The organism is Halorhodospira halochloris (assembly GCF_002356555.2).
GTDB classification, from domain to species: domain Bacteria; phylum Pseudomonadota; class Gammaproteobacteria; order Nitrococcales; family Halorhodospiraceae; genus Halorhodospira; species Halorhodospira halochloris.
On the sequence record NZ_AP017372.2, the window covers coordinates 1,825,514 to 1,940,856 of the forward strand.

The window sequence follows — 115,343 nt, forward strand, 5'->3', positions numbered from 1 at the left end:
CCCACCTGCTGACTACCGCGGTCGGCCAAGCTGCCAGCGCGGTACATAGCCTCGACGCCTATCTCCGCCACGGCGAACCGGCGCGCCTACCCAAGATCAATGTCCATCACTTCAATCTGCTTGAGGAGTTACGCCACGCCGAGCGCGAACCAGAGCCGTACGACTCGGCATCGACCCGCGGCACGGATACAGCAGCTTTCGCCGTCCACAATTACGAGGATCGCGGCCACGCCGAGGTTATCCGCCACGATCGACTCTACCTCGGCTACTTTAAACCTGGACAGCGGGCGGTACGCGAGCGGCGCGAAATCGATGAAGAGCAGGTGATTGGCGATTTCAACGAGAGGCTGCAGCCCCTGCCTGCCGAACAGGCCCAAGGCGAGGCTAAACGCTGCATGAGCTGCGGGCTTTGCTTTGAGTGCGATAACTGCGTCGCCTACTGCCCACAAAGCGCGGTCAAGCGCTTCCCCAAAGCCCAGCGCAGCGTCGGCCGTTACGTCTTTACTGATTACAGCAGCTGTGTTGGCTGTCACATTTGCCGCGACGTCTGCCCTACCGGCTTTATCGAAATGGGGCTCGGTGAATAGTGCTGAAAGGAACCTTTAAAAGCTCCCCGGAGCCATTATCTACCCCGGTGTGGAGGTCTTGGCGCCAGGGATGGCGCCATGAAGCCTCCAAGGATGGATTCACGGCGTCCTCCAAACCGGGGTAGCTAATGGCTCCGGAGGAGCGTTGAGTTTTCTTAAGAGTGGGGCTAGAAGCACCTTGGAGAAAAGAGCTGGAACAGCGGGGAGGAATAGTCATGGCAGGCGTGCATAGACTGCTCTGGGCGGCGGTTGCGGTAGGCGGACTGTTCGTCGTCGCCGGCGCGGCTGCTCTTCTCGGCGATCGCGACACCACCGCCCCGCAGCCAGAGTTTAGCGCTGCCGGCGAGTGTATAACCGCAACCGAGCAAATGCGCCGCGAACATCCGCATCTGCTTGCCGAGCGTATGCACCAATCGGTGCGTGAGGGCAAACGCGATGCAGAGCAAAGCATGCACGGCTGTGTCGACTGCCATGCGACACCTCCGGAGGAGCAGGAGGCTGGCGCCGACCCGATGCAGTTTTGCAGCAGCTGCCATGACTATACCGGAGTGCAGATCGGCTGTTTCAACTGCCACGCTGACGGCAGCAATCCAGACAATTACGGCAGCAGCCCAGACAACTGAGGAGAAAGACCATGAGCAGGGAACCAAGCAACTGCCCTAGCCGCCGTCGCTTTCTGCTCCAAGCCTTAGGGGCGGGCGGCGCGGTTGCCGGCATGACTATCGCCCCTGGGGTTGTACTAATCAGTACCGCTGCCGAGACGAACGAGCCGACCGCCAAGCCTGGCGCGGGTGCCGACGCTGCTAAACGCTGGGGGCTGCTTATCGATACCCGGCGCTGCGCTGAAGATTGCTCGGCCTGTATCAGCGCCTGTCGGCAAGAGAATGGCTGGGAGGAGCCGCGCGATCCCGATAAGGACCCGCAGTGGATTCGCAAGATGAAACTCACCGATCAGCGCGAGGAGCCGATATCACTTCCGCTGATGTGTCAGCACTGCAAACACCCGCCGTGCGCCTCGGTCTGCCCGACCCAAGCCACCTTCAAGCGCGCCGACGGGATCGTGCTAGTCGACAAACACCGCTGCATCGGCTGTCGCTACTGCATGATTGCCTGCCCCTTTCAGGCGCGCTTCATGCCCCAACGCCCGCTCGGCACCGCCTCACCCAACCATCCGCGCGCAAAGGGAGCGGCTGAGGGCTGTACCTTATGCGTGCAGCGGATTGATCGCGGCGAGCAGCCGGCCTGCGTCGAGCGCTGCGCCGAGCAAGGTAATAAGGCTCTGCTCTTCGGTGATCTGAACGACCCCCAAAGCTCTATCAGCCAGGCCCTTAGACAGTCCGGCGGCAGCACCATTCGCGCTGAACTTCGCCTAGAGCCGGCAGTGCACTATCAAGGCATCGTCTGAGCAGCGGCGAGAGGAGGAAGAGCATGGCGTCACGCACCCACTATCATTGTCTAGGCTATAGCTCCCCGGGGTTTTGGCTAAGTAGCGCTGCCTGTGCCACCCTGGCCCTCGCCGGTGCCGGCACAGCGCTCTATCTCATGCTGCTCGGCCACCACGTCACAGGTATGGGGACCCAATTAGTCTGGGGGATACCCCACGTCTTCGCCCTGACCCTGATCCTCACCGGTGCCGGCGCCCTAGCCATTGCCGCTAGCTCCCAGGTCACTAAGCTCAGCAGCGGCGCAGCGCTGCAGCCGCTTACCCGGCTCGGCGCCATAGTCGCCAGCGCCTTACTAATCGGCGGCTTGGCTGTGTTGGTATTTGACCTTGGCCGACCGCTGCAACTGCCAGTAACCTTCCAGCACTTTAATTTTAGCTCCAGCTTCGCGCGCAATATCCTCTTCTATCTCGGCTTCTTTGCCATAGTCGGGCTGCTGCTGTGGACTCAGTTCGATCCGGCGATGCGCCGCTTCTCGCGCGCTGCCGGCTGGTTGGCAATTATTTGGCCACTCTTGCTCGCTGCTAATGTCGGCTCCATATTCGCCCTTCTCAGTGCTCACGAGGCCTATCGCGGCGGCTTAATGATCCCGCTGCTATTTAGCGCCGGGCTAACTTACGGCAGTGCCGCCTTGCTTCTAGCCTGGCTCGCGGTCCACTACCACTCACCTAACGCCGCTAGTCAGCCGGTGAGCGAGCGCTTGAGCTCTCTGCTCGCGCTGTTTATCGGCGCCCATGCCTCGATACTCATCGTCCACGTGCTCAGCATGTTCTACATGCCGGCTTATCGTGACGCAGCCAGTTTCCTCCTCATCGACGGTGGCATCTACCCGGTCATCTTCTGGCTTGGGCAGGTGCTCACCGGTATGATCATCCCCTCTCTCCTCCTGCTGTCGGGGGTGGCCCGCAGGCATGCCGGGTTGCTCGCCATAACGGCGGGTCTGGTGCTGCTTGGTGGGCTAGCCCATCTTTTCGTGATGGTCGTCGGCGCCCAAGCGCACCCATTGTCGATATTTCCCGGCTATGAGGTGACAGGCGCCGTCTTCGATGGGGAGGCTTTCTATTATTCACCTAGTCTATGGGAGTGGTTATTGGGGATTAGCGGTGCCGCAATAGCCACACTGATCGTCCTCATCGGGCTACGCATACTCCCGCTTACCCCTTACTATAGGGGGCCATGAGCCGAATATATATCTCAGCCCTACATAAATCGTCGGGCAAAACAACACTCGCCATCGGCATCACCGCGGCGCTCAGCGCTCGCGATGTGACCGTGCAACCCTATAAGCGCGGCCCCGACTATATCGACCCGGGCTGGCTCAGCTTGGCGGCAGGAAGGCCTTGCCATAATCTCGATTTCCATACCCAGAGCACGGCGGAACTGCTGAGCAGTGTTGCTGAGACCGCCGCGCAGTTCGCCCTGATTGAGGGCAATAAGGGGCTCCACGACGGCACTGATGCACAGGGCAAAGACAGTAACGCCGCCCTCGCTGCCTTGTTGCAGACGCCGGTTGTGCTGGTAGTTGACTGTCGCGGCATGACCCGCGGCATCGCCCCGACCTTGCTCGGCCATAGCCAGTTTGATCCGCGCATCCAGGTCTCCGGGGTAATCCTCAATCGGGTTGCCGGCAGTCGCCACGAGCGCAAACTCCGGCAAGCTGTGGAGCAATACACCGACATCAGCGTCCTCGGGGCTATCCCCGATCAAAGCGAATTAGCCATCGCCGCCCCCTACCTCGGCCTGGTGCCGGCCCCGGAGCAACGGGAGCAAGCGCAGCGGACAATTCGCACCATCGCCGCGGTAACCGCTGAACATGTCGATCTCGAGCAGACTCTTTCTATAGGACGCCTTGAAAAACTCACTCGATCTGACTGGTTGCCCGGGTGTGAAGGACGCCGTGAATCCATCCCTGGAGGCTTCACAGCGCCATCCCTGGCGCCAAGACCTTCACCCCGGGACAACCAGTCAGACCGGTGGAATCCTGCAAGTTGCCCCATAGGCCGCAAACAAGAGCCGAGCCGCGCGCCATCCGTGGAGTCACACCCTCCACCGCGGCACTATGAGCAGCCCTCGCAGGCTGAGGCTACTCTGCGCTTGGGTGTGGCTTACGATCAGGCCTTCAACTTCTATTACCCCGGCGATTTGCAGGCACTGCAAGCGGCGGGGGCCGAGTTGGTCTGGATCGATATGCTCAGCGCGCCCGAGTTACCACCGCAGCTCGACGGTCTACTCATCGGCGGCGGCTTCCCCGAGCGTCACGCCGCCGCGCTGGCTGCTAATGAATCGATGCGGGCTTCGGTATCCGCTGCGGCGCTAGTCGGACTACCGATCTACGCCGAATGCGGCGGCCTTATGTACCTCTGCCAGCACTTGACCATCGGGGACGCCACCTATCCCATGGCCGGGCTATTCCCGCTGACTATCGCCATGAACCGTAAACCGCAGGGGCACGGTTATGTGCGCCTGCAAGTCAATCCATCTGCGCCGTGGTCGCCCGCAGCGCCGGGACAAAACGAACTGCCGGCTCACGAGTTCCACTACTCGGCGCTAGCCGCCGCAGCTCCCCGCGATGCTGAGTCGACCTTTACCTATGCCTACCAGATACAAGGCGGAAGCGGACTCGGCAACGGTCATGACGGTCTGGTAAAGGCCAACACCATGGCCAGTTATGCCCATTTGCGGCACACTCAGGCTAGCCCGTGGGCGGATAATTTCATCGCTTTCCTCAGGCGAGCCTCTAAAACTACCCCCTGAGGGAACCTCTAAAACTTCGCCGGCGCCACCATCCGCCCCGGTGTGGAGGACGCCGTGAATCCATCCCTGGAGGCTTCATGGCGCTATCCCTGGCGCCAAGACCTCCACACCGGGGCGGATGGTGGCGCCGGCGAAGTTTTAGAGGCCACCCTGAGCCATTTGGCTGCCCCGAAAAGCTTATAAAGTAGGTCAGGCTGATCCGCTCGCGTCATAAATACTGCAGGCCCTTCCCTTTTGCCCATTTGTATGTATATAGTCTAATAAATGGTTGCACTGAAGATTGGCAGCCCGCAACCATAAGCAAAACAAACTTTAACAATAAAAAAAGCCGTTACAGACAGCGCAAAAAACCATAAAAATAGCGTTGGCAAACCTATAACAGCAAAGAATAAAAACAATAATACAAGTTAATCTGCTGCCGCAGGAGGAGAGACCATGTCGGCTGCACCAGAGATACTTAGTCCTTGCGCGGTTTTTGACGACCCCAGTAAGGCGGCGATTGAAGGTAACCAGCTCGACAAAATCTGCGCCTTAGGCGTGCAGATTAGTTCGGCAAATACCCTCGATCAATTGCTCAACGGCTACCTCTACGAGTTAGTCCAGAGCACCGGGGCTTATGGCGGCGCGATTCGCCTCTATGATCAGCAGACAAACTTGCGTCTAGTAGAGGCCTACGGCCTCGACTCCGGCTTTGTCGACCTTGAGCGACGACGCCCGGCAGAGAAGTGCTTCTGCAACGCCGCTGCTCACCAACAGCAGGTCAGGTGCAATAACGACCTCCAATTTTGTACCCGCAAGGTCGGGCGCAGCCCGGTAACTACTCACCCCGGGCTAGCAATGCTAGCCGTGCCCATAACTGAGGGATCTGCCACCCTAGGCATATTTAATCTCTACTTTGAGCGCGGCCAACTCGACAACTGGGCTGCTATGCCGCAGGTTATGCTGCGCTTAGGACAACAGCTAGGCGGTGCTATAAGCCGGATACGCCAACAGCAACAACATCAGCAGAGCTCAATCCAACAAGAGCGCATGCTCCTAGCCCAGGAACTGCACGACACCATAGTCCAGGAAATTGCTGTACTGCGCTTACACATCAGGCAGCTGGAGGCGAACGCCACCAGCAAACAAGCAACCATCAAGCAGTTGCGCGAGCGCATCGAACAGCTCAGTGGCCGTATAGATAGCGCCAACAATCAGGTCCGCGAGGTGATGCAACAGTTCCACAGCCAGGCCTTGGGAGCTGAGCTGGATACCGCCCTCAAACGCCTAGTTAACCGCTTTCGCCGCGATAGCCAGATCAATATCCGTCTGCTCAACAACTGGCCGACGCAAGCCCTTGAAGAGCGTCAAGAGCTGCACATTCATCGCATTGTTGAGGAGGCCCTAACCAATGCCTGGCACCACGGCAACGCCAAAAATGTTCTTATTGTGCTGGCCACAGAAGATACTGAGTTACACCTGCTCATTGAGGATGACGGCAGGGGCTTTCACTCCACTACGGCAAGCGCTGACAACAACACTAAAGCAACGGCTTTAGACAAGGGCGGACGCGGCTTCGGGCTTCCCGGCATGCGCGAGAGGGCGCGACAATTGGGCGCGCTGCTGCAAATCGACAGCGAACCAGAGCAAGGCACGCAAATCCACTTGCAGCTACCGGCAGCGCAGATTCGTGACTGGCTTGGCACAGGCCCGGCGCGAACCGAGGAAGATCACAATGCGCGTACTCCTTGTTGACGATCACCGCCTGTTTCGGGCGGCACTGCAGGAGCTCCTATCAACGCAAGGGATAACGACGGAGACCGGCTCAGGTGAGGATGACGTTTTAGCTCTCGCAGCAAGCTTTAAACCCGATCTAGTCCTGCTCGACCTGAAGATGCCCGGTCAAGATGGCCTCACTCTGCTTGGTGAACTCCACGAGCGCTTTCCCCAGCTGCCGGTAATTATGCTAACCGGCAGCGAGGAGGAGAAGAATCTCTTTGATTGCCTGCGGGCTGGGGCGCAGGGTTACCTACTCAAGGATAGTGACCCGGAGTATCTAGTCTCCGCCCTCCATGAGGCGACCAACGGCCGCATCCCGGTCGCCCCGCAACTCACCGACACCCTAGCCCGTGCCCTAGGCCAGCCACCCAGCGAGCGTGATCCTCAGCAGCCACCAGACCCCTTCGCCGCCTTAACCCCGCGCGAGAAGGATATTCTCGAACGGCTTGCGGTTGGGGAGAGTAATAAGGTTATCGCCCGTCATCTTGGTATCTCTGATGGTACCGTAAAGCTGCATGTCAAATCGGTTCTGCGTAAACTCGGCGTCCATTCACGGGTGGAGGCGGCTATAAAGGCCCTCGATCTCGGCCTACCGCGCGCTAAATGAACAGCCCAACAGGCTTCATGTAGTCAGCCCCGGAGCCATTATCTGCCCGGTGTGGAGGTCTTGGCGCCAGGGATGGCGCCAAGGAGCCTCCAGGGATGGATTCACGGCGTCCTCCACACCGGGGCAGATAATAGCTCCGGGGAAGTTTGTAGAGGTGCCCAATTAGGATATAACTATCCTGAAATGGGTATTCCATCACATTCCCAGCCATGCAAAAATCCGCCTGGTTTGATTAATGTCATCAGGGGAGAGCCGCAATGGGCCTGGACACGTTAACCTCAGCTCACTGGCTGCTTTTCGGCAGCACCTTTGTGGTTGCAGTAATACTTGGTGCAGTGGTCAACAAGACCAATTTTTGCACCATGGGGGCGGTCTCAGACATAGTCAACATGCAGGATTGGCAACGCATGCGGGCCTGGATTCTAGCCATGGCTGTAGCCATTATCGGTGTCGGACTGCTCGAACCGCTGGGCCTGATAAGCGCCGATCAGACCGCACCACCTTATCGAGGAGTGGATATATCCTGGGCCGGGGCCATAGTTGGTGGCCTGCTATTCGGCATTGGCATGACCCTGGCGAGTGGTTGCGGCAACAAGACGGTAGTCAGGATAGGCGGCGGTAACATCAAGTCACTCTTTGTGGCCATAGTCCTCGGCTTGGTAGCCTACTTTACAATCAATCCACCGGGCCTTGATGACCCACTGCGCATAGTCTTATTCGAGCCCCTGGCCATCCCCCATACCCACGGCCAAGACTTGGGCAGCCTCATCGCGGGCGAGGCAGCAGAGCTTGCCCGGATGTTTATCGCTGTGATACTTGGCGCGGCGCTGCTCTTTTTTGTCTTCCGCGCCAGCGAATTCCGAGCAAACAAAAACCATATCCTCGGCGGTTTAGTCGTAGGCTTAAGCGTAGTAGCTGTCTGGGCCCTATCGAGCAGCATCAGCGTTGAGGGTGAACGCCCGCAAGGGATAGTATTTGTCGGCCCCATCGCTGATACACTGGAGTTTTTCGCCGGCGGCCTCAATTTCTCGCTGATGAATGTAGGCGTGGCCGTAGTCCTTGGGGTGATCGTCGGATCGCTACTCTGGTCGCTGATCAGCGGAACCTTTCGAGTTGAGTGGTTTGCCTCCAAGCAAGACTTCAGCAACCACTTTATCGGCGGCATTCTCATGGGCTTAGGCGGCCCACTGAGCATGGGCTGCACCTTCGGTCAAGGCATAACTGCCCTATCCACTTTGGCCATAACGGCGCCACTAGCGATTGCCGGATTGATTATCGGCAGCGCCTTAACCATGAAAGTCCAGTACTACAAAATGCTGCATGAGGATGAGGCGACTGTGGCCAAGGCCTTGATCACCGGCATGGTCGACCTGCGCCTGCTACCCCAATCGATGAGGCGTCTGGATGACATCTAGGCAGGCTAGCCGGCGGCTATCGACGGCCCGCCGGTTAATCCCGGCAAACCAGTGGCAGCGACCGACTCCCTCTACCCTCAAGGCCGACCTGATAGCCGGCATAACGGTCGCTCTGGTCCTGATCCCGCAGTCCATGGCCTACGCCGCTTTGGCCGGGATGCCCGCCTACTATGGCCTTTACGCCGCTTTTTTGCCGGTTATGGTGGCTGCGTTGTGGGGATCTTCGCCACAGCTCGCTACCGGTCCGGTGGCGGTAGTAGCACTGCTGACCGCATCAGCACTTACCCCTTTTGCTGAGCCGGGCAGCAGTGAATACATAACCCTGGCCATAACTTTGGCCATGATGGTCGGCCTATTTCAGCTGCTGCTCGGCCTCTTCTCGCTCGGAACCCTGGTCAACTTTCTCGCCCATCCGGTAATCCTTGGTTTTACCAATGCTGCAGCCATTGTCATCGCCCTTTCGCAGGTTAATGATCTGTTGGGCATACCCATGGATCGTGAGGCGGGCATGCTCAGCGGCGTCATCAAGGTGCTCGCCGACATTGGCTCAACCCACCTACCAACCCTATTACTCGGGTTGGCCGCTCTGCTGATCATGTTCGGCTCACGCCGACTGATTCCCAGCATACCCGGGGTACTGATCGCAGTAGTTGCGCTGACCCCGGTAAGCTATGTGATCGGCTACGCCGAGATGGGCGGTGAGGTAGTCGGCGAGATCCCCGCCGGCATACCCACTCCAGCTATGCCCGCCTGGGACTGGGAGACCATCCGTGCTCTGTTGACCACCGCTGCTGTCATTGCCCTAGTAGGGTTCATGGAGGCCATATCGATCGCCAAGGCACTAGCTGCTAAGACACGCGATCGCATCGACCCCAACCAAGAGCTGGTCGGTCAGGGGCTAGCCAATATTGCCTCAAGCTTATCCCAAGCCTTCCCAGTCAGCGGCTCTTTCTCGCGCAGCGCAGTAAACCACAGCAACGGTGCCCGCACCGGGATGTCCTCGGTCTTCACCGCAGTTATGGTCGCCTTAGCACTGCTCGTGCTAACCCCGCTACTCTACCATTTGCCGATGTCGGTGCTGGCGGCAATTATCATAATGGCCGTGATTGGTCTGGTTAACGTCAAGGCCATGATCCACACCTGGAAGACCCATACCCATGACGGTGCCGCTGCGCTGACCACTTTTGTAGCCACTCTGGCATTTGCCCCCCATCTTGATTACGGCATTGTCATCGGGGCGGGGCTTGCAATTGTCCTTTATTTGCTGCGCACCATGCGCCCCCGAGTAGTGATCCTCTCCCGCCACCCTAAAGACGGCACCTTACGCGATGCCCAGCTTTTTAAGTTGCCTGTCAGCCGCCATATTGCAGCGCTGCGCTTCGATGGCCCACTCTACTTTGCCAATGTTGGCCACTTGGAAGACCGCACCCTTGAGATCAACCACGACCATCAAGAGGCGCGCTTCCTGCTGTTGGTTGGTGACGGAATAACCTCCATAGACTCATCGGGGATAGAGACGCTCCATAATCTCCACCAAAGACTCCACGATAACGGCGTAACCCTGGTTCTAGCCGGCATCAAACTGCAGGTCTGGGAGGTTATGCAACGCGCCGGGTTAGATAAGGAGATTGGCCATGACAACATCTTCCGCAATGAAGACGACGCCATTCGCGCGATACACCAGCGCATCGATGATCCGAGTTTCGATCCCCGCTCCTGCCCGCTGCGTCCCGTTTAGGCGCACAGGCAGCATCCATTGTCCTTGGGAAACGTTCTAAAACTGAACTGAACCTTATAGGCACCTCTAAAACTCTCCGGTAGCCATTTAGCTGCCCCAGCGTGGAGGTCTTGGCGCCAGGGATGGCGCCATGAAGCATCCAGGGATGGGTTAACGGCGTCCTCCACGCTGGGGCAGCTAAATGGCTACCGGAGAGTTTTAGAGGCTCTGTTCTGCAGGCACTCAGCACTCCAACTGCCCAGGTCTTGACGCCAGGAACGGCGAAATGAATCGCGGGGAGGCTAATCAATATCGAACCGATACATCAAATCCAAAGCGCTCTCCTCGCTGCTTACAGCTTCCATAAACAGCTGCTGAGTTAGATAGTAGCGCAGGGTAACCGTATTCAGCGGCTGGAAAACACCTACCCCATAAGCCACATAGATATTGGGCCGAACGTAGCCAGAAACGACCACCTGCGCCTCCTCACCTTCGCCGACCGCGTCAATCTCGAAGTCTTCTACCCCAAGCTGCTCGGCAAAACCTCCGACCGCACTCTGCGCGCCGTATACTCCCAATGCCAAAGCGGCTTGAGCAACCAGGGCATCACTCCCCGGGCCCTCCGCTCCTAAAGGCCTGCCGCGGATCATATAAGAGAGGGCATCTTCCTCTGACATGGCCGGCTCGCTGAATACCGAAACATTCGGCTCCCTAGCGCTACCGATGAGCCGCAACCCTGCTGTAACCCCATCACGCTCAATCCGCCTAACCGCCTCCACATCGAGTTCAGGCCTATCCAGTGGCCCACTGAACATGACCATCCCGCGACGGATACTCAGGCGTTGGCCATATGCCCGGTACTCCCCATCCACTATGCGCAGCTCACCGAAACCGGCCGGCTCAGCCTCAGGGCGCTGCCTAATCCTCATGGACCCGGTCAATTTACCGTTAATCCCGAACGCCTCAAGGTCGACCCTATCTCCCATGCTAAGCTCTAAATCAGCATCGAATCCCCAGGCTTGAGCAACCTCCTCAAGTATATCCGTAGCGTCATCCCGCTCCCGCCTAATTACGACAGCGTCATCGGATTTAGCGACAACCTGCTGGGGGATCTCCTGCACAGTGATCTTACCCGATGGGACATGAACGCTACCTACAACCTCCACCGTCCCAGGACTTACGCGAGCCATGAGATCGGGACTAACCCTCAATCTGGCATAAGGCGGATAGATTGCCTCGAGGCGTTGACCTTCAACGCCTACCTCAACCAACCAGTTATCGAACTGCTCCCAATCGGCCTGACCACTAATTTGCGCCCGCTCAGAACCGATATAAAAGCCACCGGCGATACCAGCCTTTGACCCATTCAGCTCAACTTTGAGATTGAGCCTGTCGACCTTGGTCGGTGACTCACGAGTTAAGATCTCCCCGTCACTAAACTCCAGCAGCCCATTAAACTCTGGCGCAGACAGGCTCCCATCCAGTTGCAAATCGGCATCAAAGCGCCCGGACAGCTCACTCAATTGGGGCACGAACGGATGGAAGAAACCGGCTTGCAAGCCGCTCAGTGAGACACTGCCATCAAGCCACCCATCACCATCGAGGTTCGGCTCCATGGACAAATCGGCATGCATCTGCCCGGCCTCTTCAGCCGCAAAGTCAAACCGTACATCAGCCTGTTCAGGGCTATAAGAAGCCGCAACCGAGATGTGTCTATAGTCAAGATCGCGCACCACCCGCGGCAAATCATCTATTGCCTCCTCTACTAGCAGCGAAACACGCCCCGGACTGCCATTTGCAACAAGGCTTGCCTTGACTCCATCTTCAGCATGCCAGCTGATTTGGCTGGCCGCGGAAAGACGGCCCTGCCAGTCGAGCTCTGCGGGCAATACCGGATCTAACCAGGCAAAATTGAAATTGCTTAGCGAGACATCCGCGTCTGCCGATTGAGGGTCAGCCACTATGGTCTCCTCAACGCACAGACGAGCATCCTTATAAGCCCAGCAGTGTGGGCTAACCTCAAACCTATCACCATCCTGGCGGATCGTCAGCGAGCGCTCCAAGCTAAGGCTATGGCCCATTACCTGACCGTTGGCATCAACCACCATGCCACGCCAACCCCGCCCCTCCAGCCAGCCACCGGCAAGCGCCAGGTTCCCCTGGCCATCAGGCGCATTTGCGTGCAGGGTTAGCTGATGAGCAGCCCGACTGCCAAAACCTTCCGCTTCAACCCTATCAATGGCATAATCGCCTACCTGGATTGCGTCTACCACCACCTCAGCAGTACCGGGTTCCAGTCCTAGCGAAGGCACCACCACATCCCAACTCAGTCGTTCGACGCAGTACTCCCCTGCCCAGGAAATGCCCCGGCCATTACCGCGGGTCTCGATATAAGGACGCTGCAACGGCCCCTGAACTTTAGTAGAGGCCTGGATAGCACCCTCCAGATCCTCATGCAAAGCCCCTAGATCAGTGAACTGTGCGTCAAGATCTAAGCTAAGCTCTTCTCCCAACTCACCACTAGCGACTAAATCACCACCCTCTACCTCGGCATGCAAGTTCTCCAGATACCAAACTCCGCTTCGTCGATGGCCCAACTGCCCCTCCAGGTAGGCCTTATTCCCTTCCACCCAGGCGCTAAGGCCATCAAGGCGGACATCTAGCCCCCAACCGCTCTCTCCGGCCTCACCCGCCACCCGTATCGGCCCGTTAACATCACTTGGTGCCCCATCCCACTGTTGTGAGGGATCAAGATCGACCAATGCTATATCAGCCTGCCAGAGCAGCTGCTCGCCCCAATTTAACTCGCCACTAGCTAGTAGGCTGCCGGCCAACAGCCCCCCCTCCAGGCGCTTGACCTCAGCTCTCTGGCGCTGAAGATCGGCGCTAAACTCGGCATCCCAGTCGCCAGCCGGCACATTCTCACCCGCGAGGTGGGCACTAAGTTGACCTTCAATATCGTCAAGATCGCCCCTAACGAGCAGATCAACGTCGCGTGCAGCCAGCAAATGATTACTATCCGGCGGCCATCCTCCAGACAGACCGCTACCCTGCAAGTTGAAAGGCATGTCAGGGTCAAGCGGTCGAATATCCAACTCCAGATCCCCAGTCACGGGGCCGGCAAGCCGGTGGCTTGTAGTCAAGGCTGTAACACTGCCTCCTAACCTCGAGCTCAGCCGTACTCTTTCCGGCAAACCGGGTATCGCTGCTGATGCGTTGACAAACATGCTCACCGGATAGGCATCAGCAGTATTCACCTCGCCATGTATCTCTACCCGAGCATCGTCGCGCTCAACCATCAAGCGCTTAACATGCCAGGCACTACCCGAGGCTCTCAGGCTCAACTCGGCACGCCTTATCCAGTGCGGGTCATCTTCACCTAACTGCAAACGAACCCGGTCCACTACGACAGAACCGATATTCAGATCGACCGGCAACTCAATATGCGGCAGCACAATAGGACCGGTGTCATCATCAATGACCTCTACGGGATCAATGACCTCTACGGGGCTCTCTTCGGCCAGATCGCCCTCAGCAACCCTGATATCGACCCCACGCAACTCTAATAGCTCAACTTCGACCTTGCGGCTAAGCAAGGCCATGGCATCCCAGCGCAAATCGAGCTCATCAAGCTCTACCGCTACTAGTTTATCCTGCTGCCATACTACATTGCGGGCCTCCACTCCTTCGAGCAGGTTACCCGAAGTCACCTGTAGCTTTAGTCGCGGTTCCTGACTCTGGGCTAAATAGGCGGCGAACTGCGCTCCAGGGGTGGTAGTTACCAGCCACACCGCGAAGAATGCCAGCACCATCAAAAGTGCAAAGAAGCCACCACCTAAATACATCAACCAGCGTAACCAGCGCGCCATCACAGATCCGACCCCATTGAGAAGTGGAGCCTCCAGGAATCAATTTGTTCATGGTCATCTTCAACCGGCACGGCTGCATCCAGGCGAACCGGGCCAATCGGCGAAGACCAGCGTATCCCGGCTCCTACACCAACCTTTAGCTCATCACTTAAATCGCCGAAACTCTCCAAGGCGTTACCTGAGTCAACAAACAATGCCGGTCGCCAATTCGGGGTTATCTGATAGCCATACTCCAAACCCGCTAAAGCTAAGTAGCTACCACCTATTACGGTCCCATCTCGCTCCGGGCCAAGGGTTTGAAACTTATAGCCACGAATGCTCTGATCGCCGCCAGCATAAAAACGTAAGGAAGGCGGGACACGGTCAAAATCGCCACTCGACATGGCACCGATATCGGCCCGCACCAGAAACCGGTTGCGTTCTCCCAAAGTGCGCAGCCAGCGCGTTCCTGCGCGTAGTCTATATATCTCAACGTCTGAACCAAGCCACGTCTCGGTTGCCTCGAGCGAGAGCATCTGGCGATCTCCCCAGGTTGGGTCAAGCCCCCCTCGACTCCGGGTCCTGCTCCAACTCGCCCCTGGCAGCAACAGCTTAGTTGTCTCCCGCTCTTCATCTATACGGAACCTCTCCCAATCCGCACGCACAGAGAGCACCTGCTGCCAACCAGAAAGGAGACGGTGGCGATGTCGAACAGAACCCGAGACTTGCTCGGAATCGATATCTGCCACATCCTGCATTTTTGCACCTATCTGGTACTCTAAAGAGGTGCGCAGCGGATCACGCAGCGGTATCCGGTATCTACCGGTAACGCTTTGGCGCTTTTCAGCAATTTCCGTATCAGCCGCCATCGAGTGTCCCCAAGGGTTAACCCATGGCCGCTCCCAGCCGAGCCGGACCCTTGCCCCAAGATCGGTGGTATAGCCAACGCCAGTGGTTATTTCATGGCGGGCGCGCGGCTTCAGAGCGACATTTATTGGTGCCACGCCGCTGCCCGGCTCATGCTCCGGGCTTACCCTAACCTCGCGGAAATACCCGCTATCACGCAAGGCGCGATTGAGTTGCCCTACTTGCTGAGCTGTATACGGCTCACCTGCCTCGAAGCCGACCATACGCTGCAAAAACTCATCAGCGAGAGGTGACTCGGCGAAAACTACCTCACCGAAGCTATAACGCTGACCGCTGTAGTATTGTAATACTATATCAGCGGCGTAATCCTCGGGATAAACCTCAATCCGCCGAACTAAATAGCGGCCGTCGAAATACCCCCTCTCCAGGGCCAGACTCTGGATCAGACGACGTGCACTCTCATAACGGCCATGGTTAAGAACATCCCCTTCGCGTAGCGGCATCCGCGATTCAATCCCGGCAAATGCCAAGTCTTCGGCCGCCTCACCGACCACCTGAACATTTAGATCGCGGATCCTGACCGGCTCGCCGGGATCTATAACCACCATTAGACGCCACTCATCCGCCCCTGACCGCGCCCGCACATCTATGTCAGCGTCGTAATAGCCTACTGCCTCAAGGGCCTCGCGGATCCGCTCAGGGGCCCGGCGACGAAACGAAGAGAGCATAGCTGGCTCAGTCGAGACAGGCTTACCCAGGCGGCCACGAACCTGATCTTCCAGCTCGCCCTCAATCCCGGCAATATCAATAGTAACCTCAAGCTCTTCGGCCTGAGCCGGTACGGCAGTCACAAAAATTGCGCTGACCAATAGCAAGCCCCATAATCCCCCCCTTGAATGATTGCCCGCCTCTCGCCAAGGGCTGCACCACAACCTCAGGAGAACGCCGAAACCGCGCAACTCGCGCCGGAGATTGCTGGCCGGGACTTCCCAAAGCGAGTTCACAAAATCTCCCAAACTTCTGACCAACTTGTAATTAATTGCCGGCATGAATTACTTTAGGGTGTTTGTACCGCGATCATGGTACTAAATTTGAGTAGAGGATTGAGGTTGTAATGAGCGACGACTATACCGACTCTGAACGGATAGAGCATGATGAACACCACTTACGCCTACGCAACATGGTGCTGGAAGATTACGACGATGTTGCGGCAATCATGGATCAAGTCTATCCGGACATGGACGGCGCCTGGTCACGTGAGCAGTTCGCCGCTCAAATCAACCGTTTCCCCGAGGGCCAGATCTGCATCGAGGACAACGGCAGAGTCGTCGCCGGCGTCATAACCCTGATAGTCGACTACGGCCGCTTTGGCGATAAGCACACCTACGAGGAGATCACCGGTGGTGGATTCCTCACCACCCACGACCCGAACGGCGATGTCCTCTACGGTGTAGACATCTTCGTCGATCCTAACTACCGCGCTATGCGCCTAGGTCGGCGCCTCTACGATGCCCGCAAGGAGCTCTGCCGGAGTCTCAATCTGCGTGGTATTGTAGCCGGTGGCCGCATCCCCGGCTACGCCAAATACGCCGATCAAATATCGCCCGAGGAGTATATCGAGCTGGTTAAAAGGCGCGAGGTCCACGACCCGATACTCTCCTTTCAGCTCGCCAACGACTTTCACGTGCGGCGTATCATAACCGACTATCTGCCCTCGGATCGTGACTCCCACGCCTACGCCACCCTCGTGCAGTGGAACAACATATTCTACGAGCCCAAAGAGCAGCCACTGATTTCTCGGCGCAAGGCGGTGGTGCGGGTCGGCACTGTACAGTGGCAGATGCGGCCGATGAGTTCGGTTGATGAGCTAATCGATCAGGCCGAGTTCTTTGTCGATGCCCTTGCCGGCTACAACGCCGACTTCGCCCTCTTCCCTGAGTTTTTCAATGGTCCCCTGCTCTCGCTGTTTAACCAGGAGTACCCTGCCGAGGCGATTCGCGGCATGGCGCAGTACACCGAGGAGATAGTCGATGAGATGACCCGTCTAGCGGTGGCCTATAACATAAACATTATAGCTGGCTCTATGCCGGTCTATCAGGATCAGGGGCTGTATAACGTCTCCTATCTATGCCGGCGCGATGGGACTACCGATAAGCAGTATAAGCTGCACATTACTCCTGATGAACGAGCCTATTGGGGCGTACGCGGCGGCAATGAGTTGAATGTATTCGAAACCGACATCGGCAAGATCGGCATCTTGGTCTGCTATGACGCTGAATTCCCCGAACTGCCCCGTATCCTCAACCAGAAAGGGGCAAGGATACTCTTTGTGCCCTACTGGGTGGATACCCAGACCGGTTATTTGCGCGTACGTCGCTGCGCCCAAGCGCGTGCTATTGAAAACGAATGCTACGTCGCCATAACCGGATCGGTGGGCAACTTGCCTAAGGTCGAGAACATCGACATCCAATACTCCCAATCGGCGGTCTTCTCGCCGGCGGACTTCGCCTTTCCGCACGATGCTATAGTCGCTGAGACAACCCCAAACACCGAAATGACGCTGATAGTCGATCTCGATTTGGACAAGCTCACCGAGATCCGTAATGAAGGATCAGTTCGCAACTACAAAGACCGGCGTCTCGACCTCTATCGCATTCAGTGGCTGGGCAGAGACTAGATCTGGAAAGCTCTGCGGTAGCAGAGGTATAGGTTAGACATCACGTAGGCTGGCTTTACAATAAGAAGGGCACCATTGCTATGTACGTACCCAGAGGCGAACCGATCGTATTTCAACGTGACTGTGAGGCGGTTGTGATACCGGCAGGCGACACGGGAACGATACCTGAAGGCGCGGAAGGGGTACTTACCCAAGCCCTGGGCGGAAGCTACACGGTCTTTTTGCAAGGCTATCTATTCCGTATTGACGGCAACAATGCCGATGCCATCGGCAAGGAGCCGCCACAGCCACCGCAACTGCCCGAAGATGCAACTGACGAAGACGTTGAAGGCCTGATCTGGGAGCAGATGGCCACCTGTTACGACCCTGAAATCCCGGTCAACGTAGTCGATCTTGGGCTCATATACCGTTGTGACATCGCCAAAGACGAAAACGGCTACCGTAACGTCGACATTGATATGACCCTGACCGCCCCTGGCTGCGGCATGGGGGACATCCTTGCTCATGACATCAAGGTCAAGGTCGAGATGGTCCCCACAGTGGCCACAGCCCAGGTGAATCTGGTCTTTACGCCACCTTGGACACAGGACCGGATGTCGGAAGCAGCCAAACTACAAGTAGGTCTGCTGTGATTAGATACTCCCTTAACCGACCTGTGGCCATCAAAATTCCTGCTTTTCCATCCACGGGATTATCCGCTCGAAGGCCCGCTCAATGTCTTCCATCGATGCCGAGTAGCTAATCCGCAGAGAGTTAGGACAGCTCTCGCCGAAGGCATCGCCGGGGACCACACAAACCCCGGTCTCTTTAAGCATCCGGGTAGCTACGCTGGTACCGTCGGTATTAGATGGCAGAGATGGGAAGATATAAAAGGCCCCCTGCGGTCGATAGCTGGTCAAATGGGGAGTCTTGCTGACCAATTCGACAATCCTATCGCGCCGGTTACGGTAGGCCTGAAGCATCTCATCGACGCACTGCGAACCGCCCCGCAGTGCCGCAACTCCGGCCCACTGAGCAGGCGTATTGGCAACCGTAGTGGTGAAGATGTGAAAGCGCTGTAACTTCTTGATCGCCCCCTGACTGGAGATCAACCAACCTACTCGTAGACCAGCCATACTGAAGGTCTTAGACAGGCTCGACACCGCCATGACATGATCTAGATCGGAGGTGCAGCGCAGAACGCTGGGGTACTCCATCTCATCGAGCAAGAGGTGATCATAAACCTCATCGCTGAAGACATAGACGCCCCGATAGGCCGCTTCCTGGACAATCGCCTCAACAGTCTCTCTGGGGTAGACAGTACCTGTGGGATTGCTCGGCGAATTGAGGATAATCCCGAAGGTACGCATGCCGATATTATCAATCACCTCCTGGGGATCGATCTGGTGGCCGTGCTCGGCACGAGTTGGAATGGTTTTGACCTCGGCACCATTCATCCGTATCAGCGGCGCGTATAGAGGAAAGGTGGGGTCGGGGACCAGGAATTGCCGCCCCGGCGCAGCAGTAGCAGCTATGGCCAAGTACATCGCCTCAGTTGCGCCGGTAGTTATAAGCACATTTTCCGGGGTTAACGGGCGGTCATATAACTCGCCGTAATACTCGGCGACCGCCTCAAGCAGCTGCGGCAGCCCAGCATCCATGGTATATCCGGTCTTGCCCTCGCGCAGGGCCTGGATATGGGCCTCCAAGATATGCTCAGGCACTGGAAAATCAGGCTGACCGATAGACAGATGAATGACATCTTCCATCTCCGCAGCCATGTTGACCATCCGCCTTATGCCCGGAATGGGGAGCGCCCTTACTGAAGGACTCCAAACCGGCTCGCGCATATCGTCTGTATCAAAGTCGTCTATCTGTGCTGCCACGGCTATCTCTCCTCTGCCTTTCTATGCCCATGCACCCGTTAAAGGGCGTCTCGAAAAACTTACCCGGAGCCGGAGCCATCGTCTGCCCCGGTTTGGAGGACGCCGTGAATCCATCCCTGGAGGCTCCATGGCGCCATCCCTGGCGCTATGAACTCCAAACCGGGGCAGACGATGGCTCCGGGCAAGTTTTTCGAGGCGACCTAAAGGACCCTTGGCCGCGAGGAGCCTTAGGCGCCTCCTGACTCCCCAGTCACTACCCCGTTGGCGAGGCCATCACAAACCTTGTATATTGCCGCTAGTATAGATACGGTGCCAAGGATATAAAAACTACTGGAGAACAGACTCAATGGCCAGCAGCGAGCTTCCTGTAATCGCCCTGCTAACCGCCCCGGAAGAAGCGCCTCCCCCAGGCCTAGAGCGCCTTGACGGGCGGGCGATAATAAATCATGCCACTAGCCGCGAAGGCCTTATAGCTGCAATATCCGATGCGGATATACTCCTAGTGACCGATTTCCGCACCCGCATCGTCGCCGAGGCCTGGCCTTACGCCAAGCGCCTGCAGTGGGTGCATGCTACCAGCGCGGGGGTCGACGCCCTACTCTTTCCCGAACTTATCGAATCGCCAATACCGGTCACCAACGCCCGGGGTATATTTGATCGGGCCATAGCCGAGACCGTTTTGGGCATGGTCCTGATGTTCGCCAAGGATTTTCGTACCACTATTGCCCTGCAGCAGCGCCATGAGTGGCGCCATCGCGAAACCCAGCGCATCCAAGATAAACATGTTTTAGTATTCGGTGCCGGCTCGATTGGCCGCCAGATAGCCCGCATGCTCACTGCCGCCGGCATGCATGTCGAGGGCATAGCCAGTCGCGAGCGGAGTGAAGATCAGGATTTCGCCGCCATCCACGGTCCCGAGGCTTTTTACGAGCAGCTCGGCCAAGCCGACTACGTGGTCATTGCCGCCCCGCTAACTGAATCAACCCGCGGACTATTCGACGTCAAGGCCTTCAAGTCCATGGCCAATAACGCCAAGCTAATCAACATCGGCCGCGGCCCTATAGTAGTAACTCAGGATCTGATCATTGCCCTGCGCAACGGCGACATCGCCGCCGCTGCACTAGACGTCTTCGAAGAGGAGCCGCTGCCCTCAGACCACCCCCTTTGGGAGATGAGCAATGTATTCATATCTCACCACATGGCCGGCGACTTCATTGGCTGGCGTTCGGCCCTTATTCACCAGTTCGCGGACAATTTCGAGCGTTGGCAGGCCGGCTCTGCGCTACGTAATATAGTAGATAAGAAACGGGGATATGTACCACCGGAGGGTTCCTGATGAGTCATTGCGCTAACACCGAAATCGCCGATCTAACAGCGCTAGAGATGTTGCGCCGCTTTCGCTCCGGCACCCTTTCTCCTGTCGAGGCCGCCGAAGCCACCCTAGAGCGAATCCATCGGCACAACAACCAGGTCAACGCCTATTGCCTAGTAGATGAGGAGACTACCCTGAGGGCCGCCCGGCTTAGCGAGCAGCGCTACCGCCATCTACAGCCCCAGGGGCTCATTGATGGCGTTCCAGTCGCCATTAAAGATGTCTTCCTTACCCGCGGCTGGCCCAATCTCAAGGGATCCAAGACGGTCGACCCAAACGGACCGTGGGAGCACGATGCACCAGCAGTAGCCGCATTGCGCCGCCACGGGTTGGTCCCTGCTGGCAAAACCACCACCCCCGAACTCGGCTGGAAGGGGGTAACTGACTGCCCCTGCTACGGCGTAACCGGCAATCCCCATGACCCGACCAAGACTGCCGGAGGCTCCAGTGGCGGCAGTGCCGCAGCAGTTGTGCTGGGCATGGGGCCGCTTTCGCTGGGCACCGACGCCGGCGGCTCTATCCGCATCCCTGCCGGTTTTTCCGGCCTGGTCGGCCACAAGCCAACCCAAGGGCGCGTGCCAATTTGGCCGGCTAGCCCATTCGGCCAGCTTGCTCATCCGGGGCCGATGACCTGGACAGTTGAGGATGCTGCCCTGCTAATGGACGTGATCGCAGAATCTGACCCACGCGATCCGACCTTACCACCAGACAACTGCAGCTACCTGCAGGCAATTGAGGGTGGCGTCCGCGGCCTGCGCATCGCCTTCAGCCCCAACCTCGGTTATGTCGACGTCGACCCCGAGATTGCCCGGGCCGTGGCCGCTGCCGCACAGACCATGGAGGCCCTAGGGGCCCAGGTCGACGAAATCGACCCCGGGTTCAGCGACCCCCGCCAGGCCTTCGACCTACTCTTCTTCGGCGGCGCTGCCAACGCCCTGCGCTCTATTCCCGAAGAGAAGCATAATGTCATGGACCCAGCATTGGTTGAGGCGGTCAACAGTGTTAAAGACGCCACAATGCTCGATTATATGCAGGCCATGAACGAGCGCGCTGCGCTAACAGAGCAGATGAGCCTGTTTCACCAGAGATACGACCTGTTGCTCACGCCGACTCTGCCAATCCCAGCTTTCAGTGCCGGCCTGGAAGTGCCCGAAGGCTGGCACGACCACCGCTGGCCGAGCTGGACTCCATTTACCTATCCGTTCAACATGACCGGTCAGCCAGCCTGCTCGGTACCCTGTGGGTTTACTAGTGATGGGCTACCCATTGGCGTTCAGATGGTCGGCCCACGCCACGCCGACGGTCTGGTACTGCGCGCCGCCCACACCTACCAGCAGGCTGAGCCACTAACGGATCGGAGGCCGACTTGATGCTAGAATCTAACCTCTTAAGTGAAATAAATGGCTACATAGATGGCAGCTGGTGCAGCGCCGATGATGCCACCTCATTTAGTGTCACCAACCCGGCGACCGGCGAATTACTCGCTGAGGTCCCGGCAATGGGGCCGGCAGAGTGCTCCAGTGCTGCCGCCGCCGCTGAACGCGCCCTTGCCAACACCCCCTCACTGGAGACCCGGCGCGAGTGGCTGGAGGCCATTGACGCAGCACTTCGCCAACACCAAGAGGAACTAGGCCGCATCCTCACCCTCGAACACGGCAAGCCGCACGCCGAAGGCCAAGGCGAGGTCCTCTATGCTGCCGGTTTCTTTGCCTATGCGGCACGCAACATTGATGCGCTCGCCCCGCGCACCCTAGATGAGCAGCCACGCAACTGCACCTGGACCGTTTATAACCGTCCTGCCGGGGCCGTGGCACTCATAACGCCGTGGAATTTCCCTATTGGCATGATCGCCAAAAAGCTATCCGCCTCTCTCGCAGCGGGCGCCCCGGCGGTGATCAAGCCTTCAGCTAAAACGCCGTTGACCATGGTTGCGCTGTTCAACATCTTGGATCGCGAACTCAACCTTCCCCCGGGGATGGTCAATCTGGTAACCGGCGCGGCCGGCCCAATCGGCGATGCACTACTCAGCGATCCGCGCATTCAGGTGATAAGTTTTACCGGCTCAACCGGGGTAGGCCAAGAACTGATCCGCGGCAGTGCCGAAGGGGTCAAGCGCCTCGCCTTGGAGCTCGGGGGCAACGCGCCGTTCATCGTCTTCGCCGATGCCGATCTGGAGCATGCCGCCGATCAACTCATCGCCAACAAGTTCCGCGGCGGCGGTCAAACCTGCGTCTGCGCCAACCGCATCCTGGTTGAGAGCTCGGTAATGGACTCATTTGCCGCCAAGGTCGCTGAGCGAGCAGCGAAGCTCACGGTGGGCAACGGCATGGAGCCGGGAGTAGATCTTGGCCCATTGATTGACCGCAGCGGCTATGAAAAGGTTCGCCGGCACTACCTCGACGCCCTCGATAAGGGCGCTACAACTGTTATGGGCAAGGACCCGGGGGCCATGGAGCGAGATTATGGCGCCTATTTTCCGCCAACAGTGGTCAGTGGGGTGACCCCGCAGATGGCCTGCTGGCGGGAAGAGACGTTCGGCCCGCTAGTGCCCATGGCACCCTTTGAGGGTGAGGCAGACGCCCTAGCAAAGGCCAATGACACGGAATTCGGCCTAGCATCGTATCTGTTTACCGGCGACGATGAGCGAGCCGAGCGGTTGATTCCGAACTTGCAGTTTCCCCATGTGGGCTGGAACACCGGCAGCGGCCCCACTCCGGAGGCGCCTTTCGGCGGCATGAAACATTCCGGCTTCGGCCGTGAGGGGGGCTTAGAGGGGCTGTTTGAGTTCGTCGAGACACAAACCGTCCCCCGTGGGCCTCTCTGAAAACTTCCCCGCAGTCAAATTTTCCGCAGCCGACAGGTTGTCACTGGTGTGGAGGACGCCGTTAATCCATCCCTGGAGGCTTCACGGCGCCGTCTTTGGCGCCATGACCTCCACACCAGGACAACCTGTCGGCCGCGGGGAAGTGCCAGAGGTTCTGCCGAAACGATTAACCTCTGTATAACTCGCTTCTGACCTCGGCCAGGGAATCGGCACCTAAGAACACTGCTAGCAACCGATCGAAACCTACCGCAACGCCGGCGCAGTCAGGCAGTCCCCGCTCCAGGGCAGCAAGCAGCGAGTGATCAAGCTCATGCACCGGCAATCCACCCGCCCGGCGCTGCTGTTGCTCCTGTTTAAATCGCTGTCTTTGAGCGCCGGGGTCGGTCAGTTCGTGATAGCCATTAGCAATCTCCAGGCCGTCCATAAACAGCTCGAAGCGCCGAGCGGTGCGCGGGTCGGCTTCATCAAGCCGGGCGAGAGCCGCCTGGCTAGCTGGGAAAGCGGTCAAAAAAGTGATCCGAGAATGGCCGAGTTGCATAGCTACGACGTGGGAAAGGAGCAAATCAAGGAGTTCATCGCGGTCCAAATTGACTTCTGAACCGGCGCTGCTATTGGCAGCGCAGGAATGCAGCTCTATACCGGCCCGCGTAACGGCCTCTTGCAGCTGCTCCTGGCTAGCTGTGAGCGGATCCACCCAAGCCTGATCCAGGCAGGCTTGGCGGTAGCTCAGATATTCAACTGAACGCTTACCCAGACCACAACCCTCAGCTGCGGGGACAGTTGCCTTGCGTTTGCTCAGGCTAATCCGGCAATACTCTATAAGCTCGGCGAGTTCGGCCATTAGATCGTAATGGCTATAACCGACCCGGTACCACTCAAGCAGGGTAAACTCTACAGAGTGCCAACGCCCCCGCTCGCCGCCACGCCAGGCCGGACCCAGATAATATATATCGCCACTGCCGGCGCTGAGCAGTCGCTTCATCGCTGACTCGGGTGAAGTCTGCAGATAGAGCTGATTACCATCTCCATCAGCGGCATCCGCGGCCACGCTGGCCAGGGCCGGATCCATAGCCGCAGGACCAAGACAAGGCGGGTGCACCTCCAATACTCCGCGCTGAGCGAAAAATTCGCGGATAGCCGCTGCCAAATCAGCGCGCAGCCTGAGCAAATCCGTTAAAGCCGAACCGCCTGTCGACCTACTTGCCCGGTTCAATCCTTAGCTCGGCCAACGTACTCACCACTACGGGTATCGATACGCAGCACCTCACCTTCTTCGATAAACAACGGCACCCGAACCGAAGCACCTGTTTCCAATTTAGCCGGTTTACTGCCACCGCTACTGGTATCACCCCGTACACCCGGATCGGTCTCAACTACTTGCAAATCGACAAAGTTGGGTGCCAAAACCTGCAGCGGTTCATCGTTCCAGAGGATAACCACACAGTTATCCTGCTCCTTGATCCAGTTTTTAGCATCGCCGACAGCACTTTGCGGCGCAGCCTTTTGATCGAAGGTATTAGGATCCATGAAGTACCAGAATTCGCCGTCGTTGTAGAGATACTGCAATTCAGTCTCCATAACGTCGGCGGCCTCGACACTTTCGCCTGATTTGAATGTTTTTTCTATAACCCGGTTGGTCTTTAGATTGCGCAGCTTGACCCGATTGAAGGCTTGACCTTTGCCCGGTTTGACGAACTCATTCTCGACGATGGTGTATGGATCACCGTCGAGCATCAATTTCAAACCGCTCTTGAATTCATTAGTGCTGTAAGTTGCCATGCTCTCACCTTAAGTTGTTTTTAGTTGCCGTGATGCTAACCGAAACTTGTCCGCAGCCCAAGTTTAAACACTGCGCACCGGGAGTGGCCGTCCCTAGAAACTCCCCGCAGCCATTGGCCACCCCGGTGTGGAGGACATCGTGAATCCATATTCCAAAGACCGCCTCTAAAACGCCACGGAGTCAAGTGGTTGCCCTGGTGTGGAGTTCTTGTCGCCAAGGATGGCACCATGAAGCCTCCAGGGATGGATTCACGGCGTCCTCCACAACCAGAGGACAGCCACTTGACTCCGTGGCGTTTTAGAGGCTCCTTACAGAGGCAATTTGACACAAGAGCGAGGGGCTTATAGCCTATCAGAAGAAATGAAACTGTAATCTCCTTTTGGTAGCGTCATTGCATGACAAGTGGTTGTTGAATTCAAGTGATTGTTGAATTGAGGTGGTTTCCCCACCTCTCCGCCTTGTTTGTGCAGCGAGTAGAGAGCACATGAGGTTCCACGCGTCTCCTAAGGGTGCCTCTAAAAACTCCGCTGGCACCACTATCCGCCCCGGTGTGGAGGTCTTGGCGCCAGGGATGGCGCCATGAAGCCTCCAGGGATGGATTCACGGCGTCCTCCACACCGGGGCGGATGGTGGCGCCGGCGAAGTTTTTAGAGGTTCCCCTAAGCAAGCCCTAGTTCATCTGCCAGTATTCCCATGATCAAAACTTACAGAACCATAACCGCGGGCCTATTTTTAGTCGTGAACTGCCTGGCTGCGGCCAACGCCGATCACACCCCGCTCGACACAGAGGCAATGCTCGACCCAGCTCCAGCAGAGATGGGATCGACTGCCGATCACAGCAAGTTTGAGCAACTCGAGGGGCCGTTTGAAGACGCGACTGAAGTAACCGCGGCCTGCCTTGAGTGCCATACCGAGGCCGCTAAGCAGGTTCACTCTAGTATCCACTGGCACTATGAATTCCAACAGCCGGAAACCGAGCAAGACTTAGGCAAGAAGAACGTCATCAATAACCTCTGCTTTGGCATTGCAGGCAACTATCAGCGCTGTAGTAGTTGCCACGTCGGCTACGGCTGGGAGGATCATGAATTCGATTTCACTGCCGAAGAGCAGGTTGACTGTCTAGTCTGTCATGACACCACCGGCAGCTATGTAAAATTCCCTACCTCAGCCGGTCACCCACCCTACGAGGATCGCGAGTTCCACGGCGAGACGATAGCCGCCCCCGATCTAGCTGAAGTAGCTCAGAACGTCGGCCCTAGTAGTCGCGAAACTTGCGGAACTTGCCACTTCGAGGGCGGTGGCGGCGACGCGGTTAAGCATGGAGATCTGGATAGTTCACTGATCGATCCACCCTACGAACTTGATGTGCATATGTCGCCGGAGGGAGCCGATTTTACCTGCTCCACCTGCCATACCTTCAGTGGCCACATCCAACTCGGCAGCCGCTATAAAATAACAATGCCCGAGGATGAGCGACCAGTAGCCGCTGATCCACACCAAAAACCGGCCTGCGAGGCATGTCACGGCAGCGAGCCGCACGACAGCGGGATTCACGACAAGCTTAACCAGCATAGCGAGTTTATCGCCTGCGAGACATGCCATGTCCCCGAAGTGGCGCGCGGCGGTAAGCCGACTCGAACCCTTTGGGACTGGTCAGAATCTGGCCGTATGGACGATGACGGTGACCCAGTGGTCGAGACCGAAGATGGTGTGCCGGTCTACGATGGGCGCAAGGGGCGATTCGAATGGCGCGAGGATTACGCCCCCGAATACCACTGGTTCGACGGCAATATGCACTATACGTTGCTCGATGACGAGATCGATCCCACAGAGACGGTAACGATCAATAGGCCTATGGGTGATCACGATACCCCGGGGGCAAAAATTTGGCCTTTTACATCCATGAAGGGGCGCCAACCCTACGATAAAGAGCATAAGACCCTCCTCACCGCCCACCTCTTCGGTGATGAGCCGAGTGCCTATTGGCAAAGCTACGACTGGTCAGAGGCGCTAGCAGCAGGCATGGAAGAGGCGCAGAAGATAGGCCAAACAGAGAAGGATTTCAGCGGTGAATACGGCTTTGTAGACAGCATTATGCATTGGCCAGTCGCCCACATGATCGCCCCGGCTGAGGATAGCCTCAGCTGTCAGTCATGCCACGAACCGGACGGCCGCATGGCGGGCCTAGAGGGACTCTATGTCCCGGGGCAGGATAGCCACCCGCGGATAGAGCGTATCGGCTGGTGGGCAATCGGTCTTACCCTACTCGCAGTACTCGGTCATGGCTCGGCCCGCTATCTGCTCTACCGCCACAAACGTAGCAAACAGGAGAACTCTCAGGAGGAGGCCGCGTGAGCAATAACGACCCTAGCACTAGGCCCAAGCGTATCTTCTCGCCATTCGAGATCTTCTGGCATTGGGCGCAGACGCTCCTGATTTTCGGCCTGCTGTTTACCGGGCTGGAAATGAGCGGCCTCTTCACCCTTACCGGCTTCGAGAGCGCCTTTGCCACCCACATTACTTTAGCCTGGATGCTCATCGGATTGTGGATCTTGGCTATCTTCTGGCATGTCACAACCGGTGAGTGGCGCAACTACATGCCCACCGGCCAAGGCCTAATGTCGATGCTGGCCTACTACGCCTACGGTATATTTTCTGGCGAATCAAAGCCCTATGCTAAAACAGCGGCGTCCAAGCACAACCCGCTGCAGCGCCTAGCCTACTTTTTCTTCAAGGCCGCAATCGCACCAGCGCTGTGGATCTCCGGGCTGCTCTTGCTCTTCTACAATCTCTGGCGCGAGACGTTGCTCGGTGAGCTGCTACCGCTCGCCGCCCCGGCAGCAGTGCACGTTGGCGCTGCCTTAGCACTAATGGTCTTTCTAATAGTCCATATCTATCTCGCCTCGACCACCGGCAATCCGTGGTACGCTCACTTGCGTGCCATGGTGACCGGATACTCGAATGAGCACAGCACAGACAGCGCCGAAAAATGACGAACAGGCGTGGCGCGATGAGCTGCGCCACGCTATACGCAGTCCGCGCCAGCTAATCGAGCGCTTGGGGTTAAGCGAGGTTAATCTTGACGGCGCTGAGACTGCCCATGGCGACTTTCCCCTGTTGGTGCCCCATAGCTACATAGAGCGCATCGAGCCGGGGCGAATTGATGACCCGCTGCTACGACAGGTCATGCCGACGGCTCTTGAAACCACTCCTCAGCCAGCCGGTTTCAGCACTGACCCACTTGCCGAGCAATCGCCTGACAGTGACTCGGCGATACTGCAAAAATACGCCAACCGTGCCCTGTTAGTAACCACCGGGGCTTGCGCCATCCATTGCCGCTATTGCTTCCGCCGCTCTTACCCTTACTCGCAGCAAAATTCATGGCGTGCGGCCCTAAGATACTGGCATAGAGAAGGCGCCCCGGAGGAAGTAATCCTCAGCGGCGGTGACCCGCTGATGCTTGGTGATCAGGCGCTGTGCGAGCTTATTGATGGCCTAGAGCAGATCGCGGGATTAAGGCGCCTGCGCATCCATACCCGGATGCCAATAGCCTTACCAGCGCGAATAACAACCGCACTTGTCGAGCGTTTTAGTGCAAGCCCGCTACAAATCGTGTGGGTCGTCCACGCCAACCACCCGCAGGAGATAAACGACGCTGTCTGCGCCAGCCTCGCCAGGCTAAGGCACGGCAATATGACGCTGCTAAACCAGAGCGTACTCTTACGCGGGGTCAATGATGACCCAAAGCCCCTAGCCCAGCTCTCCGAGCAACTCTTCAGCGCCGGAGCCCTGCCCTACTACCTCCATCAGCTCGATCGTATCAGCGGTGCAGCACACTTTGCCGTATCACCGACGACGGCGAGTTCGATAATCGCCGAACTCGCCGCTAGCCTACCCGGTTACCTTCTCCCCCGCCTAGTACGTGAAGATCCAGGCGCCGCTTCTAAAACTACGCTCGCGCCACCGCCGCGCTGATCACCCCACACCGCCCTTAGCGGAAACTCTATGACGCCTCGAAAACTCCCCGAAGCACTTGCTGCCCCGCTGTGGAGGACGCCGTGAATCCATCCCTGGAGGCTTCATGGCGCCATCCTTGGCGCCAAGACCTCCACAGCGGGGGAGCAATTGCTTCGGGGGAGTTTTCGAGGCGACTGCAGGTTTGTCACCAGAAGTGGAACCAAGGCCTCACCCAAGGCAACCACTTGGCTCGGGCGCCGTTTTAAGAGGACCCCTTAAGGGCAGCGATCCTTTCCTCGAGAGGCGGATGCGACATCATCAGCCGCTTGATTCCGCTACCCATCTTGCCGTTGATACCGAACGCCTCCATCTCATCCGGCATATTCTGCGGTTTGACCGACTGTTTCAGCCTCTCCAGTGCAGCGACCATCTTATCGCTGCCGGCAAGCTTGGCTGCTCCAGCGTCGGCCCGGAACTCCCGTTTGCGCGAGAAGTACATGGTGATCATTGAGGCGAGGATGCCGAGAACCATTTGCGCAAAGATCATAGTGATCCAAAACCCAGGCCCATGGCCGCTTTGATTCTTGAACACTACTCGGTCAACGAATCGACCAGCGATATGGGAGAGGAAGATGACGAAGGTGTTCACCACCCCCTGAATCAGGGTAAGGGTAACCATATCGCCGTTGGCAACGTGGCTAACCTCATGCGCTATGACCGCCTCGGCCTCGTCCTTGCTCATGTTCTGCAACAGCCCAGTGCTAACCGCCACTAAGGCGCTATTGCGCCTTGCGCCGGTTGCAAAGGCGTTAATCTCCGGGGCGTTATAGATCGCCACATCCGGCATGCCGATGCCTTCGCGTTGCGCGAAACGGCGCACGGTTTCGACCACCCAACGCTCGGTCTCCCCCCGCGGGTTCTCCAAGACCTGCGCCCCCATCATGCGGATCGCCATACTCTTTGACATGGCCAGGGAGATAAAAGAACCAGCGAAACCGATCCCTGCCGCCATGATCAACAGATGGACGATTTCAGCATTGATGCCCTGCTGTTGCAGGTACTGCTCAACCCCGAGCAGGTTGAGGATTATCGACAACACAAGCACAACCGCAATATTGGTCGCGAGCAATAGGGCTATTCTGGTCAACATGACAACACGGTTCCTCTAAGCTAAACCCATGACAAGGAAGAAAAAGGGGGCGGTTTTATTTAGACCGCCTCTAGCCGCTCAACTCGGCGCAACCCCCGCGGCAACAGAGCCCCACGCTTGCCGCGTTCGGCGCGGAACGGCTCCAGCTGCGCAGTGCTGAATATCTTTTCGCTCTTACCGGCCACTACTTTCAGTTTCGACTCCGGCGGCAGCACGCTGATCGCTAATACTATCTCCTGGCGCTCTTTGACCTTCTGTGGGGGTATCCCTAGCAGCTTATTACCCTTGCCGCGGGCCATCTCCGGCAGTTCGGCCAATGGGAACAACAAGAGGTTGCCGTTACTGCTGACTACCGCGACTTCGGCATCCTCACTCGCCAACGGCACCCTCACCGGAGCCAAAACATGAGCGCCATGAGGCAGAGTCAGAACAGCCTTGCCAGCACGGTTACGGGAGAAGAGCTCACCTAGGCTGACGATAAACCCGTAACCGGCATCCGAGGCGAGCAGAAAACGGCTTTGTGCCTCACCGGCGAGCACTGCCTGGAACTTCGCCCCTTCCGGCGGACTGAGACGTTTGGTTAGCGGCTCACCCTGACTACGCGCCGAGGGTAAGGTATGGGCCGGCAGGGCGTAGGCACGGCCGGTCGAATCGAGGAAGACTGCGGGCTGGTTGGAACGCCCCTGGGCATGGTCCAAGTAGCCGTCTCCCGACTTGTAAGACAAGGCCTCCGGATCAACCTCGTGCCCTTTAGCAGCCCGCACCCAGCCCTTCTGGGATAACACTACTGTCACCGGCTCGGCCGGCATCAACTCGGTCTCGTCCATGGCCCGCGGCTGTTCGCGCTCAACTAAAGGTGAGCGGCGCTCATCGCCATGGGTAGCGGCATCCTCCTCCAGTTCTGTCTTGACCTGCTTACGCAGTTCCTGCTCAGATCCCAGGATCTGCTCAAGCTGCTTGCGCTCCTGCTCAAGCTCATCCTGTTCACCGCGGATCTTCATCTCCTCAAGCTTGGCAAGGTGGCGCAAGCGCAACTCGAGGATTGCCTCAGCCTGGCTTTCAGTAAGCCCAAAACGCTCCATCAACACTGGTTTGGGCTCATCTTCAGCACGGATAATGGCTATGACTTCATCAATATTGAGATAAGCGGTGAGCAACCCCGCAAGGATATGCAGCCGCTTCTCGACCTTATCGAGCCGCCAGCGCAACCGTCGCCGGACGGTCTCGGTGCGAAACTCGAGCCACTCGGCGAGCAGATCGCGCAGCGAGAAGACCCGCGGGCGGCCATCCAGGCCGATGACGTTCAAATGGACCCGATAACTGCGCTCCAGGTCGGTAGTGGCGAATAGGTGCTCCATGACCCGCTGCGCATCGACCTTGCGCGAGCGCAGCTGAATGACGAAGCGCACCGGTGCATCATGGTCCGACTCATCACGCAGATCCTCGACCATGGGCAGCTTCCGCGCTGTAATCTGGGCAGCAATCTGCTCCATGATCTTGGCCCCAGCGGCCTGATAAGGCAGCGCATGGATGACGATTTGGGCTTGTTCACGCTCATATTCCCAGCGCGCCCTAGCGCGCACACTACCGTTGCCGCGCCGATAGATCGCCTTCAGCTCGGCAGGTGAGGTAACCACCTCGGCGGCAGTCGGAAAATCGGGCCCCGGCAGATGCTCACAGAGCTGATCGCTATCCGCCTCAGGGTTATCTAACAGATGGGTACAGGCAGCAACCGCCTCGCGCAGATTGTGCGGCGGGATATCGGTTGCCATGCCGACTGCTATGCCCGAGCCACCGTTGAGCAAGACATTAGGTAGCCGTGCCGGCAGCCTTTCCGGTTCTTGCAAGGCACCATCAAAGTTGGGTACCCACTCTACCGTACCCTGACCCAGTTCACTTAGCAGCACCCGTGAATATGCGGTCAACCGCGACTCGGTGTAACGCATAGCGGCGAACGATTTGGGATCGTCCGGGGAACCCCAGTTGCCCTGGCCATCGACCAGCGGATAGCGATAGGTGAACGGCTGCGCCATGTGCACCATGGCCTCATAGCAGGCAGCGTCACCGTGAGGGTGGTACTTACCCAGAACATCGCCTACCGTACGCGCCGACTTCTTATACTTGGCCGCCGCCGACAAGCCGAGTTCGGACATGGCATAGACTATCCGCCGCTGAACCGGCTTGAGTCCATCGGATATGTGCGGCAAGGCGCGATCGAGAATGACGTACATCGAGTAGTCGAGATAAGCGCGCTCGGCGAACTGGCGCAGCGGCTGAGTCTCGAATTCTGAGCTGGCGCTTGCGGTCATTATTTACCTACCCTATCCGTGCAATTGCCCTATTAAGCTTAAGGCTATTCAAACGATAACCTCTGCTAGGTCCCCCTTACTCTCCAGCCACTCGCGGCGCTGCGCAGCGGCTCCCCGACCGAGGAGCATACCGAGCAACCGCTCAGTTTCGGTAGGATCATCAACCGTCAACTGCACTAGGCGACGAGTATCAGGATCCATGGTCGTCTCGCGCAGTTGCATGGGGTTCATCTCACCCAGGCCCTTAAAGCGGGTCTCCTGCACCTTACCCTTGATATTGTCGGCGGCAATCCTGTCCAGCACCCCTTTGCGTTCATCTTCGTCCAGGGCGTAGTAAGTCTGCTTGCCAACGTCAATGCGATAAAGTGGCGGCATAGCGACAAAGACGTGACCTTGCTCTACCAAAGCCGGAAAGTGGCGCTGAAATAGCGCGCAGAGCAAGGTCGCGATATGGGCTCCGTCAGGATCAGCATCGGCAAGGACACAGATCTTATTATAGCGTAGCTCGGCGAGGTCCGAGCTGCCTGGATCCACCCCTATCGCCACGGCTATATCGTGCACCTCCTGTGAGCCCATCACCTCTTCCGGCGCCACTTCCCAGGTATTGAGGATCTTACCCCGCAACGGCATTACCGCCTGATATTCACGATTTCGCGCCTGTTTAGCCGAGCCGCCGGCAGAGTCGCCCTCGACCAGGAATAGCTCGCTCAAAACCGGATCCTGGCCGGTACAATCGGCAAGCTTACCGGGTAGCGCCGGGCCATTGCCCACCCTTTTACGAGTAACCTTCTTAGCGGCACGCTGGCGGCGCTGAGCTGCGCGGACAATAAGATCGACAATTGCCTCAGCGGTCTGGGTATGCTCATTCAGCCATAGGCTAAATGCGTCCTTGACTGCACCGGAGACAAACGCTGCACAGCTGCGCGAAGAGAGCCGTTCCTTAGTCTGGCCGGCGAACTGCGGCTCATGCATCTTGACCGAAAGGACATAGGCAACATGCTCCCAGACATCCTCAGGGGCTATCTTTACCCCTCGCGGCAATAGATTACGCAGTTCGCAAAAATCACGCACCGCCTCGGTCAAACCGGTACGCAGACCATTGACGTGAGTCCCCCCCAACGGGGTAGGAATCAGATTAACATAGCTCTCCGCTGGCCCGCTGCCCTCCGGCAACCAGACCAGGGCACACTCCATCTCCTCCTCTTGGGAACTGAGCCGAGCTGTGAAAGGCGTCTCCGGAAGATAATCAAGATCGCTGACGGCCCCGGAGAGATAGTCACTCAAACCATCCTCATAGTACCAGCTCAGCTGCTCAAAGCGCTCCTCTTGAGCCTCACTTCCTGGATCAGTAGCAGAATCGGCACGCCCCCCCTGGGCGATCCTCAACCGAGTAGTCAAACCTGGACAAAGGACCGCCTTGGCACGGAGTAGATGCTCAAGGCGAGCGCGTGAGAAGCGCGGCGTATCAAAGTAGCTCGCCTCAGGCCAAAAGCGCAGTGTAGTTCCGGTCTGCTTTGATTTGCCTACACGCTGCAGCTCTTCAATCTTCTCACCCTTGGCAAAGACAATGCTGTGCTCAGCACCGTCACGATGGATGCGCACCTCCAGCCGGGTCGACAGGGCGTTAACCACCGAAACCCCGACCCCATGCAGACCGCCGGAGTAGCGATAACTCTTACTCGAAAACTTGCCGCCGGCGTGAAGCCGACCTAGGATTACCTCGACCGCCGGCAACCCCTCCTCCGGATGGGTATCGACCGGCATGCCTCGGCCGTTATCACTGACTTCCAAGGAGCCGTCCTCATGGACGGTAACCTCAATGCGGCTAGCATGGCCAGCGATGGCCTCGTCAACGCTATTATCTATTACCTCATGGGCAAGGTGATCCGGGCGTGTCGTATCGGTGTACATCCCCGGGCGCCGGCGTACCGGCTCAAGACCGGTAAGCACCTCAATATCAGCGGCACTGTAGGTAGTGGTAGTCTTTGGCTTACTCATATCCCCCTCTTACCACCATAGTTTTGGCTCCCATAATTGCTCTCCACGCGGTTTAGCCAGACAGCGCGAAATCATACTACTAGCAGCCCTATATTGGCACACCATCAACGCTAATACTTGCCAAAAAAGTTAAAGAGCGATAGTTTTGGGCAACCTGGGATCAGCTCCATAATCCCTTCATGAACCACGCACACCTGCGATCGAACGACAAATGAATCAACATCCGGACAGCGAACCGAGCAATCAGTCGAGCGAACAAGCAAAACCAGCCGCCGAACAGGATCCTCAGGATCTTACCGAGTTCGAGAAATCCATGGCTGAGCTGGAGCAGCTTGTCGAGCGCATGGAGCGTGGCGAGTTAAAGCTTGAGGAGGCCTTGCGCGATTTCGAGCGCGGCATCCAACTGACCCGCCACTGCCAAAAAGCCCTCAGCGCAGCTGAGCAGAAGGTAGAGATACTACTGGAGAACAGTGAGGACGCCGATGTCGGCCAGTTTCGACCCAACGACGATTAAAGCCCTGGAAGAGGCCCTGCCAGGTCTGCGCGAGCGCGCTGAAAACGCCTTGAACAACAACCTGCCGGCAGCCACTGCCCACCCAGCGCGGCTGCATGAGGCGATGCGCTACGCTGTGCTTGGCGGTGGCAAGCGCATGCGTCCGATCCTCGTCTATGCCACTGGCCAGGCCCTCGGCTATAGCGGTACTGCCCTCGATGCGCCGGCGGCGGCAGTAGAGATGATACACGCCTACTCGTTGGTTCACGACGACCTGCCGGCGATGGATGATGATGATTGGCGCCGTGGTCAGCCTACCTGCCACCGAGCCTACGACGAACCAACCGCCATCCTGGTGGGTGACTCCTTGCACAGCCAGGCCTTTGCAACCCTTTGCCAGGCCAACGCAGAGGATCAGCCGACGCCGCAGACCCGGGTTAACATGGTCGCCGCCCTGGCCTGGGCCATAGGCTCGCGTGGCATGGCTGGTGGTCAGGCGATCGACCTTAGTGCTGTCGGGCGCAGCTTGGATATTGCCGAGCTCGAGGATATGCATATCCACAAAACTGGGGCTCTGATCCGAGCCAGTGTCAAACTTGGTGTATTAGCCAGCGGCTACTCTAGCGACAGCGAAGCGGCACAAAACCTCGACCGTTACGCTAAGTGCGTCGGCCTGGCATTTCAGATCCACGACGATGTGCTCGATGTCGCGGGTGATGTCAACACTATCGGCAAATCGAGTGGCGCCGACGCCGCCCGGGATAAACCTACCTATCCCGCCCTGCTCGGGCTGCGCGAATCGCGTGAGTTGGCTGAACGGCTGGCAAGCGATGCCATAACCGCTCTCGATGACCTAGGCGAAGGCGCCGACATCCTGCGTGGCCTGGCCGCTTACTGCATCCAACGTCAAGCGTAAGCAGATTTGTGATCATTGGTTGTTCCGCTTAAGCTCGCGGTCGTGACCCCACCAAAAGCAGACTATAACCATTTAAAGTTTTGCGGTAGCATATAACTACTGCGAGACGGCTTAAGACTACCTTACAGTTTTAAGCTGGTAAGCCTCTTCTACTCAGGGTAATTACATGGAAGACGTACAGGGCCGCGCCGACTACCGGCGTATAGACATTAACAAGGTCGGTATAAAAGATATTCGCCACCCGGTAAGGGTGCGTGATCGTACCGGTTACGAGCAGCACACCGTAGCCACATTCAACATGTACGTGAACCTGCCTCAGCACTTTAAGGGCACGCACATGTCGCGCTTCGTCTCTATCCTCTCTAGCCACGACCGCGAGATCACGGTTGAGTCGTTCCATGAGATGCTCGCCGAGATGACTGAGCGCCTTGAGGCAGGCTCCGGGCACATAGAGATGACCTTCCCCTACTTTATCAATAAGCGCGCCCCCATCTCCGGGGTGCAGAGCCTGATGGATTACGAGGTCACCTTCATCGGCGAGATGCATCCCGACCGTCACGAGACCTGGGTCAGAGTAGCTGTTCCCCTTACCTCGCTGTGCCCTTGCTCGAAACAGATTGCCGAGCGCGGGGCCCATAACCAGCGCTCACTGGTCATCATTACTGCGCTGATGAACGGCTTTGTCTGGCTCGAAGAGCTTATCGAGATCGCCGAAGAGGAAGGCTCGTGCGACTTGTACGGTCTGCTTAAACGCCCGGATGAGAAGTATGTAACCGAGCGCGCTTACGATAACCCTAAATTTGTCGAGGACGTAGTTCGGGATATTGCCGCCCGGCTGAATGAGGACGATAGGATCTCCGCCTACCAAGTCACCTCGGAGAACTACGAGTCTATCCACAACCATTCGGCCTTTGCCCTCATTGAGCAGGATAAGCGCGGCTACGACTCACCGTTCCCCTGCGTTTAGGCCTAATAAGACGGGCCCTGCCGGTTCCCCTTTGCAAATACGGATTATCTTAGCTATGATGGCTGACCGTGCGGTTGGTCGGCGCGATGACCGCACCCGTGAGGGGAGAGCACAATGAAGTCACAACAGCCCGGTCGAACCGAGGCCGCAGAACGCATTATTGACGCCGCTAAACGCATGTTTGCTGAGACTGGGTACGACGCGGTATCGATTCGCGATATAGCCGCCGCTGCCGGGGTCAGCAAGGCCAATGTCTTTCATCACTTTGCTTCCAAGGAAGAGCTTTACCAGGAGGCCCTGCACCGCTCTTGCGCCAAGGCCAAAGCGGTGCTCTGCGAAATGGCTCAAACTAACCATGAACCCGGCGAACAACTGCGCAGCTTTTTCTACAGCGATTTGAGCCGCTCGCTAGCCGATCCCGATGGCTCCCGGTTGCTGCTCGCCGAAGGCTTCGATTGCTCAGAGGAACAAGCCAAGTACTTGGTGAGTCAAGTATTTGGCCACGACTTTGAACGCCTTACTGAGATTATTGCCAACGACCAAACAAAGGGCAACTGGCGCAGCGAAATCGACCCTGCAGCCATCGCCACCTTAATGATCGCCGCCAACACCTTTTTTATCGCCTATCGCCAGATTTTGCGCCAGCTTCCCGGTGTCGACTTCGCCGACGATCCGGAACGCTACGCCGACTCGATAGTCGAACTACTCCTTAACGGCATCCGCAAGGAGGAGCAGTAATTGACTTACTTGCAACCTGACCTCAAGCCCGCACCCCGGCACAACCCACTGCAACGACTCATTCTACTGCTTGCTTTGTGCCTGACGCTCATCTGGCTAAGCGGCTGCGGTGATGACGACGCCGAAGAAAACGACCAGGAGCGGCCGAGCATAGCGGTCACCTGGACTGCAGCCAGCGAACAGCAAGTACGCGAGACGCGCAATGCCGTCGGTAGTATCGAAGCCCTATCAGCGCCCTTTATCGCCGCCGAAATCAGCGGCATCATCACCACCTTAAAGGTCGACGAGGGTGATGAGATAGAACAAGGCGATCTGCTCGCCGAGATCGAGGCCGACGATTACCGCGATGAGCGAGACAGCGCCGCCGCCGATGTCGCCCGCTTGACCGCTCAGGTCGGCGTGCAAGAGCGCAACGTCCGACGCGCCCAGGAACTCTACGCCGATGACCACATATCGGCAGATGAGCTCGATAACGCCGAGGCCGACCTGGAAAGCCGCGAACAGGAGCTCACCGCGGCACTAGCCAACCTACGCCGCGCTGAGCGCAACTTAGAGCGCACCCGTATCCGCTCGGGCATTGATGGCGCGGTAAGTGAGCGACACGTAAGCGCGGGTGATTACACTGTCGCCGGCGATCCGCTGTTTGACTTGACCGACACTCACAACCTCAAGGCCCGGATTCCGGTCTCGGAGCGCCTAGCTCAGCATATTGATAGCCAGACGCAGCTGCAGCTGCGCAACCGCTCCGGCTCTCCCAGTGAGTACTCGGCAACGGTGACCAACATGCGTCCCAATATAAGCCCGCGCACCCGCTCACTGCACCTGCTCGCCGCTATCGACAACCCCGGCGATTGGCGCCCCGGCGCTAGCATCGACGCCGAAGTGGTGCTCGATGTGCGCGAGCAGATCGTCCTCCCCACGCAGAGCGTGGTCCGCCGCCCCGCCGGCGAAGTGGTCTTTATCCTCGACGACGATGAGCAGACGGTAACCGAGCGCAGCGTCGAAACCGGCACCCGCATGGGCGATCGCATCGAGATCAGCTCAGGGGTGGAGAGCGGTGAGCGAGTAGTAGTCGACGGCGCCGGCTTCCTTACCGATGGTGCTGAGGTGCGCGCCGAGGAGCGCGAAGACAGCGAATCCGCAACGGAGTAACCAGCTATGACGCTCTCAGAGCTGTCGATTCGGCGCCACGTCCTGGCGGTAATGATCAGCGCCTTGATTATGCTCTTTGGCGCTATCGCCTATCAGGAGGTGGGTACCGATCGCATCCCTGACATTGATTTTCCGATTGTCAGTGTCACCGTCTATCAAGATGGAGCCGAACCTGAACTGATAGATTCGGCGATAACCGAAGAGGTGGAGCGGGCGGTGAATACCGTACCCGGGATCGATGATGTGCAGTCAGTCTCTCTGCCGAGCACCTCTGTGGTTACCGTCTCGTTCGATCTCGATGTCGACGTCGATGTCGCCTTCAACGAGGTCAACGCCAAGGTCTCGGAGATCGTCCAAGACCTCCCCCAGGATGCTGAGGCACCAGTAGTCGATAAGGTTGAGCTCGACGCCCAACCGGTAATGTGGCTCTCCTTGCAAGGGGATCGGAAGATTCAGGATCTCGATCGCTATGCGCGCAATGAGATTCGCCCACGTCTAGAAGGGATCAGCGGTGTCGGTGAGATCCGCGTCGGTGGCGGTCGCGAGCGGACCATGCGCATCGAGGTCTGCCCCGAGCGTATGGCTGCCCACAATCTCGACGTGCGCAGCCTGCTCAACGCCTTGGAGCAGGAACACGCCCAGATGCCGGGCGGCTTTATGGTCGGTGGCGAGACCGAGGACATGCTTAAGCTCGATATCGAGTATCACGACGCCGAGGAACTCGAGCAGATGATCGTCGCTAGCGACGGCGACGAACAGGTCCGTCTTAAACATGTCGCCGACGTTATAGACGGGCTTGCCGATAAGCGGCAGCTCGCCCGTGCTAACGCTGAACCGACTATCGGCCTCGGCGTAGTCAAGATCTCCGGCGCCAACACTGTAGCCATCATAGAGGAGGTAAAGGAGCGGCTCGATGACGAGATCCGCCCCCAACTCCCCCCCGGCATGGAGTTAAGCATCTCGACCGACGAGTCGGAGTTCATTCTTGAGCAGATCGATTCACTGTTTTTAACTATCGCCCTCGGTATCCTCTTTGCCGGGCTGGTGATGTGGGTCTTTTTGCGCAACCTGCGCTCAACCGGGATTATCGCCTTAGCCATCCCGGTCTCACTGATGGCCGCCATCGGGGTGATCTACTTCTTCGGCTACACGCTGAACTCGATCACCATGCTCGCCATGCTGCTGCTCATCGGTGTTGTCGTCGACGACGCCATAGTGGTGTTGGAGAACATCTATCGCCACCGTAAGCAGTATGGCAAGGGCCGCATCGCAGCGGCTATATCGGGATCGAATGAGGTCTTTTTTGCGGTTATCGCCTCGTCGCTGAGTCTAATCTCGATATTCGGTTCGGTGCTGTTCATGGAGGCAATAATCGGTCGCTTCTTTGAGTCGTTTGCGGTCGTGGTCGCCTTCGGCGTACTGGCATCGAGCCTGGTAGCGCTAACCCTGATTCCCATGCTCGCCTCGCGGTTTCTCCACGTACCGGAGCGCGAGCCGCTTATATACGCCTATATGGAGCGCGGATTCGGTCTTATCGAGAGCGCCTACCGGTGGCTGTTGCGCGGTATCCTGCGCTTTCGCTGGACCACCCTAGGGATTGCCCTCGCCTTTGCCGTCGGCGTCGCAACCTTGATCGCACCTCAGGTCGGCGGCGAATTCGCCCCGGAGGAGGATACTAGCGAGTTTATGGTCACCTTCCAGGTGCCGCTCGGTTCTAGCATCCACTACACCGATGCGCGGATGAGTGAGGTGGAGCAGGTCTTGCTAGATCAGCCTGAAGTGGAACGAATATTCGCGGCCATTGGTCTGGGTGATCGCGGTCAGGTAAATCGCGGCATGGCATTTGTGCGCCTGACCGAGCGCAATGAAAGGGAGGCCTCACAGCGGGAGATAATGGACCGCGTCCAGCCCAAACTAGGTCAAATCTCCGGCATCCGCGCCTTTGCCTCCGAGGTGCCGCTGGTACCCGGCTCGCGCGGCGAGCCCCTGCAGTTCGTGGTAACCGGGCCGAGTTTCCATGAGCTAGGCGAACACGCCGAACAGATCCAGCAGCACCTAGAAGAGATCGACGGCATGGGCTCGCTCGATCTTGATCTCGATCTCGAACTGCCGCAGCTAGAGATCAAGGTTGACCGTGAGCGGGCCAATGCCGCCGGGCTCAACGCCCTGCAAGTCTCTCAGGCTATCAACATCCTGGCCGGTGGCGCCGATGTAGCACGCTTCGACGAGGGCCCCGAGGGCGAAGATGGGCGGCGCTACGATGTCCGCATGAAGGCCCAAGAAGGGCTAGTTGATGACATCGACAGTCTGCTGCGTATCCAGCTTCTCTCTGAAGAGGGCGAAATGGTCCCGCTTGAGTCCGTCACCGAGATCAATCCGACCGTCGGCCCGGCCGCAGTTACCCGCCATAACCTGGCCTACTCGGCAGATTTTTATGGCGACCCTGATATGCCTCTTGCCGACGCTATAGATAAGGTCAACCAAGCCGGTGAGGAGATCCTGCCGCTAGGTTACGACATCGAGTTTGTCGGCCAAGCCGAGGAGATGCAGCGAGCGGCATCAGCCATGATCTTTGTGCTGGCCCTCGCGGCGACCCTGGTCTACATCGTCCTCTCGAGCCAGTTCAACTCATTCATCCAGCCTTTGATCATTATGGCTGCTCAGCCTCTCGCCCTAGTCGGCGGCATATTGGGGCTATACGTTGGCGGATTCACCCTTAACATATATTCTATGATTGGCATGGTGCTGCTTATGGGGCTGGTGACCAAAAACGGTATCCTGCTCGTCGATCTGACCAACCAGTACCGCGAAAAACGCGGGCTGTCGATCAATGAGGCGCTCGCCGATGCCTGCCCGATCAGGCTTCGACCAGTGTTGATGACGTCATTGACCCTGATCCTCGCCCTGATCCCGGCGGTTGTCGGCATCGGCGCCGGCGCTGAGAGTAACGCCCCCATGGCAGCGGCGATAATTGGCGGTATGATAACCGCTATGCTGCTGACCCTAGCGGTGATTCCGGCGGCTTACTCGCTAGCCGAAGGATTCCTTGAGCGGCGTGGCTGGGGCCGGGGAAACCTGGCCGATGATGAGGAGAGCGCTGCATGATAGGCATCGCGATAAGACAAAGGAAGGAACTGATGACACTAGGCGCCGCCCAACCCTTACCTCGGCCTCTGGTCCTAGGCATGGCGAGCTGTTTGTTCTGCACCCTGCTCGCCGTGCCGCTGCTCGGCGCTGCCGATGAGCAGCCCGAGGCAACCGAGCAGCCTCCGGCAGATGAGCAAGAGGCCGATGCCGATGAGCCAGAGCTGGCCCCGGCAGAGATTGAAGAGCAGGATCCGGATCAGGATCTGCTCGCCATCTATGAACTAGCCCGTGCCGCCGATAAGCGCCTCTCGGCAGCTGAGCACCGCCGCCGGGGCGCCGATGAGGACATCACCCAGGCGCGCTCACAGTTCTTACCGCAAATCACCGCCAGTGCCGGCTATGAGGATGAGGAGCAATCTTTCGACCTAGATATCGACGATCGTGAGACCAGCGGTTGGGACGCCACCTTGGCGTTGACCCAGCCGATCTTCCGGCGCGGCAATTTCATCGATATGGAGCGCGCCCGCAGCGGGGTCGATATCGCCGATCTACAGGTAATGCTCAACGAGCAGCAGCTAGTCATGGAGGTCACCGAGGCCTACTTCGATGTCCTCCTCGCCCAGGATGAACTGGCCCTAGTCGAGGCCGAACTGGCCGCGGTAGAGAGTCAACTACGCCGCGCCGAGCGCGCCCTGGAGGTAGGCACCGGCACTCAGACCGACGTTGATGAGGCGCGGGCCGCCCACGATCGGGTCCGAGCACAGCGGGTGGCAGTTACCAACCAGTTGGAGATCGCTCGCGAGTCGCTGCGCCGCCTGATTGGTGAATACCCCGGTTCGTTAGCCGGGCTAAGCGAGGATTTCGCGCCGCAACCGGTTGAGCCTACCGATACTGACCACTGGGTCGAATTGGCGCAGCGCCATAACCTTGAGGTGCGCCTAGCTGAGCTGGAGGAACAGCTTGCTCGGCACGACGTCGACGCCGGCCGGGCAGATCGCTGGCCGGAGGTCGATCTGGAGGCCCGCTTTACCCGTTTTGATGGTGAACGCCCTCTTGATCAAGGAGGAGGAAATCAATCTCAAGAAGCACTAGACGGCACCATCGACACCCGCTCGATCCGCCTCCAGCTCAACGTCCCGCTCTACACTGGCGGAGCCATCTCTAGCCAGGTCCGTGCCGCTGAAGCCGAGCGCACCGCCAAGAGCGATGAGCTGATAGATCAGCGCCGAACGAGCGCCCTCGATGCCCGTTCTGCCTACCTCGGCCTGACCTCTGAGCTGGAACGTGTCCGTGCCCTTGAGCAGGCCCTGGTCTCGGCGCACAGCAATGAGGCCTCGGTACGCCGCGGTCAGCAGGTCGGCACCCGCACTACCACCGATGTGCTTGACGCCCAGAGCCGGCGCTTCGAGACTAAGCGCGATCTGCAACAAGCCCGCTACGACTATCTGGTAAACTTCGTGCAATTACACGCTGCTGCAGGTCTAGCGGTTGATGAGCAGGTAGTCCGCGAGATAAATGACTACCTGATTAGGCCTGATTAGCGGATCTGCGGTGTTCGCCACATGGGTTGCGGGGCCTAACAAATATCTTAAGGGCGCCCAACCGGTGAGCGGTAAGCATAGGAGTCGGCCCAAGCAATCATGAGCAATACTGCCACAACCACCGAGGAGCACGCCCTGCAAGCGCTGCGTGATAGCGGTCTGCGTCTGACCCAGCCGCGCCGTTGCATAATCCGCGCCCTATCGAGGGCCAGCGAGCCACTCAGCCCCCGCGAGGTCTACCAACAGCTCGGCGAGGCCTCCTGCGATCAGGTCACCATATACCGCTGTTTGGGCGACCTGGAGCAGCAGGGGCTGGTCCATCGCCACGAGTTCGGCGACGGCAGCACCCGCTATCAACTCATTGCCCCTGATGGGGGGCATAGCCACTATGTGGTCTGCCGGATCTGTCAGCATCGCCAACCGCTAGATATCTGTCCTGCCCCGCAGCTCGAGGCCAGTGCCGCAGCACATGGCTTTACCGGCATCAGCCACACCCTCGAGCTGTTCGGGGTCTGTCCGCAGTGTCAGCAGGGCAGCGGCTAAACCTGAGCGGCATACCCGGGGAGCAGTCAGGTGAGCAGTAGCCAAGACCAGCCCGAACAAGCCACTGCCCAGCGCAGCCCGGCCCGGGCCAAGCGCAAGGTCACCTTGATAGGTGCGGCAACCAACCTGCTCCTCGGCGCCGGCAAGATAGTCGCCGGCTACATTGGGCAGTCGCAAGCCCTGATAGTCGACGGCATCCACTCGCTCAGCGACCTGCTCTCTGACGCCATGGTGCTGCTCGCCGCCAGTTACGGCAGCCAGGAGGCGGATAGCGACCACCCCTACGGCCACGCACGGATAGAGACTGCTGCTACGGCAGGTGTTGGGGCAATACTCCTGCTGGTCGCGGCTGGATTTATCTACGACGCCATCAACCGCCTGCTCATCGACCCAACGGCACTGCTGATCCCCGGCTGGTTAGCACTAGTTGTGGCCGTTGGTTCTCTGGTTGTGAAAGAGGCGCTTTATCACTACACCCAGGCGGTCGGCAAGCGCGTACGCTCCGATCTGATTTGTGCTAACGCCTGGCACCACCGCTCCGATGCGCTCTCTTCGCTGGTCGTAGTCGGCGGTATCATCGGGGTGTTCATCGGCTTCCCCTGGCTAGACGCCGTGGCCGCCATCGTTGTCGCCCTGATGCTAGCCCATATCGGTCTGCAGTTTGCCTGGCAATCGATGCGCGAACTGGTTGACACCGGTCTCGACAATGACGAGGTAGAGTATATAGAACTGCTAGTTGCGCGCATCGACGGGGTCCGTGCAGTCCATGGCCTACGCACCCGTTATATGGGCCAAGACGCCCTGGTCGACCTGCACGTCTTAGTCGACCCACGGCTGAGCGTCTCCGAGGGCCACCGCATCAGTGAAGCAGTAAGACACCGCCTTGTCCGCGATGTCTCCTCGGTCAGTGAGGTCCTAGTTCATGTCGACCATGAAGACCCATCCTGGGACGATGAGACAGCCGCTTTACCGTTGCGCCGCCGAGTAGAACGGGATCTTTATGAGCAGTGGCAAGATATGGCTGCTGCCGACATGGTTGAACGCATCGATCTGCACTACATGGAAGGCAAACTCGAGGTGGAGATTCACCTGCCCTGGGACGCCGAGACCGATGGCCGGGCGCTGACCGAGTACTTCGAAGACTTGGCTACGGCAGCAGAACAAATCGACTATGTCAGCGCTTGTCGGGTTCATCTGCTCGGTCGCTAGCAGCTAACCCTGGCTATCACTTGTGCAATGCTCACCTTTAGGAAACTGGAGACTCTAAGACTCCCCCGGAGCCACTTGGCTGTCTCGGTGTGGAGGTCTTGGCGCCAAGGATGGCGCCATGAAGCCTCCAGGGATGGATTCACGGCGTCCTCCACACCGAGACAGCCAAGTGGCTCCGGGGGAGTCTTAGACCCCCACCACTTCCTAAAGCTTAATAACGCGCTTCAAGTGCCGGCTCTTGCAATGCCGCCAACTGTTCACGCAGCGATAGCAGATGCTCTTCCCAATACCTACTCTCGGCGAACCACGGAAACGCCCGCGGGAATGCCGGATCGTCCCAGCGCTCGGCGAGCCAGGCGGCGTGACGCATAATCCGCAAAGTGCGCAACGGTTCAACCAGATGGAGCTGTCGCGGATCGAAGTCGGCAAACAGACGATACCCCTCCAATACTTTATCTAGGTAAAGTTGGCGCTCATCATGTTCACCGGGTAAAAGCATCCACAAGTCTTGGATAGCCGGGCCACTCCGCGCATCATCAAGATCAACCAGGTGGAAACCGTCCGGAGTCTGCAATACATTACCCGGATGGAAGTCGCCGTGTAGGCGAATCGATTGCACTTCACCGGCGCGCTGCACACATTGCTCAAGTGCTTGCAGAAGATCTCTGCTCAAACTGGTATAGGCATCATGTAGATGCGCTGGCAGCCACTCGCCTGATAAAACCGAATCTCGCGCCTGTGCTGCACCTTTGAGAATATCCAAATGCGGCCGGTAGCTGAACCGGGCTTGACATTGTCCGACCACGTGGATGCGCGCTATATAAGTACCCAACTGCCGCAACACCTGAAGGTCATCCACCTCAAGCATACGTCCGCCACGCATAGGATAGAGGGCCAGGCGAAAGCCGCTACAATGAAACAGGGTTTGACCATCTATCTCCATGGGGGATATTATCGGCACATCTGCGGCGTGCAGCTCGGCGGCAAAATCGTGCTCTTCTTGGATCTGCTCATCACTCCAGCGCGCCGGACGATAAAACTTAGCTACCACGGCCCCGCCCTGCTCCAGGCCGACCATATAGACCCGGTTTTCGTAGCTGTTCAAGGCGAGCAGGCGGCCATCACTGTAGTGGCCGGAAGACTTTTCAACGGCGTCAAGCACACTCGCCGGATCTAAGCTCTCAAATGGATGGGCCCGGTCCAAATAACCTCCTAGCATTTTCCACCGTCATACCAGTATCCTATCACTGATCAGCGCAAGCCAATATCAAGGTAGTCGAACATGCACATCCAAACCCCGCAACGCGGCCCTATTGCCCGAGTTATGGCCATAATAGGCGGCATAGCTGTCTTGGCCCTCGCTGCAACTCTTGGCATTGTGGTTCTAGCGGTGCTGCTCGGCCTGGCATTAATCGGGGCCGTGATAATCGCCGTACGCACTTGGTGGCTGCGCCATCAAATGCGTCGTCATGGCCACAGGGACAAAGGGGCTTACCGAAATAGCGGCATAACCATAATCGAAGGCGAGTACACTAAGGAATCTCGCCGAGAACCACCTGATTCGCGTTAGCTAAACCAACAGCCTTATAGCTTAGTAACCGGCATGCGATTTATTACTTAAACGGTAACCGTCTTGAAAGATAGGTTTACAGTAACCATAAGCGATTTCCGCGGCGCCAAGCACTATTCGCTACACCAGATAGTGAAGCGTTTCGCCTTAGCCGTCCTTTTCCTAGTACTGACGATAGTCCTTGGCGGCGCCGGCGCCATATACGGGCTAAACATGCAAATCGAAGAGCTCAATACCATACGCGCCGACAAGGCCCACCTGGCAAAACAGATCGAGCAACGCAACAACGAATTGCGCAACATCCTGAGCCAACGCGAGCAAGAGATAAACCGCATGGACTTGGAATTGAGTCACATCGAATCGTTGGTTGGACTCGAACCAAGTCCAGAGACTGACCGCCATGAAAGGCTCGATACAGCCAGTCAGACCGCTCTGGAAAAGGCCCTGATGCTACGCACCATTCCCAACGGCTGGCCGCTCAAAGAGGAAACCCGCATAACTAGCGGCTACGGCTGGAGAAACCATCCGGTCACTGGGGAGCGTAGCTTTCATGCTGCAGTCGATATGCGTGCCCCTGTTGGTCGTAAAGTTACAGCCACGGCCGATGGGGTAGTTAATTATGCTGCCAAGCATAGGGGCAGCGGACTGGGCAACCTAGTCATCCTCGATCACGATTTCGGCTTTCGCACCCACTACGCTCATCTGAGTGAGTTCAAGGTTGAGCAAGGAGAGTTTGTCGAAAAGGGTGAGGTAATCGCCTTAAGCGGCGCGACTGGGAACGTTAACGGACCTCATTTACACTACGAGATTTGGCATTTACAGCGCAAATTGAATCCTGAACCATTTTTAGACTGGAGCCTAAGTAACTATGATGAGCTCTTTGAGAAAGAGGGCCGCGTAAAATGGGAATCATTGGCAAAGGGGATAAGTCAAAGGGCGCAAGTCCTGGAACGACAGTTATCAGCAATGGGACACGACTCGTCGGAGAACTGACCCTTGAATCAAACCTCCATGTGGATGGCCAAATCAAGGGGACAATAATCTCCGATCACGATGTGTCCATTGGCAGATCGGGGCGTTTCGAGGGCAACCTCAAGGCTGAGAGGCTATTGGTCAGTGGCTTCGTTGAGGGGGTAATAGACTGCGCCGTTATGGAAATAGTCGCTGAAGGACGCGTCTTTGGCGAACTGCATAGTGACGACTTCGTTATTGAACCGGGCGGACACTTCCTCGGCGAGAGCCACCCTAGGCGTGAAGTGCCCCTGGCGGAGTTAAGCTACGAGCGTAACCACGAGCCCCAATTATCCAGCCCAGAACAGCATTCCGATCAGCAAGATAGCCTTCAAGGTCGAGATCCTGCAGATCATCAGCAGGCCTCCCCTGGCTTCGAGAGCGCAGGTCGAGCAAGCGGCGTTGGCAGTAGTGGAAAAGCAGACGCCGAAGATGGCAGCTCTACGAGTCATGATGGCGGTGAGGAGAGCAGCGCTGATGATGCCCAGACAGTGCACCGAGAGCCACGACGCACAACATGGGGGCGCAGATAATGGATAGATGCCAGTAAATCACAGTTTTTTCACTATTAACCCTTGCGCTATAACCATAAATTAAGGTAAACAGGTGGGAAGTGGGAATTTGGCAGATCACATCTGGAAATTTCAGTACCTAAACGGCTAACCAGCACTGAACATAGTATAAGGAGGCAGATCGTGGAACGTTGTATTGGCCTCGACATGGGTTACGGTTTTATTAAGATCGACGACGGTCGTGAGGGACATATATTCCCCAGCGTCGTTGGCGAGGGCGACTCGGGGATGCCGATGTCCCTCGGGATGGCTCAACGCAGCGGCAGCAATGAGCTGCGCATATCCTACAACGGTCGCAGTTACCTGCTAGGAGATCACGCTATACGCCACTCGCGTCTAGCTCACCGCGGCCTCTCGCCAACACGGGCCGAGGGAGACGATCTGAAGATCCTCTTTCTTGGCTCGCTCAGCCTCTATGCTCGCGAGACCATAAATAACTTCTATGTGGTTACCGGTCTGCCGCCGGGGCGCATGCATATGGCTGACGACTTGGTGCGACAGCTGCGTGGCGACCACGAGATAGTTCGTTATTCCGGCGCTAGCCGCTTTGGAATCAGCATGCGTATAGAGCGCATAGAAGTGGTCCCGCAGCCGGTAGGCACCTACTGGGCCGAAGTCCTTGACGAGCGCGGTCAGATTCGTCCGGACCACCCTCTTCTTCAAGGACGGGTTGGGATAATTGATGTCGGCTTCCGTACCAGCGACTTTGCAACCGTTATTGATGGCGACTACTCACCTGGATTCTGCCGAACAGTACCGCTGGGGATATCCTTCGGTTACGAGGAGATTGCCCATGAACTTGCGACCCAGTATGGCCTGGAGAGAGAACAGTACGCCCTTGATGAGGCCGTGATAAGCGGCCAGGTTAATGTCTCCGGTCGGCCTGTAGACATTACCGATTTGCGGGATCGTATCTTCGGTGATATCGGGACTAAGCTGTTGGTCGAAGTAAGATCTCTATGGCAGATACAGGACTTTGACCACATTATCATCACCGGCGGTGGCGGTAGGGTGCTCGAGCGTTATATGCGCCCGGAACTACCCCAATCCTACTTGGCCAACGACTCTTTAACCGCCAATGCGCGCGGCTACTACGCTTGGGCTTACTTCAATTCGCAACAGCAAGCAGTTGAAAGCCAGGGACGCGGAGATGGTCAGCTGGAGGCTTATGCGAGCAACTCTGACAATCAACGAGATGAGTTGCCAGCTGACGATGAAGAGTCCCAAGCCATGGCCCAGGATCCCTACTCAGGGCGAAGGGCTACAGGCAGATAGACTCGCATGTGATCCGCAATGATCCAGCAGCCGCCTGCGTCATAAAGATGGCATTTTGACGCAGGCGGCCTCACCCGCCTCTGGTCGTATTTCCTCTCCAACTTTATTACTCGCCGATATAACAATAACTTATCAAAGTTATCCGGGCAGCTATTGGGTTACAGCAAAATCACCAAGAAACATGCTGGTGTTGCATTGCGTCATAAGCAGTGTTACGTTGCACTGCACAAACAGACAATTCTCTTCACCGCAAGAGCTGAGAGGTAGTAAGTGATGCAAGACCAGATCAATAAATCGATGCAACAGATGCAAAAGTTCATGGAACCCACCCGGAAGATGAGCAACTTGATGATCGACCACGCCGAGAAGGTTGCCCATCTCAACTTGGAAGCGGCTCGCGAGTACTCCAGGCTGGCAATGGAACAGATGCGCAGCGCCATGAACGTGCGCGACCCAGAGAGCATGCAGGAGTATCTGAACAGTCAGAATAAAGTTATGCAGACCGTCAGCAGCAAGCTCTCAGAGGACGCCACGGCACTGGCCGATATAAGCAAAAACATGGGCGAAGAGGTACAAAAGCTGGCCCAGGAAAACGTCTCTTTCATTACCGAAAGCGTTGAAAGCGTTGCTGAGCAGCAAAAGCCGGCTCAGACGGAGAAGGCCAAGAGCAGTCGCAGCACCAGCGGTTCAGCTGCCAGCTCGACGGGCTCCGCTACCAGCGGCTCCAGCAGCAGCGCCACCAAGAAGTCAGCTTAAGGCGAAGGTCTGCACCAGCGACGCCTAAAGCGTGTCACGGAAACTCCTGTTATGAGCCACGCACAATCAACAATTGGGCGTGGCTCATAATCGGAGGACATATCTCAGGCAGGATTCTCCCTATTCAGCGCCCGATGGGCGATATCAGTCCGATAAAACGCCCCTTCCCAGCTTATCGCGGCGACCCGCTCATAGGCCCGCTGCCGCGCCTTTGTGACCGTCTCTCCCAATGCACAGCAACACAACACCCGACCACCGTTTGTGATAACACGGCCGTCCTCAGCCTCACAGGTACCCCCGTGGAAGACCTTCGTTCCCTCGGGTTCAGCCCCCTCTAGTCCACTGATTGGATGGCCACGCTCGATAGGACCAGGATAACCAGCCGCTGCCATAACCACTCCTACCGATGGGCGTGGATCCCAATCCAGTTCTACACCCGCCAACCTGGCGTCAAGGGCGGCATTACAAAGATCATAAAAATCGGTGCGCAGGCGCAATAACAGCGGTTGAGCTTCCGGATCGCCCAAGCGGCAGTTAAACTCCAAAACCTTGGGCACACCAGAGTCATCAATCATCAGTCCAGCATAAAGAAAGCCCTTATACGGCCTGCCCTCAGCATTCAACCCTCGTACAGTGGGTTCGAGTACCTGATTCATGACCTTTTCGTACAGGGCCTGATCCATTAGCGGCGCTGGCGAATAGGCCCCCATACCCCCCGTATTTGGTCCTCTGTCACCATCATCGCGCGGTTTGTGATCTTGCGAGCTAGCCATTGGCACTATCGCGTCACCATCCACCAAGGCTATAAAACTCAGCTCTTCACCTTGCAGGCACTCCTCTACTACTACCCGACTCCCGGCAGCACCGAATGCCTCACCGCTAAGCATACGCTCCGCAGCTAGCAGGGCGTCGGCCCGAGTCTGAGCTATTTCAACGCCCTTACCGGACGCCAGGCCATCGGCTTTAATCACCATGGGCGGTTGAACAGCACGAATGTAGTCACTCGCCGCAGCTAAATCATCAAAAGTTTCATAAGCAGCGGTGGGTATGCCGTGGCGATGCATAAATGATTTCGCGAAGGCCTTTGACCCTTCTAGCTCGGCCGCTGCCGAGTGCGGGCCTAGACAGCGCAACCCAGCCTCACTAAAGGCGTCAACCACACCGGCCACCAGAGGGGCCTCAGGCCCGATCAGGGTAAAGGCAACCTGCTGCTGACGTGCCAACTGAACTAGGGCTGGTATGTCTTCAGCGCCTACGTGGACATTGCGCACCTTCTCTTCATTCGCGGTGCCGGCATTCCCCGGAGCGACTAAAACCTCCTCAACCTGTGGCGAATTCGCCAAGGCCCATGCCATTGCGTGCTCGCGGCCACCACCGCCAACAACCAGCACCTTCATAGTTACTCCTCCAGCTTCCTGTCGCCGTCCACCTAGTGGCGAAAATGGCGCATTCCGGTAAAGACCATGGCTATTCCATGCTCGTTGGCCGCATCTATCGACTCCTGATCACGTTGCGAACCGCCCGGCTGCACCACAGCAGCAGCACCGGCGGCTGCCGCTTGATCTATACCATCCTGGAAAGGGAAAAAGGCGTCTGAGGCGAGCACAGAGCCATTCAGGTCCAGTCCAGCCTCGGCCGCCTTCTCTGCAGCAATACGGGCACTAAAGACCCTACTCATCTGTCCTGCACCGATACCTAAGGTACGCTGCTCACCGGCAAACACTATGGCATTTGATTTGACGTGGCGCACCACCTCCCAGGCAAAAAGCAGATCCGCCCATTGTGAGCTGGACGGTTGCCGCTCGGTAACCACCTGCAAGTCATCAGGACCCACAACAGCGATATCCCTCTCCTGTACTAACAAGCCTCCGCGCACCCGCTTAAAATCGAACTCAGCAGGGGGTTGAGGGGACCATGGACCCGACTCCAGCACCCGGACATTGGGCTTGGCTGCAAAAGCAGCCGCCGCTGCCGGGCTGATCTGTGGGGCAATCACTACCTCGACAAATTGTCTGCTTATTATGGCCTCAGCCACATCCTCATCAAGCAGACCATTGAAAGCGATTATGCCGCCAAAAGCCGAGGTAGGATCGACCGCGAAGGCACGCTCATAAGCAAGTCGCAAGTTTTCGCCACAAGCCACCCCACACGGGTTAGCATGCTTGACGATCACACAGGCCGGCTCCTGAAACGCCTTAACGCACTCGAGTGCAGCATCGGTATCGGCTATGTTGTTGTATGAGAGGGCCTTGCCCTGAACGAATCGTGCCGTAGTGACGCTCGCCTCAGTGCTATCATGATCGCGATAAAATGCCGCCGCTTGGTGGGGATTCTCGCCGTAGCGCATCTCGGCAAGCTTCTCTCCCTGATAGGTCCACAGCGTGGAAAAGCGCTCGGTCGGCTCACCGCTCTCATCATAGCGGCCCAAGTAAGCAGCTATAGCCCCATCGTAGCGGGCGGTATGCGCAAATGCCTGGCTTGCCAAGCGGTGCCTGAGCGCGCGCGTGGTACCTCCATAGAGCTCCAACTCTTCCAGCACTTGCGAGTATGACTCACTCTCAGTAACCACCACAACATCGGCATGATTCTTAGCCGCTGCTCGGATCATTGCCGGACCGCCGACATCGATGTTCTCTATGGCCTCGTCGAGAGCACAGTCAGGAGAGGCGATAGTCTGCTCAAAGGGGTAGAGGTTGACACAGAGAAGATCTATCGGCCCTATCTCATGTTCGCTCATAACCGCATCATCTTTGCCGCGGCGCCCCAGCAATCCGCCATGGATAAGCGGGTGCAGGGTCTTGACCCGACCATCCATGATCTCTGGAAACCCTGTAACAGAAGAGACCTCGGTGACCGGTATGCCCTGCTCGCCAAGCATCCGGGCAGTTCCGCCAGTAGAGAGTATCTCCACACCCTGGCGGTGCAAGGCAAGGGCGAAATCATCTATACCGCTCTTATCTGATACGCTTATCAAAGCCCTTTTGACGGGCCTTACTCCGTGCTCTGTAGCCATAATCTCCATCACTTCTCATGGTTATTGATAAGGCCATTTTCACGCAACTTCTTACGTAGAGTTGCCCGATTCAGTCCGAGCAACTGTGCTGCCCGGGTCTGATTGCCACCAGTGTATTCAAGCACCGACTGCAGTAACGGCACCTCAACCTCACGCAGTACCAGCCGGTAGAGCCCATTACAATCATGGCCGTCAAGCTCGCGAAAATAGTCTTCCAAGGCCCTTGTTACAGCAGAACGAATGGTACTATCCGCGACGTGATCAGAGCCCTGATTTGGATCCTTGCCGCAAAGAGATCCTCTATTTTCTCCCATTGAATCAACCCCCTCTTTATCCCCGGGCGGGGAGCATAACAAAAAGACACCTGTCGCGCTGGCAACTTATTCTCATCTTTGCGGTGGATGAAACCTTATAGTAAAGCTCTCAGCGCCACCATCCGGCGCCATAAATTCCAGTCTAACCGGCACTGTTGAGCCAGGCTCAATGCCCTGATCGATACGCACGCGCTGCCTACTGTCTGCTACATAGTCGCGTGGTGATGCCACTCCCTGGCGAGTAACGTGGCCGTCAAGATCGCGCAGAATCAATTCTAGGTCCGGATACGGCAGACGCCTGCTGCCGGTATGCACAAGAGTTGCTCCCAATACCAGAGCGTCATCATCATTAGGGTGCTCCTCAAGAGTGCGCTCTTCGACCCGCAGCACCTGATAGCTCTGTTGCGTCTCCAGCTGACAGTCATAAAGGCCACACACAAAATCCAGCCAGTCATAAAGTGCCGGCACTTCCAGCAACTGATCGCGCATCACGTATGAGCCATGCAGCAAACCACCGAGTATAACCGCAGCGACAATCAGCGAACCGCCAACCGACTTAACCCAAGAACTGGCCCCACCGCGCCGACTTGCGAGACCCTTTCCCGCCTTATCGGGATAACGGCCAGGCTCAATGTGACCGTGGACTTGGGCTATAGCAAGCTCCAGCTCGCTCAAATCATCCAGTTCACCGTCCTCACCAGCAAGATCCGCACCAACAGAATCTTCTCCACCCCTACCCTCGCCGGTGAGCTGCAGTTGCTGGTCGGCAGCTATCCCCTCTTGACCAGCAGCGTCTTGATCAGACTCGTCTTTGGCGCTCTCCCCAGCAAAACCATCACCGCCCTGCTCTCCCGCAGACTGAGAATCGCCTGCCGGAACCTGCTCGGTCGTAGATTCCAGCACTCCCTCCGGCAGGCCTTTATCATCTTGCTTGGCTGAGGCGAAAGAGGACTGCGCCGCCGTCTGTTTGCGCTGATCAGATCCACTTTCTCTGCTTTCATCCAGGCTAAATGCAGGGTTGTCCGAATCAAACTCGGGCAACTCTTCGCTCAGCGTTTGCATAGCGTCAAAGGTCTCGCGACACAGACCACAAACCACTGATCCGCGCGCCTTGCGCAGTTGCCATGCACGCAACGCAAAGATCGCTCCGCAACCTGGACACTGGGTATACACAGGACTTCTCTATCTAATTTGGATTGCTACGGTAAACAAATAATTGAGGCGCCCTACAAGGAGAAAAAACTCTGCCTTCCCTGGCAGTTCTCTAAGTCGAGCTCGGAGCCTCCACTCGGGTACCGCTAAGCAGCACCCAGTCACCTCTGCTGCGCGGCTGATCCCATACCACCTCTTGCCCGAAAGCATCCATGACCTGATGCTGTTGGTGCTCAAGGATCCCGGCAAGAGCTATACGGCCTCCGGCACGAACCGACGCGAGCAACTGATCAGATAAAGAGATAAGCGTAGATGAAAGGATATTGGCAAGAAGAAAATCAGCGCAATAGGCAGGCTCGCGACCAGCTTCATAGCAAGGCACAGCTGCGCAGACACCGTTACGCTTAGCATTGGCAATGCTTGCTCGTACCGCCTGCGGGTCGTTATCCACCGCTAGGCACTCTCGAGCACCAAGCTTTGCTGCCGCCACCGCTAATACGCCGGACCCAGCACCATAGTCTATGCCGCAGGCACCCGTAAGATCCTCGCCATCCAACCACTCAAGACACAGCGCGGTAGTCTCATGCGTGCCGGAACCAAAAGCCAGCCCAGGGTCAAGCCTAATGGCCAAGCCTGTGGCTGGTATGTCCACCTCATAACCGCTAGGGACTATCCACAAACGGCTACCGAAGCACATCGGCTGAAAGTGCTCCAGCCACTCCCGCTCCCAGGTCTTGTCCTCAAGGATCTCCCAGCACCAGTCCTGCAGATTCCTACCCAAACAAGCCTCAACCGCCCGGCGGATCTCGCTTTCACTTTGGTTCTGATCAAACAGAGCGCTTAGCTTGATGCGCCCCCACAAGGGGTGCTCACCCACTCCCGGCTCCAGCAAAGGGGTCTCATCATCGCCCTTATATGTCAGCGCGCAGCAACCCCGAGCTTGCAGGAGCGCTTCAACGTACTCCAGCTCCGGTGCCTCTAACTCGAACTCAACCTGCAACTGAGCCATACAGGCTCAATCTCCAAAATTGGTATCAATGACCATTTCCGCAGCCTGCTCTCGGGTATAAAAGCAACCATCGCGCTCAAACCCCGATACTACTGTGGTCTTTACTGCTATTACTCGGCCGCTGTCATCGCGCTCCCGGATAAGTTCTTCCGGCAAGCCATCAAGGCGATGATAAGGCGCTGGACACCCGTCGCGGGAACAGGACGCATAGACATGCCCCGTTTCCGTGTCCATGAACGCAGGGCGGAAACCGAGTTCACGATTACAATCGCTAACTCCACCGCTACCCTGAAAAGATGTATTCTCTCGCCTCAGACGGTCTACCGTTAGGGCACGAGGCATTCCCACCACCTCCGATCGTAGCTAAGCCTCAACCCCCCTCTAACCACTATCGGCCCGGTGATCAACACCATTAGCCGTGGCCATGGCGGTCCTCTGCCCCGGCACTTACCAACCGGGGCGACTCAATAACAGACTACTACTGCTGTTGCTGGTTAAAGTTATGCACCGAATGCTCTATCTCCGCACGGGCGGCGTCGGCACCCTTCCAGTCGCGCACCTCCACCCACTTGCCAGACTCAAGATCCTTATAGTGCTCAAAAAAATGGCTTATCTCTTTGAGCTGACGAGGGGGCAAATCTTCCGGGCCCTTCACTTGCGCATAGTCCGGGGTAAGCTTATCCACCGGCACTGCGATTATCTTAGCGTCCTCACCCGACTCATCGGCCATCTCGAGGACGCCAATAGGACGTACTCGGATCACTGAACCGACAACTAAAGGCAGAGGTGTAATCACCAGCACATCTACCGGATCACCATCATCGGCTAGAGTTTGCGGCACAAACCCGTAGTTACAGGGGTAGTGCATGGCCGTCGACATGATGCGATCCACTTGCAGGGCGCCACTATCCTTGTCTACCTCATACTTAACTGGACCACCGTGAAGCGGAATCTCGATTACAACATTGACATCATCAGGAACCGACCTACCTGCAGGCACGGATTGTAAATTCATGAAATCACTACTCCGTTATATATCTCTGAAATTACACACTTGCGAAACGGCAATCAGATATACTGTAGCGCCTATGCTGCAGTGCGGCAACAGCTTGCTGGAAAAAACTGCCTGCACTATGGCCAAATTCAAGCCAAGTTAGGGACAGTGCCTGCCCCCCCAAACAGTGTGGTATGTCAGCGCATAACAGGGTGCGAGTCAAGATCTGTCATGTCGCATGATTGCTGTATGATAGTCGCAGCCAACCAGACAGGAGCAGTCATGGGTGAGACGATAAAAAACCTAATCGCAATCTGCCTGCTACAAAAGGGCCCTCAGGACCTGCCCTACTCGCCGGCCGCACTAGTCTTCTTTATCGCGGCCGGATCCGCCGTTAGCCATATTGCGGCTGCAAATATACCGGGGACTGAGAACTTGACCCTGAAGGTGCTGATCGCGGCTCTCTTCGGCCTGTTCTTTATCTATGCAACCTTGGCCGTACGCAACTATACCCAACGATTTATGCAAACCGCCACCGCGGTTTTTGGTGCCGATGCGGTTATTGCTATCCCGGTAGCCATGGTAACCCTCGGCCTGGATGGCAGATCCCCAGAACAGGCACCAACCGCAGCTTTAGTAGTCCTATTGCTGTGGCTATGGCACATTAGCATCCTCGGCCACATATTGCGCCATGCCCTAGACATTCGCCTACCCCTGGGCATACTCATAGCAATCATCTATAGCTTTCTCAGCTTTCAGGTCGTACAACTAGCCACATAATCGACAAGGGTAGCCCATGAGAGTTCACATTCTCGGCATTTGCGGCACATTTATGGGCGGCGTAGCGCTTCTTGCCCGCGATCTTGGCTACGCGGTATCAGGCAGCGACGCCGCGGCATGGCCGCCCATGAGCGATATCCTCGTCCAGGCTGACATAACTGTACACTCCGGCTACAGCATCGAGCACCTCGAGCCACCCCCGGATGCCGCCATCATCGGCAACGCCCTAACCCGGGGCAATCCAGCTATCGAATATATTCTTGATCGGGGCATTAACTTCTCCTCTGGGCCAGAATGGTTGGCGGCGAACGTCCTCAAAAACAGATGTCCGGTAGCGATCTCAGGCACCCACGGCAAGACCACCACAGCTGCAATGACTGCCTGGGCGCTGGAGTTGAGCGGCTTTGCACCGGGCTTTTTAATTGGTGGCGCCCCATGCTTTAGCGAGCGTTCTGCCCGCCTCGGCACTGGATCACCATTTGTAGTCGAGGCGGACGAATACGATACGGCCTTCTTCGATAAGCGCGCCAAGGTTGTCCACTATCGCCCTCGGGTACTAACCATAAACAATCTGGAGTACGACCACGCCGATATCTACCCCAACCTTGAGTCGATAGCCACTCAACTGCACCACGCAGTCCGCACCGTCCCACCCTCGGGCCGGGTATTAGTCAACGGTGACGACCCCAATATCGATTTAGTTCTTCGCCAGGGCTGCTGGAGCAACCTGGAAAAGGTCGGCACCGGCGCGGACAACGATTGGCGGATATGCATCCAGGGCGACAAAAAGTCTGCACAGCTCACCTATCAGGGCAGCGATCAAGGCGAGATAAATCTGCCTCAGCCCGGCCTGCATAATATGCGCAATGCCGCTATGGCTGTTGCAGCAGCCAATGCCGTCGGGGTCTGCGCCCCCACTGCATTACAAGCTCTAAAGCGCTTCCCCGGGGTTAAGAGAAGGCTTGAGCTGCGCGGCAGCGCAGCTCAAGTAGATGTGATAGACGACTTCGCCCACCACCCTAGCGCCATTCAAGCAACTCTTGAGGCGCTACGCGAGGCTAACCCACAGGCACGCATAGTAGCTGTTCTCGAACCACGTTCGCGAACCATGCAGCAAGGGGTACACCGTGACCGTCTAGCAACCTCGCTAGAACAGGCTGATCTAGCCTTTGTGCTATCTCCCACCGAATTGACTTGGTCGGTTGCTGACGCCCTTGCCCCTCTGGGCGAAAAGGTCACCCTGGCCAGCAGCACCTCGGCACTATGCACTCAAGTCCTGGCCCAAGCACGCCCCGGCGACAAGGTGGTGATCATGAGCAATGGCGATTTTGGCGGCATACACGAGCAGATTTTAGGTGGTTTACAAGCACAGGATGGTCAAAAGTAACTACTGGGATGAGAATCGACACATGAGATACTTAGGGGAACCTCTAAAAACTTTGCCGGCGCCACCATCCGCCCCGGTGTGGAGGTCTTGGCGCCAGGGATGGCGCCATGAAGCCTCCAGGGATGGATTTACGGCGTCCTCCACACCGGGGCGGATGGTGGCGCCGGCGGAGTTTTTAGAGGCTCCCTTAGCCGTAGCACCCAACACCACAGCGGAGGTCGTGTGACACGGCCTATCAGAGATGCGGTAACCGTCGCCATCACCGGCGCCTCGGGTATAGCGTATGGCCTGCGCCTGATCAAATGCCTCAACGCCCAAGAGATTCAGACCCACGTGCTGATATCCAAGGCCGGGCGAGCAGTAGCAGAATTGGAAAATAACTTTCGGCTGCCAGAACAAGCTGACAAGATCCACGCCCTCCTTTCCCAGGAGTTATCTCTGCACCCAAAACTTGTGCGTGTTTATGACTCAGAAGACTGGAACTCGCCCTTGGCGTCCGGCTCTAGTGCTCCGCAGAGGATGGTAATCTGCCCCTGCTCCATGGGTACTCTGGCCGCGGTCGCCGGCAGCCACTCCAATAATCTTATTGAACGTGGCGCCGATGTCGTCCTCAAGGAACGCGGCCAATTGATCGTCGTCCCGCGCGAAGCACCACTAAGCTCAATGCACCTTGAACACATGCTTAACCTAAGTCGCGCAGGTGCGACCATACTGCCCGCCTCCCCGGCCTTTTACCATCACCCGAGCAATATTACCGAACTGCTCGACTATATCGTCGCCCGAATTCTCGATCACCTCGGTGTAGAGCATGACCTGAGCGAGCGCTGGGGGTCGACTGGGACCTAGCTATGGTATAAATGATGGTTGACTAAAGCTCACTGGAGCGCCTGCAGAGGGACGATCCTAACCGGCTGCCCCGGCTCAAGGATGGGCACATCACCGGCGCGTAACATATCATTAACCGCTGCTTGGCGCTGAACTAAGCTAAGTTGCTCCGACTTGACATTGGCCACCGGCCAACGGCTATGCACGGTTTCAAGCTCTAAGGTCGTCAGCCATACTTGTTTATCAGTCTCCACCATCTCCACCGGCGCCAGCCACAACCGCAATACCAAGCGCTGATCATCACCTATCTGCTGCACCCTGATCAGATCCGGCAGCCGACCGCGGTGCCAACGCGCTACCGGTAACATCTTCTCCACCTCAGGGTCAGGCTGGAACCACCGTAATACACCGTGCAAACGCCGGTCGGGCTCTACCCAGCCAGCCTGTTCGAGACACTCCTTGATCGCTTCGATCTCGGCAAGCCACTGAATATCAACCGGCCTTCTGCCGCCATCCAGCCAGCGCAACTCCCTGCCAAGCGACTCCGCAGGCCCCACCTCAAGCCACTCGTCAGTAGTCAATTGCGGCGCCTGGGCCTGGACGACGAATCGCTCGCGTTCATCCGGCAATGCCGTCACCCCCTTAAAGGCAACCGCAGCCACCAGCACCCCGGCTACTATCGCTGGCAAGGTGCGTTCGGGGAGCCGTCGCTGCGCCGAACTGCGAGCCATAATCACCAATCCGGCCATCACCACCCCAAGCAGTAGCCCACCCAGAGCATCAACGAACCATAGCCGCCCAACTATGACCCCGCTGAGCGCAGCTAGCAGCGGAATGATGACTCCCACTATCAAGACCGGCCACCGCAATGGGCCATAAACAACGGTTGCCAATACCCCAACTGCTAGTACCAGGCTGGTAAAACCGGCAACCTCGGGCGAGGGAAATCCCAGCAGCGGGGCACCTCGGTACAATGGTATGGTGCTCCAATTACTCAACCCCAGGCCCATTAGAACCGCCACCAGGGCGCTGGCTGATACAATGAGCACCAGCACCAGCGCCCCTCTCCAGCGGCCGCCGCCAGCCACCCAGAGCACCCCGCCAAGCAACGCAGGCACCCAAACAGTTGGCTCCAGCAGTAACGAGGGCAGAATAAAGAAGCCTCGCAACTCTACACTCGTGTAGGTGACCAAGGCCCCGAGCAAGGCCTCATCTAACAGGGTCGGCCCGCCCAGCACGGCTTGATAGATAGCCAAGGCAACCAAGCCTGCCAATGCTGCCCACCACACCCAGCCGGCACTATAGCTAAAGGCCCGCAGGGCATAACGGGGACCGCTCAAGGCTTGAGCCGCCAGGGGGTGGTAACGCCCCCAGTTGCGCGCCCGCCAAGCTATCAGGGCGCCCGAGCTGCGCAGTCGCGGTGCCAAGACGTTAGCGATTAGCCACCATCCTCCCCAGGCTATCACCAGCACTAACAGCAGCAGCGCTACAAGGCGCACCGCTACAGATGCTGCAACCGCTAACGAAGCACCGAAGACCATCCCCGGAAGCAGATAGGCAGGGGCCCAAAATAGGGCTGAAAAAAAGTTTACGATAAAAAATGGCCGCGGCGGCATTCCCATCATTCCCGCGATCGCCGGAATGATCCCGCGTACCGGACCAACAAAGCGTCCGAATACCAGGCTCTTGCCGCCATGGGCAGCAAAAAACTCATCGCCTTTGGCCAATGCCCGCGGATAACGGCGCAAGGGCCAGTAAGTACGCAGCCTATCGCCGTAGTGCTTGCCGAGTAAGTAACTTATCGAGTCGCCTATAAAGGCGCCAAAAAAAGCGGCAATCAAGCTCGGCCACAACTCAACATGACCGGTACCCACCAAAGCTCCGGCGACAAACAAAAGTGTTGCCCCTGGCACTACCAGCCCGGCAACCACCACCCCCTCGCAAAGGGCAACAAAAAAGATAAACGCCGTTGTCCAACCGGGATTTGCGGATAGCCAGTCGAGTATCCCGTGGGCCCAAGAAAAATCCATAATCAATCAGCAAAGGGGCCAATCCACCCCCGGCAAAAGCCTGGCGGAGGAGGAGCCCGCCCCTTAAGCAAAAACCTAACCAGTTTCTCTATAAAAAATATTGATAAAATGTCATAGGGCCTGCTAAGAGCACTCTCAACAGGCCCTTTAATTGGCTACCCCACAACTGCCAAGCGATTAAACACGGGCAAAGGCACGCTCCGCCGCATCAAGTGTTTCCTGCACAGCTGTTTCGTCGTGGGCCAACGAGACAAATCCAGCCTCGAAGGCAGCTGGAGCGAGGTATACACCCTCCTCAAGCATGGCATGGAAGAAGCGATTGAAGGCTTCAAGATCACAGGCTTTGACTTGCTCAAAGGTAGTAACCGGCGACTCACTGGTGAAGAACAGACCAAACATGCTCCCCGCCTGATTGGTTGTCAAGGGCACACCAGCTTTGTCCGCGCGCTGCTTGAACCCATCGACAAGCTTAGCCGTAGTGGCCTCCAATCCATCAAAGGCGCCCGGTGCAGTGATCTTCTCCAGCGTTGCTAAGCCAGCCGCCATAGCGACGGGATTACCAGCCAGGGTGCCGGCTTGATAGACACCGCCAACCGGAGCCAAGCCTTCCATGATATCGCGCCTACCGCCGAAGGCACCGACCGGCATGCCGCCGCCAATGACCTTGCCCAGACAAGTCATATCCGGCTTGATACCGAATCGTCCCTGAGCGCAGTTAGGTCCGACCCGAAAACCGGTCATGACCTCATCGAATATCAATACTGAGCCTGACTTATCACAGCACTCACGCAGCTTCTCCAGAAAACCGGGAACCGGAGGAACACAGTTCATATTGCCGGCAACCGGCTCAACAATGACCGCGGCAATTTCGCTGCCATGCTCGTTAAAGCACTTCTCAACCGCCTCGGCATCATTGTATGGCAGCGTCAGGGTATCCGCGACAACACTCTGCGGCACACCGGGGCTGCCCGGTACACCAAGGGTCAAGGCACCAGAACCGGCCTGGACCAGCAGCGCATCGACGTGGCCGTGGTAATTGCCCTGGAACTTAACGATCTTATCTCGCCCGGTGTGCGCTCGAGCCAGGCGCAAGGCACTCATTGTCGCTTCGGTGCCGGAATTTACCAGGCGCACCATATCCAGTGACGGCACAAGCTCACAAAGCTTGCGCGCCATTTCTACTTCCAGCTCTACCGGAGTACCAAACGACAAGCCTTTGGCAACTGTCTCCTGTACCCGCCGAATAACATCCGGCTCGGCGTGACCGGCAACCAATGGCCCCCAAGAGTTGACATAGTCAACGTAGCGCTTGCCATCGACATCCCAGATATATGGCCCTTCTCCGCGCTCAAAGGTGATCGGCTCACCACCGACGCCTTTGAATGCCCGAACCGGCGAGTTTACGCCGCCTGGTATCAACTCACGCGCTTGCTGAAACAATTCGTGGGTACGTTGCATGGGTGGCTAACTCCTTTGTCAAATCAAATTCGGCGTAATTCTAGCACTCTATCAGACTTGTAAAAGCGCCCTATTGGCCCTTGCCACTGCGCCAGCGCAATACAAGTTCAGCGACCGCGGACTCGATGTCATCCGCCGCAAATATTGCGCTAACCAACGCCGCGGCATCGGCCCCTGCTGCAGCCACGGAAGCTATGTTATCGCGCCCAATACCGCCTATAGCAACCACAGGTAACTGGGCCGTACTGCGCGCTGTTGCCAGCATCTCCAGGGAAGCCCTGGCAGCGTGGGGCTTGGTAGGGGATGGAAAGACGCTTCCAACAGCGACATAATCCGCTCCTGCCGCGGCCGCATGGCGGACTCGTTCAATCTCGTTATAGCAGGATACGCCTATTACTGCATCCTGCCCTAGCTTGCTGCGGGCCGCAGCCAGGGAACCATCATCCCTGCCCAGATGAACCCCTCCCGCTCCAACCTGGGCGGCCAACTCTACATCATCATTGACTATAAACAGCGCCCCGGACTGTTCGCATAGCTCAGACAACTGCCCAGCCTCATCCAGTTGCTGAGCAGTATCGCCGCCCTTATCGCGGTACTGGAGTATACTTACGCCTCCTCGCAGCGCTCTTGCTGAGGCCTGATAGAGGTCACGGCGAGGAGAGGTGACCGCGTATAGACCGGTTATCTCGACCATATTGGCTAAACACCCATCTGCTCGAAGGCATCTTTACCGGCCTGACACTCAGGACAGACAAACCCCTCGGGGATATCACCAAAGGCAGTGCCTGGGGCAATGCCTAGGTCACTAGCCCCTTCACTCTCATCGTAAATCCAACCACAGACCGTACATACCCAAACTGAACCTGCCACTATTCTCTTCTCCTGTTGTTTATTCCATTGAGCACCTCTAAAGACTCCTAGATGCCAACTAGCTGCCCCGGTGTAGAGGACGCCGTTAATCCATCCCTGGAGGCTTCATGGCGCCATCCCTGGCGCCAAGACCTCTACACCGGAGCAGCTAGGTGGCATCTAGGAGTCTTTCAAAGCGCCGCATTGGCCAGCAACCATCACAAAAGGGGAGCTTCCCAAATAGACCCCAGCGCATGGTTACTCTACCAGAGTATGGCGCTGTTCCCGACCCCTCTTTTCATCAACTCTCAGGCCTACTAAGAAGGCTGCAGCAAACAAGACTGCGCAGATTAAAATCGCCCCCTGCAGGCCAAACAAGGCCTGAAAAGCGCCGACTGCTATGAGCCCGAAGGCCCCTGCCAATTTTGTCGCCAACCCCCAGAAGCCAAAGAATTCTGCCGCGCGTCCATCAGGTGCGAAGATACCGACCAGGGTACGGCCGGCTGACTGACACGAGCCGAGGGCTAAGCCAGCGCAACACCCGGCAACCAAAAAGACATACTGCGCCTGCCAATCGACGCCCAGCAGATTATTCAACCAAGCGGTAATGCCAGGGGTTCCCCAGATGAATATGATAGCCACAATCCATATTAACAGGGTAAACATATAAGTCCGCTTAGCGCCGACGTTATCCTGGATCAAACCAAAAACTATCGCACCGAGTGCAGCAGATATCTGCGTGGTAATGAACATAATCATGCGCACATGATCGTCCCAGCCGATAACCTGAGAGCCATAGATGAAGGCATAAGAAATGACGATCACCAACCCGGACATCGCCAACAGCAGCGAGACCATAAACACCGCCATCTCACTCAGTTGACCGAGACTACTGAGAGTCTGGCGGACCCGACTGAAGCCCAAACCAACATAGCCCTGCCCCGCCGGTAGCGGGCGGGGAGAGCCGCGCTCGCGCAACCATAAAAAAGTCGGAATAGCGCACAGCAAAAAGAAGGCCGCAGCGAACGGCCCGACCCAGCGGATGCGCTCAAAGTTTTCTTCGCTTACCTCACCGAGGACCAACACCGTAAATAGAGTCGCGCATAGGCCGCCGATATAGCCTAACGACCAACCCATACCGGAAACCCGCCCCATCTCACGCGAATCGGCTATATCTGGGAGGAACCCAGCGATAAACGCCTCGCCCATTGAATAGGCGTAGTTGGATATGGCGATTAACACAAAGCCGATGATGATATATCCCGGCTCGACCAGGTAGAGGGCAGCCGTGGCAGCGACGGTAGTAACATAGCTGATAAACAGAAACCGCTTCTTGGCGGCAGCGTAATCCATCACTGCACCACATACCGGCGCACTGGCAACCACCGCGAGATAACTGATCGCCAGCGCCGAACTCCAAAGCAAATTGGCGAGCCTATAATCATCACCCATATCACCGACAATCACGGTGGTAAACAAATCACCATAAATCACGGTGATAATCAGCAACGTATAGGCCTGATTGGCGAAGTCGAACATCGCCCAACCGAAGACCTCGCGCCGACTCGCTTTGCTAGTTGCCCACACTTAACTCTCCTGCAAATTGCCGTGGACCTTTGGGGACCTCTAAAACTTCGCCGGCGCCACTCATCCGCCCCGGTGTGGAGGACGCCGTGAATCCATCCCTGGAGGCTTCATGGCGCCATCCCTGGCGCCAAGACCTCCACACCGGGGCGGATGAGTGGCGCCGGCGAAGTTTTAGAGGTCCCCTGAGGGCCACACAACACTCTCGCTTTGGGGCGCATCTTCGCCTAGTCGCCTAGCCAACTCCCCAGGAGTGCCTCTCGAAACTCCCCCGGCCCCGGAGAACCTGCCAATTTGCTGAAGGCTGATGGCTGGTGTACACCCCCAATCTCGGGTATCCTAATAGATTATGAGCGAAACCCATTTAACCAAACAGTTAATCACCGAACTACCCATCCACGATGCCGTCCTCGATGGCCTTGAGGAAGCCGGGTTCACCAATTGCACCCCCATCCAGGCCGAAACTCTCCCACGCACCCTAAACGGAGAAAGCATAGCAGGTGAAGCACAGACCGGCACTGGCAAAACTGCGGCCTTCGTGGTTGCCACCCTGCATCACCTGATGACCTACCCGGTTGAAGAGGATGCAGTCGGCCCGTGGGCGATAATGCTCGCCCCCACGCGTGAGTTGGCGTTACAGATCCACCGTGAAGCCGAACTGATAGGCGCTTATACCGGGCTTAAATTTGCGGCTGTCTATGGCGGCACTGGCTACGAATCCCAACGCCGACAACTGCGTGATGGCGTAGATGTGATAATCGGCACCCCCGGGCGGATCATCGATTTCTATAAACAGAAGATATTCAACCTGCGCAGCATTGAGGTTGTAGTACTGGATGAGGCCGACAGGATGTTTGATCTTGGTTTTGTGGCCGACATCCGCTATCTACTCAGACGCATGCCATCAGCTGAGCAGCGCCTCAACTTACTCTTCTCTGCTACCCTCTCCTACCGGGTGATGGAGTTAGCCTGGGAGCATATGGGCGATCCGGCGCGCATAGCTGTGGAGAGTGAGCAACGCACTGCTGATCACATCCGGCAGATCCTCTACCATGTCGCCAAGGAGGATAAAACCTCCTTTCTAGTCGGCATGCTGCAGCAAATCGACCCTCGCCGCACTCTAGTATTCGCCAACACCAAGCGCGCCGCGGAGCAGCTTGTCGGCTACCTAAGGGGCAACGGCATTGAAGCGGCGGTCATCTCCGGGGATATTCCGCAAAACAAACGCGAGAAACTACTCGAAAAGTTCCGCACCGGGGAACTGCCGGTTTTAGTGGGCACTGATGTGGCGGCTCGGGGACTGCATATTGACGCAGTAAGCCACGTTATCAACTTCGACCTACCCCAAGACGCCGAAGACTACGTCCACCGTATCGGGAGAACGGCGCGCGCCGGAGAAAGCGGCGATGCTATAACCTTAGCGTGCGATGAGTATGTCTTCTCATTGCCAGATATTGAGTCTTACCTTGATTTCAAGATCCCCAGCGCTGCGCCGCCAGCGGAGTACTTTATTGAGCTAGCGCCGCCCAAGCGGCCGCGCTCCCCGCGCAAAAACACTGCTCGCCGGTCGGCGAGCAACAGCAGACACAACCGGAGCCGGGGCAATCACAGGGCTGCCCGATGATCGCGTTCCTACCTTATCTAGGGGCTAGCATTAAAACGCCAATAAATGAGATATTTTATAGTGGAAGAGATTGCGGGTGCCGACCAGCAAAGGTAATACCATAATATGTATGAGTTTATTAACTACTGTGTACGTGATTACATGACGGCTGATCCGAGTACGGTAGCCCCAGCTACCCGGTTACGCGAACTCCAAGCCCTGTTTGATAATCACGATTTCAACGGCGTACCGGTAATCGACGAGCAAAGAAATCTGCTCGGAGTGGCGACGAAGCTGGATCTGCTCAAGGCTTTCACCTTCAACTCCCAGTCTATAGTGCCGCAATATGAATCAATAATGGATCACCGGGTTGAAGAAGTAATGACGCGCGAGCCGATTACCGTAACCCCCAATATGCCCCTAACCAGGGTTTTGCAAAGGGTTGTAGACATGCGCACCAAAAGTTTTCCGGTGGTAGATGAACAGGGGCGGATTGAAGGCGTGATAGCCCGTGAAGACCTACTCCGCGCGTTACGTGACGCGACCGCTGGCGGCAAGTAAAGTCAAACGGAAAGAGAGGAACAAGCTCTCTGAGCTGCGGAGCTGACCCATGAATCCATCTACTCTGGTCGGGATTTTAGGCGGCCTGATCCTCCTCGGATCAGTCTTCTTGATTGCAGCCGAAGAAGCTCTAATCTTCCTCAATCTGCCTGGATTAGCCATAGTCATCGGCGGCACCCTCGCCGCTACCTTCCTCGCCTACCCAATGGACGAGGTGCTGCGGGTATTTCGCTTAATCTGGATCATTCTGCGCAATGAAAGGATCTATACCCGCGATGACATGGAAGAGTTGATTCGCATCTCGCAGCTGTGGTTCAAAGGGGATACTCGGGCCGTTGAAGACGCCTTAGAGCATGTCGCCAACCCTTTTTTGCGCACTGGAGTACAACTACTTATAGACCTTACCCCGGAGGAGGATATCCTTGACCTACTGCAGTGGCGAATTAGCCGCCTGCGCGCCAAGGAGCATGCTGAGGCGCAAATCTTCCGGGTAATGGCTTCGTTTGCGCCCGCCTTTGGCATGATAGGTACCCTGGTGGGCCTAATCAACATGATGTTTATCCTTGAGGATGGCGATATAGCTGATATCGGCCAGCAGATGGGCGTCGCCTTGCTGACCACTTTCTACGGTATTTTGTTAGCAAACCTGTTCCTCAAACCCATAGCAGTCAAACTCGAGCGGCGTACCGAGCAGCGTTTGATTACATTAAATATGATTCTGCAAGGCATATCGCTGATGTGCCAGAAACGCAATCCAACGTTAATGCGCGAGACTCTAAACTCATTCATCGCCCAATTCAAAGACGAGATCCGCGATCCAGATGTAATTCAACAACTCGAACAGAGTAGCCAAAGCGCTAGCAACGCCTCCGCTCAGCAAGCCGGCACAACTGCTGGTGGCGGACAACGCGGCACCAGATCTGGCGGCGGAGGCAGCACCGCTACAGGGAGTACGCGGGGAGGCAGAGATCAGGGTACCGGCAGGGGCGGACCGGCTCCGCAGAACCGTTAAGGTGAGGGGTCGCAGATGAGCGAAGGCGAAAACACCCCGGTCAGAAGGCGTGGCGGATTCGCCCGCAACATTCAGGCAGAGGGCGAAAAGGAAGAAGACACCAGCTGGCTGCTGGTCTATCTCGACGTCATCACCTTGCTGCTAATAGTTTTTGTCATCCTCCTGGTTCTGCTCGACCCTGACCCTGACGACGAACCGCGCGGACATGGCGTTTTCGATGGCACTGAACACGTCTTTGAGGGCCGGCCGACGATCATTGAGGGTCGGCCCGACTCTCCTGATGCGGTAGAGATCCCCATAGAGCTGCAAGAGCGCGGCATAGAGGCAGCCGGTGAAGAAGACACCTTGACCTTCCGCCTCGATGATGCGGTACTCTTCGAAACCGCCGGAGCCGAGCTACTGCCCGAGGGCCAAGACGCCATTGATGAGCTAGTGCCGATATTTGAAGCTACCGGCGCACGCATCTCTATAGAGGGCCACACCGACAACATACCTATATCAACCGCACAATTCCCCTCCAACTGGGAACTCTCATCAGCACGGGCAAGCAGTGTGCTGCGTTATCTCGCCGATCAAGGGATAGCACAGAATCGGATGCGGGCAATTGGGTACGGCGACATCCGCCCAATCGCTAGCAATGAAACTGCAGAGGGTAGAGCGCAGAACCGCCGCGTCGAGATAACCCTCCACTTCGATCCGACCCGGGATGATTTCGACGAATTGCCTCTAGACTAAGCGCAAAAATGTTTAGAATAGTGCCATACCCTCGTGCACCAGAGTGTTCGCTATGTACGCGCAATCAGAATCCAACATGCCGCCAGTAATAGGCTTTCTACTGATAGTTAATCTGTTGATCTTCGGATTGCAGATGACCATCGGCCACGAGCTGCTACTTACCCTTTTTGCTCTTTGGCCACTGCACGATCAAGCCTTAACCGGTATCCCCGACTTTCAGTTCTGGCAACTATTTACCTACGCCTTTCTGCACGGCGGCCTACTCCACTTGTTTGTCAACCTCTTCGCCATGTGGATGCTCGGCACCCAACTGGAACGGGTTTGGGGCTCTCGGACCATGGCGCAATATTTTGCTATATGCGTCATCGGCGCCGGACTAGTGCAGCTTTTTGTTGCCACGCAGGCGGCCGGCGAGGGGAACATTTACCCCACTGTAGGCGCCTCTGGAGGCGTATTCGGCATTCTACTCGCCTTCGGCATGATGTTCCCCAACCAACGCTTAATCCTGCTCATCCCGCCAATCCCGATCAAGGCAAAGTACTTTGTGATCGGTTATGGGGCATTCGAGCTGTTCGCTGGGATCTCCGGCACCCAAGCCAACATTGCTCACTTCGCCCATCTTGGCGGCATGGTTATAGGGTTCTTTACCATCCAGTACTGGCGAGGCAAATTGCCGATTAAACCAAAATATCCGAAATTCTACTGGTAAAGCGGCACAGGGGCGGTTAATCTAAGACCGATAGGGTATCTCTAAGAACTTCCCCGGAGGAGCCATTATCTGCCCCGGTGTGTAGGTCTTGGCGCCAGGGAATGGCGCCGTGAAGCCTCCAGGGATGGATTCACGGCGTCCTCCACACCGGGGCAGACACTGGCTCCTCCGGGGAAGATTTTAGAGGCGTCCGATAGGACCTTTTAGCAAAAACCTTTGAAACACGAGGAATCATCATGGACGATGACCGCGCAACCGTTCGCTTTGTTGAACGAATGATAGCCGATGCTGTAGCGCGTCGTGCCTCCGATATCCACCTGCAACCCGAACATGACCACTGCCGACTAAGGCTACGCATCGATGGCCTCCTCCGCGAGGCGGAACCACCACCGAGCAATCTTAGCGAGCGGATCATAGCTCGGCTGAAACTCCTCTCTGGCATGGATGTGGCAGAGCGCCGCCAACCTCAGGACGGCAGACTGCAGGTAGCCCTAGGCAAAGCCAAATACGTCCAGTTTCGCACCTCAACTTGCCCTGCCAACAATGGTGAGAAACTCGTCCTGCGCCTGATTGAGCAACACGGGCCCCGAGATATCTGCGAACTCGGCCTAGCACCTGAGGTACAACGCCGATTTGAGGAGGCCCTCGCCCGACCAGAGGGCCTGATCCTGGTCACCGGACCTACCGGGTCCGGCAAATCCGCCACTCTGCATGCGGCCTTGCGCCACTTAAACACCCCTGAACGCAACATCTGTACAGTCGAAGACCCGGTCGAGATGAGCACCCCCGGCATTACCCAAGTAGGGGTAAACCGTCGTGCTGAACTCGGGTTTGCTGAAGCCCTACGCGCGTTTTTGCGCCAAGACCCTGATGTGATCATGATCGGGGAGATTCGCGATGCGGAAACAGCGTCCATAGCCGTCAAAGCGGCACAAACCGGCCACTTAGTCCTATCCACTCTGCATACCCGCAGCGCTGTGGGCGCTGTGGAAAGACTCGCCCGCATGGGCATTCCCTACCACGATCTAGCCTCCAGCCTGAGCCTGATAATCGCGCAGCGCTTGGTAAGATGCCGCTGCCAGCAATGCAATACGGCACTTCCTAGCCAGCAACAAGATTGTCTAGTTGCTGAGCAGCCGGCGGAGTATAACGCCAAGGCGCATAAGGACTGCTGTCACGATGGGTACAGCGGACGCCGAGCTGTATTTGAAGCATTGCCAATGTTTGAACAGATCCGCGATGCTATAAGTGCAGAACAAACCACCCGTGAGTTAGTCACCCACGTGAACCGCCTCGGCATTGAGGATCTTGCTACTGCCGGCATGAGACTTGTAAGCGATGGGGTAACCACAGCCAGTGAAATTCGCCGCGCCACCGCGACGACCTGGCTATGAGCAGCTATAACTGGCGAGGCATCGATTGGCGGGGTAAAGAGCTGTCTGGCACTTGCAGCGCCGACTCAGCACAGCTTCTCCACCTAGCACTGCAGCAGCGTGGCATTGAGCCACTCTCAATTCACCGCCGCTTGTGGCCGTCACCAACCCGCTACCGTGAGGCACAGAATCCTCGCAAACGCTCCGCAACTTTGCGCCGCATTGCGGCCGTGCTAGAAGCAGGCACTAGACTCGACCGGGCACTGCGCATAATTGCTGCGCAGGAGCCCAACCCAACCCTGCGTAACGGTCTACGCGACGCCCGTCACGGTGTTGAACACGGCCACAGCATAACTCTAGCTCTAGGCAACGCCATGCCCGGATTAAGCAGTACTCACCTCGCGATTCTCCAGGCCGGAGAACGCAGCGGCGACATTATCAGCGCCCTCCAAGGCGTGGCAGATGAACTCGACAGACAAGCAGATCTGGTCGCCCAGTTGCGTCGAGCCGCCACCTACCCAGCCGTAGTAGCCAGCGCCGCAACAGCCTTGATAACCATGATGCTGCTTTTTGTGGTGCCACGCTTTGAAGTGGCCTTTGGCCAGGCTAATCAGGACCTGCCCATCCCAACTCGACTGGTAATGGGGGCCGCAGATATCTTTGCAGCTAGCTTGCCTGTTCTAATCGCCCTGCTGGGTATCACTCTAGCGGCCGCCTTACTCTATCGACGCCTTTACCCGCACAGCAATGCCGCCTATGATCTGCTGGGTCGACTGCCATGGAGTGCAGGGATTGTTAATGATGCCAATATGTCTCGCTGGTACGGCACCTTATCGCGTCTTTTAGGTGCCGGCATAGCGCTTCTCGAAGCACTTCCGCTTGCCTCCCGCACCTGCAAGTGCACCGCTACTGCCAAATCGCTTGAGCACATAGAGAGGGCCATTGGCGGCGGCGAGAGGTTCGCCCCGGCAGTTCAGCTCTACTTGCCGCAGGCACGAAGCAGCGCTCAACTAATCGCGATCGGCGAAGAATCTGGTCGACTCGGCGAGATGCTCGGCATATGTGCTAACGAACATCAGCAAAGTCTCGAACAAAGAATCCAACGGGGTGCAGCAGTGATCGAACCAGCACTAATTGTATTCATGGGCATAGTTACCGCTGGTATAGTTGCTGCCCTGTATCTACCCATTTTCCAGCTTGGTGCTACTATTAACTAGCTATCACCTAAAGACACTTCGGCTCAGCAAAAACCACATGGATTACTCGCATTTACTCCCCCCTTGGGTTTGGATCGGCTCTGCAGCAATCCTTGGCCTAATAGTTGGCAGTTTTCTAAACGTAGTAGTCCACCGGCTACCCAAGATTCTATTCCTCCACTGGGATAGTGAGGCCAGGAATATTCTCCGCCTAGACGAATCCGATAGAACCGCCGACGGCAAAAACACCGACACGACACCCCAATCATGTGTCTACCATCTACACTGGCCTCCTTCCCACTGCCCGCATTGCTATAAAACCCTTAAGGCAAGGGAGAACATTCCGCTGCTTAGCTACCTGCTGCAAAAAGGCAAGTGCCGCGGCTGTTCCCAGCCCATATCACTGCGTTATCCAACCCTAGAACTACTAAGTGCCGCCGCTGCCGCAGCAGTGGTAGCCGTGTGTGGTGCGACAACCGAAGCAGCAGTCATTCTGGCGGTGACCTGGACTTTGCTAGCCGCAGCGGCAATTGACTACCAGCACTATCTACTTCCCGACTGTTTAACCATCCCACTGCTCTGGGCTGGTCTGCTCTGGAGTGCAGTCGCGCCCTCTGCAGCAACCGCGCCAAGCCCGGAAGCAGCAATACTCGGCGCAGTTATCGGTTACCTCTCTCTGTGGCTGATATATCAAGGTCACCGGCTGCTAACCGGGCGCGAGGGGATGGGCTATGGTGATTTCAAAATCACCGCAGCCCTTGGGGCTTGGCTAGGTTGGCAAGCGTTGCCTATGCTAGTCTTGCTTGCCGCCTCAGCCGGATTGGTTTTGGCGCTTGCCCTGGCCCTGCGTTCTCGGCCTCTGCACAACGCCATGCCGTTCGGGCCGATGCTGGCAGCCGCCGGATGGTATCTGCTGGTGTTTGGCGATCCCATAGGTTTCTGGCCACAAATATACTGAAAACCATGAGAAAACCTCTCAAAATCGGACTCACCGGTGGCATAGCTAGCGGTAAAACAACCATTGCTAACCTGTTCGCCTCTAGATGCGCACCAATTATCGATACCGACATCATCGCCCGCCAGGTCGTGGAACCCGGCACTGAGGGTCTGCAAAGGATTCAAGAGCAGTTCGGCGAGGCCGCTATTAAAGCCAACGGCGAACTGGACAGGGCTTATTTAGCCAATTTGATCTTCAGCGATGAGCAGTCCCGAAAAAGGCTTGAACAGATACTCCACCCGCTGATAATGGAGCAAGTTGCTCTTAGATTGGAGCAAATAACGGCTCCATACGCCATCTTAGTGATACCGCTACTGATTGAAACCGGCATGGAAAAAGATATGGACAGGGTGCTAGTTATAGATATAAGCGAGCAGGAGCAATTAAAGCGAATAACCTCTCGTGACGCCATTACCACCACTCAGGCACAAAAAAGAATCAAGAGCCAGGCGAGTCGCTCACAAAGGCAAGCCAAAGCCGATCAAATAATACATAATGAAGGCAGTATGAGCGATTTAGAGCTGGCGGTTATGCGGCTACACTATGAGTATACCCTTGCCGCACGTGCCAACTAGCTGCGGTTGGCCGCCTAGGGGCGCAAACACCATCCCAAGCGGCTACTATGGGGACAACCGCGCGCACAACTGCCGGGCAGAAAAAACTGTTCACAGAGGAATGCCATGAACGATAATTCAGACAGTTGGGTAACTTATGAGCACCCACTTAACGAGCGCATGCGTACCTTACTGCGCCTGGAGTTCCTTATCGAGACCGCCGGCACTGCTATGCAAAGGCGCGACAGCATTGACAGCCGCACGGCTGTTGAGGCTTTTATACATACACTGCAACTTCTCGATCGCGGCGAGGTACGCTCAGAAGTTATCAAAGAGCTCGACCGGTTAAGCAGCAATCTCAGCCGTTTGAGTAGCACCGGCGGAGCTCCCGAACAAGGCACTAGCGCAGATGTTGACGAGTGCCGCCGACTGCTGCGCCGCGTAGGCGAACCCGATGCTGCTTTGGGCGGAGTTCTGCGTGAAGATGAACTGCTCGCACTGATTTCGCAGCGCTTCGGGGTTGGGGCAGGCACCTGCAGCTTTGACTTGCCCAGCTACCACCGCTGGCTCTCTCGCCCCTATGAACAGCGACTTGCCGACATGCAACGCTGGTACGATAGTTTCGCCGATCTGCGCGCAGCGGTACTGTTCGCCTTACGCGTACAGCGCGAAGCTCAGCCGTTCAGCTCTGAGATTGCGGAGAAGGGGGCCTGGCAGAGGCGCACCCCGTATGACGAAGCGCAAATTCAGATGTTGCGCCTGCGCGTCACCTGCAGCGATACGGTAATACCGGAGATAAGCGGCAACCGGCATTTGATAACCATCCGCTTCTTGCGTCAACCAGATACTATGACCCGGCCTCAGGCCGTGCATGATAACATCAACTTTCAACTCGCCCTCTGTTCGCTATAGAGGGATTGGTGAGTCACGGCAATAGGCCGCGAATCGCTGCAATGCCCTGAGCACCGTGCACCTTGGCGGTATGCAAGTCTGCAGCAGCAACACCGCCGAGGGCATAGACCGGCAAATCCACCTGAGCTACCGTAGCGGCGAATCCCTGCCAACCGATCGGCTGACGTCCAGGGTGGCTAGGCGTCGAGTGCACCGGGGAGAGGACTGCAAAATCGACACCTATGTCAGCAGCACGCTGCAACGACTCGACGCCATGACAGGAGGCTCCAACCCAGGCAAAAGGCCGCAACCGCTGCTCTATGCCCTTTTCAAAGAGCCTACTTTCGCTCAAATGGAGACCATCTGCTGCGATTTGTTCGGCAAGCCACGGTTCGCGATTAACTAGCATAGGGATGCCGTTCTCCCGGCATAGAGCATATAGCTCGGTGGCAAGCTCCAGGAAAGATTGATCATCCAGGTCGTGTCGGCGCATCTGCAACCAGCCGACCCCCGGATCAAAGAACGAGCGTCTTATCAGATCCAGCCACGCCTGCCAGTCATCGGGCTGAGTAGGAGTAATTAAATAGAAGTCGGGTAATTGTCGAGGTTTCCCAGCACTTGCAGGCAATCTAGCTCCGGTACTCGGCATTTATTCGCACATATTCGGCGGTCAAATCGCAAGTCCAGACAGTTGCGTTAGAGTTACCGCGCTGCAAATCAATGGTTACCGCTACTTGAGGGCGCGCCAACTCAGCTGCGGCGGCTGCCTCATCGTAGTTGTTGCTGCGGCCGCCATGTTCAGCGATAAGCTGCTCGCCAAAAAAAAGGCGCAGTCGGTTGACATCAAGATCAGCAATGCCTGCCCGCCCCACCGCTGCCAAGACTCGGCCCCAGTTTGGATCAGCAGCTGCTAGAGCAGTCTTGACCAACGGTGATTCCGCTACCGTAAAGGCAACCTGCTCCGCCTCGGCACTACTTACCGCGGAACGCACCTCGACCTCCACCAGGCGCGATGCGCCCTCGCCATCAGCGGCTATAGCCTTCGCCAAATCGATGCAGACAGCATCCAAGGCCGCCTGAAAACGCTCAAAATCGGCACCCTCTCCTTCGATTTCAGGACCCACACCGGTAGCTGCGAGCAGACAGGCATCATTAGTCGATGTATCCCCATCGACACTAACCCGATTAAAAGAAAGGCCGACCGAGTGGCGCAGTGCTCGATCGAGAGCAGTATCGCTCAGCCCGGCATCGGTGGCGATAAAAGCCAACATGGTCGCCATATTCGGACGGATCATCCCCGCCCCCTTAGCTATGCCGGTAATGGTACAGGGCCCGCCACTAAGCTCGAAGTGCAAGCTAACCTGCTTAGCTCGAGTATCGGTTGTATGGATAGCCCAGGCAGCATCTTCCCAGCCATCCTCACGCAGATCGGCGCAGACATTAGGGATGGCCGCTGCCACCCGCTCGACCGGCAATGGTTCACCGATAATGCCGGTAGAAAAAGGGATCACCTGCTCAGGGGCACAGTTACAATTATCAGCCACCGCCCGACAACAGGCCAGGGCATCCGGTTCGCCACGCTCACCGGTACCGGCATTGGCGTAACCGGTGTTGATCAGCAGGTAACGCGGCGCATTACTGCTAAGATGGCGCTCAGCTATCCATACCGGCGCGGCACGGAACTGATTGCGGGTAAAGACAGCACCAGCCTTACTACCCGCGGCTAGCTCGATAAGGGTTAAATCTGGCCGTCCAGGCTGCCTAATACCGGCACATACACTACCAACGCGGACGCCGGCGACCGGCTGCGGAGTGATGGAATGTTGACAAGGGCTCATCTACAACTTCCCGCAGCAGTGCTTGTACTTCTTGCCCGAGCCGCAGGTGCAGGGCTGATTACGGCCGACCTTAGGTGATTCACGCACCACCGTATCGCTGGTCGCTGCACCACCTTGGCCCTGCTGGCCCGCACTCGACTGCGCCCGGTTACCGTCTTGCTGAGCCGAGCGCGGCCGCGCCTGAGCAACATCAGCACGAGTAGTACCACCAGCGGTGGCACTGCCCATTTGTCCAGCCGAACCACTACCAGCTGTCTGCCTACCGTCTCCTGAGGCGGCGGCGCTTGCCCCAGGGCTCATGCCCAGGGCGGCCCCTACTCCAGTGCCGCGGCCGGCAGCTGCCGCGGCGCTGCCATCGGCTGCATTCTGGCGCAACTGCTCAAGGCGCTCAGCCTCTCGCCGACGCTCCTCGTTAAGCGCCTCCACGTCCTCTTCAGCCTGAACCTTGGTCCGCAGCAAGACCGCTACCGCCTCGCGCTTGAGCCCCTCCAGCATCCGCTGGAACATCTCAAAAGCGTCCTTCTTGAACTCCTGCTTGGGATTGCGCTGCGCGTAGCCGCGCAAGCTAACCCCCTGGCGCAGATAGTCCATAGCGGCAAGGTGCTCCTTCCAGTGTTTATCGAGCACCTGAAGCATTACCGCCTTCTCGAAGTGGCGCAGCACCTCCTTGCCGGCCTGCTGCTCCTTCTCTTGATAGGCCTTCTCAACCTCATCATGGATGCGCTGACGCAAGGTCTCCTCATGCAGGCTATCGTCTTCATCAAGCCAACGCTGGAGCGGCATAGGCTGGCCGAATTCATCAGCCAGGACCTTCTCCAAGCCGGCAACATCCCACTGTTCATCTATCGACCCCGGCGGGATATATTCAGATATCACCTTATCGATAACATCTTCCCGGATCGCCTCACAGGTCTCGGCCACGTCGTCCGCATCAAGCAGTTCATTGCGCTGCTCGTAGACCACCTTACGCTGGTCATTGGCGACATCATCGAACTCGAGCAGGTGCTTGCGCATATCAAAGTTGTGCGCCTCAACCTTGCGCTGGGCATTCTCGATGACCCGCGACACCATCCTCGATTCTATGGCTTCGCCATGCTCCATGCCTAAGCGCTGCATCATTGTCGACATCCGCTCAGAGGCAAAGATGCGCAGCAGCGGATCCTCCAGCGAGAGATAAAAACGTGTCGAACCCGGATCGCCTTGACGCCCGGATCGCCCACGTAACTGATTATCTATCCGCCGCGACTCATGGCGCTCGGTGCCGATAACGTGTAAGCCACCGGCCTCAACCACTTGATCGTGACGTTGCTGCCACTGCTCCTTGCGCCTAGCGATCTCCTGTTGATCGGCGTCTTCACCAAGCTCTGCCAACTCAGCATCCAGATTCCCACCGAGGACAATATCAGTACCCCGACCAGCCATATTTGTAGCTATAGTTACCGTCGCCGGGCGCCCAGCGTCGGCGATGATTTGCGCCTCGCTCTCATTATGCTTGGCATTGAGGACATTGTGGTCGATATTTGCCTGCTTGAGGGCACTGGAGACCCGCTCTGAGGCCTCGATCGAGGTTGTGCCGACCAGCACCGGCTGACCGCGGCTGACACAGTCCTTGATATCAGCGACTATGGCATCAAACTTCTCTTCGTTGGTGCGATAGACTAGATCGTTATTATCTTCCCTAACCATCGGCTGGTGGGTCGGTATTGACAACACCTCCAGTCCATAGATGTGGTGAAACTCAAACGCCTCGGTATCGGCGGTACCGGTCATGCCGGCGATCTTCTCGTAGAGGCGGAAGAAATTCTGATAGGTAATCGAGGCCAGGGTCTGGTTCTCGGCCTGAATCGGAACCCCCTCTTTGGCTTCCACCGCCTGGTGCAGGCCATCCGACCAGCGCCGCCCCGGCATGGCCCGACCGGTGAACTCGTCGACAATAACGATCTGATTGTCACGTACCAGATAGTGAACATCCTTCTGATACACCGTGTGCGCCCGCAGCGCGGCGGTCAAATGGTGCACCAGATTGATATTTCGGGCGTCGTAGAGCGACTCCCCCTCACCGAGCAACCCTTCGGCACGCAGCAGTTGCTCGGCATGATCGTGACCCTGCTCGGTAAGGAAGGCCTGGCGTGATTTCTCATCAATCTGGTAGTCGCCCGGTGGCTCCTCTTCATCATCCGGGCTAGCCTGGCGCTCAGGAGGCTCGAGCTTGGGCACCACCCGAGTCATCGCCTCGTATAACTCACCCGGCTGCTCAGCAGGGCCAGAGATAACTAACGGGGTTCGCGCCTCGTCGATAAGGATCGAGTCGACCTCATCTATGAGGGCATAGTAGAGGTCGCGTTGCACCTTATCTTCCTTGCGGAAGGCCATGTTATCGCGCAGATAGTCGAAGCCCAGCTCGTTATTTGTGCCGTAGGTTACGTCGGCCTGATAAGCTGCGACCTTCTCCTCGCGCGGTTGACGGGAGACCACAACCCCGACTTCCATACCGAGAAAACGGTAGATCTTGCCCATCCATTCGGCATCGCGGCGCGCCAAATAATCGTTTACGGTAACCACATGGACGCCGCGCCCGGTGAGTGCGTTAAGATAGACCGGCAGGGTGGCGACCAAGGTCTTGCCCTCACCGGTCTTCATCTCGGCTATATTACCTTGGTGAAGCACCATGCCGCCGAGCAGCTGGACATCGAAATGGCGCAGACCCAAAGTACGATTGGAGGCCTCACGGACGACGGCAAACGCCTCTTCGAGAATATCGTCAAGGGTCTCACCGGCAGCCAGGCGGCGTTTGAATTCATCGGTTTTGGCGCGCAGTTGCTCATCGCTAAGTTGCTGGATCTGCGGCTCCAACTCGTTGATGTTAGCGATGCGTTTACGCAGCCGCTTCAGGGCGCGGTCATTGCGGGTTCCAAAAACTCTCTTGATTATAGTCTGTAGCATAGTTCGTTTGTCACATTCGCTCGGCGATTTTGATGCCCACAGGATACAGATAATGGCGCTTGATTGGTAATGGTGGAGACTAAGAACTGATGTCTAAATCAGCTGGAGGCACCGCAAGAACACAGACGCAGGCCGCCAAAAACAGCCCCAAACCGGCTTCACGACCACCTGCACTGACCATTAAACCGGCCCTAGAGTCGCGCCAAGGCAAGCTGTACCGGCTAGCACCACGCTTGAACTCCAACCCAGGGACCCTCAAATCCCTAATCGATCATGCCCGCGAACTCGACGGCCTGCGTCGGCGCATGCAGTTCGCTCTCCCCGACGAGATGCGCGGGCGCTGGCACCTGGCCCGGCTGGATGAAGAGGAGATGGTGTTGGTAGCCCAAAGTGGAGGCTGGGCAACGCGACTACGCTACCTCTCGCGCTTGCTGCAGGATACAGCGCAGCGCATTGGCGCGCCGCGACCGCACCGGGTGAGTATTCGGGTCGCCAGGGAGAGTAAGCGACGCAGCACCCTACAGCCACCAGGGCCAATAAGCGATCAGGCCAGCCGAACGTTACAACGAGCCGCCTCTGCCACCGCCGATCCGCGACTACGGGCAGCCTTTGAGCGATTAGCATCGCGGCGCTAGCTTAACCCAAAGCCCGCGCAACCCGAGCCCGCGACTCATCGGCTATTTGCCGGCGCGGCCTATCAGCGGGCTCAAGCGGCTCGAGGAAGGTAATCTCAACCTCAACTTCGCGCCTGCCTGCCAACCACCACACGCTCTTTAACATATTATACTCAGGCACAAGGTGCCCCAAATCGCCATTAGCACTCAGATAGCGAATAGCTACCGGCTGAACCAGGGCCTGCGCGTCGTAGGCAGCCTTAAACAACCGCGGACGGAAAGGCAGCAGGCCACGATCCTGATTAATCCGCCCTTCAGGAAAAAAAATGACTGTTTCACCTGCCCGCAAACGCTCAGCAATTTGCTGCGTCGCCCGCTCTGCGGCACCGTTAGCGCCGCGCCCAATGAATAAAGTACCTAACCAGGAGGCAACCAGGCCAATAATGGGCCAACTCTTAACTTCGGCCTTACTTAAAAAACAAGCGTCAAAACTCGCCTTCAGGGCGACGATATCCAGCCACGACAGATGATTGGCTACGCATAACGCACCCTTGAGCGGTTTACCATTTTGGTGCAGGCGCACTCCAAATAGGATCAACAAGGCCCTACTCCACACAGTCGCCGCCGCTCTACCGGCCCGCGTAGAGCCAAGCGCTGCCCCACCAACCCAGAAAAAACCGCTCACCAGGTGGAGCAAAATCAGGGGGCAGATCAGTGCTGCAAAGATGTGGCGTAAGAGGATCATTCGCCGTGGCCTAACCTCCGATCGCACAACCGCCTCATCACTCGTGACAGGCCAGCGTCAAGCAGCTTTTCATCATCGAGAACCTTAGCCTCGCCCTTAGCAATAGACCCAGCAAGCTCCTCTGGCGTGCGCTCCAGAACCTTAAAGCCGGCTCGATCACAAAACACCATGGTACCTTTGGCGTCTTTGCCAGCTAGGCGGGCTCGCAGCGGATCATCTGCAAAGCAGTTAAACTCAAACCAAGTGCCCTCAGCGAGTTTATCCAGAGAACCGAAATCTTCAGGCCGAGGAGAGCTATCGCCAGGCTCATCATTAGCGCTGATCCGCCTAAGCTCAGGGTCATCCTCAATCAAGCACTTAAGATATTCCCCTTCCAAAGCACGGAGTATCTTTGTCAGCTCGATCGGCTCCTGCATAACCAAATATAGGCCATCGGTAAGCTCGTGGAGCAGCAGCGGAATCTCCAGCACCAGGCGTTGCCGGGCGAGTTCGTCATAGGGCGCCTGAAAGCTCCAGACCAGGCGTTCCATAACAGCACAATTGCGCACCCATTCATCCGAATCAGGCCCCTCTCCTACGTAGACTAGAAGCAACAATCGTGCCCAATTATCCCTGATCAGCTGCTCCACCATTGGGGGAACTCTGCGCCCAGCTAGGCAGCGCTCAATCTCGCGCTCAACCCTAGCGCGGCCCTGCTCCACCTTCTGCCTACTGCGTCTTGCCCGGGCAACAAAATCGACCTCTTGACTAGCCGCAGCGGTCTGCTCGGTGTCGCTATCGCCTGAGGAGGGCGTGCCCTGCTCACCAGCTTCACCAGCCAATATTGAATAGGCAGCACGGTAGAATTGCGGCAGCAGCTGCTCGAGTTCCTCGGCAAGGATGTCTAAGGCCAGGCGATGGTGATGGGCATCAATCTGAGCCATATGGCCGACACGTAAATACAAATCGGCCACATGCTCTGGGTGCAAAGGGCTATTGTCGGGGGTAACGGCACCGCGCCCCATCAACTTGCCGAGCAGCTCGGAAGAGCTATGCGCTTGGCTAATTAAGTGGCGACAAAGGCGCTCGACGAAGACTTGTTCGCTGCTGGCATCAGGCGCCACAACGGTAGGCTGTGTAAGTTGCGGATCGATCAGTGCCCGGAAACGAAAGTCTATCCCAGCTCGCAGCACCTCTTCCATATCGTGGCGATGGAGCCGGAAACTAAGCTCGGATTTACGGTATTCCGCCAACAACTGAGCAGAGCCTTCGCCACGCTCACAGGCTTGGGCGAAGAGCTCCTGAGCACGCGCCAAGGCATTGCGCAGGGCACTTACCAAGTGCTTTTCCATCTCCCGGCGCAATCTCTCAACGGCATACGGGACGCCAAATCCGAGCCCGTCATCGCGCCTGGTCAGGTATACAACTCTGCTGTCTTCACTTGCTCTTCCCATGGCCTAGCACTGCCCTCCTTACTCCCCAAACAATACCACCCTTCGCCTGCAATCTGAACAAGTTACCTTGCTGACGACAAAAAAATAGGGTATCTTGCCGCGTCAATGTCTACCCGACGAGACCGTCAGGAGTTCGGCCTCGAATGCTATTAGCGGTAATCTCTGGATTCATACTCGCAGCTCTGGTGCCGTGGCTCCATCACCGTTTAGGAGACCGCGCAGGTTGGTTCTACGCCCTGCTGCCGGCAGTGCTAACGGTCTATTTCGCCTCCTTCCTGCCACAGATCACAGCAGGTGATACGGCCCACTTCCACTATACCTGGGCACCCGGCCTGGATTTGGACCTCTCCTTTTACGTTGACGGCCTATCGCTGCTCTTTGCCCTGCTAATCAGCGGCATCGGCACCTTCATACTCATCTACGCCAGCGACTACCTCGCCGGGGACGAGCGCCAACCGCGCTTCTACGTCCATATGCTGGCGTTCATGGCCTCAATGCTCGGCCTGGTCCTCTCCGATAACCTGATCGCACTGTTCATCTTCTGGGAGCTGACCAGCATCACCTCCTACATGCTGATCGGCTACGACCATGAGAGCAAGTATGCTCGCAAGTGCGCCCTGCAGGGCTTGATAGTCACCTTTGGCGGTGGTCTGGCCCTGCTCGCCGGGTTCATCATGATGGCCGTTGCGGGCGACAGCTATACCATCACCGAGCTGCTCAATAACGGCGATGTAATCCGCGAGCACGACTGGTATCTGCCACTGTTGCTGCTGATTCTCATCGGCGCCTTCACCAAATCGGCCCAGTGGCCTTTCCACTTCTGGCTGCCCAATGCCATGGCCGCACCGACGCCGGTCTCCGCCTATCTTCACTCAGCGACCATGGTAAAGGCTGGCGTTTATCTGCTTGCTCGCCTCCACCCGGCCATCGGGGCCACAGAGGCGTGGATAATCATCTGCTCACTCTTTGGCGCGGTAACCATGCTCACCGGCGCCTACCTTGCCGTACGCAGCACTCAGATTAAGCGCGTACTCGCCTACTCCACTGTGATGGCTTTAGGCACTCTGACCATGCTCGCCGGCATCGGCACTGAGAAGGCAATGATCGCCTTCGGCGCCTTCCTCCTTGCCCACTCACTCTATAAGGGCTCTTTGTTCATGGTGGCGGGGGCTCTCGATCACGAGACCGGCACCAAAGACGTAACCAAGATGCGTGGGCTGGTGCAGGCAATGCCCTTGACCGCCATCGCCGCAGCCGTTTCAGCGCTATCGCTGGCAGGTATACCGCCGCTGTTCGGCTTTATCGGCAAGGAGCTGATGCTTGAATCAGTGGTAGCTGCGCCACATTTAGCCACCCTGCTGACTGTCATGGCCACTGCCACCGCAGTGTTGGTAGTGGCCGTCGCCGCCATCGTCGCGGTACGGCCGTTTTACGGAGAGCTGAGTGAAACCCCCAAACAGCCCCATGAGCCGCCCTATGGCATGCTCGCCGGCCCGGCGGTGCTCGGCCTGCTCGGGCTATTCTTCGGCCTGGCTCCAGGGGTTCCGGGCGAGAGCCTAATCGCGGCAACCGCTTCATCGCTAGCCGGCGAACCCATTGAGGCCAACCTCGCCCTCTGGCACGGCGTAAACCTACCCTTGATCCTGTCGCTCTTTGCGATCCTCGTCGGCGCCATTATTTACCTGAACTGGGAGCGTGTACGCGGATTCATGGCGCGCTTTGACTGGCTCCATGAGCGCGGCCCCGAGGCCGGCTATGAGAAGATGATGGACGGAATGGTCTGGTCGGCTGACTGGCAGACCCGTATCCTTCAAAACGGCTATCTACGCCACTACATAACCACTACCGTACTGACTCTGGTGGTTCTGGTGGGCTATACACTCATAACCAGATTCGATGGCAGCTTCGCCTCGGCGCTTGATGTCCGTTTCTATGAGTGGATTGTCGCCGGTGTCTTAGTCGCGGCAGCCATATTTGCCTGCCGCACCGACTCAAGGCTCGGCTCGGTTGCCGCCATAGGGGTAGTCGGCTTCGCTATAGCCCTGCTATTTATCTTGTTCAGTGCACCGGACTTGGGCATTACCCAGATCCTGGTCGAGACGCTGACCGTGATCCTGCTGGTGCTGGTACTCTTCCGGCTGCCTGGGTTCATGAACTTCTCCACGCCGCTGCAGCGTCTGCGCGATGCCGCGGTGGCCGGGGTCCTAGGCGTCTTGGTGACAGCCTTATTGCTGGTAACAATCGACTATCAGTTCGCCGAGCCTATCTCGCAATACCATCTAGAACAGAGTGTGCCGTTGGCGCACGGCCATAACGTCGTCAATGTCATCTTGGTCGATTACCGCGCTCTTGACACCTTGGGTGAGATATTTGTCGTCGCCCTCGCCGCAATCGGGGTATTTGCCATGCTCAAGTACACCACCGGCAGCTGGAATCAGGATCGCCGCCGGCAAGAGGAAGAAGGAGAGGAGTCATGATCCAAGCCGGCTCGCTCATCCTTTCGACAATGGCGCGGGTGCTACTCCCGCTGCAGTTGATATTCTCAATATTTATGCTGCTGCGCGGTCACGACCTGCCGGGGGGTGGCTTTATCGCCGGCTTGATCGGGTCAGCCGCGTTCATACTCTACCTGTTCGCCTTCGGTGGCGCCGCAACCCAGTCCTTACTGCGGGTTGACCCCCGTACCATCGCTGGCGTTGGTCTAGTTATTGGGACCCTGGCAGCGGTGCCGCCTATCTTCATCGGCGAGCCGTTTTTCACCGCGCTGTGGTGGTACCCATATATCCCACTAATCGGTGAGGTAAGCATCAATACCCCGCTGATCTTCGATATTGGTGTCTACCTGACCGTCATCGGCTCGGTACTGACCATCGTCATCTTTCTCGCGGAAGCGGAAGAGGAGGAGTAGGCCGATGGAACCTCTAATGGCCGTACTCGTCGGGATAATGTTCGCCGCCGCAGTCTACATGATGCTGCGTCGCTCAATAGTCAAACTGATCATTGGCCTGATCCTGTTATCCAACGCCGCGAATCTGCTCTTTTTCACCGCGGCAGGGCTAACCCGGGGCGCACCGCCGTTGATTCCCCTTGATGCTGAGGGACCGGTCGGCGCAGTTGCAGACCCGCTACCGCAGGCACTGATCCTGACCGCTATTGTGATCGCATTCGGCGTTCTCTCATTCGCCCTGGTGCTGATCAACAAGGCTTATCAGGTAGTGCAAGCCGATGATCTCGACCAGATGAAGGATACCGATACGTGATGCCAGAAGTCGCCATACCCGTACTGCTACCGCTGCTGATGGGGGCCATCTCGCTGGCCGTCCATCGCCATGTGGTGCTGCAGCGCTGGCTCGGTGTCATCGGCACCGGCGCCCTGCTCGCTAGCACCTTATGGCTGCTCCACACAGTCTGGCATGAAGGCGTAGTGGTGATGCACATGGGCGACTGGGAGGCGCCGTTTGGCATCACCCTAGTCGCCGATCTACTCGGTGCCATCATGGCTGTGCTCACCGGCATCATGGGGTTTGCCACTGCCATCTACTCGACGGCGACCACCCCGCGCGGCCATGAGCACTTTGGCCACTGGCCGCTGCTACACCTGCTTCTCGCTGGCGTTGCAGGCGCCTTTTTGACCGGCGACATCTTTAACCTCTATGTCTGGTTTGAGGTAATGCTAGTCGCCTCGTTTGCGCTGCTCATCCTCGGCGGTGAACGGGCGCAAATGGAAGGGGCGATCAAGTACGTTACCCTCAACCTGCTCTCATCGATGATCTTTCTCTCGGCGGTAGGTATCACCTACGGCCTGGTCGGCACCCTGAACATGGCCGACATCGCGGTCAAACTCGCCGACGTCGATCAGCCGGGGCTGGTGACAGTGCTGGCGATGATGTACATGGTCTCGTTCGGCATCAAGGCGGCGGCATTTCCGCTATTTTTCTGGCTGCCGGCGAGTTACCATACCCCGCCGGTGGCGGTCTCAGCGCTCTTTGCCGGTCTGCTGACCAAGGTCGGCGTCTACGCCCTCTACCGGGTATTCACGCTGATCTTCACCCATGAGGTCGATTTCACCCACGAGATCCTCCTCTGGGGCGCCGGCCTAACCATGCTTACCGGCGTACTAGGTGCTGCGGCCCAGTTTGAGGTCAGGCGCATCCTCTCGTTTCACATTATCAGCCAGATTGGTTACATGATCATGGGGCTGGCACTGTTCACCCCGCTGGCGATAGTCGGTGGCGTCTTCTATATAGCTCACCACATCATCGTCAAAACCAATCTGTTCTTAGTTGCTGGTGCCGCCTATCGCATGCTTGGCAGCTATGAATTGCGGGATCTCGGCGGCCTCTACAAGCATAGGCCGTTCCTCGGTTTCTTATTCATGGTACCGGCGCTCTCCCTGGCCGGATTACCGCCGCTATCCGGCTTTCTAGCAAAATTCTTGGTCATCCGCGCCGGTGTTGAAGAGGCCTCTTGGGGTATAGTATTTGTCGCCCTGCTCACCGGTCTGCTCACCCTCTACTCGATGATCAAGATCTGGGGCGAGGCGTTTTGGCACGGTGTGCCCGAACATGTCAGCGATACCGGGGCACTTACCGGTGAGCGACCAGACCCGGAGTTGTGGAAGCTCTACCTGCCGATAATCGGTCTTGCTGCGCTAACGCTGTTCATCGGCCTTTACGCGCAACCGCTCTACGAGCTTGCCGAGGCGTCGGCCAAGCAGCTGCTTGATCAGCAGGTCTACATAGAAGCGGTACTCGGGGAGGGTCAATCGTGATTCCATTTGCCCTGAATGTTGTTCTGGCCGTTATCTGGTTGGTCCTGACAGCCAACGTTACGGCACCCAACGCCCTGTTCGGCTTAATACTGGGCTATATAGCGATAGCTATGATGCAGGTCCAGTTCCCCATATTCGCCGGCTATGCCCAGCGGGTGCCCCGATTCATACGCTTCGTCTTCTTCTACATATGGGAGATGATCAAGGCCAATGCGCGGGTCGCCTACGATGTTCTAACCCCGGAGTGGGGAATCCGCCCCGGCGTTATCGCCATCCCCCTGGAGGCGCATACTGACGGCGAGATCACGGTGCTCGCCAACCTGATTAGCCTGACACCGGGGACACTCTCACTGGACGTCTCCACTGATCGCCAAGTGCTTTACATACATGCCATGTATATCTACGACGAGGTTGAGCTGCTCGAGGAGATCAAAGAGCTTGAGCGGCGGGTGCTGGAGGTGATGCGCTGATGGTCGAGATCGCCGCCTATCTGGTATTTGCCATGCTCTCGGTAGCCTTGGTACTGGCACTGATCAGGCTGATGAAAGGACCCATGTTGCCCAATCGGGTCGTTGCCCTGGAGTTGATCGCATCACTGTTAGTGGGCTTTATTGCCGTCTACGCGATCCACACCGGCGTCGATGATTTCATTGATGTAGCCATAGTCCTGGCGCTACTCGCCTTCATGGCTGCCGTAGGCTTCGCCCGCTATCTGGAGAAAGGGGGGCCCCGAGATGACTGAGATGCTGCAAGAAGCCTTTACCGCGTTGCTTCTCCTGCTCGGCGGGGGTCTGATGCTTATAGCGGCCATAGGTGCACTGCGACTGCCTGATCTGTTGACGCGCATGCACGCCACCACTAAAGCCGGGGCCTTGGGTGCATCGCTGACCATTGCTGCAGTCGCAGTCCACTTCGCAGACGTCGAGATTACCGCCAGGGCTTTGGTGATTATTGTATTTATTGTGCTCACTGCACCGGTAGCCGCACATGTGATCGGTCGTGCCGGCTATTTCGTCGGCGTTCCGCTGTGTGATGGAACTGTCAAAGATGAACTGCGCGATCGCTATGACCCGGAGAGCCATGTCCTCGATAGTGGCCTCACTGAGGATTCAAAGCGCCGGCGATAGATCCTTGAAGATGCTTGGCGATCCTCGGCGTCCGTATGGGACTGAATAAGGCGTAAGAGCGGATGGCGCCGCGCCATCTAGTCTATAATTGCCTAATCAGTCGCGCACCATCAGTATGTCAGTCTGTAACTCGTGGAGCAGACGAGTCGCCAAGCTGCCTAGCAGCACATTACCCCACCGGCCACGGCCGTGGTTACCCAAAACAACCAGATCCGGATCAAGGGTTTCAATGGCGTTAACGGTAACTGTCTTCGGATGACCGGCGTGGACCTCTAACTTAACCGCCTCAGGAGCCAGACCAGCCTCAGTGACAAAGCTGTTCAACCGCTCCTGTGCCTCTTTGTGGAGCTTAACATAGTGCTGATGGACGCGATCTTCGCTCACCCCAGCAGCGCGCATCCTATCCAGCGCTTCGGTTTCGAGGACGTGGATGATATGCATCTCGGCCTCGGCGAACCAATCAGCGGCTTTATGCAAGGCGGCCAAGGCACAATCTGAGAAGTCGGTTGCCATCACTATTTTTTGGTATGGCTCCTCGCTATCCCGACGGACAACTAGTGTAGGTGTCTCAGCATGACGCACCAGCTGCTCGGCAGTAGTACCCAATAACCATTCCTTGACTTGCTGCTTGCCGTGGGCTCCGACTACCAACAGATCGGCGTTGTCCTCATCGGCAGCGCGGACCAGCTCACCTACGGTATCGCCGATCAGGACCCGTGGCGTAGCTCGATAACCAGGGGTGCTCTCCTGAAGCCTTTGCTCAGCTACAGCGCTTAATATTGAGACCGGATCTGGTGAGCTACTAACAGCAGGTGAGAGGCCGGGGAAACTGCTCTCAATGACATGCACAGCTCCCAGTTCGGCATCGAACTGCTCGGCCAGCTGCGCCGCTCGCTGCCCTGCCCTCTCAGCCCGCTCAGATAGGTCGCTGGCGAAGAGTATCTTGTTGAGCATAATCTGTTCCTTTGTCTGTTAGCTTCTCTGCTTCGCTTTTCTGAGTTGTTTTTCTGGATCGTTTTTTGGCTTTGTTTTCTCCGGCAGTTTACCTAGTTTTTAAGGCGCTGGCGATATGCCCACCAGATTAGGCCGCAGCCAATCAATATCATCGGCAGCGTCAGCAAGTGCCCCATAGTCAGCCAGCCGAAAGCAAGGTAGCCGATATGATCATCCGGCATGCGGAAAAACTCCACGAAGCCGCGGAATATGCCGTATGCGGCAAGGAAAAGTCCGGCAATGGCACCCCGGGGGCGGGGCTTGGCAGAGAACCACCAGAGGAGGATAAAGAGGGCTATGCCTTCTAAGCCCATTTGGTAGAGTTGCGAGGGGTGGCGCGGTTCAGGTCCGAGTGGTTCGTAGACCATTGCCCAGGGTACGTCGCTGGCCCTGCCCCAGAGTTCGCCATTGATGAAGTTTCCCAGACGCCCGGCCCCTAGGCCTATGGGGACTAGAGGAGCACCGAAGTCGGCGAGGCGCAGCAAGTCTATTTGGTGGCGCCAGGCGTAGAGGACGAGCATCAGGGTTACGCCGATTAGGCCACCATGGAAGGACATGCCGCCTTCCCAGAGGCGCAGTAGGGCGAGGGGATCGTTGAGCAGGCCGGTAAAGTTGTAGAATAGGTGGTAGCCAATTTTAGCGCCTAGTACTACGCCGATGGCGCCAAAGAAGATTAGGTCGTCTACTTGTTGTGGGGTGACGGGGCTATCGGCTCTTTTGGCGCGCCATCTTCCCAGTCCCCAAGCTGCGGCGAATCCGACGATGTACATTAGGCCGTACCAGTGGATGGCTACGGGGCCTATTTCGAGGGCTATTGGGTCGATGTTGGGGTAGGTTAGCATTTGGTGTGTTTGGTGGTTGTGGCTGTTCGGGGATTTTAGCAGTATCTTGTTTTGGTTGTTTAGTTTCTGGGGTTAGGGCTCGAGGTTTCAGCTCTTTGTGGTTCCTGGCTTACCCCCGAATGGCCCCTACCTCCCCCGACCTCGTGCCAATCGCTCCGCAGCCGCGTTACTTCGCCAAGCCCTGCTGAAGCGCGAAATCCAGCGTTTCAGCCTCCAGCCTTAGTGGCCCTCCCTCCCCCGATCTCGTGCCGATCGCTTCGCTATCGCGTTACTCCGCCAAGCCCGGCTGAAGCGCGAGATCCAGCGTTTCAGCCTCCAGCCTTAGTGGCCCTCCCTCCCCCGATCTCGTGCCGATCGCTTCGCTATCGCGTTACTCCGCCAAGCCCGGCTGAAGCGCGAAATCCAGCGTTTCAGCCTCCAGCCTTAGTGGCCCTCCCTCCCCCGATCTCGTGCCGATCGCTTCGCTATCGCGTTACTCCGCCAAGCCCGGCTGAAGCGCGCATCCTTGCGCGCACAGCCGGCGCTCGCATCCATGCGAGCGCCCTACGGGGCTCTTTGGCTGCGTAACGCTGCTTCGCTAAAGGCACGAGATCGGGGGAGGGAGGGCCACTAAGGCTGGAGGCTGGAGGCTGGAGGCTGTCAAAATTATCCCAGGTTAAACGCTCTTAGTCGGTTTAATTTGTCCGGTTATCAGCGTGCCAGGCGGGGTATACAAGGAAGCTCATGCCCGAGCTAGAGTATTTTTTATACCAGGCTAAATAAAACGAGGCGCCAGGGATGGCAGCTTCCCTGCCCACACATCCCTAGCGCGCCCATCCCATTGCCAGCATCCGTGCCCTGACTAGCGCAATCCTTCACGCCTCCTTGTCTCGACATGCCCCTAGCCGCGCCTGGCAATCCTTTGCCCTGACCTTAAAGCAGATCGCACACATCCATGTGCTTTGACCACTGCCAAGGGGTGCTATGCGCTTCCTGCGCGGCGCGGTGGGGGCGGCTTCCATGCCCCGAATGCAGGAGCAATACTACTCCCAAATCGTAACCTGGCCAATGGGAAAAGTTCCCTATTTATATGGGAATTTTCTGAAATTTAGCAGCTAGTGGTTATCAGGATGTGAACTATATGGTGGCATAATGCGAGTAGTGGACACATTTATTACCGGAGGGAGAAGTTGACCATGGCCAAGATTGCCCACGAACCAGTAAAACGCGCCATGAGCCGCATTCGTGAACTCAGGGCCGACGAGGAAGCCCGCCGGCTAGCTTTCGTCAGAGAACGGGCTCTACGCGATGAGGTTTCGCAGCTCAATGAGGCTAGACAAGAAGGCCTGGAAAAAGGCGAGCAAATTGGCTTGGAAAAAGGAGAGCGATTGCGCGCTGAGAAGACCGCCCGAAACCTTATAAAAACTAATGCACTAAGCGATGAACAGATCGCCCAGGCAACCGGCTTAACTCAGGGGGAAGTAGCTCAGCTTCGTGCAGAACGGCAGGAATAGCACCTCTTGTAGCTGTGCTAAACTGAGCCATCTAAATCTATGTGGCTAGCTCTAAGTACTCTATTTAAATGGCCGAACTACTCTCCCCTACTAACGACTACGTCTTCAAACGCCTCTTTGCCGAAGCACCAGACCTGTTAGTAGATTTGATCAACGACCTGCGCCCAGATCTGCCCGATATTGCCAGCGTTGAGGTCCTCAACCCCAATATTGAACCGAATGAGTTAACCGGCAAGTACATAATCCTCGATGTCCTGGCTCGCGATGGGCAAGGGCACTGCTACAATGTCGAGATACAAGTGCGCCGTTATGGAGCTTGGCACAAGCGCGGGCTCTTCTACCTGGCCCGCACACTCGGCTTGCAGCTTGGCGCTGGTGAGGACTACCAGCAACTAAGAGCCGCAGTAGGATTGCACCTGCTTGATTTTGACCTCTTTACGGCAAATCAGGCCGAGCTTGAGCAGGCGCTATGGCGCTTTGAGATGCGCGATGAGAGACAGCCCGAGGTCACGCTCGGGAACATCTTGCAGATGAACCTGATCGAACTTAATAAGGCCGATCGTTTAGGGCTACCTGAGGGCCCGCTGCGTGCCTGGATTACATTTTTCACCCACTGGCGGGAGGAGTTGACCATGGCCAAGATTGCCCACGAACCAGTAAAACGTGCCATGAGCCGCATTCGTGAACTAAGTGCTGACGAGGAAGCCCGCCGGCTCGCTTTCGTCAGAGAACGGGCTCTACGCGACGAGGTTTCGCAGCTCAATGAGGCTAGACAAGAAGGACGACAAGAGGCTAACGCCGAAACCGCCCGAAACCTAATCGAAATTAACGCACTAACCGATGAACAGATCGCCCAGGCAACCGGCTTAACTCAGGAGCAAGTTTCTCAACTGCGTGCTGAACAGCAGGGCTAACACTTATTTTGTTGCACGCCCCGAGAAGATGGCTGGCGCGGCTTTACCGGAAGACCTCTTCTATGCTGTTAGCGGTCAGTATATTGATAAGCCACTGCTGGATTGTCGGCTCATCAGCCTGCTCGACCCTAGGGCGGTATTGCTCCGCTGCTTCCTTACCAAACTTCTGTTCGAGTAGCAAAAGAAGGGATTTACCTTCACCAGCCAATAGGCCTTCTTGGCGACCCTCCTGGCGACCTTCTTGGCGACCTTCCAGCCGACCCTCCTGTTTCCACTCCCTCTCCCACTCATTCATACGTTCAGCTAGCATCTCATTTACCTCCTCAAGGTCCTGCACTTCTTCCCAATCGAAGAGTTTTGAATCAGCGAAGGGTTTACGGCGCAGCAGCACGCGCTGTATCCAGATGGCAAACTCTCGTCGGATAGGGCGCTGCTCCGGTTTGACCAGCCACTTGCTGAGGGTGGCGACGATAGAGCGCATATCATCCGGCGTGCGGCTGTGTTCAAGCCTGAACAGGGCATGAACCAAGCTGTGCAGTTCAGACGATAGATAGATTGCACCATCGCGACAACGTGGTCCACAGCCTCGCCGACTAATGGCCCCTACCTCCCCCGATCTCGTGCCGATCGCTTCGTTATCGCGTTACTTCGCCAAGCCCGGCTGAAGCGCGCATCCTTGCGCGCACAGCCGGCGCTCGCATCCATGCGAGCGCCCTACGGGGATCTTTGGCTGCGTAACGCTGCTTCGCTAAAGGCACGAGGTCGGGGGAGGTAGGGCCACTAAGGCTGGAGGCTGTCAAAATTATCCCAGGTTAAACGCTCTTAGTCGGTTTAATTTGTCCGGTTATCAGCGTGCCAGGGGGGGGGGGTACACAAGGAAGCTCATGCCCGAGCTAGAGTATTTTTTATACCAGGCTAAATAAAACGAGGCGCCAGGGATGGCAGCTTCCCTGCCCACACATCCCTAGCGCGCCCATCCCATTGCCAGCATCCGTGCCCTGACTAGCGTAATCCTTCACGCCTCCTTGTCTCGACATGCCCCTAGCCGCGCCTGGCAATCCTTTGCCCTGACCTTAAAGCAGATCGCACACATCCATGTGCTTTGACCACTGCCAAGGGGTGCTATGCGCTTCCTGCGCGGCGCGGTGGAGACGGCTTCCATGCCCCGAATGCAGGAGCAATACTACTCCCATAGCGTGGCCTGGCCAATGGGAAAAGTTCCCTATTTATATGGGAATTTTCTGAAATTTAGCAGCTAGTGGTTATCAGGATGTGAACTATATGGTGGCATAATTCTGAATCCGTGATGTCCACGCCTAAATGCGCCATAACTAGTTGAACATAGGGTATAATATCCAGATCAATGGCGCACCCGTTAGGTGAACAGATGGACCCGGTTAATTTTCGTATTGAACGTACGCAGCGCGTTCTCACTGGCCAGGCCGGACTAGCGCTTGTGGGGCGGGCGCTCAAGCGCTTTGCCCGTGTTGAGCAGCATATCGACCCGAAGTTCCCGGTCCGTGGGGCAGCGCTGCCGAATAGCGATATACTGACGTCCTACCTAGGGCTTCTTTGCCAAGGTAAGAGTGATTTTGAGGCGATAGAGTCTTACCGTAGCGAGCCATTCTTCGCCGCCTCGCTTGGCCTTCGATCGGTCCCCTCCTGCAGCCGCCTGCGCCAACGACTCAATGAGTTCGCTGCCGAGGACGGTGCGCTGGAGGCGATCGACGAATTCAACGTTGATCTGCTAGCCCGCTCCCGGGCGCCGATTGAGGCGCTGGACACTGGCCATGTGGCACTGGATATCGATGTCTTCACCATGGACAACTCGAACACGCGTAAGGAGGGCGTCTCACGGACCTACGCTGGCTTTGACGGCTATTCGCCAATTGCCGCTTACCTGGGCGAGCAGGGCTGGTGCGTTGGGTTAGAGTTGCGTGAGGGATCGGTACACTCAGCAGCAGAGACGGACTATGTGCTTGAGCGGGCCCTTCCCCGGGCGGCGCGGCTGACCGATGAGCCGTTGCTGGTGCGCATGGACAGCGGATTTGACTCGGCGGCGCTGTACAGTTTTATGAATGCCTTCTCCGAAAAGCGTCAGGCTACTGGGGTCGCGCCGGTGGAATATCTGGTCAAATGGAATCCCCGCAAGGAAGGGGTCGGCGCTCTGATCGAGGCGGCGCTGGCCGATGAAGATCGGATCTGGTGCATTCTACGCAAGGGCAAGCGCATGGCGTTACTCGATGAGTGCATCACCCGGCGCACTCGTGATGGCCAAAACATTGAGCTGCGCAGGGTAAGCCGGGTCGTCGAGCGCACCATCGAACCCGGCGGTCAGTATTTGCTCATGCCCGATTACGAGGTAGAAGTCTTCCTGGCCACGCTGGACGCTGCCGATGTGCCGGCTTGGAAGGTGGTGAGACTCTACGAAGGGCACGGCATCCACGAGCAGTTCCACTCGGAGATAAAAACCGATCTAGATCTGGAGCGGCTGCCCTCGAGGAGATTCAGGACCAACGACGCAGTACTGACGTTGGCGGCTGTGGCCTACAATCTACTGCGCCTGATCGGACAAAACGCTTTGCTTGCCGAAGATGCGCCGGTGCGCCACCGCGCCAAGCGCCGGCGGCTGCGCACAGTAATCCAAGAGATGATCACAGTAGCCGCCATGCTAGTCTCCCACGCTCGCCAGAAGGTCCTGAGTTTTGGCTACCACTGCCCGGCCTATGCCTATTTCGAGCGGCTTTACCGCGAATGGTCGGTGCCCGGCTGAGACAATCAAGCCGTAAGTTGCCCTCTGACATGCCGTAAGCCTCTCTAGAATAACGCTGGTAACGCGCCGGCGGGATGGGGCTCGCCTAAAACATGCTGCAGAAGGTCAGACCAGGGGTGAAAGAGCGAAATTGGCGGCGTCTGGGTGCCGCGAAATAAACTAATCCACCTCCTTTGGGAGTAAATATGGCTTGATTATGATGATGAACTATAGCGCCGGGGCGAATTTCACGGATTCAGGATAATGTGAGTAGTGGACACATTTATTACCGGAGGGAGAAGTTGACCATGGCCAAGATTGCCCACGAACCAGTAAAACGCGCCATGAGCCGCATTCGTGAACTAAGTGCTGACGAGGAAGCCCGCCGGCTCGCTTTTGTCAGAGAACGGGCTCTGCGCGATGAGGTCTCGCAGCTCAATGAGGCGAGAAAAGAAGGCGAGCAAGTAGGCCTGGAAAAAGGCGAGCAAATTGGCTTGGAAAAAGGCGAACAAATTGGCTTGGAAAAAGGCGAGCGATTGCGCGCTGAGAAGACCGCCCGAAACCTTATAAAAACTAATGCACTAAGCGATGAACAGATCGCCCAGGCAACCGGCTTAACTCAGGGGGAAGTAGCTCAGCTTCGTGCAGAACGGCAGAAATAGCACCTCGTTTAGCTGTGCTAAACTGAGCCATCTAATCTATGTGGCTAGCTCTAAGTACTCTATTTAAATGGCCGAACTACTCTCCCCTACTAACGACTACGTCTTCAAACGCCTCTTTGCCGAAGCACCAGACCTGTTAGTAGATTTGATCAACGACCTGCGCCCAGATCTGCCCGATATTGCCAGTGTTGAGGTTCTTAACCCTAATATTGAACCGAATGAGTTAACTGGCAAGTACATCATCCTCGATGTCCTAGCCCGCGATGGGCAAGGGCACTGCTACAATGTCGAGATACAAGTGCGCCGTTATGGAGCTTGGCACAAGCGCGGGCTCTTCTACCTGGCCCGCACACTCGGCTTACAGCTTGGCGCTGGTGAGGACTACCAGCAACTAAGAGCCGCAGTGGGGCTGCACCTGCTCGATTTTGACCTGTTCACGGCAAATCAGGCCGAGCTTGGGCAGGCGCTATGGCGCTTTGAGATGCGCGATGAGAGACAGCCCGAGGTTACTCTCGGGAACATCTTGCAGATGAACCTGATCGAACTTAATAAGGCAGATCGTTTAGGGCTACCTGAGGGCCCGCTGCGTGCCTGGATTACCTTTTTCACCCACTGGCGGGAGGAGTTGACCATGGCCAAGATTGCCCACGAACCAGTAAAACGTGCTATGAGCCGCATCCGTGAGCTCAGTGCAGACGAAGAAGCCCGCCGGCTCGCTTTCGTCAGAGAACGGGCTCTACGCGATGAGGTTTCGCAGCTCAATGAGGCTAGACAAGAAGGGCGACAAGAGGGAATAAAAGAGGGACGACAAGAGGCTAACGCCGAAACCGCCCGAAACCTTATCAAAACTAACGCACTAACCGATGAGCAGATCGCCCAGGCAACCGGCTTAACACAAGCGGAAGTGGCACAACTGCGTTCTGAACAGCAGGGATAAAAATAATTTTGCTGATATAGAATAGCCAAAGAACCATCTTCGAGCGCTTGAACGCCGAAGCTATGGCGCGCCCATTTTGTGCTAGTGTGTGGCTCCAGTATGCCGGCCTTATGCATTATCGCCGCTATCGCGTTACTTCTCCAAACCCGGCTGAAGCGCGAAATCCAGCGTTTCAGCCTCCAGCCTTAGTGGCCCTCCCTCCCCCACCTCGTGCCGATCGCTTCGCTATTGCGTTACTCCGCCAAGCCCGGCTGAAGCGCGCATCCTTGCGCGCACATCCCATTGCCAGCATCCGTGCCCTGACTAGCGTAATCCTTCACGCCTCCTTGTCTCGACATGCCCCTAGCCGCGCCTGGCAATCTTTTGCCCTGACCTTAAAGCAGAGCGCACACATCCATGTGCTTTGACCGCTGCTAAGGGCTGCTATGCGCTTCCTGCGCGGCGCGGTGGAGACGGCTTCCATGCCCCGAATGCAGGATCAATACTACTCCCAAATCGTAACCTGGCCAATGGGAAAAGTTCCCTATTTATATGGGAATTTTCTGAAATTTGGCAGCTAGTGGTTATCAGGATGTGAACTATATGGTGGCATAATGTGAGTAGTGACACATTTATTACCGGAGGGAGGAGTTGACCATGGCCAAGATTGCCCACGAACCAGTAAAACGTGCCATGAGCCGCATCCGTGAACTCAGTGCAGATGAAGAAGCCCGCCGGCTCGCTTTCGTCAGAGAACGGGCTCTGCGCGATGAGGTATCGCAGCTAAATGAGGCTAGACAAGAAGGTCGACAAGAGGGTCGACAAGAAGGAATAAAAGAGGGACAAAAAAAAGGACGACAAGAGGCTAATGCCGAAACCGCCCGAAACCTTATAAAAACTAATGCACTAACCGATGAACAGATCGCCCAGGCAACCGGCTTAACACAAGCGGAAGTGGCACAACTGCGTGCAGAACAGCAGGGCTAACGCTTATTTTGTTGCACGCCCCGAGAAGATGGCTGGTGCGGCTTTACCGGAAGACCTCTTCTATGCTGTTAGCGGTCAGTATATTGATAAGCCACTGCTGGATTGTCGGCTCATCAGCCTGCTCGACCCTAGGGCGGTATTGCTCCGCTGCTTCCTTACCAAACTTCTGTTCGAGTAGCAAAAGAAGGGATTTACCTTCACCAGCCAATAGGCCTTCTTGGCGACCCTCCTGGCGACCTTCTTGGCGACCTTCCAGCCGACCCTCCTGTTTCCACTCCCTCTCCCACTCATTCATACGTTCAGCTAGCATCTCATTTACCTCCTCAAGGTCCTGCACTTCTTCCCAATCGAAGAGTTTTGAATCAGCGAAGGGTTTACGGCGCAGCAGCACGCGCTGTATCCAGATGGCAAACTCTCGTCGGATAGGGCGCTGCTCCGGTTTGACCAGCCACTTGCTGAGGGTGGCGACGATAGAGCGCATATCATCCGGCGTGCGGCTGTGTTCAAGCCTGAACAGGGCGTGAACCAAGCTATGCAACTCGGGTGAGTTATCTTTGCTGAGAAGCGCTCCCTCATCGAGAAGCATATAGCGCATCTGAGGCCGGTAGGCAGACAGACCGCCGGGGATGCGCTCGATCAGAGAATCAATATCGGTGGCCGCCGACCAGCGCCGCTGTCCATTATATAGCACCACGGGCAGTACAGGTGGCAGCTGCCCATCGCTGGTTAGTTTGCCCTGCGCGATAAGATCCTGATAGAGCAGCCCAAGATAGGTCATCATGCGCACTGCCATAAAATGATCTATGTCGCTTTGAAACTCCAGCAGCAGGTAGACGTAAAGCCACTCTTTGCCCCAGCGCACGCGCCAAATCAGATCATCGTGGCGATCACGATAGTCATCGGCAGCGTAGGAACCGTTCTGCTTCTCCAGCGTAGAGAAATCGAGCTCTTTTACCCAATCCTCGCCGACGTACTCAACGAGCAGGTCCTTAATCATAACCGGCTGAGAGAAAAACCTCTTGTAGGCCGGGTCGTGATGATTGTTTGTCAAGTAAGCCTCCGCCGGAGCTGAGTAAATATAGAATCCTGCCTAGATAGATTGCACCATCGCGCCAACGTGGTCCACAGCCTCACCGACTAATGGCTCCTACCTCCCCCACCTCGTGCCGATCGCTCCGCTATCTCGTTACTTTGCCAGCCAAGCCCGGCTGAAGCGCGAAATCCAGCGCTTCTGCCTCCAGCCTTAGTGGCCCTACCTCCCCTGATCTCGTGCCGATCGCTACGCTATCGCGTTACTTCGCCAAGCCCGGCTGAAGCGCGCATCCTTGCGCGCACAGCTGGCGCTCGCATCCATGCGAGCGCCCAACGGGGCTCTTTGGCTGCGTAACGCTGCTTCGCTAAAGGCACGAGATCAGGGGAGGTAGGGCCACTAAGGCTGGAGGCTGGAGGCTGTCAAAATTATCCCAGGTCAAGCGCGTCAACATCATCTCAGATTGGCCGCTTTTCACCGGTTTAATTTGTCCGGTTATCACAGCGCGGGTCTTAAGTCTTAAAGACGCTCATGCCCGAGCGAGAGGATGTTTTACACAATACCCAATAAAACGAGGCGCCAGGGATGGCAGCTTCCCTGCCCACACATCCCTAGCGCGCCCATCCCATTGCCAGCATCCGTGCCCTGACTAGCGTAATCCTTCACGCCTCCTTGTCTCGACATGCCCCCAGCCCCGCTGGCAATCCTTTGCCTGAATCCTAAAACAGCCTGCACACATCCATGTGTTTTGACCACTGCTGAGGACTGCTATGCGCTTCCTGCGCGGCGCGGTGGGGGGCGGCTTCCATGCCCCGAATGCAGGATCAATACTACTCCCAAATCGTAACCTGGCCAATGGGAAAAGTTCCCTATTTATATGGGAATTTTCTGAAATTTAGCAGCTAGTGGTTATCAGGATGTGAACTATATGGTGGCATAATGTGAGTAGTGGACACATTTATTACCGGAGGGAGGAGTTGACCATGGCCAAGATTGCCCACGAACCTGTAAAACGCGCCATGAGCCGGATTCGTGAACTCAGTGCTGACGAGGAAGCCCGCCGGCTCGCTTTCGTCAGAGAACGGGCTCTGCTCGACGAGGTCTCGCAGCTCAATGAGGCTAGACAGGAAGGCGAGCAAATTCGCGCTGAGAAGACCGCCAGCAACCTAATCGAAATTAACGCACTAACCGATGAACAGATCGCCCAGGCAACCGGCTTAACCCAAGAGGAAGTAACACAACTGCGTGCAGAACAGCAGGGATAAAACTAATTTTGTTAATCTAGAATAGCCAAAAAAGGGCGTGAACCAAGCTGTGCGGCTCAGACGATAGGTAGATTGCACTATCGCGCCAACGTGGTCCACAGCCTCACCGACTAATGGCCCCTCCCTCCCCCGACCTCGTGCCAATCGCTCCGCTATCGCGTTACTTCGCCAAGCCCGGCTGAAGCGCGAAATCCAGCGTTTCAGCCTCCAGCCTTAGTGGCCCTCCCTCCCCCGATCTCGTGCCGATCGCTTCGCTATCGCGTTACTCCGCCAAGCCCGGCTGAAGCGCGCATCCTTGCGCGCACAGCCGGCGCTCGCATCCATGCGAGCGCCCTACGGGGCTCTTTGGCTGCGTAACGCTGCTTCGCTAAAGGCACGAGATCGGGGGAGGGAGGGCCACTAAGGCTGGAGGCTGTCAAAATTATCCAAGGTCAAGCGTGTCAACATCACCTCAGATTGACCGCTTTTCACCGGTTTAATTTGTCCGGCTATCACAGCGCGGGGATTAACTCTTAAAGACACTCATGCCCGAGGAATAATATGTTATAAAAGGCCCAATAAAACGAGGCGCCAGGGATGGCAGCTTCCCTGCCCACACATCCCTAGCGCGCCCATCCCATTGCCAGCATCCGTGCCCTGACTAGCGTAATCCTTCACGCCTCCTTGTCTCGACATGCCCCTAGCCGCGCCTGGCAATCCTTTGCCTGGATCCTAAAACGGCCTGCACACATCCATGTGCTTTGACCACTGCCAAGGAGTGCTATGCGCTTCCTGCGCGGCGCGGTGGGGGCGGCTTCCATGCCCCGAATGCAGGATCAATACTACTCCCATAGCGTGGCCTGGCCAATGGGAAAAGTTCCCTATTTATATGGGAATTTTCTGAAATTTAGCAGCTAGTGGTTATCAGGATGTGAACTATATGGTGGCATAATGTGAGTAGTGGACACATTTATTACCGGAGGGAGAAGTTGACCATGGCCAAGATTGCCCACGAACCTGTAAAACGCGCCATGTGCCGCATTCGTGAGCTCAGCGCCGATGAAGAAGCCCGTCGGCTCGCTTTCGTTAGAGAACGGGCTCTGCGCGACGAGGTCTCGCAGCTCAATGAGGCTAGACAAGAAGGTCGACAAGAGGGACTGCAAGAGGGACAAAAAAGGGGGCGACAAGAGGGAATAAAAGAGGGACGACAAAAGGCTAACTCCGAAACCGCCCGAAACCTTATAAAAACTAATGCACTAAGCGATGAACAGATCGCCCAGGCAACCGGCTTAACTCAGGGGGAAGTAGCTCAGCTTCGTGCAGAACGGCAGAAATAGCACCTCGTTTAGCTGTGCTAAACTGAGCCATCTAATCTATGTGGCTAGCTCTAAGTACTCTATTTAAATGGCCGAACTACTCTCCCCTACTAACGACTACGTCTTCAAACGCCTCTTTGCAGAAGCACCAGACCTGTTAGTAGATTTGATCAACGACCTGCGCCCAGATCTGCCCGATATTGCCAGTGTTGAGGTCCTTACCTTAACCCAATATTGAACCGAATGAGTTAACCGGCAAGTACATAATCCTCGATGTCCTAGCCCGCGATGGGCAAGGGCACTGCTACAATGTCTAGATACAAGTGCGCCGTTATGGAGCTTGGCACAAGCGCGGGCTCTTCTACCTAGCCCGCACACTCGGCTTGCAGCTTGGCGCGGGCGAGGACTACCAGCAACTAAGAGCCGCAGTAGGATTGCACCTGCTTGATTTTGACCTCTTTACGGCAAATCAGGCCGAGCTTGAGCAGGCGCTATGGCGCTTTGAGATGCGCGATGAGAGACAGCCCGAGGTTACTCTCGGGAACATCTTGCAGATGAACCTGATCGAACTTAATAAGGCAGATCGTTTAGGGCTACCTGATGGCCCGCTGCGTGCCTGGATTACCTTTTTCACCCACTGGCGAGAGGAGTTGACCATGGCCAAGATTGCCCACGAACCAGTAAAACGTGCCATGAGCCGCATCCGTGAGCTCAGTGCAGATGAAGAAGCCCGCAGGCTCGCTTTCGTCAGAGAACGGGCTCTGCGCGATGAGGTCTCGCAGCTCAATGAGGCGAGACAAGAGGGACTACAAGAAGGACAAAAAAAGGGACGACAAGAGGGACTGCAAGAGGGACTGCAAGAGGGACAAAAAAAAGGTCGGCAAGAGGCTAACGCCGAAACCGCCCGAAACCTTATAAAAACTAATGCACTAAACGATGAACAGATCGCCCAGGCAACCGGCTTAACTCAGGAGGAAGTAGCTCAACTGCGTTCTGAGCAGCAGGAATAGCGCCTCGTTTAGCTGTGCTAAACTGAGCCATCTCTTCTAGGTGGCTAATGCTAGATATACCCTACTTCCATGACCGAACTACTCTCCCCTACTAACGACTACGTCTTCAAACGCCTCTTTGCCGAAGCACCAGACCTGTTAGTAGATTTGATCAACGACCTGCGTCCAGATCTGCCCGATATTGCCAGCGTTGAGGTCCTGAACCCCAATATTGAACCGAATGAGTTAACCGGTAAGTACATCATCCTCGATGTTCTGGCCCGCGATGGGCAAGGGCACTGCTACAATGTCGAGATACAAGTGCGCCGTTATGGAGCTTGGCACAAGCGCGGGCTCTTCTACCTAGCCCGCACACTCGGCTTACAGCTTGGCACTGGTGAGGACTACCAGCAACTGCGAGCCGCGGTAGGGCTGCATCTGCTCGATTTTGACCTGTTTACGGCTAATCAGGAAGAACTTGAGCAGGCGGTATGGCGCTTTGAGATGCGCGATGAGAGACAGCCCGAGGTTACTCTCGGGAACATCTTGCAGATGAACCTGATCGAACTTAATAAGGCCGATCGTTTGGGGCTACCTGAGGGCCCGCTGCGCGCCTGGATTACATTTTTCACCCACTGGCGGGAGGAGTTGACCATGGCCAAGATTGCCCACGAACCAGTAAAACGTGCCATGAGCCGGATTCGTGAACTCAGTGCTGACGAGGAAGCCCGCCGGCTCGCCTTCGTCAGAGAACGGGCTCTGCGCGATGAGGTATCGCAGCTCAATGAGGCGAGACAAGAAGGCGAGCAAGTAGGCCTGGAAAAAGGCGAGCAAATTGGCTTGGAAAAAGGAGAGCAAATTGGCCTGGAAAAAGGCGAACAAATTGGCTTGGAAAAAGGCGAGCGATTGCGCGCTGAGAAGACCGCCCGAAACCTTATAAAAACTAATGCACTAACCGATGAACAGATCGCCCAGGCAACCGGCTTAACACAAGCGGAAGTGGCACAACTGCGTGCAGAACAGCAGGGCTAACACTTATTTTGTTGCACGCCCTGAGAAGATGGCTGGTGCTGCTTTACCGGAAGACCTCTTCTACGCTATCAGCGGTCAGTATATTGATAAGCCACTGCTGGATTGTCGGCTCATCAGCCTGCTCAACCACAGGGCGGTATTGCTCCGCTGCTTCCTGACCAAACTTCTGTTCGAGTAGCAAAAGAAGGGATTTACCTTCACCAGCCAATAGGCCTTCTTGGCGACCCTCCTGGCGACCTTCTTGGCGACCTTCCAGCCGACCCTCCTGTTTCCACTCCCTCTCCCACTCATTCATACGTTCAGCTAGCATCTCATTTACCTCCTCAAGGTCCTGCACTTCTTCCCAATCGAAGAGTTTTGAATCAGCGAAGGGTTTACGGCGCAGCAGCACGCGCTGTATCCAGATGGCAAACTCTCGTCGGATAGGGCGCTGCTCCGGTTTGACCAGCCACTTGCTGAGGGTGGCGACGATAGAGCGCATATCATCCGGCGTGCGGCTGTGTTCAAGCCTGAACAGGGCGTGAACACAGCTGCGCAGTTCAGACGATAGATAGATTGCACCATCGCGCCAACGTGGTCCACAGCCTCACCGACTAATGGCCCCTACCTCCCCCACCTCGTGCCGATCGCTCCGCTATCTCGTTACTTCGCCGAGCCCGGCTGAAGCGCGAAATCCAGCGTTTCTGCCTCCAGCCTTAGTGGCCCTACCTCCCCCGATATCGTGCCGATCGCTTCGCTATCGCGTTACTCCGCCAAGCCCGGCTGAAGCGCGCATCCATGCGAGCGCCCTACGGGGCTCTTTGGCTGCGTAACGCTGCTTCGCTAAAGGCACGAGATCAGGGGAGGCAGGGCCACTAAGGCTGGAGGCTGGAGGCTGGAGGCTGTCAAAATTATCCCATGTCAAGCGTGTCAACATCATCTCAGATTGACCGCTTTTCACCGGTTTAATTTGTCCGGTTATCACAGCGCGGGGATTAACTCTTAAAGACGCTCATGCCCGAGCAAGAAAATTTGTTATGCAAGGCCCAATAAAACGAGGCGCCAGGGATGGCAGCTTCCCTGCCCACACATCCCTAGCGCGCCCATCCCATTGCCAGCATCCGTGCCCTGACTAGCGTAATCCTTCACGCCTCCTTGTCTCGACATGCCCCTAGCCGCGCCTGGCTCCTTTGCCTGGATCCTAAAACGGCCTGCACACATCCATGTGCTTTGACCACTGCCAAGGAGTGCTATGCGCTTCCTGCGCGGCGCGGTGGGGGCGGCTTCCATGCCCCGAATGCAGGATCAATACTACTCCCATAGCGTGGCCTGGCCAATGGGAAAAGTTCCCTATTTATATGGGAATTTTCTGAAATTTAGCAGCTAGTGGTTATCAGGATGTGAACTATATGGTGGCATAATGTGAGTAGTGGACACATTTATTACCGGAGGGAGAAGTTGACCATGGCCAAGATTGCCCACGAACCTGTAAAACGCGCCATGTGCCGCATTCGTGAGCTCAGCGCCGATGAAGAAGCCCGTCGGCTCGCCTTCGTCAGAGAACGGGCTCTGCGCGATGAGGTATCGCAGCTCAATGAGGCGAGACAAGAAGGCGAGCAAGTAGGCCTAGAAAAAGGCGAGCAAATTGGCTTGGAAAAAGGAGAGCAAATTGGCTTGGAAAAAGGCGAGCGATTGCGCGCTGAGAGGACCGCCCGAAACCTTATAAAAACTAATGCACTAACCGATGAACAGATCGCCCAGGCAACCGGCTTAACACAAGCGGAAGTGGCACAACTGCATGATGAACTGCAGGGATAGCTCCTCGTTTAGCTGTGCTAAACTGAGCCATCTCTTCTGGGTGGCTAATGCTAGATATACTCTACTTCCATGACCGAACTACTCTCCCCTACTAACGACTACGTCTTCAAACGCCTCTTTGCCGAAGCACCAGACCTGTTAGTAGATTTGATCAACGACCTGCGCCCAGATCTGCCCGATATTGCCAGTGTTGAGGTTCTTAACCCTAATATTGAACCGAATGAGTTAACTGGCAAGTACATCATCCTCGATGTCCTAGCCCGCGATGGGCAAGGGCACTGCTACAATGTCGAGATACAAGTGCGCCGTTATGGAGCTTGGCACAAGCGCGGGCTCTTCTACCTAGCCCGCACACTCGGCTTACAGCTTGGCGCTGGTGAGGACTACCAGCAACTAAGAGCCGCAGTGGGGCTGCACCTGCTCGATTTTGACCTGTTCACGGCAAATCAGGCCGAGCTTGGGCAGGCGCTATGGCGCTTTGAGATGCGCGATGAGAGACAACCCGAGGTCACGCTCGGGAACATCTTGCAGATGAACCTGATCGAACTTAATAAGGCCGATCGTTTAGGGCTACCTGAGGGCCCGCTGCGCGCCTGGATTACATTTTTCACCCACTGGCGGGAGGAGTTGACCATGGCCAAGATTGCCCACGAACCAGTAAAACGTGCCATGAGCCGTATTCGTGAGCTCAGTGCAGATGAAGAAGCCCGCCGGCTCGCTTTCGTTAGAGAACGGGCTCTGCGCGACGAGGTTTCGCAGCTCAATGAGGCTAGACAAGAAGGCCTGGAAAAAGGCGAGCGATTGCGCGCTGAGAAGACCGCCCGCAACCTAATCGAAATTAACGCACTAACCGATGAACAGATCGCCCAGGCAACCGGCTTAACTCAGGAGGAAGTTTCTCAACTGCGTTCAGAACAGCAGGGCTAACACTTATTTTGTTGCACGCCCCGAGAAGATGGCTGGCGCGGCTTTACCGGAAGACCTCTTCTACGCTATCAGCGGTCAGTATATTGATAAGCCACTGCTGGATTGTCGGCTCATCAGTCTGCTCGACCCTAGGGCGGTATTGCTCCGCTGCTTCCTTACCAAACTTCTGTTCGAGTAGCAAAAGAAGGGATTTACCTTCACCAGCCAATAGGCCTTCTTGGCGACCCTCCTGGCGACCTTCTTGGCGACCTTCCAGCCGACCCTCCTGTTTCCACTCCCTCTCCCACTCATTCATACGTTCAGCTAGCATCTCATTTACCTCCTCAAGGTCCTGTACTTCTTCCCAATCGAAGAGTTTTGAATCAGCGAAGGGTTTACGGCGCAGCAGCACGCGCTGTATCCAGATGGCAAACTCTCGTCGGATAGGGCGCTGCTCCGATTTGACCAGCCACTTGCTGAGGGTAGCGACGATCGAGCGCATATCATCCGGCGTGCGGCTGTGTTCAAGCCTGAACAGGGCGTGAACACAGCCGCGCAGTTCAGACGATAGATAGATTGCACCATCGCGCCAACGTGGTCCACAGCCTCACCGACTAATGGCTCCTACCTCCCCCACCTCGTGCCGATCGCTCCGCTATCTCGTTACTTCGCCGAGCCCGGCTGAAGCGCGAAATCCAGCGTTTCTGCCTCAAGCCTTAGTGGCCCTACCTCCCCTGATCTCGTGCCTTTAGCGAAGCAGCGTTACGCAGCCAAAGAGCCCTGTAGGGCGCTCGCATGGATGCGAGCGCCGGCTGTGCGCGCAAGGATGCGCGCTTCAGCCGGGCTTGGCGGAGTAACGCGATAGCGGAGCGTTTGGCACGAGATCAGGGGAGGTAGGGCCACTAAGGCTGGAGGCTGGAGGCTGTCAAAATTATCCCATGTCAAGCGTGTCAACATCATCTCAGATTGACCGCTTTTCACCGGTTTAATTTGTCCGGTTATCACAGCGCGGAGATTAACTCTTAAAGACGCTCATGCCCGAGCAAGAGAATGTGTTATGCAAGGCCCAATAAAAACGAGGCGCCAGGGATGGCAGCTTCCCTGCCCACACATCCCTAGCGCGCCCATCCCATTGCCAGCATCCGTGCCCTGACCAGCGTAATCCTTCACGCCTCCTTGTCTCGACATGCCCCCAGCCCCGCATGACAATCCTTTGCCTTGACCTTAAAGCAGGCCGCGCACATCCATGTACTTCGGCCACTACTGCTAAGAGCTGCTATGCGCTTCCTGCGCGGCGCGGTGGGAGCGGCTTTCATGCCCCGAATGCAGGATCAATACTACTCCCAAATCGTAACCTGGCCAATGGGAAAAGTTCCCTATTTATATGGGAATTTTCTGAAATTTAGCAGCCTTCGGTTATCAGGCTGTGAACTATGTGGTGGCATAATATGAATAGTGGACAGATTTATTACTGGCGGGAGGAGTTGACCATGGCCAAGATTGCCCACGAACCAGTAAAACGTGCCATGAGCCGTATTCGTGAACTCAGTGCTGACGAGGAAGCCCGCCGGCTCGCTTTCGTTAGAGAACGGGCTATGCGCGATGAGGTCTCGCAGCTCAATGAGGCGAGACAAGAAGGCGAGCAAATTGGCTTGGCAAAAGGAGAGCAAATTGGCTTGGAAAAAGGAGAGCAAATTGGCTTGGAAAAAGGCGAACAAATTGGCTTGGAAAAAGGCGAACAAATTGGCCTGGAAAGAGGCGAGCGATTGCGCGCTGAGAAAGACAGCCCTAAACCTTTATAAAAACTAATGCACTAACCGATGAACAGATCGCCCAGGCAACCGGCTTAACTCAGGAGGAAGTAGCTCAACTGCGTTCTGAGCAGCAGGAATAGCACCTCGTTTAGCTGTGCTAAACTGAGACATCTCTTCTAGATGGCTAATGCTAGATATACTCTACTTCCATGACCGAACTACTCTCCCCTACTAACGACTACGTCTTCAAACGCCTCTTTGCCGAAGCACCAGACCTGTTAGTAGATTTGATCAACGACCTGCGCCCAGATCTGCCCGATATTGCCAGCGTTGAGGTCCTTAACCCCAATATTGAACCGAATGAGTTAACCGGCAAGTACATAATCCTCGATGTCCTAGCCCGCGATGGGCAAGGGCACTGCTACAATGTCGAGATACAAGTGCGCCGTTATGGAGCTTGGCACAAGCGCGGGCTCTTCTACCTGGCCCGCACACTCGGCTTGCAGCTTGGCGCGGGCGAGGACTACCAGCAACTAAGAGCCGCAGTAGGATTGCACCTGCTTGATTTTGACCTCTTTACGGCAAATCAGGCCGAGCTTGAGCAGGCGCTATGGCGCTTTGAGATGCGCGATGAGAGACAGCCCGAGGTTACTCTCGGGAACATCTTGCAGATGAACCTGATCGAACTTAATAAGGCAGATCGTTTAGGGCTACCTGATGGCCCGCTGCGTGCCTGGATTACCTTTTTCACCCACTGGCGAGAGGAGTTGACCATGGCCAAGATTGCCCACGAACCAGTAAAACGCGCCATGAGCCGCATTTGTGAACTAAGTGCTGACGAGGAAGCCCGCCGGCTCGCTTTCGTCAGAGAACGGGCTCTGCGCGATGAGGTCTCGCAGCTCAATGAGGCGAGACAAGAGGGACTACAAGAAGGACAAAAAAAGGGACGACAAGAGGGACTGCAAGAGGGACTGCAAGAGGGACAAAAAAAAGGTCGACAAGAGGGACTGCAAGAGGGACAAAAAAAAGGTCGGCAAGAGGCTAACGCCGAAACCGCCCGAAACCTTATAAAAACTAATGCACTAACCGATGAACAGATCGCCCAGGCAACCGGCTTAACTCAGGAGGAAGTAGCTCAACTGCGTTCTGAGCAGCAGGAATAGCACCTCGTTTAGCTGTACTAAACTGAGACATCTCTTCTAGATGGCTAATGCTAGATATACTCTACTTCCATGACCGAACTACTCTCCCCTACTAACGACTACGTCTTCAAACGCCTCTTTGCCGAAGCACCAGACCTGTTAGTAGATTTGATCAACGACCTGCGCCCAGATCTGCTCATTCCGGTGATCGTGACCGCTGATTCCGCTGATCGTGACCGATGTCACCACCGACACCACACTGGAGCCTATTTTTTACTCTGACCGGTCACGATCAGTCAACTCGGCGACGTTTTGAGTAGTATTGGTAACCTCACCTCCTTCGTTACTGCGTAACGTAATTTTCATGTCGTAGAAGTCATTTTGCTGCGCACCATCGAGGGTTTTGAGCACCTGTTCAGTAGCATCCTCAATGATCTGCTCTAGAAAGGCCCGCTGCGTTACGCCGTAATAGTGAGCTAGGCGTTTAAGGCCGATCTTGGCTCTGTGATGGATCATCATGTTGATTCTTTCGAGCATCTGCTGCTCGTCGTCAAAGCCCTTGAGATGGCGTTGACGGTAGGCTTGTTGGCGCTGAGCGTTGGTCTTGGGCATGGTTATCTCCGTTACGCAGTAACGCTTTATACGGACCACATCTGGACGACTAAGCGCCCGCGGGTCATCGTGGCCGCGTGGTAAAACCTAGTAGCGGTGCACAAAAGCCCTTCTAGGCCATAGGTACGCCGCCACAGGCGGTGCTGCCGACAGGTGTGCTGAGGCTTAGTGGCAGAGCCTGGCATAGCAACCTGCGTTACGCAGTAACACTATTGTGTGAGTTTGCGTCACCGCCAATAGCCTCAGAGTGCTGCTTGCGCATTGATTCACCACTGAGCTTGAGCCGATGTGCCCCGTGCAGAAGGCGATCGAGGATGGCATCAGCGAGCGTTGCCTCGCCGATGTATTCGTGCCAATGCTCAATAGGGAGCTGACTGGCGATTAGCGAGGAGCGTTGGCCGTGGCGCTGCTCAATCACCTCCATCAGATCCTGACGCTGAGAGGCAGTCATCTTTTGAAGCCCCCAATCGTCGAGGATAAGCAAATCCATTTTGAGCAGCCGGTTCATCAAGCGAGGATAGGAACCGTCGCCGTGGGCGATGCGCAGCTGCTCAAACAGCGTCGGCAACCGCAAATAGCGTACCGAGAGCCCTTGGCGGCACGCCTGGTTGCCGAGAGCGCAGGCCAACCAGGTCTTGCCACAGCCGGTGGGGCCGGTGATGCAGAGGTTGTGAGCGTTGCGGATCCAGCCGCACTGAGCCAGTGCCGCCATGCTCGATTTCTCTAAATCCCTGGGGTGGCGGTAATCGATATCCTCGACACAGGCTTGGACTCGGAGCTTAGCCTCCTTGAGCAAGCGGTTCAGCCGCCGGTTCTCGCGGTAGAGCACCTCTTGCTCGACTAGCATAGCGAAGCGTTGTTCGAAGGGAAGTTCGTAGGTTTCAGGCTGTGCCTGTTGCTGCTCTAGCGCGTGGAGCATGCCGACGAGCTTGAGAGCGCGTAGTTGTTCGATTGTCTGTTGATGGAGCATGGCAAGGTCCCCCTCAGTGGTAGTAGTCAGCGCCGCGGACATTCGTGTGAGCCGGTAGCTCGTCTGCAGAGTCGCTTTCCGGCTCCAATGGCAGTTGGTCGAGCCCCTGCTTGATGATGGAGGCGACGCTCTTATAGCTAGTGGCACCGATTGCTAAGGCCCGCACACAAGCCGCCTCTAGGCGGGGACGACCGAAGCGTCGGGATAGATTCAGCAGCCCTAAACAGGCGCGGTAGCTATGCTCGGGGTGGGGGCGGTTGTATAGCTGCTGCTCGACGAGCTCGGCGGTAGCCGGACCAACCGCCGCTGCCCAGTGCATGAAGCGCTGCGGCGACCACTCGCGATGGGCCTGATGGGACCTCGGCATGTGCTCGATCACAGTAGAGTAGCGCCCCTGAGCGTGACGGGCATGGCTAGCGACCCGCTGACCTTTGTGTAGAATCTCCACCGCAGTAGCGCTAATGCGTAACTCCAGCATATGACCGACTAGAGCGTGCGGGACGCTGTAAAAGCGCCCCTCATATTCAACGTGGTAGTCGATGCCTGGCTTAGCTCTGTGCCACTCGGCGTACTCGTAGGCCTCACGGGGCAGTACGCCCAGGGCTGGGCGATCCAAAGACTCAAACAAATCCCTACGGCTCTCGCTGCGACCTTGAAAGGGGCGTTCGTTGAGCACCGGTAGCAGTTCGCAGATGGCCTGATTAAGCTCCGCTAACGAGAAAAACGTATGATGACGCAGCCGCGCTAAAATCCACCGTTCGACTACCTGGACGGCCACTTCTACCTTGGCTTTGTCCTTCGGTTTGTAGGGGCGAGCGGGCAGTATGGCGGTATTGTAGTGGGTCGCCATATCTGCATAGGTATCGTTGACTTTGGGGGCGTAACGATCTGCCCTCGTCACAGCAGCCTTGAGATTGTCAGGAATCAGAAGCCGCGGTACACCGCCGAAAAAGCGCAGCATCCGCTGATTTGAGGCAATCCAGTCCGGCAGAGACTGACTCCAGGTGGCTTCGGCGTAGGTATAGCTTGAAGCCCCAAGGACACCGACAAAGATCTGGGCAAGGCGCACTGCACCGGTATCGCGTTCGTTTACCGCTACCGTCGTGCCGCAGTAGTCGAGGAACGCCTTCTCTCCAGCGCGGTGGTGTTGCCGCATACTACGCTTTTGCCGCGAGCGCCACTGGCGATAACGGTGGCAATAATAGCTGTAACGGTAAGCCCGCTCACCATAAGTGGCAGCATACTCACCCCACAGCAGCTGCAGCGTCACCCCTTTGCGCTTGAGCTGTTGATGGATCTGGAAGCAGTCAGGCTCCACAAAGCCGCGCTGCGGCTGCTCAGAGGGGTAGAGCAGCGCCTCCAGTCGCGCCTCATCAACACCCTCGGGAAGCGGCCAATAGAGACCCTGTGCCTTGGCCAGGCTGACATACTTGCTAACTGCCCCTTTGGAGAGCTTACAGACTCGAGCAATCTGCTCATGACTCAGACCGGCTTGGTACTTGAGGCGCAACACTTCGGTAATCTTCTTCATTCGAACCCTCTCCGTTGGCATCGCCGTCTCCCTCTTCAATAGGTAAGTAAAGACAGCGGTTATGCCGATTTAAGACTAAGGATTCCAGTGGGTTCGATGATATTCCGCACCAACGTGACCGCGGTTTACGGCATCGTGACCGCGATTTACGTGATCGTGACCGCGATTTACGTGATCGTGACCGCGATTTACGTGATCGTGACCGCGATTTACGTGATCGTGACCGCAGTTTGCGCGATCGTGACCGCGGTTTACGCAAAGGAGATCAAAATCGGTCACGTTCAAACGGAAAACGCGGTCACGTTGGCTCGGAATTCCCGGTCACGTTCACGCGGAAAACGCGGTCACGATCGTCCGGAATACGCAGATCTGCCCGATATTGCCAGTGTTGAGGTTCTTAACCCTAATATTGAACCGAATGAGTTAACTGGCAAGTACATCATCCTCGATGTCCTAGCCCGCGATGGGCAAGGGCACTGCTACAATGTCGAGATACAAGTGCGCCGTTATGGAGCTTGGCACAAGCGCGGGCTCTTCTACCTGGCCCGCACACTCGGCTTGCAGCTTGGCGCTGGTGAGGACTACCAGCAACTAAGAGCCGCAGTGGGGCTGCATCTGCTCGATTTTGACCTGTTCACGGCAAATCAGGCCGAGCTTGAGCAGGCGCTATGGCGCTTTGAGATGCGCGATGAGAGACAGCCCGAGGTTACTCTCGGGAACATCTTGCAGATGAACCTGATCGAACTTAATAAGGCAGATCGTTTAGGGCTACCTGATGGCCCGCTGCGTGCCTGGATTACCTTTTTCACCCACTGGCGAGAGGAGTTGACCATGGCCAAGATTGCCCACGAACCAGTAAAACGTGCCATGAGCCGCATCCGTGAGCTCAGTGCAGATGAAGAAGCCCGCAGGCTCGCTTTCGTCAGAGAACGGGCTCTGCGCGATGAGGTCTCGCAGCTCAATGAGGCGAGACAAGAGGGACTACAAGAAGGACAAAAAAAGGGACGACAAGAGGGACTGCAAGAGGGACTGCAAGAGGGACAAAAAAAAGGTCGACAAGAGGGACTGCAAGAGGGACAAAAAAAAGGTCGACAAGAGGCTAACGCCGAAACCGCCCGAAACCTTATCAAAACTAACGCACTAACCGATGAACAGATCGCCCAGGCAACCGGCTTAACACAAGCGGAAGTGGCACAACTGCATGATGAACTGCAGGGATAGCTCCTCGTTTAGCTGTGCTAAACTGAGCCATCTCTTCTGGGTGGCTAATGCTAGATATACTCTACTTCCATGACCGAACTACTCTCCCCTACTAACGACTACGTCTTCAAACGCCTCTTTGCCGAAGCACCAGACCTGTTAGTAGATTTGATCAACGACCTGCGCCCAGATCTGCCCGATATTGCCAGCGTTGAGGTCCTGAACCCCAATATTGAACCGAATGAGTTAACCGGCAAGTACATCATCCTCGATGTCCTAGCCCGCGATGGGCAAGGGCACTGCTACAATGTCGAGATACAAGTGCGCCGTTATGGAGCTTGGCACAAGCGCGGGCTCTTCTACCTAGCCCGCACACTCGGCTTGCAGCTTGGCGCTGGTGAGGACTACCAGCAACTGCGAGCCGCAGTAGGATTGCACCTGCTCGATTTTGATTTGTTTACGGCAAATCAGGCCGAGCTTGAGCAGGCGGTATGGCGCTTTGAAATGCGCGATGAGAGACAACCCGAGGTCACGCTCGGGAACATCTTACAGATGAACCTGATCGAACTTAATCAGGCAGATCGTTTAGGGCTACCTGATGGCCCGCTGCGTGCCTGGATTACATTTTTCACCCACTGGCGGGAGGAGCTGACCATGGCCAAGATTGCCCACGAACCAGTAAAACGTGCCATGAGCCGCATCCGTGAGCTCAGTGCAGACGAAGAAGCCCGCCGGCTCGCTTTCGTTAGAGAAAGGGCTTTGCGCGATGAGGTATCGCAGCTAAATGAGGCTAGACAAGAGGGTCGACAAGAAGGAATAAAAGAGGGACAAAAAAAAGGACGACAAGAGGCTAACGCCGAAACCGCCCGAAACCTTATCAAAACTAACGCACTAACCGATGAACAGATCGCCCAGGCAACCGGTTTAACTCAGGGGGAAGTTTCTCAAATGCGTGATGAGCAGCAGAAATAAAAGTAATTTTGCTGATATAGAATAGCCAAAAAACT

General features: G+C 56.7%; 103 protein-coding genes and 2 pseudogenes (1 of these 105 cut by a window edge). 70 read left to right on the forward strand and 35 right to left on the reverse strand.

The window, feature by feature from the left end:
* The 10 genes from HH1059_RS08330 to HH1059_RS08370 all read left to right on the forward strand — a co-directional run.
* Positions 1-587: the final stretch of an NAD(P)-binding protein gene (locus HH1059_RS08330; protein ID WP_096409747.1), read on the forward strand. The gene continues 1,354 nt to the left of window position 1, outside the view; 587 of the gene's 1,941 nt are visible here — the last part of the coding sequence; the start codon falls outside the window, past its left edge; the stop codon is at positions 585-587.
* Positions 588-802: 215 nt separating this feature from the next.
* Positions 803-1,210, forward strand: coding sequence for an Hdr-like menaquinol oxidoreductase cytochrome c subunit (locus HH1059_RS08335; RefSeq protein ID WP_096409748.1), 408 nt, complete (start codon positions 803-805; stop codon positions 1,208-1,210).
* 11 nt (positions 1,211-1,221) lie between these two features.
* Positions 1,222-1,992, forward strand: a complete 771-nt coding sequence (gene dsrO / locus HH1059_RS08340; protein ID WP_096409749.1) for a sulfate reduction electron transfer complex DsrMKJOP subunit DsrO — start codon at positions 1,222-1,224, stop codon at positions 1,990-1,992.
* Positions 1,993-2,015: 23 nt separating this feature from the next.
* Positions 2,016-3,209 carry an NrfD/PsrC family molybdoenzyme membrane anchor subunit gene (gene nrfD / locus HH1059_RS08345; protein WP_096409750.1) on the forward strand — a complete coding sequence of 398 codons (1,194 nt, stop codon included), beginning with the start codon at positions 2,016-2,018 and terminating at the stop codon, positions 3,207-3,209.
* Positions 3,206-4,783: a cobyrinic acid a,c-diamide synthase CobB gene (locus tag HH1059_RS08350; protein WP_096409751.1), complete on the forward strand. Its 1,578-nt coding sequence runs from the start codon at positions 3,206-3,208 to the stop codon at positions 4,781-4,783. Before nrfD ends, HH1059_RS08350 begins: the two co-directional genes overlap by 4 nt.
* Positions 4,784-4,837: 54 nt before the next feature.
* Entirely contained in the window at positions 4,838-4,966 is a 129-nt protein-coding gene (locus HH1059_RS13965) for a hypothetical protein (protein ID WP_275951831.1), read from the forward strand.
* Between the two features lie 252 nt (positions 4,967-5,218).
* A complete protein-coding gene (locus tag HH1059_RS08355) occupies positions 5,219-6,517 on the forward strand; it encodes a GAF domain-containing sensor histidine kinase (protein ID WP_096409752.1) in 1,299 nt (432 codons plus the stop codon).
* A complete protein-coding gene (locus tag HH1059_RS08360) occupies positions 6,498-7,148 on the forward strand; it encodes a response regulator (RefSeq protein WP_179948760.1) in 651 nt (216 codons plus the stop codon). The genes HH1059_RS08355 and HH1059_RS08360 overlap by 20 nt, the downstream gene beginning before the upstream one ends.
* A gap of 257 nt (positions 7,149-7,405) precedes the next feature.
* Positions 7,406-8,563 (forward strand): YeeE/YedE family protein, encoded by a 1,158-nt coding sequence (locus HH1059_RS08365; RefSeq protein ID WP_096409753.1) that lies wholly within the window; start codon positions 7,406-7,408, stop codon positions 8,561-8,563.
* Positions 8,553-10,301, forward strand: coding sequence for a SulP family inorganic anion transporter (locus tag HH1059_RS08370; RefSeq protein ID WP_096409754.1), 1,749 nt, complete (start codon positions 8,553-8,555; stop codon positions 10,299-10,301). Before HH1059_RS08365 ends, HH1059_RS08370 begins: the two co-directional genes overlap by 11 nt.
* Before the next feature lie 281 nt (positions 10,302-10,582).
* On the opposite strand, the gene HH1059_RS08375 is transcribed toward HH1059_RS08370, so the two are convergent.
* Together HH1059_RS08375 and HH1059_RS08380 are read right to left on the reverse strand one after the other, a co-directional pair.
* Positions 10,583-14,149: a translocation/assembly module TamB domain-containing protein gene (locus HH1059_RS08375; protein WP_096409755.1), complete on the reverse strand. Its 3,567-nt coding sequence runs from the start codon at positions 14,147-14,149 to the stop codon at positions 10,583-10,585.
* Positions 14,149-15,864, reverse strand: a complete 1,716-nt coding sequence (locus HH1059_RS08380; protein WP_231901913.1) for an autotransporter assembly complex protein TamA — start codon at positions 15,862-15,864, stop codon at positions 14,149-14,151. The genes HH1059_RS08375 and HH1059_RS08380 overlap by 1 nt, the downstream gene beginning before the upstream one ends.
* A gap of 245 nt (positions 15,865-16,109) precedes the next feature.
* Here HH1059_RS08380 and HH1059_RS08385 point away from each other — a divergent pair, with 245 nt between their 5' ends.
* Together HH1059_RS08385 and sufT are read left to right on the forward strand one after the other, a co-directional pair.
* Positions 16,110-17,672 (forward strand): bifunctional GNAT family N-acetyltransferase/carbon-nitrogen hydrolase family protein, encoded by a 1,563-nt coding sequence (locus HH1059_RS08385; protein ID WP_096409757.1) that lies wholly within the window; start codon positions 16,110-16,112, stop codon positions 17,670-17,672.
* 80 nt (positions 17,673-17,752) lie between these two features.
* Complete coding sequence (gene sufT, locus HH1059_RS08390) at positions 17,753-18,304, forward strand: putative Fe-S cluster assembly protein SufT (protein WP_096409758.1); 552 nt, start codon at positions 17,753-17,755, stop codon at positions 18,302-18,304.
* 30 nt (positions 18,305-18,334) lie between these two features.
* On the opposite strand, the gene HH1059_RS08395 is transcribed toward sufT, so the two are convergent.
* Positions 18,335-19,537, reverse strand: a complete 1,203-nt coding sequence (locus tag HH1059_RS08395; protein ID WP_231901914.1) for a pyridoxal phosphate-dependent aminotransferase — start codon at positions 19,535-19,537, stop codon at positions 18,335-18,337.
* 346 nt (positions 19,538-19,883) lie between these two features.
* Between HH1059_RS08395 and HH1059_RS08400 the strand changes: the two genes are divergently transcribed.
* From HH1059_RS08400 to HH1059_RS08410, 3 genes are read left to right on the forward strand one after another with little or no spacing between them, the layout of a single operon-like run.
* Positions 19,884-20,873 carry a D-2-hydroxyacid dehydrogenase gene (locus tag HH1059_RS08400; protein ID WP_096409759.1) on the forward strand — a complete coding sequence of 330 codons (990 nt, stop codon included), beginning with the start codon at positions 19,884-19,886 and terminating at the stop codon, positions 20,871-20,873.
* Entirely contained in the window at positions 20,873-22,279 is a 1,407-nt protein-coding gene (locus tag HH1059_RS08405) for an amidase (RefSeq protein ID WP_096409760.1), read from the forward strand. The genes HH1059_RS08400 and HH1059_RS08405 overlap by 1 nt, the downstream gene beginning before the upstream one ends.
* Positions 22,279-23,733 carry an aldehyde dehydrogenase family protein gene (locus tag HH1059_RS08410; protein WP_096409761.1) on the forward strand — a complete coding sequence of 485 codons (1,455 nt, stop codon included), beginning with the start codon at positions 22,279-22,281 and terminating at the stop codon, positions 23,731-23,733. Before HH1059_RS08405 ends, HH1059_RS08410 begins: the two co-directional genes overlap by 1 nt.
* 166 nt (positions 23,734-23,899) lie before the next feature.
* On the opposite strand, the gene epmA is transcribed toward HH1059_RS08410, so the two are convergent.
* Both epmA and efp read right to left on the reverse strand, forming a co-directional pair.
* Positions 23,900-24,946: an EF-P lysine aminoacylase EpmA gene (gene epmA / locus HH1059_RS08415; RefSeq protein WP_170113004.1), complete on the reverse strand. Its 1,047-nt coding sequence runs from the start codon at positions 24,944-24,946 to the stop codon at positions 23,900-23,902.
* On the reverse strand, positions 24,943-25,512 hold the full coding sequence (gene efp, locus HH1059_RS08420) for an elongation factor P (RefSeq protein WP_096409763.1): 570 nt from the start codon (positions 25,510-25,512) through the stop codon (positions 24,943-24,945). Before efp ends, epmA begins: the two co-directional genes overlap by 4 nt.
* Before the next feature lie 694 nt (positions 25,513-26,206).
* On the opposite strand from efp, the gene HH1059_RS08425 reads away from it, so the two are divergent.
* The 3 genes from HH1059_RS08425 to epmB are packed head-to-tail and all read left to right on the forward strand — an operon-like array spanning position 26,207 to position 29,488.
* Positions 26,207-27,868 (forward strand): tetrathionate reductase family octaheme c-type cytochrome, encoded by a 1,662-nt coding sequence (locus HH1059_RS08425; RefSeq protein ID WP_231901915.1) that lies wholly within the window; start codon positions 26,207-26,209, stop codon positions 27,866-27,868.
* On the forward strand, positions 27,865-28,506 hold the full coding sequence (locus HH1059_RS08430) for a cytochrome b/b6 domain-containing protein (protein WP_096409764.1): 642 nt from the start codon (positions 27,865-27,867) through the stop codon (positions 28,504-28,506). The genes HH1059_RS08425 and HH1059_RS08430 overlap by 4 nt, the downstream gene beginning before the upstream one ends.
* The gene (gene epmB / locus HH1059_RS08435) at positions 28,475-29,488 is read left to right on the forward strand and encodes an EF-P beta-lysylation protein EpmB (RefSeq protein WP_096409765.1); all 1,014 of its coding nucleotides are present in this window, start codon (positions 28,475-28,477) and stop codon (positions 29,486-29,488) included. Before HH1059_RS08430 ends, epmB begins: the two co-directional genes overlap by 32 nt.
* A 244-nt stretch (positions 29,489-29,732) precedes the next feature.
* Here epmB and htpX read toward each other — a convergent pair whose 3' ends face one another.
* The 3 genes from htpX to parE all read right to left on the reverse strand — a co-directional run bounded on the left by htpX (position 29,733) and on the right by parE (position 34,927).
* Positions 29,733-30,617 (reverse strand): protease HtpX, encoded by an 885-nt coding sequence (gene htpX, locus HH1059_RS08440; RefSeq protein ID WP_096410388.1) that lies wholly within the window; start codon positions 30,615-30,617, stop codon positions 29,733-29,735.
* A 62-nt stretch (positions 30,618-30,679) separates the two neighbouring features.
* Positions 30,680-32,929, reverse strand: a complete 2,250-nt coding sequence (gene parC, locus HH1059_RS08445; protein ID WP_096409766.1) for a DNA topoisomerase IV subunit A — start codon at positions 32,927-32,929, stop codon at positions 30,680-30,682.
* 48 nt (positions 32,930-32,977) lie between these two features.
* Positions 32,978-34,927 (reverse strand): DNA topoisomerase IV subunit B, encoded by a 1,950-nt coding sequence (parE, locus tag HH1059_RS08450; RefSeq protein ID WP_096409767.1) that lies wholly within the window; start codon positions 34,925-34,927, stop codon positions 32,978-32,980.
* A 211-nt stretch (positions 34,928-35,138) separates the two neighbouring features.
* On the opposite strand from parE, the gene xseB reads away from it, so the two are divergent.
* The 9 genes from xseB (at position 35,139) to HH1059_RS08495 (ending at position 45,573) form a co-directional block, all read left to right on the forward strand.
* Positions 35,139-35,441, forward strand: a complete 303-nt coding sequence (gene xseB, locus HH1059_RS08455) for an exodeoxyribonuclease VII small subunit (RefSeq protein WP_096409768.1) — start codon at positions 35,139-35,141, stop codon at positions 35,439-35,441.
* The gene (ispA, locus tag HH1059_RS08460) at positions 35,410-36,336 is read left to right on the forward strand and encodes a (2E,6E)-farnesyl diphosphate synthase (RefSeq protein ID WP_096409769.1); all 927 of its coding nucleotides are present in this window, start codon (positions 35,410-35,412) and stop codon (positions 36,334-36,336) included. The genes xseB and ispA overlap by 32 nt, the downstream gene beginning before the upstream one ends.
* Before the next feature lie 166 nt (positions 36,337-36,502).
* A complete protein-coding gene (gene folE2, locus HH1059_RS08465) occupies positions 36,503-37,303 on the forward strand; it encodes a GTP cyclohydrolase FolE2 (protein ID WP_096409770.1) in 801 nt (266 codons plus the stop codon).
* Positions 37,304-37,417: 114 nt separating this feature from the next.
* On the forward strand, positions 37,418-38,041 hold the full coding sequence (locus tag HH1059_RS08470; RefSeq protein WP_096409771.1) for a TetR/AcrR family transcriptional regulator: 624 nt from the start codon (positions 37,418-37,420) through the stop codon (positions 38,039-38,041).
* Entirely contained in the window at positions 38,042-39,193 is a 1,152-nt protein-coding gene (locus HH1059_RS08475) for an efflux RND transporter periplasmic adaptor subunit (protein WP_096409772.1), read from the forward strand.
* 6 nt (positions 39,194-39,199) lie between these two features.
* A complete protein-coding gene (locus tag HH1059_RS08480; RefSeq protein ID WP_096409773.1) occupies positions 39,200-42,298 on the forward strand; it encodes an efflux RND transporter permease subunit in 3,099 nt (1,032 codons plus the stop codon).
* Positions 42,299-42,330: 32 nt separating this feature from the next.
* Positions 42,331-43,821: a TolC family outer membrane protein gene (locus tag HH1059_RS08485; RefSeq protein ID WP_162549464.1), complete on the forward strand. Its 1,491-nt coding sequence runs from the start codon at positions 42,331-42,333 to the stop codon at positions 43,819-43,821.
* Between the two features lie 99 nt (positions 43,822-43,920).
* On the forward strand, positions 43,921-44,364 hold the full coding sequence (locus HH1059_RS08490) for a Fur family transcriptional regulator (protein WP_096409775.1): 444 nt from the start codon (positions 43,921-43,923) through the stop codon (positions 44,362-44,364).
* A 30-nt stretch (positions 44,365-44,394) separates the two neighbouring features.
* Positions 44,395-45,573, forward strand: a complete 1,179-nt coding sequence (locus HH1059_RS08495; protein ID WP_096409776.1) for a cation diffusion facilitator family transporter — start codon at positions 44,395-44,397, stop codon at positions 45,571-45,573.
* A 211-nt stretch (positions 45,574-45,784) separates the two neighbouring features.
* On the opposite strand, the gene HH1059_RS08500 is transcribed toward HH1059_RS08495, so the two are convergent.
* Positions 45,785-46,777, reverse strand: a complete 993-nt coding sequence (locus tag HH1059_RS08500; RefSeq protein ID WP_231901916.1) for a serine/threonine protein kinase — start codon at positions 46,775-46,777, stop codon at positions 45,785-45,787.
* Positions 46,778-46,855: 78 nt separating this feature from the next.
* On the opposite strand from HH1059_RS08500, the gene HH1059_RS08505 reads away from it, so the two are divergent.
* The 5 genes from HH1059_RS08505 (at position 46,856) to HH1059_RS08525 (ending at position 50,757) form a co-directional block, all read left to right on the forward strand.
* Positions 46,856-47,143, forward strand: a complete 288-nt coding sequence (locus tag HH1059_RS08505) for a hypothetical protein (RefSeq protein ID WP_096409778.1) — start codon at positions 46,856-46,858, stop codon at positions 47,141-47,143.
* Positions 47,144-47,206: 63 nt separating this feature from the next.
* Positions 47,207-48,136: a M23 family metallopeptidase gene (locus tag HH1059_RS08510; RefSeq protein WP_096409779.1), complete on the forward strand. Its 930-nt coding sequence runs from the start codon at positions 47,207-47,209 to the stop codon at positions 48,134-48,136.
* Positions 48,137-48,156: 20 nt separating this feature from the next.
* On the forward strand, positions 48,157-48,687 hold the full coding sequence (locus tag HH1059_RS08515) for a bactofilin family protein (protein WP_231901917.1): 531 nt from the start codon (positions 48,157-48,159) through the stop codon (positions 48,685-48,687).
* A gap of 162 nt (positions 48,688-48,849) precedes the next feature.
* Entirely contained in the window at positions 48,850-50,001 is a 1,152-nt protein-coding gene (locus HH1059_RS08520) for a ParM/StbA family protein (protein WP_162549466.1), read from the forward strand.
* Between the two features lie 273 nt (positions 50,002-50,274).
* Complete coding sequence (locus HH1059_RS08525; protein ID WP_096409781.1) at positions 50,275-50,757, forward strand: phasin family protein; 483 nt, start codon at positions 50,275-50,277, stop codon at positions 50,755-50,757.
* Positions 50,758-50,861: 104 nt separating this feature from the next.
* On the opposite strand, the gene purD is transcribed toward HH1059_RS08525, so the two are convergent.
* The 7 genes from purD to ppa all read right to left on the reverse strand — a co-directional run bounded on the left by purD (position 50,862) and on the right by ppa (position 57,260).
* On the reverse strand, positions 50,862-52,154 hold the full coding sequence (gene purD, locus HH1059_RS08530; RefSeq protein WP_096409782.1) for a phosphoribosylamine--glycine ligase: 1,293 nt from the start codon (positions 52,152-52,154) through the stop codon (positions 50,862-50,864).
* Positions 52,155-52,186: 32 nt separating this feature from the next.
* Positions 52,187-53,770 carry a bifunctional phosphoribosylaminoimidazolecarboxamide formyltransferase/IMP cyclohydrolase gene (gene purH / locus HH1059_RS08535; protein ID WP_096409783.1) on the reverse strand — a complete coding sequence of 528 codons (1,584 nt, stop codon included), beginning with the start codon at positions 53,768-53,770 and terminating at the stop codon, positions 52,187-52,189.
* Positions 53,771-53,778: 8 nt separating this feature from the next.
* On the reverse strand, positions 53,779-54,084 hold the full coding sequence (gene fis / locus HH1059_RS08540; RefSeq protein ID WP_096409784.1) for a DNA-binding transcriptional regulator Fis: 306 nt from the start codon (positions 54,082-54,084) through the stop codon (positions 53,779-53,781).
* Positions 54,085-54,156: 72 nt separating this feature from the next.
* A complete protein-coding gene (locus tag HH1059_RS08545) occupies positions 54,157-55,257 on the reverse strand; it encodes a zinc-ribbon and DUF3426 domain-containing protein (RefSeq protein ID WP_096409785.1) in 1,101 nt (366 codons plus the stop codon).
* Positions 55,258-55,348: 91 nt separating this feature from the next.
* Positions 55,349-56,245, reverse strand: coding sequence for a 50S ribosomal protein L11 methyltransferase (prmA, locus tag HH1059_RS08550; RefSeq protein WP_096409786.1), 897 nt, complete (start codon positions 56,243-56,245; stop codon positions 55,349-55,351).
* 6 nt (positions 56,246-56,251) lie between these two features.
* Positions 56,252-56,587 (reverse strand): hypothetical protein, encoded by a 336-nt coding sequence (locus tag HH1059_RS08555; protein ID WP_096409787.1) that lies wholly within the window; start codon positions 56,585-56,587, stop codon positions 56,252-56,254.
* 136 nt (positions 56,588-56,723) lie between these two features.
* Entirely contained in the window at positions 56,724-57,260 is a 537-nt protein-coding gene (ppa, locus tag HH1059_RS08560) for an inorganic diphosphatase (RefSeq protein ID WP_096409788.1), read from the reverse strand.
* Between the two features lie 261 nt (positions 57,261-57,521).
* Between ppa and HH1059_RS08565 the strand changes: the two genes are divergently transcribed.
* The 3 genes from HH1059_RS08565 to HH1059_RS08575 all read left to right on the forward strand — a co-directional run bounded on the left by HH1059_RS08565 (position 57,522) and on the right by HH1059_RS08575 (position 60,252).
* Entirely contained in the window at positions 57,522-58,019 is a 498-nt protein-coding gene (locus tag HH1059_RS08565; RefSeq protein WP_096409789.1) for a hypothetical protein, read from the forward strand.
* 16 nt (positions 58,020-58,035) lie between these two features.
* Complete coding sequence (mpl, locus tag HH1059_RS08570; protein WP_096409790.1) at positions 58,036-59,406, forward strand: UDP-N-acetylmuramate:L-alanyl-gamma-D-glutamyl-meso-diaminopimelate ligase; 1,371 nt, start codon at positions 58,036-58,038, stop codon at positions 59,404-59,406.
* A gap of 222 nt (positions 59,407-59,628) precedes the next feature.
* A complete protein-coding gene (locus HH1059_RS08575; protein ID WP_197710721.1) occupies positions 59,629-60,252 on the forward strand; it encodes a flavin prenyltransferase UbiX in 624 nt (207 codons plus the stop codon).
* A gap of 29 nt (positions 60,253-60,281) precedes the next feature.
* Here the strand turns inward: HH1059_RS08575 and HH1059_RS08580 are convergent, their stop codons facing one another.
* The 5 genes from HH1059_RS08580 to HH1059_RS08600 form a co-directional block, all read right to left on the reverse strand.
* Complete coding sequence (locus tag HH1059_RS08580) at positions 60,282-62,261, reverse strand: VTT domain-containing protein (RefSeq protein WP_096409791.1); 1,980 nt, start codon at positions 62,259-62,261, stop codon at positions 60,282-60,284.
* A 177-nt stretch (positions 62,262-62,438) separates the two neighbouring features.
* Positions 62,439-63,719 (reverse strand): glutamate-1-semialdehyde 2,1-aminomutase, encoded by a 1,281-nt coding sequence (gene hemL, locus HH1059_RS08585; RefSeq protein ID WP_096409792.1) that lies wholly within the window; start codon positions 63,717-63,719, stop codon positions 62,439-62,441.
* Positions 63,720-63,789: 70 nt separating this feature from the next.
* A complete protein-coding gene (gene thiE / locus HH1059_RS08590) occupies positions 63,790-64,413 on the reverse strand; it encodes a thiamine phosphate synthase (RefSeq protein ID WP_096409793.1) in 624 nt (207 codons plus the stop codon).
* 5 nt (positions 64,414-64,418) lie between these two features.
* Positions 64,419-64,589, reverse strand: coding sequence for a rubredoxin (locus HH1059_RS08595; RefSeq protein ID WP_096409794.1), 171 nt, complete (start codon positions 64,587-64,589; stop codon positions 64,419-64,421).
* 237 nt (positions 64,590-64,826) lie between these two features.
* A complete protein-coding gene (locus HH1059_RS08600) occupies positions 64,827-66,107 on the reverse strand; it encodes an MFS transporter (RefSeq protein WP_096410390.1) in 1,281 nt (426 codons plus the stop codon).
* 394 nt (positions 66,108-66,501) lie between these two features.
* Between HH1059_RS08600 and HH1059_RS08605 the strand changes: the two genes are divergently transcribed.
* The 10 genes from HH1059_RS08605 (at position 66,502) to zapD (ending at position 75,804) form a co-directional block, all read left to right on the forward strand.
* Positions 66,502-67,776 carry a DEAD/DEAH box helicase gene (locus tag HH1059_RS08605; RefSeq protein WP_096409795.1) on the forward strand — a complete coding sequence of 425 codons (1,275 nt, stop codon included), beginning with the start codon at positions 66,502-66,504 and terminating at the stop codon, positions 67,774-67,776.
* Positions 67,777-67,881: 105 nt separating this feature from the next.
* Complete coding sequence (locus HH1059_RS08610; RefSeq protein ID WP_096409796.1) at positions 67,882-68,316, forward strand: CBS domain-containing protein; 435 nt, start codon at positions 67,882-67,884, stop codon at positions 68,314-68,316.
* 49 nt (positions 68,317-68,365) lie between these two features.
* A complete protein-coding gene (locus HH1059_RS08615) occupies positions 68,366-69,328 on the forward strand; it encodes a motility protein A (RefSeq protein WP_096409797.1) in 963 nt (320 codons plus the stop codon).
* A 15-nt stretch (positions 69,329-69,343) separates the two neighbouring features.
* Positions 69,344-70,063 (forward strand): OmpA/MotB family protein, encoded by a 720-nt coding sequence (locus HH1059_RS08620; protein WP_096409798.1) that lies wholly within the window; start codon positions 69,344-69,346, stop codon positions 70,061-70,063.
* A gap of 52 nt (positions 70,064-70,115) precedes the next feature.
* A complete protein-coding gene (locus tag HH1059_RS08625; protein ID WP_096409799.1) occupies positions 70,116-70,772 on the forward strand; it encodes a rhomboid family intramembrane serine protease in 657 nt (218 codons plus the stop codon).
* A gap of 236 nt (positions 70,773-71,008) precedes the next feature.
* Positions 71,009-72,166 carry a GspE/PulE family protein gene (locus HH1059_RS08630; RefSeq protein ID WP_096409800.1) on the forward strand — a complete coding sequence of 386 codons (1,158 nt, stop codon included), beginning with the start codon at positions 71,009-71,011 and terminating at the stop codon, positions 72,164-72,166.
* The gene (locus tag HH1059_RS08635) at positions 72,163-73,362 is read left to right on the forward strand and encodes a type II secretion system F family protein (RefSeq protein ID WP_096409801.1); all 1,200 of its coding nucleotides are present in this window, start codon (positions 72,163-72,165) and stop codon (positions 73,360-73,362) included. Before HH1059_RS08630 ends, HH1059_RS08635 begins: the two co-directional genes overlap by 4 nt.
* Before the next feature lie 37 nt (positions 73,363-73,399).
* The gene (locus HH1059_RS08640; RefSeq protein ID WP_096409802.1) at positions 73,400-74,299 is read left to right on the forward strand and encodes a prepilin peptidase; all 900 of its coding nucleotides are present in this window, start codon (positions 73,400-73,402) and stop codon (positions 74,297-74,299) included.
* Between the two features lie 5 nt (positions 74,300-74,304).
* A complete protein-coding gene (coaE, locus tag HH1059_RS08645; protein ID WP_162549469.1) occupies positions 74,305-74,913 on the forward strand; it encodes a dephospho-CoA kinase in 609 nt (202 codons plus the stop codon).
* Between the two features lie 105 nt (positions 74,914-75,018).
* The gene (zapD, locus tag HH1059_RS08650; protein WP_096409804.1) at positions 75,019-75,804 is read left to right on the forward strand and encodes a cell division protein ZapD; all 786 of its coding nucleotides are present in this window, start codon (positions 75,019-75,021) and stop codon (positions 75,802-75,804) included.
* A 13-nt stretch (positions 75,805-75,817) separates the two neighbouring features.
* Here the strand turns inward: zapD and HH1059_RS08655 are convergent, their stop codons facing one another.
* The 3 genes from HH1059_RS08655 to secA are packed head-to-tail and all read right to left on the reverse strand — an operon-like array spanning position 75,818 to position 80,564.
* A complete protein-coding gene (locus tag HH1059_RS08655; RefSeq protein ID WP_096409805.1) occupies positions 75,818-76,432 on the reverse strand; it encodes a thiamine phosphate synthase in 615 nt (204 codons plus the stop codon).
* Positions 76,413-77,621: a bifunctional glutamate N-acetyltransferase/amino-acid acetyltransferase ArgJ gene (argJ, locus tag HH1059_RS08660; RefSeq protein ID WP_096409806.1), complete on the reverse strand. Its 1,209-nt coding sequence runs from the start codon at positions 77,619-77,621 to the stop codon at positions 76,413-76,415. Before argJ ends, HH1059_RS08655 begins: the two co-directional genes overlap by 20 nt.
* Positions 77,622-80,564, reverse strand: coding sequence for a preprotein translocase subunit SecA (gene secA / locus HH1059_RS08665; RefSeq protein ID WP_096409807.1), 2,943 nt, complete (start codon positions 80,562-80,564; stop codon positions 77,622-77,624).
* A gap of 89 nt (positions 80,565-80,653) precedes the next feature.
* Between secA and HH1059_RS08670 the strand changes: the two genes are divergently transcribed.
* Positions 80,654-81,199, forward strand: a complete 546-nt coding sequence (locus HH1059_RS08670) for a DciA family protein (protein WP_096409808.1) — start codon at positions 80,654-80,656, stop codon at positions 81,197-81,199.
* Position 81,200: 1 nt separating this feature from the next.
* Here the strand turns inward: HH1059_RS08670 and HH1059_RS08675 are convergent, their stop codons facing one another.
* Together HH1059_RS08675 and HH1059_RS08680 are read right to left on the reverse strand one after the other, a co-directional pair.
* Complete coding sequence (locus HH1059_RS08675) at positions 81,201-81,923, reverse strand: lysophospholipid acyltransferase family protein (RefSeq protein ID WP_096409809.1); 723 nt, start codon at positions 81,921-81,923, stop codon at positions 81,201-81,203.
* The gene (locus tag HH1059_RS08680) at positions 81,920-83,356 is read right to left on the reverse strand and encodes a DUF1631 family protein (RefSeq protein WP_096409810.1); all 1,437 of its coding nucleotides are present in this window, start codon (positions 83,354-83,356) and stop codon (positions 81,920-81,922) included. Before HH1059_RS08680 ends, HH1059_RS08675 begins: the two co-directional genes overlap by 4 nt.
* Before the next feature lie 143 nt (positions 83,357-83,499).
* Between HH1059_RS08680 and HH1059_RS08685 the strand changes: the two genes are divergently transcribed.
* Genes HH1059_RS08685 through mnhG form a run of 7 tightly spaced genes read left to right on the forward strand, consistent with a single transcriptional unit; the run spans position 83,500 to position 89,254 of the window.
* Positions 83,500-85,833, forward strand: a complete 2,334-nt coding sequence (locus HH1059_RS08685) for a putative monovalent cation/H+ antiporter subunit A (protein WP_096409811.1) — start codon at positions 83,500-83,502, stop codon at positions 85,831-85,833.
* A complete protein-coding gene (locus HH1059_RS08690) occupies positions 85,833-86,264 on the forward strand; it encodes a Na+/H+ antiporter subunit B (RefSeq protein WP_179948785.1) in 432 nt (143 codons plus the stop codon). Before HH1059_RS08685 ends, HH1059_RS08690 begins: the two co-directional genes overlap by 1 nt.
* A gap of 4 nt (positions 86,265-86,268) precedes the next feature.
* Complete coding sequence (locus HH1059_RS08695) at positions 86,269-86,616, forward strand: Na+/H+ antiporter subunit C (protein ID WP_096409813.1); 348 nt, start codon at positions 86,269-86,271, stop codon at positions 86,614-86,616.
* Complete coding sequence (locus tag HH1059_RS08700) at positions 86,613-88,127, forward strand: Na+/H+ antiporter subunit D (protein ID WP_096409814.1); 1,515 nt, start codon at positions 86,613-86,615, stop codon at positions 88,125-88,127. The genes HH1059_RS08695 and HH1059_RS08700 overlap by 4 nt, the downstream gene beginning before the upstream one ends.
* A complete protein-coding gene (locus HH1059_RS08705) occupies positions 88,124-88,597 on the forward strand; it encodes a Na+/H+ antiporter subunit E (protein WP_096409815.1) in 474 nt (157 codons plus the stop codon). The genes HH1059_RS08700 and HH1059_RS08705 overlap by 4 nt, the downstream gene beginning before the upstream one ends.
* Positions 88,597-88,869, forward strand: a complete 273-nt coding sequence (locus tag HH1059_RS08710) for an MrpF/PhaF family protein (protein ID WP_096409816.1) — start codon at positions 88,597-88,599, stop codon at positions 88,867-88,869. Before HH1059_RS08705 ends, HH1059_RS08710 begins: the two co-directional genes overlap by 1 nt.
* Positions 88,870-88,873: 4 nt before the next feature.
* The gene (gene mnhG, locus HH1059_RS08715; RefSeq protein WP_096410391.1) at positions 88,874-89,254 is read left to right on the forward strand and encodes a monovalent cation/H(+) antiporter subunit G; all 381 of its coding nucleotides are present in this window, start codon (positions 88,874-88,876) and stop codon (positions 89,252-89,254) included.
* 96 nt (positions 89,255-89,350) lie between these two features.
* Here mnhG and HH1059_RS08720 read toward each other — a convergent pair whose 3' ends face one another.
* Complete coding sequence (locus HH1059_RS08720) at positions 89,351-90,208, reverse strand: universal stress protein (protein WP_096409817.1); 858 nt, start codon at positions 90,206-90,208, stop codon at positions 89,351-89,353.
* A 92-nt stretch (positions 90,209-90,300) separates the two neighbouring features.
* A complete protein-coding gene (lgt, locus tag HH1059_RS08725) occupies positions 90,301-91,089 on the reverse strand; it encodes a prolipoprotein diacylglyceryl transferase (protein WP_096409818.1) in 789 nt (262 codons plus the stop codon).
* Between the two features lie 1,175 nt (positions 91,090-92,264).
* Between lgt and HH1059_RS08730 the strand changes: the two genes are divergently transcribed.
* On the forward strand, positions 92,265-92,582 hold the full coding sequence (locus HH1059_RS08730) for a hypothetical protein (protein WP_109962876.1): 318 nt from the start codon (positions 92,265-92,267) through the stop codon (positions 92,580-92,582).
* 68 nt (positions 92,583-92,650) lie between these two features.
* Entirely contained in the window at positions 92,651-93,496 is an 846-nt protein-coding gene (locus tag HH1059_RS08735) for an Rpn family recombination-promoting nuclease/putative transposase (RefSeq protein WP_109962877.1), read from the forward strand.
* A gap of 43 nt (positions 93,497-93,539) precedes the next feature.
* Here HH1059_RS08735 and HH1059_RS08740 read toward each other — a convergent pair whose 3' ends face one another.
* Entirely contained in the window at positions 93,540-93,977 is a 438-nt protein-coding gene (locus tag HH1059_RS08740) for an RpnC/YadD family protein (RefSeq protein WP_231901918.1), read from the reverse strand.
* A 906-nt stretch (positions 93,978-94,883) separates the two neighbouring features.
* Here HH1059_RS08740 and HH1059_RS08745 point away from each other — a divergent pair.
* From HH1059_RS08745 to HH1059_RS08760, 4 genes are all read left to right on the forward strand, one after another.
* Positions 94,884-96,269, forward strand: a complete 1,386-nt coding sequence (locus HH1059_RS08745) for an IS1380 family transposase (RefSeq protein ID WP_096409819.1) — start codon at positions 94,884-94,886, stop codon at positions 96,267-96,269.
* A 287-nt stretch (positions 96,270-96,556) separates the two neighbouring features.
* Positions 96,557-96,910, forward strand: a complete 354-nt coding sequence (locus HH1059_RS08750) for a hypothetical protein (protein ID WP_231901919.1) — start codon at positions 96,557-96,559, stop codon at positions 96,908-96,910.
* Positions 96,911-96,977: 67 nt separating this feature from the next.
* Positions 96,978-97,847, forward strand: a complete 870-nt coding sequence (locus HH1059_RS08755; protein ID WP_109962879.1) for an Rpn family recombination-promoting nuclease/putative transposase — start codon at positions 96,978-96,980, stop codon at positions 97,845-97,847.
* A gap of 636 nt (positions 97,848-98,483) precedes the next feature.
* Entirely contained in the window at positions 98,484-98,813 is a 330-nt protein-coding gene (locus HH1059_RS08760; RefSeq protein ID WP_338033903.1) for an RpnC/YadD family protein, read from the forward strand.
* A 43-nt stretch (positions 98,814-98,856) separates the two neighbouring features.
* Here the strand turns inward: HH1059_RS08760 and HH1059_RS08765 are convergent, their stop codons facing one another.
* Positions 98,857-99,864 (reverse strand): Rpn family recombination-promoting nuclease/putative transposase, encoded by a 1,008-nt coding sequence (locus tag HH1059_RS08765; protein ID WP_109962880.1) that lies wholly within the window; start codon positions 99,862-99,864, stop codon positions 98,857-98,859.
* Between the two features lie 962 nt (positions 99,865-100,826).
* On the opposite strand from HH1059_RS08765, the gene HH1059_RS08770 reads away from it, so the two are divergent.
* The 4 genes and pseudogenes from HH1059_RS08770 (at position 100,827) to HH1059_RS08785 (ending at position 104,424) form a co-directional block, all read left to right on the forward strand.
* A complete protein-coding gene (locus HH1059_RS08770; protein WP_338033904.1) occupies positions 100,827-101,108 on the forward strand; it encodes a hypothetical protein in 282 nt (93 codons plus the stop codon).
* Between the two features lie 974 nt (positions 101,109-102,082).
* Positions 102,083-102,424 carry an RpnC/YadD family protein gene (locus HH1059_RS08775; RefSeq protein ID WP_200232792.1) on the forward strand — a complete coding sequence of 114 codons (342 nt, stop codon included), beginning with the start codon at positions 102,083-102,085 and terminating at the stop codon, positions 102,422-102,424.
* Positions 102,425-102,491: 67 nt separating this feature from the next.
* A pseudogene (locus tag HH1059_RS08780) lies at positions 102,492-103,413 on the forward strand (Rpn family recombination-promoting nuclease/putative transposase).
* A gap of 69 nt (positions 103,414-103,482) precedes the next feature.
* Entirely contained in the window at positions 103,483-104,424 is a 942-nt protein-coding gene (locus HH1059_RS08785) for an Rpn family recombination-promoting nuclease/putative transposase (protein WP_109962881.1), read from the forward strand.
* A gap of 43 nt (positions 104,425-104,467) precedes the next feature.
* On the opposite strand, the gene HH1059_RS08790 is transcribed toward HH1059_RS08785, so the two are convergent.
* Entirely contained in the window at positions 104,468-104,905 is a 438-nt protein-coding gene (locus HH1059_RS08790) for an RpnC/YadD family protein (protein WP_109962882.1), read from the reverse strand.
* Between the two features lie 962 nt (positions 104,906-105,867).
* Here HH1059_RS08790 and HH1059_RS08800 point away from each other — a divergent pair.
* On the forward strand, positions 105,868-106,221 hold the full coding sequence (locus HH1059_RS08800; RefSeq protein ID WP_231901920.1) for an RpnC/YadD family protein: 354 nt from the start codon (positions 105,868-105,870) through the stop codon (positions 106,219-106,221).
* Between the two features lie 69 nt (positions 106,222-106,290).
* The gene (locus HH1059_RS08805; RefSeq protein WP_109962884.1) at positions 106,291-107,148 is read left to right on the forward strand and encodes an Rpn family recombination-promoting nuclease/putative transposase; all 858 of its coding nucleotides are present in this window, start codon (positions 106,291-106,293) and stop codon (positions 107,146-107,148) included.
* A gap of 43 nt (positions 107,149-107,191) precedes the next feature.
* Here HH1059_RS08805 and HH1059_RS08810 read toward each other — a convergent pair whose 3' ends face one another.
* Positions 107,192-107,629, reverse strand: a complete 438-nt coding sequence (locus HH1059_RS08810; protein ID WP_109962885.1) for an RpnC/YadD family protein — start codon at positions 107,627-107,629, stop codon at positions 107,192-107,194.
* 946 nt (positions 107,630-108,575) lie between these two features.
* Here HH1059_RS08810 and HH1059_RS13820 point away from each other — a divergent pair.
* From HH1059_RS13820 to HH1059_RS14150, 3 genes and pseudogenes are all read left to right on the forward strand, one after another.
* Positions 108,576-108,929 carry a FliH/SctL family protein gene (locus tag HH1059_RS13820; RefSeq protein WP_109962886.1) on the forward strand — a complete coding sequence of 118 codons (354 nt, stop codon included), beginning with the start codon at positions 108,576-108,578 and terminating at the stop codon, positions 108,927-108,929.
* 161 nt (positions 108,930-109,090) lie between these two features.
* Entirely contained in the window at positions 109,091-110,044 is a 954-nt protein-coding gene (locus HH1059_RS08820) for an Rpn family recombination-promoting nuclease/putative transposase (protein ID WP_109962887.1), read from the forward strand.
* A gap of 69 nt (positions 110,045-110,113) precedes the next feature.
* Positions 110,114-110,218, forward strand: a pseudogene (locus HH1059_RS14150) (Rpn family recombination-promoting nuclease/putative transposase); the annotation flags it as partial.
* A 78-nt stretch (positions 110,219-110,296) separates the two neighbouring features.
* On the opposite strand, the gene HH1059_RS08830 reads toward HH1059_RS14150, so the two are convergent.
* The 3 genes from HH1059_RS08830 to istA all read right to left on the reverse strand — a co-directional run bounded on the left by HH1059_RS08830 (position 110,297) and on the right by istA (position 113,157).
* A complete protein-coding gene (locus HH1059_RS08830; RefSeq protein WP_096409543.1) occupies positions 110,297-110,635 on the reverse strand; it encodes a hypothetical protein in 339 nt (112 codons plus the stop codon).
* Positions 110,636-110,831: 196 nt separating this feature from the next.
* Complete coding sequence (gene istB, locus HH1059_RS08835; RefSeq protein ID WP_096409544.1) at positions 110,832-111,605, reverse strand: IS21-like element helper ATPase IstB; 774 nt, start codon at positions 111,603-111,605, stop codon at positions 110,832-110,834.
* 13 nt (positions 111,606-111,618) lie between these two features.
* Positions 111,619-113,157 (reverse strand): IS21 family transposase, encoded by a 1,539-nt coding sequence (istA, locus tag HH1059_RS08840; protein WP_109962889.1) that lies wholly within the window; start codon positions 113,155-113,157, stop codon positions 111,619-111,621.
* A gap of 75 nt (positions 113,158-113,232) precedes the next feature.
* On the opposite strand from istA, the gene HH1059_RS08850 reads away from it, so the two are divergent.
* Together HH1059_RS08850 and HH1059_RS08855 are read left to right on the forward strand one after the other, a co-directional pair.
* Positions 113,233-114,357 (forward strand): Rpn family recombination-promoting nuclease/putative transposase, encoded by a 1,125-nt coding sequence (locus tag HH1059_RS08850; RefSeq protein ID WP_231901921.1) that lies wholly within the window; start codon positions 113,233-113,235, stop codon positions 114,355-114,357.
* Positions 114,358-114,426: 69 nt separating this feature from the next.
* A complete protein-coding gene (locus HH1059_RS08855) occupies positions 114,427-115,308 on the forward strand; it encodes an Rpn family recombination-promoting nuclease/putative transposase (protein ID WP_109962890.1) in 882 nt (293 codons plus the stop codon).
* Positions 115,309-115,343: the final 35 nt, after the last annotated feature.

What these genes read in the sequence shown, in the direction of transcription:
- HH1059_RS08335 (WP_096409748.1), top strand. Translation starts at nt 803, where the DNA reads ATGGCAGGCGTGCATAGACTGCTCTGGGCGGCGGTTGCGGTAGGCGGA.
- dsrO (WP_096409749.1), top strand. Translation starts at nt 1,222, where the DNA reads ATGAGCAGGGAACCAAGCAACTGCCCTAGCCGCCGTCGCTTTCTGCTC.
- nrfD (WP_096409750.1), top strand. Translation starts at nt 2,016, where the DNA reads ATGGCGTCACGCACCCACTATCATTGTCTAGGCTATAGCTCCCCGGGG.
- HH1059_RS08350 (WP_096409751.1), top strand. Translation starts at nt 3,206, where the DNA reads ATGAGCCGAATATATATCTCAGCCCTACATAAATCGTCGGGCAAAACA.
- HH1059_RS08355 (WP_096409752.1), top strand. Translation starts at nt 5,219, where the DNA reads ATGTCGGCTGCACCAGAGATACTTAGTCCTTGCGCGGTTTTTGACGAC.
- HH1059_RS08360 (WP_179948760.1), top strand. Translation starts at nt 6,498, where the DNA reads ATGCGCGTACTCCTTGTTGACGATCACCGCCTGTTTCGGGCGGCACTG.
- HH1059_RS08365 (WP_096409753.1), top strand. Translation starts at nt 7,406, where the DNA reads ATGGGCCTGGACACGTTAACCTCAGCTCACTGGCTGCTTTTCGGCAGC.
- HH1059_RS08370 (WP_096409754.1), top strand. Translation starts at nt 8,553, where the DNA reads ATGACATCTAGGCAGGCTAGCCGGCGGCTATCGACGGCCCGCCGGTTA.
- HH1059_RS08375 (WP_096409755.1), bottom strand. Translation starts at nt 14,149, where the DNA reads ATGGCGCGCTGGTTACGCTGGTTGATGTATTTAGGTGGTGGCTTCTTT.
- HH1059_RS08385 (WP_096409757.1), top strand. Translation starts at nt 16,110, where the DNA reads ATGAGCGACGACTATACCGACTCTGAACGGATAGAGCATGATGAACAC.
- sufT (WP_096409758.1), top strand. Translation starts at nt 17,753, where the DNA reads ATGTACGTACCCAGAGGCGAACCGATCGTATTTCAACGTGACTGTGAG.
- HH1059_RS08400 (WP_096409759.1), top strand. Translation starts at nt 19,884, where the DNA reads ATGGCCAGCAGCGAGCTTCCTGTAATCGCCCTGCTAACCGCCCCGGAA.
- HH1059_RS08405 (WP_096409760.1), top strand. Translation starts at nt 20,873, where the DNA reads ATGAGTCATTGCGCTAACACCGAAATCGCCGATCTAACAGCGCTAGAG.
- HH1059_RS08410 (WP_096409761.1), top strand. Translation starts at nt 22,279, where the DNA reads ATGCTAGAATCTAACCTCTTAAGTGAAATAAATGGCTACATAGATGGC.
- efp (WP_096409763.1), bottom strand. Translation starts at nt 25,512, where the DNA reads ATGGCAACTTACAGCACTAATGAATTCAAGAGCGGTTTGAAATTGATG.
- HH1059_RS08425 (WP_231901915.1), top strand. Translation starts at nt 26,207, where the DNA reads ATGATCAAAACTTACAGAACCATAACCGCGGGCCTATTTTTAGTCGTG.
- epmB (WP_096409765.1), top strand. Translation starts at nt 28,475, where the DNA reads ATGAGCACAGCACAGACAGCGCCGAAAAATGACGAACAGGCGTGGCGC.
- parC (WP_096409766.1), bottom strand. Translation starts at nt 32,929, where the DNA reads ATGACCGCAAGCGCCAGCTCAGAATTCGAGACTCAGCCGCTGCGCCAG.
- parE (WP_096409767.1), bottom strand. Translation starts at nt 34,927, where the DNA reads ATGAGTAAGCCAAAGACTACCACTACCTACAGTGCCGCTGATATTGAG.
- xseB (WP_096409768.1), top strand. Translation starts at nt 35,139, where the DNA reads ATGAATCAACATCCGGACAGCGAACCGAGCAATCAGTCGAGCGAACAA.
- ispA (WP_096409769.1), top strand. Translation starts at nt 35,410, where the DNA reads ATGTCGGCCAGTTTCGACCCAACGACGATTAAAGCCCTGGAAGAGGCC.
- folE2 (WP_096409770.1), top strand. Translation starts at nt 36,503, where the DNA reads ATGGAAGACGTACAGGGCCGCGCCGACTACCGGCGTATAGACATTAAC.
- HH1059_RS08470 (WP_096409771.1), top strand. Translation starts at nt 37,418, where the DNA reads ATGAAGTCACAACAGCCCGGTCGAACCGAGGCCGCAGAACGCATTATT.
- HH1059_RS08480 (WP_096409773.1), top strand. Translation starts at nt 39,200, where the DNA reads ATGACGCTCTCAGAGCTGTCGATTCGGCGCCACGTCCTGGCGGTAATG.
- HH1059_RS08485 (WP_162549464.1), top strand. Translation starts at nt 42,331, where the DNA reads ATGACACTAGGCGCCGCCCAACCCTTACCTCGGCCTCTGGTCCTAGGC.
- HH1059_RS08490 (WP_096409775.1), top strand. Translation starts at nt 43,921, where the DNA reads ATGAGCAATACTGCCACAACCACCGAGGAGCACGCCCTGCAAGCGCTG.
- HH1059_RS08505 (WP_096409778.1), top strand. Translation starts at nt 46,856, where the DNA reads ATGCACATCCAAACCCCGCAACGCGGCCCTATTGCCCGAGTTATGGCC.
- HH1059_RS08525 (WP_096409781.1), top strand. Translation starts at nt 50,275, where the DNA reads ATGCAAGACCAGATCAATAAATCGATGCAACAGATGCAAAAGTTCATG.
- purD (WP_096409782.1), bottom strand. Translation starts at nt 52,154, where the DNA reads ATGAAGGTGCTGGTTGTTGGCGGTGGTGGCCGCGAGCACGCAATGGCA.
- purH (WP_096409783.1), bottom strand. Translation starts at nt 53,770, where the DNA reads ATGGCTACAGAGCACGGAGTAAGGCCCGTCAAAAGGGCTTTGATAAGC.
- fis (WP_096409784.1), bottom strand. Translation starts at nt 54,084, where the DNA reads ATGGGAGAAAATAGAGGATCTCTTTGCGGCAAGGATCCAAATCAGGGC.
- prmA (WP_096409786.1), bottom strand. Translation starts at nt 56,245, where the DNA reads ATGGCTCAGTTGCAGGTTGAGTTCGAGTTAGAGGCACCGGAGCTGGAG.
- HH1059_RS08555 (WP_096409787.1), bottom strand. Translation starts at nt 56,587, where the DNA reads ATGCCTCGTGCCCTAACGGTAGACCGTCTGAGGCGAGAGAATACATCT.
- ppa (WP_096409788.1), bottom strand. Translation starts at nt 57,260, where the DNA reads ATGAATTTACAATCCGTGCCTGCAGGTAGGTCGGTTCCTGATGATGTC.
- HH1059_RS08565 (WP_096409789.1), top strand. Translation starts at nt 57,522, where the DNA reads ATGGGTGAGACGATAAAAAACCTAATCGCAATCTGCCTGCTACAAAAG.
- mpl (WP_096409790.1), top strand. Translation starts at nt 58,036, where the DNA reads ATGAGAGTTCACATTCTCGGCATTTGCGGCACATTTATGGGCGGCGTA.
- HH1059_RS08580 (WP_096409791.1), bottom strand. Translation starts at nt 62,261, where the DNA reads ATGGATTTTTCTTGGGCCCACGGGATACTCGACTGGCTATCCGCAAAT.
- hemL (WP_096409792.1), bottom strand. Translation starts at nt 63,719, where the DNA reads ATGCAACGTACCCACGAATTGTTTCAGCAAGCGCGTGAGTTGATACCA.
- thiE (WP_096409793.1), bottom strand. Translation starts at nt 64,413, where the DNA reads ATGGTCGAGATAACCGGTCTATACGCGGTCACCTCTCCTCGCCGTGAC.
- HH1059_RS08600 (WP_096410390.1), bottom strand. Translation starts at nt 66,107, where the DNA reads ATGTTCGACTTCGCCAATCAGGCCTATACGTTGCTGATTATCACCGTG.
- HH1059_RS08605 (WP_096409795.1), top strand. Translation starts at nt 66,502, where the DNA reads ATGAGCGAAACCCATTTAACCAAACAGTTAATCACCGAACTACCCATC.
- HH1059_RS08610 (WP_096409796.1), top strand. Translation starts at nt 67,882, where the DNA reads ATGTATGAGTTTATTAACTACTGTGTACGTGATTACATGACGGCTGAT.
- HH1059_RS08615 (WP_096409797.1), top strand. Translation starts at nt 68,366, where the DNA reads ATGAATCCATCTACTCTGGTCGGGATTTTAGGCGGCCTGATCCTCCTC.
- HH1059_RS08620 (WP_096409798.1), top strand. Translation starts at nt 69,344, where the DNA reads ATGAGCGAAGGCGAAAACACCCCGGTCAGAAGGCGTGGCGGATTCGCC.
- HH1059_RS08625 (WP_096409799.1), top strand. Translation starts at nt 70,116, where the DNA reads ATGTACGCGCAATCAGAATCCAACATGCCGCCAGTAATAGGCTTTCTA.
- HH1059_RS08630 (WP_096409800.1), top strand. Translation starts at nt 71,009, where the DNA reads ATGGACGATGACCGCGCAACCGTTCGCTTTGTTGAACGAATGATAGCC.
- HH1059_RS08635 (WP_096409801.1), top strand. Translation starts at nt 72,163, where the DNA reads ATGAGCAGCTATAACTGGCGAGGCATCGATTGGCGGGGTAAAGAGCTG.
- HH1059_RS08640 (WP_096409802.1), top strand. Translation starts at nt 73,400, where the DNA reads ATGGATTACTCGCATTTACTCCCCCCTTGGGTTTGGATCGGCTCTGCA.
- coaE (WP_162549469.1), top strand. Translation starts at nt 74,305, where the DNA reads ATGAGAAAACCTCTCAAAATCGGACTCACCGGTGGCATAGCTAGCGGT.
- zapD (WP_096409804.1), top strand. Translation starts at nt 75,019, where the DNA reads ATGAACGATAATTCAGACAGTTGGGTAACTTATGAGCACCCACTTAAC.
- HH1059_RS08655 (WP_096409805.1), bottom strand. Translation starts at nt 76,432, where the DNA reads ATGCCGAGTACCGGAGCTAGATTGCCTGCAAGTGCTGGGAAACCTCGA.
- argJ (WP_096409806.1), bottom strand. Translation starts at nt 77,621, where the DNA reads ATGAGCCCTTGTCAACATTCCATCACTCCGCAGCCGGTCGCCGGCGTC.
- secA (WP_096409807.1), bottom strand. Translation starts at nt 80,564, where the DNA reads ATGCTACAGACTATAATCAAGAGAGTTTTTGGAACCCGCAATGACCGC.
- HH1059_RS08670 (WP_096409808.1), top strand. Translation starts at nt 80,654, where the DNA reads ATGTCTAAATCAGCTGGAGGCACCGCAAGAACACAGACGCAGGCCGCC.
- HH1059_RS08675 (WP_096409809.1), bottom strand. Translation starts at nt 81,923, where the DNA reads ATGATCCTCTTACGCCACATCTTTGCAGCACTGATCTGCCCCCTGATT.
- HH1059_RS08680 (WP_096409810.1), bottom strand. Translation starts at nt 83,356, where the DNA reads ATGGGAAGAGCAAGTGAAGACAGCAGAGTTGTATACCTGACCAGGCGC.
- HH1059_RS08685 (WP_096409811.1), top strand. Translation starts at nt 83,500, where the DNA reads ATGCTATTAGCGGTAATCTCTGGATTCATACTCGCAGCTCTGGTGCCG.
- HH1059_RS08695 (WP_096409813.1), top strand. Translation starts at nt 86,269, where the DNA reads ATGGAACCTCTAATGGCCGTACTCGTCGGGATAATGTTCGCCGCCGCA.
- HH1059_RS08710 (WP_096409816.1), top strand. Translation starts at nt 88,597, where the DNA reads ATGGTCGAGATCGCCGCCTATCTGGTATTTGCCATGCTCTCGGTAGCC.
- HH1059_RS08720 (WP_096409817.1), bottom strand. Translation starts at nt 90,208, where the DNA reads ATGCTCAACAAGATACTCTTCGCCAGCGACCTATCTGAGCGGGCTGAG.
- lgt (WP_096409818.1), bottom strand. Translation starts at nt 91,089, where the DNA reads ATGCTAACCTACCCCAACATCGACCCAATAGCCCTCGAAATAGGCCCC.
- HH1059_RS08730 (WP_109962876.1), top strand. Translation starts at nt 92,265, where the DNA reads ATGGCCAAGATTGCCCACGAACCAGTAAAACGCGCCATGAGCCGCATT.
- HH1059_RS08735 (WP_109962877.1), top strand. Translation starts at nt 92,651, where the DNA reads ATGGCCGAACTACTCTCCCCTACTAACGACTACGTCTTCAAACGCCTC.
- HH1059_RS08740 (WP_231901918.1), bottom strand. Translation starts at nt 93,977, where the DNA reads ATGCGCTCTATCGTCGCCACCCTCAGCAAGTGGCTGGTCAAACCGGAG.
- HH1059_RS08745 (WP_096409819.1), top strand. Translation starts at nt 94,884, where the DNA reads ATGGACCCGGTTAATTTTCGTATTGAACGTACGCAGCGCGTTCTCACT.
- HH1059_RS08750 (WP_231901919.1), top strand. Translation starts at nt 96,557, where the DNA reads ATGGCCAAGATTGCCCACGAACCAGTAAAACGCGCCATGAGCCGCATT.
- HH1059_RS08755 (WP_109962879.1), top strand. Translation starts at nt 96,978, where the DNA reads ATGGCCGAACTACTCTCCCCTACTAACGACTACGTCTTCAAACGCCTC.
- HH1059_RS08760 (WP_338033903.1), top strand. Translation starts at nt 98,484, where the DNA reads ATGGCCAAGATTGCCCACGAACCAGTAAAACGTGCCATGAGCCGCATC.
- HH1059_RS08770 (WP_338033904.1), top strand. Translation starts at nt 100,827, where the DNA reads ATGGCCAAGATTGCCCACGAACCTGTAAAACGCGCCATGAGCCGGATT.
- HH1059_RS08775 (WP_200232792.1), top strand. Translation starts at nt 102,083, where the DNA reads ATGGCCAAGATTGCCCACGAACCTGTAAAACGCGCCATGTGCCGCATT.
- HH1059_RS08785 (WP_109962881.1), top strand. Translation starts at nt 103,483, where the DNA reads ATGACCGAACTACTCTCCCCTACTAACGACTACGTCTTCAAACGCCTC.
- HH1059_RS08790 (WP_109962882.1), bottom strand. Translation starts at nt 104,905, where the DNA reads ATGCGCTCTATCGTCGCCACCCTCAGCAAGTGGCTGGTCAAACCGGAG.
- HH1059_RS08800 (WP_231901920.1), top strand. Translation starts at nt 105,868, where the DNA reads ATGGCCAAGATTGCCCACGAACCTGTAAAACGCGCCATGTGCCGCATT.
- HH1059_RS08805 (WP_109962884.1), top strand. Translation starts at nt 106,291, where the DNA reads ATGACCGAACTACTCTCCCCTACTAACGACTACGTCTTCAAACGCCTC.
- HH1059_RS08810 (WP_109962885.1), bottom strand. Translation starts at nt 107,629, where the DNA reads ATGCGCTCGATCGTCGCTACCCTCAGCAAGTGGCTGGTCAAATCGGAG.
- HH1059_RS13820 (WP_109962886.1), top strand. Translation starts at nt 108,576, where the DNA reads ATGAATAGTGGACAGATTTATTACTGGCGGGAGGAGTTGACCATGGCC.
- HH1059_RS08820 (WP_109962887.1), top strand. Translation starts at nt 109,091, where the DNA reads ATGACCGAACTACTCTCCCCTACTAACGACTACGTCTTCAAACGCCTC.
- HH1059_RS08830 (WP_096409543.1), bottom strand. Translation starts at nt 110,635, where the DNA reads ATGCCCAAGACCAACGCTCAGCGCCAACAAGCCTACCGTCAACGCCAT.
- istB (WP_096409544.1), bottom strand. Translation starts at nt 111,605, where the DNA reads ATGCTCCATCAACAGACAATCGAACAACTACGCGCTCTCAAGCTCGTC.
- istA (WP_109962889.1), bottom strand. Translation starts at nt 113,157, where the DNA reads ATGCCAACGGAGAGGGTTCGAATGAAGAAGATTACCGAAGTGTTGCGC.
- HH1059_RS08850 (WP_231901921.1), top strand. Translation starts at nt 113,233, where the DNA reads ATGATATTCCGCACCAACGTGACCGCGGTTTACGGCATCGTGACCGCG.
- HH1059_RS08855 (WP_109962890.1), top strand. Translation starts at nt 114,427, where the DNA reads ATGACCGAACTACTCTCCCCTACTAACGACTACGTCTTCAAACGCCTC.